Annotated in this window: 105 protein-coding genes and 1 tRNA gene (1 of these 106 running past the window's edge); 48 read left to right on the top strand and 58 right to left on the bottom strand. The window is 72.6% G+C overall.

Translation table 11 applies throughout. The annotated features are described in order from the left end of the window. On the top strand, positions 1-207 hold the 3' end of the coding sequence (locus tag G407_RS0109460; protein WP_052341156.1) for an ABC transporter ATP-binding protein. 1,686 nt of this gene lie to the left of the window's left edge; the window shows 207 of its 1,893 coding nt (coding positions 1,687-1,893); its start codon lies off the left edge, out of view; the stop codon is at positions 205-207. A 19-nt stretch (positions 208-226) separates the two neighbouring features. Here G407_RS0109460 and ispG read toward each other — a convergent pair whose 3' ends face one another. Further along, complete coding sequence (gene ispG / locus G407_RS0109455; protein WP_029030619.1) at positions 227-1,498, bottom strand: flavodoxin-dependent (E)-4-hydroxy-3-methylbut-2-enyl-diphosphate synthase; 1,272 nt, start codon at positions 1,496-1,498, stop codon at positions 227-229. Between the two features lie 318 nt (positions 1,499-1,816). Here ispG and G407_RS26745 point away from each other — a divergent pair, with 318 nt between their 5' ends. Both G407_RS26745 and G407_RS30355 read left to right on the top strand, forming a co-directional pair. Further along, a complete protein-coding gene (locus G407_RS26745) occupies positions 1,817-2,185 on the top strand; it encodes a toxin-antitoxin system TumE family protein (RefSeq protein WP_043539383.1) in 369 nt (122 codons plus the stop codon). A gap of 43 nt (positions 2,186-2,228) precedes the next feature. Further along, positions 2,229-3,740, top strand: a complete 1,512-nt coding sequence (locus G407_RS30355; RefSeq protein WP_156917534.1) for an HVO_A0114 family putative DNA-binding protein — start codon at positions 2,229-2,231, stop codon at positions 3,738-3,740. Between the two features lie 25 nt (positions 3,741-3,765). On the opposite strand, the gene G407_RS0109440 is transcribed toward G407_RS30355, so the two are convergent. Both G407_RS0109440 and G407_RS0109435 read right to left on the bottom strand, forming a co-directional pair. Beyond that, positions 3,766-5,163, bottom strand: coding sequence for a M20/M25/M40 family metallo-hydrolase (locus G407_RS0109440; RefSeq protein WP_029030618.1), 1,398 nt, complete (start codon positions 5,161-5,163; stop codon positions 3,766-3,768). 170 nt (positions 5,164-5,333) lie between these two features. After that, the gene (locus G407_RS0109435) at positions 5,334-5,756 is read right to left on the bottom strand and encodes a rhodanese-like domain-containing protein (RefSeq protein WP_029030617.1); all 423 of its coding nucleotides are present in this window, start codon (positions 5,754-5,756) and stop codon (positions 5,334-5,336) included. Positions 5,757-5,812: 56 nt separating this feature from the next. On the opposite strand from G407_RS0109435, the gene ftrA reads away from it, so the two are divergent. Next, the gene (ftrA, locus tag G407_RS0109430; protein WP_043539382.1) at positions 5,813-6,856 is read left to right on the top strand and encodes a transcriptional regulator FtrA; all 1,044 of its coding nucleotides are present in this window, start codon (positions 5,813-5,815) and stop codon (positions 6,854-6,856) included. A 72-nt stretch (positions 6,857-6,928) separates the two neighbouring features. Then, complete coding sequence (locus G407_RS0109425; RefSeq protein ID WP_052341154.1) at positions 6,929-7,612, top strand: DUF3047 domain-containing protein; 684 nt, start codon at positions 6,929-6,931, stop codon at positions 7,610-7,612. Between the two features lie 6 nt (positions 7,613-7,618). Here the strand turns inward: G407_RS0109425 and G407_RS0109420 are convergent, their stop codons facing one another. Both G407_RS0109420 and G407_RS0109415 read right to left on the bottom strand, forming a co-directional pair. Next, complete coding sequence (locus G407_RS0109420; RefSeq protein ID WP_245259066.1) at positions 7,619-8,323, bottom strand: RES family NAD+ phosphorylase; 705 nt, start codon at positions 8,321-8,323, stop codon at positions 7,619-7,621. Continuing rightward, complete coding sequence (locus G407_RS0109415) at positions 8,320-8,733, bottom strand: MbcA/ParS/Xre antitoxin family protein (RefSeq protein WP_043539381.1); 414 nt, start codon at positions 8,731-8,733, stop codon at positions 8,320-8,322. The genes G407_RS0109420 and G407_RS0109415 overlap by 4 nt, the downstream gene beginning before the upstream one ends. Before the next feature lie 114 nt (positions 8,734-8,847). Between G407_RS0109415 and G407_RS31680 the strand changes: the two genes are divergently transcribed. After that, on the top strand, positions 8,848-9,255 hold the full coding sequence (locus G407_RS31680; protein WP_156917533.1) for a type II toxin-antitoxin system ParD family antitoxin: 408 nt from the start codon (positions 8,848-8,850) through the stop codon (positions 9,253-9,255). Next, positions 9,252-9,548, top strand: a complete 297-nt coding sequence (locus G407_RS0109405; RefSeq protein ID WP_029030612.1) for a type II toxin-antitoxin system RelE/ParE family toxin — start codon at positions 9,252-9,254, stop codon at positions 9,546-9,548. The genes G407_RS31680 and G407_RS0109405 overlap by 4 nt, the downstream gene beginning before the upstream one ends. Positions 9,549-9,624: 76 nt before the next feature. Here the strand turns inward: G407_RS0109405 and rpoD are convergent, their stop codons facing one another. Continuing rightward, complete coding sequence (gene rpoD, locus G407_RS0109400) at positions 9,625-11,697, bottom strand: RNA polymerase sigma factor RpoD (protein ID WP_029030611.1); 2,073 nt, start codon at positions 11,695-11,697, stop codon at positions 9,625-9,627. Between the two features lie 207 nt (positions 11,698-11,904). Continuing rightward, the gene (gene dnaG / locus G407_RS0109395) at positions 11,905-13,845 is read right to left on the bottom strand and encodes a DNA primase (RefSeq protein WP_029030610.1); all 1,941 of its coding nucleotides are present in this window, start codon (positions 13,843-13,845) and stop codon (positions 11,905-11,907) included. A gap of 161 nt (positions 13,846-14,006) precedes the next feature. On the opposite strand from dnaG, the gene G407_RS0109390 reads away from it, so the two are divergent. Beyond that, complete coding sequence (locus G407_RS0109390) at positions 14,007-15,188, top strand: MFS transporter (protein WP_029030609.1); 1,182 nt, start codon at positions 14,007-14,009, stop codon at positions 15,186-15,188. Between the two features lie 22 nt (positions 15,189-15,210). Here G407_RS0109390 and G407_RS0109385 read toward each other — a convergent pair whose 3' ends face one another. The 4 genes from G407_RS0109385 to G407_RS0109370 all read right to left on the bottom strand — a co-directional run bounded on the left by G407_RS0109385 (position 15,211) and on the right by G407_RS0109370 (position 18,875). Further along, the gene (locus tag G407_RS0109385; RefSeq protein WP_029030608.1) at positions 15,211-16,512 is read right to left on the bottom strand and encodes an MFS transporter; all 1,302 of its coding nucleotides are present in this window, start codon (positions 16,510-16,512) and stop codon (positions 15,211-15,213) included. A 211-nt stretch (positions 16,513-16,723) separates the two neighbouring features. Beyond that, a complete protein-coding gene (locus tag G407_RS0109380) occupies positions 16,724-18,148 on the bottom strand; it encodes an outer membrane beta-barrel protein (protein WP_029030607.1) in 1,425 nt (474 codons plus the stop codon). 99 nt (positions 18,149-18,247) lie between these two features. Next, on the bottom strand, positions 18,248-18,526 hold the full coding sequence (locus tag G407_RS0109375) for a DUF6522 family protein (RefSeq protein WP_245259064.1): 279 nt from the start codon (positions 18,524-18,526) through the stop codon (positions 18,248-18,250). Between the two features lie 22 nt (positions 18,527-18,548). Then, positions 18,549-18,875, bottom strand: coding sequence for a hypothetical protein (locus G407_RS0109370; protein ID WP_029030605.1), 327 nt, complete (start codon positions 18,873-18,875; stop codon positions 18,549-18,551). Between the two features lie 58 nt (positions 18,876-18,933). Between G407_RS0109370 and arfB the strand changes: the two genes are divergently transcribed. After that, complete coding sequence (gene arfB, locus G407_RS0109365) at positions 18,934-19,353, top strand: alternative ribosome rescue aminoacyl-tRNA hydrolase ArfB (protein ID WP_029030604.1); 420 nt, start codon at positions 18,934-18,936, stop codon at positions 19,351-19,353. Positions 19,354-19,466: 113 nt separating this feature from the next. Next, positions 19,467-20,669 carry a 3-oxoadipyl-CoA thiolase gene (gene pcaF / locus G407_RS0109360; protein ID WP_029030603.1) on the top strand — a complete coding sequence of 401 codons (1,203 nt, stop codon included), beginning with the start codon at positions 19,467-19,469 and terminating at the stop codon, positions 20,667-20,669. Positions 20,670-20,679: 10 nt separating this feature from the next. On the opposite strand, the gene G407_RS0109355 is transcribed toward pcaF, so the two are convergent. The 8 genes from G407_RS0109355 to G407_RS0109320 form a co-directional block, all read right to left on the bottom strand. After that, positions 20,680-23,337, bottom strand: coding sequence for a hypothetical protein (locus G407_RS0109355; RefSeq protein ID WP_029030602.1), 2,658 nt, complete (start codon positions 23,335-23,337; stop codon positions 20,680-20,682). Positions 23,338-23,434: 97 nt separating this feature from the next. Beyond that, entirely contained in the window at positions 23,435-23,983 is a 549-nt protein-coding gene (gene ssb / locus G407_RS0109350; RefSeq protein ID WP_029030601.1) for a single-stranded DNA-binding protein, read from the bottom strand. A gap of 164 nt (positions 23,984-24,147) precedes the next feature. Continuing rightward, entirely contained in the window at positions 24,148-24,693 is a 546-nt protein-coding gene (locus G407_RS0109345) for an adenine phosphoribosyltransferase (protein ID WP_029030600.1), read from the bottom strand. Positions 24,694-24,722: 29 nt separating this feature from the next. Next, entirely contained in the window at positions 24,723-25,598 is an 876-nt protein-coding gene (locus G407_RS0109340; RefSeq protein WP_029030599.1) for an S-methyl-5'-thioadenosine phosphorylase, read from the bottom strand. 182 nt (positions 25,599-25,780) lie between these two features. Then, positions 25,781-26,653, bottom strand: coding sequence for a cytochrome c1 (locus G407_RS0109335; RefSeq protein ID WP_029030598.1), 873 nt, complete (start codon positions 26,651-26,653; stop codon positions 25,781-25,783). A 41-nt stretch (positions 26,654-26,694) separates the two neighbouring features. Then, positions 26,695-27,978, bottom strand: a complete 1,284-nt coding sequence (locus tag G407_RS0109330) for a cytochrome b (RefSeq protein ID WP_029030597.1) — start codon at positions 27,976-27,978, stop codon at positions 26,695-26,697. 98 nt (positions 27,979-28,076) lie between these two features. Then, positions 28,077-28,616, bottom strand: coding sequence for a ubiquinol-cytochrome c reductase iron-sulfur subunit (petA, locus tag G407_RS0109325; RefSeq protein WP_029030596.1), 540 nt, complete (start codon positions 28,614-28,616; stop codon positions 28,077-28,079). A gap of 346 nt (positions 28,617-28,962) precedes the next feature. Beyond that, on the bottom strand, positions 28,963-29,574 hold the full coding sequence (locus G407_RS0109320; RefSeq protein WP_029030595.1) for a 2-hydroxychromene-2-carboxylate isomerase: 612 nt from the start codon (positions 29,572-29,574) through the stop codon (positions 28,963-28,965). 222 nt (positions 29,575-29,796) lie between these two features. Here G407_RS0109320 and G407_RS0109315 point away from each other — a divergent pair, with 222 nt between their 5' ends. Further along, entirely contained in the window at positions 29,797-31,029 is a 1,233-nt protein-coding gene (locus tag G407_RS0109315) for an argininosuccinate synthase (protein WP_029030594.1), read from the top strand. A gap of 45 nt (positions 31,030-31,074) precedes the next feature. On the opposite strand, the gene G407_RS0109310 is transcribed toward G407_RS0109315, so the two are convergent. The 3 genes from G407_RS0109310 to argH all read right to left on the bottom strand — a co-directional run bounded on the left by G407_RS0109310 (position 31,075) and on the right by argH (position 34,235). Further along, a complete protein-coding gene (locus G407_RS0109310; protein ID WP_029030593.1) occupies positions 31,075-31,938 on the bottom strand; it encodes a hypothetical protein in 864 nt (287 codons plus the stop codon). Between the two features lie 164 nt (positions 31,939-32,102). After that, positions 32,103-32,744: a phosphoribosyltransferase gene (locus G407_RS0109305; protein WP_043539378.1), complete on the bottom strand. Its 642-nt coding sequence runs from the start codon at positions 32,742-32,744 to the stop codon at positions 32,103-32,105. A 90-nt stretch (positions 32,745-32,834) separates the two neighbouring features. Then, positions 32,835-34,235, bottom strand: coding sequence for an argininosuccinate lyase (argH, locus tag G407_RS0109300; RefSeq protein ID WP_029030591.1), 1,401 nt, complete (start codon positions 34,233-34,235; stop codon positions 32,835-32,837). 28 nt (positions 34,236-34,263) lie between these two features. On the opposite strand from argH, the gene tlpA reads away from it, so the two are divergent. The 6 genes from tlpA (at position 34,264) to G407_RS0109270 (ending at position 41,788) form a co-directional block, all read left to right on the top strand. Further along, positions 34,264-34,938, top strand: coding sequence for a thiol:disulfide interchange protein TlpA (gene tlpA, locus G407_RS0109295; protein WP_052341186.1), 675 nt, complete (start codon positions 34,264-34,266; stop codon positions 34,936-34,938). Positions 34,939-35,035: 97 nt separating this feature from the next. Beyond that, positions 35,036-36,778, top strand: coding sequence for an NAD+ synthase (locus tag G407_RS0109290; protein ID WP_029030589.1), 1,743 nt, complete (start codon positions 35,036-35,038; stop codon positions 36,776-36,778). A 167-nt stretch (positions 36,779-36,945) separates the two neighbouring features. Then, positions 36,946-38,550 (top strand): ATP-binding protein, encoded by a 1,605-nt coding sequence (locus G407_RS0109285; protein WP_029030588.1) that lies wholly within the window; start codon positions 36,946-36,948, stop codon positions 38,548-38,550. Between the two features lie 94 nt (positions 38,551-38,644). Continuing rightward, positions 38,645-38,721, top strand: a tRNA-His gene (locus G407_RS0109280). A gap of 122 nt (positions 38,722-38,843) precedes the next feature. Further along, positions 38,844-39,911: a tartrate dehydrogenase gene (locus G407_RS0109275; RefSeq protein ID WP_029030587.1), complete on the top strand. Its 1,068-nt coding sequence runs from the start codon at positions 38,844-38,846 to the stop codon at positions 39,909-39,911. Between the two features lie 185 nt (positions 39,912-40,096). Next, positions 40,097-41,788, top strand: coding sequence for a methyl-accepting chemotaxis protein (locus tag G407_RS0109270; protein WP_029030586.1), 1,692 nt, complete (start codon positions 40,097-40,099; stop codon positions 41,786-41,788). 57 nt (positions 41,789-41,845) lie between these two features. Here G407_RS0109270 and G407_RS0109265 read toward each other — a convergent pair whose 3' ends face one another. The 5 genes from G407_RS0109265 to G407_RS0109245 all read right to left on the bottom strand — a co-directional run bounded on the left by G407_RS0109265 (position 41,846) and on the right by G407_RS0109245 (position 45,204). After that, positions 41,846-42,223 carry a nitrile hydratase accessory protein gene (locus tag G407_RS0109265; RefSeq protein WP_052341152.1) on the bottom strand — a complete coding sequence of 126 codons (378 nt, stop codon included), beginning with the start codon at positions 42,221-42,223 and terminating at the stop codon, positions 41,846-41,848. Beyond that, complete coding sequence (gene nthB, locus G407_RS0109260) at positions 42,213-42,872, bottom strand: nitrile hydratase subunit beta (RefSeq protein ID WP_029030584.1); 660 nt, start codon at positions 42,870-42,872, stop codon at positions 42,213-42,215. The genes G407_RS0109265 and nthB overlap by 11 nt, the downstream gene beginning before the upstream one ends. Next, a complete protein-coding gene (gene nthA, locus G407_RS0109255; protein WP_425337491.1) occupies positions 42,869-43,531 on the bottom strand; it encodes a nitrile hydratase subunit alpha in 663 nt (220 codons plus the stop codon). The genes nthB and nthA overlap by 4 nt, the downstream gene beginning before the upstream one ends. Before the next feature lie 5 nt (positions 43,532-43,536). Beyond that, on the bottom strand, positions 43,537-44,526 hold the full coding sequence (locus tag G407_RS0109250) for a carbohydrate kinase family protein (RefSeq protein WP_029030582.1): 990 nt from the start codon (positions 44,524-44,526) through the stop codon (positions 43,537-43,539). A 72-nt stretch (positions 44,527-44,598) separates the two neighbouring features. Further along, positions 44,599-45,204 carry an HAD family hydrolase gene (locus G407_RS0109245; RefSeq protein WP_029030581.1) on the bottom strand — a complete coding sequence of 202 codons (606 nt, stop codon included), beginning with the start codon at positions 45,202-45,204 and terminating at the stop codon, positions 44,599-44,601. Between the two features lie 170 nt (positions 45,205-45,374). Here G407_RS0109245 and G407_RS0109240 point away from each other — a divergent pair, with 170 nt between their 5' ends. Together G407_RS0109240 and scpA are read left to right on the top strand one after the other, a co-directional pair. Continuing rightward, a complete protein-coding gene (locus G407_RS0109240; RefSeq protein ID WP_029030580.1) occupies positions 45,375-47,351 on the top strand; it encodes a methylmalonyl-CoA mutase family protein in 1,977 nt (658 codons plus the stop codon). A 246-nt stretch (positions 47,352-47,597) separates the two neighbouring features. Next, the gene (scpA, locus tag G407_RS0109235; protein WP_029030579.1) at positions 47,598-49,784 is read left to right on the top strand and encodes a methylmalonyl-CoA mutase; all 2,187 of its coding nucleotides are present in this window, start codon (positions 47,598-47,600) and stop codon (positions 49,782-49,784) included. Positions 49,785-49,799: 15 nt separating this feature from the next. Here the strand turns inward: scpA and G407_RS0109230 are convergent, their stop codons facing one another. Both G407_RS0109230 and G407_RS0109225 read right to left on the bottom strand, forming a co-directional pair. Next, on the bottom strand, positions 49,800-51,338 hold the full coding sequence (locus G407_RS0109230; RefSeq protein ID WP_029030578.1) for a cryptochrome/photolyase family protein: 1,539 nt from the start codon (positions 51,336-51,338) through the stop codon (positions 49,800-49,802). Positions 51,339-51,359: 21 nt separating this feature from the next. Continuing rightward, entirely contained in the window at positions 51,360-52,094 is a 735-nt protein-coding gene (locus tag G407_RS0109225; protein ID WP_029030577.1) for an SDR family NAD(P)-dependent oxidoreductase, read from the bottom strand. 146 nt (positions 52,095-52,240) lie between these two features. Here G407_RS0109225 and G407_RS0109220 point away from each other — a divergent pair, with 146 nt between their 5' ends. Together G407_RS0109220 and G407_RS31015 are read left to right on the top strand one after the other, a co-directional pair. Next, positions 52,241-53,095, top strand: a complete 855-nt coding sequence (locus G407_RS0109220) for a methionyl-tRNA formyltransferase (RefSeq protein ID WP_029030576.1) — start codon at positions 52,241-52,243, stop codon at positions 53,093-53,095. A gap of 3 nt (positions 53,096-53,098) precedes the next feature. Next, complete coding sequence (locus tag G407_RS31015; RefSeq protein WP_084327420.1) at positions 53,099-53,302, top strand: DUF2256 domain-containing protein; 204 nt, start codon at positions 53,099-53,101, stop codon at positions 53,300-53,302. Here G407_RS31015 and G407_RS26730 read toward each other — a convergent pair. The 3 genes from G407_RS26730 to G407_RS0109205 form a co-directional block, all read right to left on the bottom strand. Further along, a complete protein-coding gene (locus tag G407_RS26730; protein ID WP_052341151.1) occupies positions 53,280-55,190 on the bottom strand; it encodes an ABCB family ABC transporter ATP-binding protein/permease in 1,911 nt (636 codons plus the stop codon). The two genes, G407_RS31015 and G407_RS26730, sit on opposite strands and share 23 nt — an antisense overlap. Positions 55,191-55,272: 82 nt before the next feature. Continuing rightward, positions 55,273-56,886, bottom strand: a complete 1,614-nt coding sequence (locus tag G407_RS0109210; RefSeq protein ID WP_029030575.1) for a long-chain-fatty-acid--CoA ligase — start codon at positions 56,884-56,886, stop codon at positions 55,273-55,275. Positions 56,887-57,204: 318 nt separating this feature from the next. After that, complete coding sequence (locus G407_RS0109205) at positions 57,205-57,423, bottom strand: heavy-metal-associated domain-containing protein (RefSeq protein WP_029030574.1); 219 nt, start codon at positions 57,421-57,423, stop codon at positions 57,205-57,207. A 239-nt stretch (positions 57,424-57,662) separates the two neighbouring features. Between G407_RS0109205 and G407_RS0109200 the strand changes: the two genes are divergently transcribed. Next, positions 57,663-59,375, top strand: coding sequence for an EAL domain-containing protein (locus G407_RS0109200; RefSeq protein ID WP_052341150.1), 1,713 nt, complete (start codon positions 57,663-57,665; stop codon positions 59,373-59,375). Positions 59,376-59,423: 48 nt separating this feature from the next. Here the strand turns inward: G407_RS0109200 and G407_RS0109195 are convergent, their stop codons facing one another. Continuing rightward, positions 59,424-60,464, bottom strand: a complete 1,041-nt coding sequence (locus tag G407_RS0109195; protein WP_029030572.1) for an NAD(P)/FAD-dependent oxidoreductase — start codon at positions 60,462-60,464, stop codon at positions 59,424-59,426. A 151-nt stretch (positions 60,465-60,615) separates the two neighbouring features. On the opposite strand from G407_RS0109195, the gene G407_RS0109190 reads away from it, so the two are divergent. Further along, positions 60,616-61,158, top strand: coding sequence for an RBBP9/YdeN family alpha/beta hydrolase (locus tag G407_RS0109190; protein ID WP_029030571.1), 543 nt, complete (start codon positions 60,616-60,618; stop codon positions 61,156-61,158). A gap of 93 nt (positions 61,159-61,251) precedes the next feature. Further along, complete coding sequence (locus tag G407_RS0109185) at positions 61,252-61,908, top strand: aspartate/glutamate racemase family protein (RefSeq protein WP_029030570.1); 657 nt, start codon at positions 61,252-61,254, stop codon at positions 61,906-61,908. A gap of 34 nt (positions 61,909-61,942) precedes the next feature. Here G407_RS0109185 and G407_RS0109180 read toward each other — a convergent pair whose 3' ends face one another. Beyond that, positions 61,943-62,761 (bottom strand): universal stress protein, encoded by an 819-nt coding sequence (locus G407_RS0109180; RefSeq protein ID WP_029030569.1) that lies wholly within the window; start codon positions 62,759-62,761, stop codon positions 61,943-61,945. 241 nt (positions 62,762-63,002) lie between these two features. On the opposite strand from G407_RS0109180, the gene G407_RS0109175 reads away from it, so the two are divergent. Beyond that, positions 63,003-63,812: a hypothetical protein gene (locus G407_RS0109175; protein ID WP_029030568.1), complete on the top strand. Its 810-nt coding sequence runs from the start codon at positions 63,003-63,005 to the stop codon at positions 63,810-63,812. On the opposite strand, the gene G407_RS26725 is transcribed toward G407_RS0109175, so the two are convergent. Then, complete coding sequence (locus G407_RS26725; RefSeq protein WP_084327418.1) at positions 63,718-64,728, bottom strand: alpha/beta fold hydrolase; 1,011 nt, start codon at positions 64,726-64,728, stop codon at positions 63,718-63,720. The two genes, G407_RS0109175 and G407_RS26725, sit on opposite strands and share 95 nt — an antisense overlap. 282 nt (positions 64,729-65,010) lie before the next feature. Here G407_RS26725 and G407_RS0109165 point away from each other — a divergent pair, with 282 nt between their 5' ends. From G407_RS0109165 to G407_RS0109140, 6 genes are read left to right on the top strand one after another with little or no spacing between them, the layout of a single operon-like run. Beyond that, the gene (locus tag G407_RS0109165; RefSeq protein WP_029030567.1) at positions 65,011-67,881 is read left to right on the top strand and encodes a monovalent cation/H+ antiporter subunit A; all 2,871 of its coding nucleotides are present in this window, start codon (positions 65,011-65,013) and stop codon (positions 67,879-67,881) included. Position 67,882: 1 nt separating this feature from the next. Then, a complete protein-coding gene (locus tag G407_RS0109160; RefSeq protein WP_029030566.1) occupies positions 67,883-68,236 on the top strand; it encodes a Na+/H+ antiporter subunit C in 354 nt (117 codons plus the stop codon). After that, positions 68,233-69,804 (top strand): monovalent cation/H+ antiporter subunit D, encoded by a 1,572-nt coding sequence (locus tag G407_RS0109155; RefSeq protein ID WP_342418133.1) that lies wholly within the window; start codon positions 68,233-68,235, stop codon positions 69,802-69,804. Before G407_RS0109160 ends, G407_RS0109155 begins: the two co-directional genes overlap by 4 nt. Continuing rightward, positions 69,804-70,292: a Na+/H+ antiporter subunit E gene (locus G407_RS0109150; RefSeq protein ID WP_029030564.1), complete on the top strand. Its 489-nt coding sequence runs from the start codon at positions 69,804-69,806 to the stop codon at positions 70,290-70,292. Before G407_RS0109155 ends, G407_RS0109150 begins: the two co-directional genes overlap by 1 nt. Then, on the top strand, positions 70,289-70,558 hold the full coding sequence (locus G407_RS0109145) for a K+/H+ antiporter subunit F (RefSeq protein ID WP_029030563.1): 270 nt from the start codon (positions 70,289-70,291) through the stop codon (positions 70,556-70,558). Before G407_RS0109150 ends, G407_RS0109145 begins: the two co-directional genes overlap by 4 nt. A 4-nt stretch (positions 70,559-70,562) precedes the next feature. Next, positions 70,563-70,994, top strand: coding sequence for a Na+/H+ antiporter subunit G (locus tag G407_RS0109140; RefSeq protein ID WP_425337489.1), 432 nt, complete (start codon positions 70,563-70,565; stop codon positions 70,992-70,994). A gap of 299 nt (positions 70,995-71,293) precedes the next feature. On the opposite strand, the gene murB is transcribed toward G407_RS0109140, so the two are convergent. From murB to G407_RS0109095, 9 genes are all read right to left on the bottom strand, one after another. After that, positions 71,294-72,220, bottom strand: a complete 927-nt coding sequence (murB, locus tag G407_RS0109135; protein WP_029030561.1) for a UDP-N-acetylmuramate dehydrogenase — start codon at positions 72,218-72,220, stop codon at positions 71,294-71,296. Next, complete coding sequence (murC, locus tag G407_RS0109130; protein WP_029030560.1) at positions 72,217-73,632, bottom strand: UDP-N-acetylmuramate--L-alanine ligase; 1,416 nt, start codon at positions 73,630-73,632, stop codon at positions 72,217-72,219. Before murC ends, murB begins: the two co-directional genes overlap by 4 nt. A gap of 81 nt (positions 73,633-73,713) precedes the next feature. Next, positions 73,714-74,850, bottom strand: coding sequence for an undecaprenyldiphospho-muramoylpentapeptide beta-N-acetylglucosaminyltransferase (murG, locus tag G407_RS26720; RefSeq protein ID WP_052341149.1), 1,137 nt, complete (start codon positions 74,848-74,850; stop codon positions 73,714-73,716). Next, entirely contained in the window at positions 74,847-76,001 is a 1,155-nt protein-coding gene (locus G407_RS0109120; protein ID WP_029030559.1) for an FtsW/RodA/SpoVE family cell cycle protein, read from the bottom strand. Before G407_RS0109120 ends, murG begins: the two co-directional genes overlap by 4 nt. 98 nt (positions 76,002-76,099) lie before the next feature. Then, complete coding sequence (locus tag G407_RS0109115; protein ID WP_029030558.1) at positions 76,100-76,879, bottom strand: SDR family oxidoreductase; 780 nt, start codon at positions 76,877-76,879, stop codon at positions 76,100-76,102. Positions 76,880-76,994: 115 nt separating this feature from the next. Then, complete coding sequence (locus G407_RS0109110; RefSeq protein WP_029030557.1) at positions 76,995-78,227, bottom strand: Fic family protein; 1,233 nt, start codon at positions 78,225-78,227, stop codon at positions 76,995-76,997. A 127-nt stretch (positions 78,228-78,354) separates the two neighbouring features. Beyond that, positions 78,355-79,425: a metal-dependent hydrolase gene (locus G407_RS30350; protein ID WP_052341148.1), complete on the bottom strand. Its 1,071-nt coding sequence runs from the start codon at positions 79,423-79,425 to the stop codon at positions 78,355-78,357. Between the two features lie 45 nt (positions 79,426-79,470). Next, complete coding sequence (locus tag G407_RS0109100) at positions 79,471-80,622, bottom strand: PQQ-dependent sugar dehydrogenase (RefSeq protein WP_084327417.1); 1,152 nt, start codon at positions 80,620-80,622, stop codon at positions 79,471-79,473. Positions 80,623-80,734: 112 nt separating this feature from the next. After that, positions 80,735-81,028 (bottom strand): hypothetical protein, encoded by a 294-nt coding sequence (locus G407_RS0109095; RefSeq protein ID WP_029030555.1) that lies wholly within the window; start codon positions 81,026-81,028, stop codon positions 80,735-80,737. A gap of 680 nt (positions 81,029-81,708) precedes the next feature. On the opposite strand from G407_RS0109095, the gene G407_RS0109090 reads away from it, so the two are divergent. Together G407_RS0109090 and G407_RS26710 are read left to right on the top strand one after the other, a co-directional pair. Further along, complete coding sequence (locus G407_RS0109090) at positions 81,709-82,911, top strand: pyridoxal phosphate-dependent aminotransferase (protein WP_029030554.1); 1,203 nt, start codon at positions 81,709-81,711, stop codon at positions 82,909-82,911. Next, positions 82,908-83,630 carry a hypothetical protein gene (locus tag G407_RS26710; RefSeq protein ID WP_052341147.1) on the top strand — a complete coding sequence of 241 codons (723 nt, stop codon included), beginning with the start codon at positions 82,908-82,910 and terminating at the stop codon, positions 83,628-83,630. The genes G407_RS0109090 and G407_RS26710 overlap by 4 nt, the downstream gene beginning before the upstream one ends. Before the next feature lie 7 nt (positions 83,631-83,637). Here G407_RS26710 and G407_RS0109080 read toward each other — a convergent pair whose 3' ends face one another. Together G407_RS0109080 and G407_RS0109075 are read right to left on the bottom strand one after the other, a co-directional pair. Next, the gene (locus G407_RS0109080; protein WP_029030553.1) at positions 83,638-84,720 is read right to left on the bottom strand and encodes a quinone-dependent dihydroorotate dehydrogenase; all 1,083 of its coding nucleotides are present in this window, start codon (positions 84,718-84,720) and stop codon (positions 83,638-83,640) included. Continuing rightward, a complete protein-coding gene (locus G407_RS0109075) occupies positions 84,717-85,097 on the bottom strand; it encodes a DUF952 domain-containing protein (protein WP_029030552.1) in 381 nt (126 codons plus the stop codon). Before G407_RS0109075 ends, G407_RS0109080 begins: the two co-directional genes overlap by 4 nt. Positions 85,098-85,297: 200 nt before the next feature. Between G407_RS0109075 and G407_RS0109070 the strand changes: the two genes are divergently transcribed. Next, positions 85,298-85,924 (top strand): S24 family peptidase, encoded by a 627-nt coding sequence (locus tag G407_RS0109070; RefSeq protein WP_029030551.1) that lies wholly within the window; start codon positions 85,298-85,300, stop codon positions 85,922-85,924. A 43-nt stretch (positions 85,925-85,967) separates the two neighbouring features. Here G407_RS0109070 and G407_RS32735 read toward each other — a convergent pair whose 3' ends face one another. Next, positions 85,968-87,743 carry a methyl-accepting chemotaxis protein gene (locus G407_RS32735; protein WP_052341146.1) on the bottom strand — a complete coding sequence of 592 codons (1,776 nt, stop codon included), beginning with the start codon at positions 87,741-87,743 and terminating at the stop codon, positions 85,968-85,970. Positions 87,744-87,975: 232 nt separating this feature from the next. Between G407_RS32735 and G407_RS0109060 the strand changes: the two genes are divergently transcribed. Continuing rightward, positions 87,976-88,899 carry a DMT family transporter gene (locus G407_RS0109060; protein ID WP_029030550.1) on the top strand — a complete coding sequence of 308 codons (924 nt, stop codon included), beginning with the start codon at positions 87,976-87,978 and terminating at the stop codon, positions 88,897-88,899. Next, positions 88,896-90,113: a multidrug effflux MFS transporter gene (locus tag G407_RS0109055; protein WP_029030549.1), complete on the top strand. Its 1,218-nt coding sequence runs from the start codon at positions 88,896-88,898 to the stop codon at positions 90,111-90,113. Before G407_RS0109060 ends, G407_RS0109055 begins: the two co-directional genes overlap by 4 nt. Before the next feature lie 15 nt (positions 90,114-90,128). Here the strand turns inward: G407_RS0109055 and G407_RS0109050 are convergent, their stop codons facing one another. Continuing rightward, positions 90,129-90,335, bottom strand: a complete 207-nt coding sequence (locus G407_RS0109050; RefSeq protein ID WP_029030548.1) for a hypothetical protein — start codon at positions 90,333-90,335, stop codon at positions 90,129-90,131. Between the two features lie 9 nt (positions 90,336-90,344). Next, positions 90,345-90,593, bottom strand: a complete 249-nt coding sequence (locus G407_RS0109045) for a hypothetical protein (RefSeq protein ID WP_029030547.1) — start codon at positions 90,591-90,593, stop codon at positions 90,345-90,347. 255 nt (positions 90,594-90,848) lie between these two features. Here G407_RS0109045 and G407_RS0109040 point away from each other — a divergent pair, with 255 nt between their 5' ends. Next, complete coding sequence (locus G407_RS0109040; RefSeq protein ID WP_029030546.1) at positions 90,849-91,046, top strand: con-10 family general stress protein; 198 nt, start codon at positions 90,849-90,851, stop codon at positions 91,044-91,046. Between the two features lie 129 nt (positions 91,047-91,175). On the opposite strand, the gene G407_RS0109030 is transcribed toward G407_RS0109040, so the two are convergent. Continuing rightward, positions 91,176-91,712: a hypothetical protein gene (locus tag G407_RS0109030; RefSeq protein WP_156917532.1), complete on the bottom strand. Its 537-nt coding sequence runs from the start codon at positions 91,710-91,712 to the stop codon at positions 91,176-91,178. 342 nt (positions 91,713-92,054) lie between these two features. Next, the gene (locus G407_RS26700; RefSeq protein WP_052341145.1) at positions 92,055-92,336 is read right to left on the bottom strand and encodes a hypothetical protein; all 282 of its coding nucleotides are present in this window, start codon (positions 92,334-92,336) and stop codon (positions 92,055-92,057) included. A gap of 319 nt (positions 92,337-92,655) precedes the next feature. Between G407_RS26700 and cysS the strand changes: the two genes are divergently transcribed. The 3 genes from cysS (at position 92,656) to cimA (ending at position 96,360) form a co-directional block, all read left to right on the top strand. Beyond that, the gene (gene cysS / locus G407_RS26695) at positions 92,656-94,092 is read left to right on the top strand and encodes a cysteine--tRNA ligase (RefSeq protein ID WP_052341144.1); all 1,437 of its coding nucleotides are present in this window, start codon (positions 92,656-92,658) and stop codon (positions 94,090-94,092) included. Positions 94,093-94,258: 166 nt separating this feature from the next. After that, positions 94,259-94,771: a GNAT family N-acetyltransferase gene (locus tag G407_RS0109015; protein ID WP_029030544.1), complete on the top strand. Its 513-nt coding sequence runs from the start codon at positions 94,259-94,261 to the stop codon at positions 94,769-94,771. Next, complete coding sequence (gene cimA, locus G407_RS0109010) at positions 94,768-96,360, top strand: citramalate synthase (RefSeq protein ID WP_029030543.1); 1,593 nt, start codon at positions 94,768-94,770, stop codon at positions 96,358-96,360. Before G407_RS0109015 ends, cimA begins: the two co-directional genes overlap by 4 nt. 162 nt (positions 96,361-96,522) lie before the next feature. Here cimA and G407_RS0109005 read toward each other — a convergent pair whose 3' ends face one another. From G407_RS0109005 to rph, 5 genes are all read right to left on the bottom strand, one after another. Then, entirely contained in the window at positions 96,523-97,902 is a 1,380-nt protein-coding gene (locus G407_RS0109005; RefSeq protein WP_029030542.1) for a sigma-54-dependent transcriptional regulator, read from the bottom strand. Further along, the gene (locus G407_RS30345) at positions 97,899-99,332 is read right to left on the bottom strand and encodes a sensor histidine kinase (RefSeq protein WP_052341143.1); all 1,434 of its coding nucleotides are present in this window, start codon (positions 99,330-99,332) and stop codon (positions 97,899-97,901) included. Before G407_RS30345 ends, G407_RS0109005 begins: the two co-directional genes overlap by 4 nt. A 64-nt stretch (positions 99,333-99,396) precedes the next feature. Then, complete coding sequence (locus tag G407_RS0108995; protein WP_029030541.1) at positions 99,397-100,179, bottom strand: HesA/MoeB/ThiF family protein; 783 nt, start codon at positions 100,177-100,179, stop codon at positions 99,397-99,399. Between the two features lies 1 nt (position 100,180). After that, a complete protein-coding gene (gene rdgB, locus G407_RS0108990) occupies positions 100,181-100,822 on the bottom strand; it encodes an RdgB/HAM1 family non-canonical purine NTP pyrophosphatase (protein WP_043539375.1) in 642 nt (213 codons plus the stop codon). 14 nt (positions 100,823-100,836) lie between these two features. After that, positions 100,837-101,550: a ribonuclease PH gene (gene rph, locus G407_RS0108985; RefSeq protein WP_029030539.1), complete on the bottom strand. Its 714-nt coding sequence runs from the start codon at positions 101,548-101,550 to the stop codon at positions 100,837-100,839. Positions 101,551-101,851: 301 nt separating this feature from the next. Between rph and G407_RS0108980 the strand changes: the two genes are divergently transcribed. Both G407_RS0108980 and G407_RS0108975 read left to right on the top strand, forming a co-directional pair. Then, positions 101,852-105,208, top strand: a complete 3,357-nt coding sequence (locus G407_RS0108980; RefSeq protein ID WP_029030538.1) for a helicase-related protein — start codon at positions 101,852-101,854, stop codon at positions 105,206-105,208. 33 nt (positions 105,209-105,241) lie between these two features. Further along, complete coding sequence (locus G407_RS0108975) at positions 105,242-105,505, top strand: RNA-binding S4 domain-containing protein (RefSeq protein ID WP_029030537.1); 264 nt, start codon at positions 105,242-105,244, stop codon at positions 105,503-105,505. 16 nt (positions 105,506-105,521) lie between these two features. On the opposite strand, the gene G407_RS0108970 is transcribed toward G407_RS0108975, so the two are convergent. Further along, positions 105,522-106,259, bottom strand: coding sequence for a helix-turn-helix domain-containing protein (locus G407_RS0108970; RefSeq protein WP_029030536.1), 738 nt, complete (start codon positions 106,257-106,259; stop codon positions 105,522-105,524). 287 nt (positions 106,260-106,546) lie between these two features. On the opposite strand from G407_RS0108970, the gene G407_RS26685 reads away from it, so the two are divergent. Both G407_RS26685 and G407_RS0108960 read left to right on the top strand, forming a co-directional pair. Then, positions 106,547-108,163 (top strand): PAS domain S-box protein, encoded by a 1,617-nt coding sequence (locus G407_RS26685; RefSeq protein ID WP_245259062.1) that lies wholly within the window; start codon positions 106,547-106,549, stop codon positions 108,161-108,163. After that, a complete protein-coding gene (locus G407_RS0108960; RefSeq protein ID WP_029030535.1) occupies positions 108,160-108,783 on the top strand; it encodes a hypothetical protein in 624 nt (207 codons plus the stop codon). Before G407_RS26685 ends, G407_RS0108960 begins: the two co-directional genes overlap by 4 nt. Here G407_RS0108960 and G407_RS0108955 read toward each other — a convergent pair. Further along, on the bottom strand, positions 108,772-109,509 hold the full coding sequence (locus tag G407_RS0108955; RefSeq protein ID WP_029030534.1) for a response regulator: 738 nt from the start codon (positions 109,507-109,509) through the stop codon (positions 108,772-108,774). The genes G407_RS0108960 and G407_RS0108955 overlap by 12 nt on opposite strands. 189 nt (positions 109,510-109,698) lie before the next feature. Between G407_RS0108955 and G407_RS0108950 the strand changes: the two genes are divergently transcribed. The 4 genes from G407_RS0108950 to G407_RS0108935 all read left to right on the top strand — a co-directional run. Continuing rightward, positions 109,699-110,316, top strand: coding sequence for a sigma-70 family RNA polymerase sigma factor (locus tag G407_RS0108950; protein WP_084327414.1), 618 nt, complete (start codon positions 109,699-109,701; stop codon positions 110,314-110,316). 34 nt (positions 110,317-110,350) lie between these two features. After that, entirely contained in the window at positions 110,351-110,602 is a 252-nt protein-coding gene (locus G407_RS0108945) for a hypothetical protein (protein WP_029030532.1), read from the top strand. Between the two features lie 51 nt (positions 110,603-110,653). Further along, a complete protein-coding gene (locus G407_RS26680; protein WP_052341142.1) occupies positions 110,654-111,730 on the top strand; it encodes a PAS domain S-box protein in 1,077 nt (358 codons plus the stop codon). 85 nt (positions 111,731-111,815) lie between these two features. Next, on the top strand, positions 111,816-112,424 hold a 609-nt coding region (locus G407_RS0108935), incomplete at its 3' end, for a sugar phosphate nucleotidyltransferase (RefSeq protein WP_029030531.1).

Raw genomic sequence — 112,424 nt, 5'->3', positions numbered from 1 at the left:
CAGGGCCGTACCGTCATCGCCATCGCCCACCGCCTCTCGACCATCGCGGCGCTCGACCGGCTGATCGTGCTGGACGAGGGCCGCATCGTCGAGGAGGGCACGCACGCCGCGCTGCTCGAGCGCGGCGGCGCCTACGCGCGGCTGTGGGCGCGCCAGTCCGGCGGGTTCATCGGGGTCGACACGCCGGGGCTGATGAAGGCGGTGTGAGCCGCCCGGCGCGATCCACCTACTCCGCCGCGGAGCGGTCGGCCTTGCCGTAGCGGCGGTCGATGTACTCGACCACGAGGGCCTTGAAGTCGGCGGCGATGGTCGCGCCGCGCAGGGTCACCGCCTTCTTGCCGTCGATGAAGACCGGGGCGGCGGGCGCCTCGCCGGTGCCGGGGAGCGAGATGCCGATGTCGGCGTGCTTCGACTCGCCCGGCCCGTTGACGATGCAGCCCATCACCGCGACGTTGAGCTCTTCCACGCCCGGATGCGTCGTCTTCCACTCGGGCATGGACGCATCGATCCAGCGCTGGATGTCTCCGGCGAGCTCCTGGAAGACGGTCGACGTCGTGCGCCCGCAGCCCGGGCAGGCGGCCACCAGCGGGACGAAGGTGCGAAAGCCCATCGTCTGAAGCAGCTCCTGCGCCGTCTTCACCTCGAGCGTGCGGTCGCCGCCGGGCTCCGGCGTGAGCGAGAAGCGGATCGTGTCGCCGATCCCCTCCTGCAGCAGCACGCCCAGCGCGGCGGAGGAGGCGACGATGCCCTTCGAGCCCATCCCGGCCTCCGTGAGGCCCAGGTGCAGGGCGTAGTCCGAGCGGCGCGCCAGCTCGCGATAGACCGCGATCAGGTCCTGCACGTTCGAGACCTTGGCCGAGATGACGATGCTCTCCTTCGGCAGCCCGATCTCGATGGCGCGCTCCGCCGAGAGCAGCGCCGACTGCACCATGGCCTCGCGGGTGATCGCCCCGGCCGGAAGCGGCGCGGGTTGCGCGGCGTTGAGGTCCATAAGGTGGGTGAGCAGCTCCTGGTCGAGCGAGCCCCAATTCGCGCCGATGCGCACGGCCTTACCGTGCTGGATCGCCTTCTCGACGATCATCGAGAACTGCCGGTCCTTCTTGTCCTTGAAGCCGACGTTGCCCGGGTTGATGCGATACTTCGCCAGCGCCTCGGCGCAGGCCGGGTGATCGTCGAGCAGCTTGTGACCGATGTAGTGGAAGTCGCCGACGAGCGGCACGTCGCATCCGATCCGGTCGAGCCGCTCGCGGATCTTCGGCACGGCGGCCGCGGCCTCGTCCCGGTCGACGGTGATGCGCACGATCTCCGAGCCCGCCCGCGCCAGCCTGGCGACCTGCGCGACCGTGGCGTCGATGTCCGCCGTGTCGGTGTTCGTCATCGACTGCACGACGATCGGCGCGCCGCCGCCGACCTGCACAGGACCGATCATCACGCCGACGGTCCGGTGGCGAACGGCGGGGCCGGACTTGGTGTGGTCGGCTTCGGCGAGAAGGCTCATGGGGACGCGTCCGGGTCGTGCGGGGAACCGGGACAGAGGTGACGTCTGCCGGGGCGCGCGTCAAGGCGTCGTCCGGGAGCGGGGGCCGCTTGCGGGTTCGCCGTGGTCCGAACTTCCATGCAAGCATCTGCTGGTGGAACTATTGTCATGCGATCGGGCGGCCTTTAGGCTCGGCTGTGCTTGGGGGACCTGCACAGAGCCGAGAACAGGTCGCACGGGACCTCGCACCGACGACGAAGCTGTTGCGCGAGTGCGACGTTGGCACTCGGGAACGAAACGGATCGTCAAGAGTCCTTGTCTCATATCGGGGGACGATATATGTTCGATCGCGAGCTGGCCGGCTTGATCGAGCTCGCGGGAACCTACCGGCTGCGCAATGGGTGGATCATGGCTATTCGTGCGGAGTGGTGCGACGTGACGCCCGGCCGCCCCCGTGGCATCGATTACGCCCTGAACCTGATGGCAGAGAAGAACCGAGTGCTCGGCTTCGACAATTCTCATGGGTTCGACGGCGCAGCCGAGGATGATCCCTTCGATCACGAGCATCGTGACGGACGCGTCGAGCAGCGGGTCCGCTACGAGTTCACGACTGCGGAAGCGCTGATCGAAGACTTCTTCGCGCGGAGCCGGGCTGCATGCGAACGGCGGGGGATTCCGTTCGTTTTCGAGGATAAGACCGATGACTAGCACGATTTCGGGAAACGACCTGCGGGACCGCATGCTGGCACGCGTGCGCGCGGTCGCGACCTCGGCCCCGGAGGACGCTTTCAAGGTTCTCGCATCGGCAGGAAACCGGGAGTTGCTCGGCCTGATCGGTCGCGAGGCCCCGCAGAGCATCAGCGCGCTGTCGGAGCTCGCCGGTCGTGCACAGCCGAACGTGAGTCGTTCGCTGAGCGCACTCGTCGGTGCCACGCTCGTGACGGTGCGGCAGGATGGACGTGCGTCGGTGCCGGAATTGACCGATCTCGGACGCGAGAAGGCCTCGGAACTCGGCCTTCTCGATGCGCCGGCGCGCGCGCAGGAGGCGATCGAGGCATCGGCCGCCGAGCCGTCGTTCCTGACGGTGCGCTTCGACGGCGCACCGGACGACGGCGTGCGCGGCGCCGTGCTTGCGCATCTGCCGCGTCGGGATGGCCAGGGCATCGCGACCGTGGGCCTGGAGACGGACCTGGAGGCCTGGGCCGGAGCGCTCCTGGACGATTGGTGGCGCATGCTCTATCGGCGCGATGCGCCTCATCCTCTCGGTACGTTCGCCGCTGCGTCCGGCCAGGTGTCGATCGCCCTCAAGTCGCACGGTCCTCGAATCGAGCGAATCGTGCGGGGGCCGATCACCATGGCGCGCGATGCGGCCTTCCTGGCCTTGGAAGAGCTCGAGCACGACCTGATCGCGCACGTTCTCCAGCCCGTGGCCACACGACTGCGGGCCGGCCGTCGGTTCGACCGGCCGATGCAGGCGAAGCTCGCACGTCTGGAGGAGACGCGCGCCTTCCCGGCCGAGCATGCCTTCGCACGGACTGCCGGCGCACTCGGAATCTCGCCCTACGACCTCGGCGACGCGCGTGCGGATGCGATCCGCAGGCTGATCGAGACCATGCCCGACGAGGACGTGCGGCTCGATTTCGCCTCCGCCGTGCTCGACGACGAGCTGGGCGCCGCCTCCGAGTGGGTCTCGGGGGAGTTGCGCGATCACGCAGGCGTCAACACGATGCGGCGGCTGCCCGAGCTCGCCCGTCAGCTCTCGGCGGTTCGCCTGCCGACGAGTGCGCGGCCCTGGCAGCGCGGGACGGCGATGGCGAGGTCGCTTCGGCAGGCCATGGGCCTCGGCCCGTCTGCGACCTTGATCGATCTCGAGCATCTGGCGGAGAGCTTCGGATCCGACTACTTCGCGGCGAGCGAGACGAAGGCACCCGCGGTCCTTTGCGGATACCAGGGACATGCGGAGGCCGGCCCGATCGTCGTCGTCGAGGACGACGGGCCGGAGCGAACCGCGTTCACCCTCGCGCGCGCGATCGGGGACTACCTCGTCTTCGAGAGCCGAGCCTCCTGCGTGGCGAATCGTTACACCGACCGTCAAGCGGTCGGGCGCGCGTTCGCGGCGGAGTTCCTGGCGCCTGCCGAGGGGGTGGTCCACATGGTCGAGGAGGGCGTGCCGATGGAGAGGGTTGCGCGCCACTTCGGCACGACGCTGCGCGTCGTGCATCACCAGTACGACAACAACGCCGATCGTTTCGCGGACGCCTGAGGGCGCCCGCGAACCGCTCGCCCGATCAGTCCTTCGCCAGCTCCGCCAGGATCCGCGCCCAGGAGCGGATGCCCTTGTGGAAGCTCGCTAGGTCGTACTTCTCGTTGGGCGAGTGCACCCGGTCGTCGTCCAGCCCGAAGCCGACGAGGAGCGTGTCGAGGCCGAGCGTGCGCTTGAAGTCGCCGACGATCGGGATCGAGCCGCCCGAGCCGATGATCACGGGCGGGTTCGGCCACTCGGCCGCGAGCGCCGTCTCGGCGGCGGCGAGCGCCGGCATGTCGTAGGGCAGCGAGATCGCACGCGAGCCCTTGTGGCGGACGATCTCGTAGGAGCAATCCGCCGGCACCCGGGCGGCGACGTGCTTCTCGAGCGCCGCCGAGACCGCCTCCGGGTCCTGGTCGCCGACGAGGCGGAAGGAGATCTTCGCCGAGGCCTGCGCGGCGATGACGGTCTTCGTGCCCTCGCCGATGTAGCCGCCGACGATGCCGTTGACGTCGCAGGTGGGGCGCGACTGGATCATCTCGATGATCATCCGGTCGCGCTCGCCGGCCGGCTGCGACAGGCCGATCGGGCCGAGAAGCTGCTCGGAGGTGAGGCCGAGCGCCTCCCAGCGGGCGCGCACCTCCGGCGGGGGCTCCGACACGCCGTCGTAGAAGCCCTCGAGCGTCACACGGCCGGTCTCGTCGTGCAGGTCGCCGACGATCTTGCCGAGAATGTGGATCGGGTTCGCGGCGGCCCCGCCGAACAGGCCCGAATGCAGGTCGCGATCGGCGGCGCGCACGATCACCTCGTCGTAGGCGAGGCCACGCAGCGAGGCGGTGACGGCGGGGGTCTGCGGGTCCCACTGGGTGGTGTCGCAGACGAGCGCGAGATCGCCGGCGAGCTCGTCCCGGATCGCCTCGACGAAGGCGGGCAGTCCCTTCGAGCCGTTCTCCTCCTCGCCCTCGATCAGGAAGGTGAGCCCGATCGGCAGCGATCCGGTGACGGCCTTCCAGGCCCGGCAGGCCTCGACGAAGGTCATCACCTGGCCCTTGTCGTCGCAGGCGCCGCGCGCGACGATCACCTCGCGCCCGTCGGGAAGCGTCTTGCGCACGGGGGTGAAAGGCGGGCTCTCCCACAGGTCGAGCGGGTCGACCGGCTGGACGTCGTAGTGCCCGTAGAACAGCGCATGCGGCTTGCCCGAGGGCCCGTCGACGCGCCCGACCACCGCGGGATGCGCACCGGGCACGTCCCGGACCTCGGCCGCGACCCCGAGGCTCGCCAGGTCCTGGCGGATGAACCGCGCCGCCGCGACGCAGTGCTCGGCATAGGCCGGATCGGTGGAGATCGAGGGGATCGCCAGCCAGGCGAAGAGCCGCTCGAGCGAGGCGTCGAGGTCGGCGTCGATGCGGGCGAGGACGTCGGGGAGATGCGGGGACGGCATGGGGGCTTCGGCTCGGTGTGTTGGTGTGGGGTCGGGCAAGGTGTCGCGCGTTCGGGGGGCCGGGGCAAGGGGGTGGCGGCATTCGGGGGGAACGGGGTGCGTCGGCAGGCCGGCAGGCATCCCTCGCGGCCTGCCGCCGAGCCGATCGACGATCGCTTCGAAGACCCCGATCAGGTTTCTGCGAGCGTGCCCGACGCCGTGCCGGTCGCCAGCGGGAAACCCTCGTCGCGCCAGCCGGTGATGCCGCCGATCATGATCTTCACCGGCCGCCCCAGCCGCGCCAGCGCGAGCGCCGCCTTGTCGGCGCCGTTGCAGTGCGGCCCCGCGCAATAGACGACGAGGAGCGTCGTCGGCGGGATCGGGGCGAGGCGCCCGGCAGAGATCTCGCGGCGCGGCAGATGACCCGCGCCCGGCACGTGGCCGCGCGCGTAGGCGCCCGGGCCGCGCACGTCGAAAACCGCGAAATCGGCCGAGCCCGCGGCGAGGGCGGCATGGACGTCGTCGCAATCGGTCTCGAAGGCGAGCTTCGCGGCGAAATGGCGCTCGGCCTCGGCGGCGGACGCGGCGGGGACGGCGGTGACCTCGGTGGGCATGGTGTCGCTCCGGATGGCGTGTCGAACGCGGCGATCCTCCACCGTCGGCAGCGGGCTTGCGATCGGCGCGATCGCCGACTAGCGTCGAGATCGTGCCAAACCGGTCCGCCCCCCGCCCCTCACCGCCGGACAACCGGCTCGTCGTGGCCCTCGCCTATGACGGGCTGTGCACCTTCGAGTTCGGCGTCGCCGTCGAGATCTTCGGCCTCGCGCGGCCGGAGATGGGACACGGCTGGTACCGCTTCGCCGTCGCCGCCGCCGAGCCCGGCCCCCTGCGGGCCGCCGGCGGCGTCCGGGTCCTGTGCGACGGCGGGCCGGAGCTGCTCGACGAGGCCGGGACGATCGTGGTCCCCGGCTGGCGCGGGGCCGACGCGCCGGTACCCGAGGCGATCCGCGACGCGCTGCGGCGCGCCCACGCCCGCGGCGCGCGGATCCTCTCCCTGTGCTCGGGCGTCTTCGTGCTGGCGGCCGCGGGCCTGCTCGCCGGGCGCGCCTGCACGACGCACTGGCGCTACGCCGACGCCCTCGCCGACGCCTACCCGGACCTCACGGTGCGGCCGGACGTGCTCTACGTCGACGAGGGCGCGGTCCTCACCTCCGCCGGCAGCGCGGCGGGCATCGATCTGTGCCTCCACCTGATCCGCCGGGATTTCGGGGCCCAGGCGGCCAACAGCGTCGCGCGTCGGCTCGTGGTGCCGCCGCACCGCGACGGCGGGCAGGCGCAGTTCGTCGAGGCGCCGGTGCCCCGGGCCCGCGAGGGCGCGCGGCTCGGCCCGCTCCTCGACCGTCTGCGCGCCTCCCTCGACCGGCCCTACACCATCGCCGCGATGGCCGGCGAGGCGGGCATGAGCGCGCGCACCTTCCAGCGTCGCTTCGAGGCGACGACCGGCCACGCACCCGGCGAGTGGCTCGTCCGCGAGCGCCTCGCCCGCGCCCGCACCCTGCTCGAGACCACCGACGCCCGTCTCGACGACATCGCCGCCGCCTGCGGCTTCGGCACGCTCGCGACCCTCCGCCATCATTTCCGCACGCGGCTCGCGACGAGCCCCGGCGCCTATCGCCGCCGCTTCCGCGGGCGCGCCGCGCTCGCGGCTTCGTGAGCCGATGTCATGAGCCCCGGAGGCCGGACGCGTCGTAGCTTCGTGGGCAGCACGAACCGATCCGGAGCCGTCATGATCCGCAAGACCCTGCTCGCCGCCGCCGTCCTCCTCGCTCTCGGCGCCCCCGCCGCCGCGCAGACGCCGATCCCCTTCGGCCCGAGCCTCGAGGCCGCCGGCTGGGAGGAGATCGCGTTTCGCGGCATCCCCGCCACCACCTATGCCGCCGAGGGGACGGACCGCCTCTCCGTCGTCGCCGAGCGCAGCTCCTCCGTCCTCGCCGCGCGCCTGCCGCCGGCGGCGCTCGATGCCACGCGCGCCGCCTGGCGCTGGCGGGTCGATGCCGGCCCGCCGCCGACCGACCTCGGCCGGCGCGGCGGCGACGACCGCGCCCTCGCCCTCTACTTCGCGTTCGCGCCCGAGGCCGATCGCGCCGCGGCCGAGGCCGGGCGCACGGGCCTGCGCTCGCTGCTGCTCTCCGGCCGCGGGCGGCTGCTCGTCTACGTCTTCGGCGGCGCGGGGGGGCGCGGGGACGTCGTCGAGAACCCCTACGCCCGCGGCCGCGGCGTCTACCTCATCCGCCGCCCCGCGGACGCCCCGACGGGCACCTGGCTCGCCGAGGAGGTCGACCTCGCCGCCGACCACCGCGCCGCCTTCGGCGAGGAGCCGGGCGTGCTGGTGGGCGTCGCGGTGGCCTCGGATGCGGACGACACCGGCGGGCGCAACGTCGGGGCGATCGAGGGGCTGGTCGTGCGGTGAGGGGCCTCACGTCGTCTCGGGCAGGTCGCGCCAGCGCTCCTCGCCCATGACGAACCAGCGGCTCACGGCGCGCCCGTCCCAATGGTACTGCAGCGTGCGCGCCTGCGTCACCGGCAGCCGCACGCGATCCGGCCAGAACAGCGCCGCCGCGAGCCCCTGCGGATAGCGCACGCTCGGGTACAGGATCCCGTCGGCGCCGCCGTCGCGCAGGCCGGCCGCCAGCGCCTGGCCGGCGCTCCAGTCCTCGGGCGCGAGGCAGGCGTCGAACCCGGCGCGCAGGTCCGCCAGCCGCCCGCCGATCCCGGCGACGAGCTCGCGAAAGCGCGCGTCCCCCGGCGGCTCCTCGGTGGCGCGCATGAAGCGCGCGAAGTGGTGCACGGTCTCCATCAGCGCCACCTCGAGCACGGCGCCGCAGTACCAGACGCCGAACCGCCCGTCGGAGAACCGCCCGGGCCGATCCGTCGAGCAATGGGTGAAGGCGCCCATGACGAGGCTCGCGCTCGGCCCCGACACGCGCCGCTCCGGCGGCACGAGCGAGAGATCGCCGACCTCCTCGCGAACGCGCGGGTTCGTCTTCGCCTCGCCGCTGGCGATCAGGTCCCAGTCCGCGGGATCGGCGATGTCCTCGAACAGCCAGACCGGCGGGTAGATCGTGCGGATGATGCGGTGGCTTCTCGCCCAGTCGACCGCGACCAGGGGCGGCGTCGTCACCACGCGCCCCGCTCCGCGTCGAGATAGGCGCGCACCGCCGTGATGTCGCTCGGCGCACCTGCGAGCATCCGGTCGAGCGCCGAGCGGCCGCCGAAGGCCGCGTTCGGCTTGGCGACCCAGGCATGGCCGCGAGCAGGCTCGACGAAGAGGTAGCGCAGCGCCTTGTGGATCCCCATCAGGTCTCCCAGCCGCCACGCCGTGTCGTGCGGGATCGTGCCGATCTCGCCGCGCTTCCAGCGATAGAAGGTCGACGGGCTCGGCTGCCCGAGCAGGACGCGCGCCTGCGCGTCCGAAAGTCCCCAGAGCCGGAACAGGTTGAACGCCGCCCGCAGCATGGCGGCGGCTTCCTCCTGGGTGACGGCGCACGACGAGGGCGTCTCGCCGCTCGCGATCGGGATGGGCCTCGGCATGGGCGCTCCTGTCAGCGGGCATTGAAGATAGTCTTCGTTGCCGCAAGGCACAAGACGTCCGCTTGCACCGGTGCGCCCATCGAGGCAGGATGCAGCCGGCCGGAGGAGAGCGCCATGACCGTGCACAAGACGATCGCGCTGTCGGAGGAGGACGCTGCGTTCCTGGAGCGCGCCGTCGCCGAGGGCCGCTATGCCTCCCCGTCCGACGCCGTGCGCGAGGCGCTGGCGCTGCTCGCCGACGCCGAGCGGGTCGAGGCGCTGCGGGAGGCGATCGCGGAGGGCGAGGCGAGCGGCGAGCCGGAGCCGTTCGATATCGAGGAGTTTCTGGCCCGCGCCGTGGAAGAGGACGCCGCGCTGCCGACGGACGTAGTCCGCTACGCGTTGGGCAGGCTGCGGGAGGGCGACGGCCGTACTCGCCTGGATCGACTTCGCGCGGCTATCGCAGAGGGCGAGGCCAGCGGATTTGAGGAAGAGGCCTTCAATTTCGAGCAGTTTCTCGACGACCTGCACGGCAGGCGATGAAGAAGCGTGTCCGGCTCTCCCGCCGGGCGCGAGCCGACTTGCGAAGCATCGGCGGCTACACAATCGAGAACTGGGGCGCTCCACAGTCCGACGCCTATCTCGGCGAGATCAATGCCACCTTCGAGCGCTTGGGCACCGGCCGTCTTCGTGGCAGGTCCGTCGCCGAGGTGGGGCCGGATCTGATGAAGACGAGGGTCGGATCGCACGTGATCTTCTACCGGATGTCGGATGCCGCGATCCTTGTCGTGCGCATTCTGCACGAGAGAATGGATCCGCTGCGGCACCTTCTCTGAGGCGCCTCGAAAGATGAAAACGCCCGCGGCTCCCACCGCGGGCGTTCCCAATCCCCCACCGGACCTCCCGGCCCGATCAATTATCCAGGAAGCTCCGCAGCTTCCGGCTCCGGCTCGGATGCTTCAGCTTCCTGAGCGCCTTCGCCTCGATCTGGCGGATGCGCTCACGGGTCACCGAGAACTGCTGGCCGACCTCCTCGAGCGTGTGGTCGGTGTTCATGCCGATGCCGAAGCGCATGCGCAGCACGCGTTCCTCGCGGGGCGTGAGCGAGGCCAGCACCCGGGTGGTGGTCTCGCGCAGGTTCGACTGGATCGCGGCGTCGATCGGCAGGATCGCGTTCTTGTCCTCGATGAAGTCGCCGAGATGCGAATCCTCCTCGTCGCCGATCGGCGTCTCGAGGGAGATCGGCTCCTTGGCGATCTTGAGGACCTTGCGCACCTTCTCGAGCGGCATCGCTAGCTTCTCGGCCAGCTCCTCGGGGGTCGGCTCGCGGCCGATCTCGTGGAGCATCTGGCGCGAGGTGCGCACGATCTTGTTGATCGTCTCGATCATGTGCACGGGGATGCGGATGGTGCGCGCCTGGTCGGCGATCGAGCGGGTGATCGCCTGCCGAATCCACCACGTTGCGTAGGTCGAGAACTTGTAGCCGCGGCGGTACTCGAACTTGTCCACCGCCTTCATCAGGCCGATGTTGCCCTCCTGGATCAGGTCCAGGAACTGCAGGCCGCGGTTGGTGTACTTCTTGGCGATCGAGATCACGAGACGCAGATTCGCCTCGATCATCTCCTTCTTCGCCTGCCGGGCCTCGCGCTCGCCCTTCTGCACCATGTGCACGATCTTGCGGAACTCGGAGATCTCGAGGCCGGTCTCGGAGGCGAGCGACTGGATCGATTCGCGCAGGGCGTGGATGTTGTCCTTGCCGTTGGCCGAGAAGTCGCGCCAGCCGCGCCCACCGAGCTTCGACACCCGCAAGAGCCACTTCGGGTCGAGCTCGTGGCCCTGGTAGTTGCGCAGGAAGTCCTCGCGGCCGACGCCGTAGCTCTCGGCCAGCCGCATCAGCCGGCCCTCGAAAGAGAGCAACCGCTTGTTGATGTCGTAGAGCTGCTCCACCAGCGCGTCGATGCGGTTCTGGTTGAGCGAGAGCGACTTCACGTCGGTGACGATCTCGTCCTTGAGCTTCTTGTACTTGCGCTCCTGCGACGGCGTCAGCTGCGAGTTCTGCAGCCGCTGCTCGACGTGCTCGAGCTGGAGCCGACGCAGCTTCTTGTAGTTGTCGGCGATGTTGTCGAACGTCTCCAGCACGCGCGGCTTGAGCTCGCTCTCCATGGCGGACAGGGAGACGTTGTTCTCCATGTCGTCGTCGTCGATGTCGCCCTCGGGCGCGCCGGACGGCGGCTCGTGCGGAGCGCCGTTGGGGACGCCCGCGGTCGTGCCGGCACCGTTCGCGCGCTGTCCGTCGCCTGCCTCGGTGCCCCGGACACCCCCGGCTTCCTCGCCGCCCTCGGCCGCACCGTCCTCGGAGCCGGCGCGATCGGCGCCGCGCCCCTCCGGGTCGGCGTAGGTCGCCTCGAGGTCGATGATGTCGCGCAGCAGGACCCGGCCCTCGACGAGCTCGTCGCGCCAGATGATGATCGCCTGGAAGGTCAGCGGGCTCTCGCACAGGCCGGCGATCATCGCCTCGCGCCCGGCCTCGATGCGCTTGGCGATGGCGATCTCGCCCTCGCGCGAGAGCAGCTCGACCGAGCCCATCTCGCGCAGGTACATGCGCACCGGGTCGTCCGTGCGGTCGGTCGGCTCCTTCGCCGCCGCCTCGGGACGCGCGACCACGGCGCGGGCCTGCGACGCCTCCACGAGGTCGCCGCCCTCGGCTTCCTCCTCGGCCTCCTCGCCCTGCTGCTCGCCCTCGGCCTCGTCGCTCTCGACGACGTTGATGCCCATCTCGGAGAGCTGGCCGAGCACGTCCTCGATCTGCTCCGACGAGAACTCGTCGGGCGGAAGGACCGCGTTCAGCTCGTCGTAGGTGACCCAGCCGCGCTTGCGCGCAGCCTTGATCATCCGCTTGACGGCCGCATCCGTGAGGTCGAGGAGCGGGCCGTCCGACTGCTGCTCGGGAGCCGTGTCGGTCGTTTCAGTCGTCTTCGTCGCCATTGATTATCCTACGCGTCCCGCTCACGCGTCGCGGCCTCGCGCCCCGCGCCGAGCGCCCCCCTGGGCATCGGTCATCGAACACGCATCGCCTTTTCGAACCGTTAACCATGGAAACCGCACGCCCCCGCGCGACTTCCCGCGTCGTCTTCGTCTCGTCTCGCCCGTCTCGGCCCGCCGCGCCGGAGGGTCTCGTTTTTCGCCGCGCGCTCACGCGTCGTCGCGCTGGGCCTCTGCGCCCTCGAGCGAGGACAGCTGCGTCCGCACCTCGCGCAGCCACGCGAGATTCGCCTCGCTGTCGTCGTCCGCGAGGGCCCGCTCGGCCGCCCGAAGCTCGGTATGTAGCGTGTGCGCACGGCGATGCAAGATGATGGCCTGCCGCACGGCGTCTTCCACGCGCAAGGGGTCGGCGAGCGGGTCGCTGATCCAGCGCAGTCCCGGCACGATGCGCTCGTACACGCTTTCGAGCGTCCGCGAAAGCCCCGCTCGCGCGAGCCGTGCGGCGATCACCTCCGGCGTCGGCGCATCGTGGCGCGCGGCGCAGTCCACCAGGCCCCGCTGGAGCGCCGTCGCCTCCGGGCTGGCGAAGTCGAGCTCCGCGAGGATGTCGGCCTGTTGCTCGAGCAGCGCGGGGTGCGTGGCGAAGGCGGCGAGGATCGCCGCCTCGCGCGGGTGCGGCGCCTCCGCCTCCCCCTCCCCCGGGGTGAAGAGCCGGGTGCGCAGGAGGTGCGGGCTCGGACGAAAGCCGCTCGGCAGGCGCGCGCCCGCACGCTCCTCGAAGCGCCCGCCGCGCGAGCCCCCTCCCCGGCCCGCGCCGCCCCCGTATCCCCTGCCCTGCCCCGCGCCGCGCCCGCCGTCGTATCCGCTCCGCCCGCGCCGCACCGCGCCGAAGGCGGCGGAGAGCCGCGTCTCGACGTCCTCGCGGAAATAGCGCTGGAGCGTCTCGTCCTTGATCGTGCGCACCGCCGCGAACAGCCGGCGCTCCAGCGCCGCGCGGTGCTCGGGCGTGTCGGTGGGGCCGGCCTCGAGCTCGCGGGCCCAGAGCACCTCGACGAGGGGCAAGGCCGCCGACAGCACCCGCTCGATCGCCGCCGCGCCCCCCGCGCGGGCGAGGTCGTCCGGATCCTGCCCCTCGGGGAGGATCGCGAAGCGCAGCGACTTGCCCACGGGCAGCGCCGGAAGCGCCACGTCGAGCGCGCGGAAGGCGGCGCGGCGGCCGGCCTTGTCGCCGTCGAAGCACAGGATCGGCTCGTCGGCCATGCGCCAGAGCAGGGCGAGCTGATCCTCGGTGAGCGCCGTGCCCAGCGGCGCCACCGTGTGCGGGAAGCCGGTGGCGCTCATGGCGATGACGTCGACGTACCCCTCGACCGCCACCACCGTGCCGCGATCGTGCGCGGCCTTGCGCGCCGTATGGGCGTTGTAGAGCATCGCCCCCTTGTGGAAGAGCGGCGTCTCCGGCGAGTTCAGGTACTTCGCCGGCACGTCGGCCTGCAGCGCCCGCCCGCCGAAGGCGACGACGCGCCCGCGCAGGTCGGCGATCGGGAACATCACCCGGTCGCGGAAGCGGTCGTAGGGCACGTTGACGTCCTCGCCGGTGACGAGGAGCCCCGCCTCCGCCATCAGCTCGGCGGGCACGTCCTTGCCGGCGAGGTGGTCGCGCAGGGCGAAGCGGTCCGTGGGCGCGTAGCCGATCCGGAAGCGCGCCTGCAGCGCCTCCGAGATGCCGCGCCGCGCGAGGTAGTCCCGCGCCTTGCCGCCGCGCCGGCCCTTCAGCTCGGCCTCGAAGAAGGCGGCGGCCATCTCGACGATCTCGACGAGGCCGGCGCGCTTCGTCTCGCGCTCGCGATCGGCAGGGTCGGGCGTGGGCAGCGCGACGCCCGCCTGCTGTGCGAGCCGCTCCACCGCCTCGGGGAACGAGACGCCCTCGGTCTCCATCAGGAAGCGAAAGATGTCGCCGTGCTTGCCCGACGAGAAGCAATGGTAGAAGCCCTTCTGGTCGTTGACGTAGAAGGACGGCGTCTTCTCGGCATTGAACGGCGACAGCGCCTTCCACTCCCGCCCCGCCTTCTTCAACTGCACGCGCCGCCCCACGACTTCCGAAACGGGAAGCCGGGCACGGATCTCGTCGAGCAGGTCGGGCGGGTAGCGCATGCGGGGAGCATACAGCAGAAAGCGGGGGCGGAGTCATCCGGCGCGGCCTCGAGGCGCCGTGCGGGTGCTGTCACCTTCCGCCCACCCACCGCCCGCCCCGTCGTCGCAGCCCGGAACGGGCCCTCCGCCGCCCGTGTTGCCGCACGAACGGAGGTCCCGTCATCACCCGCTTCTGGAGCCTGTCCGCGGCCGGGTTCGCCGCGACCGCCATCGCCTTCGGGCCGGCCCGCATGGGGTTCGGCCTGTTCGTGCCCGCGTTCAGGGACGCGTTCGCGCTGTCGACCTCGGCGGTCGGCGTCGTCTCGAGCCTCGGCTTCCTCGGCTACTTCGTCGGCCTTCTGGTCGCCCAGCCGCTTCTCGCCCGCCGAGGCCCGCGGGCGCCGGTCCTGTGCGGGCTGGCCGCAGCCACGCTCGGCATGGGCATCGTCGCGCTCGCGCCCGGCACCGCCGTCCTGGCGGCCGGCGTGTTCCTCGCCACCTCGAGCGCCGGCCTCGCCTGGACGCCGTTCAACAACGCCGTCCACCGGATGGTGCGCGACGCGAGGCGGCCGACGGCGCTGTCGGCCATCAGCAGCGGCACCGGCGTCGGCATCGCGCTCGCGGGCCTCGCCGCGCTCGCGACGGCGCTGTGGGGGCTGTCCTGGCGCGTCTGCTGGGCGCTGTTCGCCGGGGCGAGCGCCCTCGTCCTCCTCGCCAACCTGGCGGCCCTGCGCCGCGTGGAGAAGCAGCCCGGCGGCGGCCCGCCCGAGGGCTGGCGCGCGGTCGCGCGCACGGCGGCGATCCCGCTCTTCGTCATCGGCTTCGCCTTCGGGACCACCTCGGCGATCTTCATCGCCTTCGCCGCCGACCACATGGTCTCCGCGGGCGGCGTGGCGGGCGTCCCCACGGACGCCACGCCGGCCCTCGTCTACATCTGCTACGGGCTCGCCGGCCTCGCCGGCCTCGCGACCGGGCGTGCCGAGGCGACGATCGGCCTACCGCGGCTGCTGCGCCTCCTCATGCTCGCCGGCGCGCTGTCGGTCGCGCTCGTCGCGATCGCGCCGGGCAGTTGGGCGGGGCTGACCCTCGCGGCCGGCCTCCAGGGCGTGCACGTGATGATGACGAGCGCCGTCCTGGCCTTCTGGTCGGAACGCCTGTTCCCCGCCCTGCCGTCCCTCGCCTTCACCGCGGCGCTCCTCGCCACGGCGACGGGGAACGTGCTGGGACCGGCCGCGGCGGGCATCGTGTCCGACGCCTGGGGAGCCGGGGCGATGTTCCTCGGCGCGGCTGTGCTGCCGGCGCTCACGGCGCTGTTCCTGCGCGACCGCCACGTGCGGGACCATCCCGCCGGACCAGCGACGTGAACAGCGCCCCGGTGGAGCGGCGTCAGGACCGGCCGTCCGGCTCCGCCGCGTCCGCCTCCGCCGCCTCCTGCGCGGCCTGCGCCGGCTCCCCCTGCTGCTCCACCGACCAGGCCCCCGCCGCCTCCACGGCCACGGGCGAGGTCGTCGGCAGGACGCCGAGATAGCTCGCGGTCTCCTCGACCGGCACGATCGCGCGCTGCGTCATGCGATAGAGCGCGTGGAGCGCGAGCAGGGAGAAGGTCGCCCCGAGCACCAGCCAGAACGCGAACGGGCCGAGCCCTTGCATCGCCCAGCCGGTGGCGAGCGGGCCGACGATGGCGCCCATCCCGAAGGTGAAGACGAGCCCGCCGGAGGCGGCGGGCATCTCGTCGGCGGAGAGGAAGTCGTTGGCGTAGGCGAGCAGCAGCGCGTAGAGCGGCGTCGTCACCCCGCCCGCCAGGAAGGCGGCGCCCATCAGGAGCCACGGCTCGCCGCCGCTGACGAAGCCCAGCGCGCAGGAGCCGGCGCCGAGCGCGGCCGCGGCGAGGATCAGCTTGCGCCGGTCCATCTGGTCCGAGAGCCAGCCGATCGGGTATTGCAGCACCAGCGCGCCGGCGAACAGCATGGCAACGAACAGCGCGATCTGCGAGGCGCCGAGCCCGATCTGCGTACCGAACACCGCCCCCATGCCCGACTGCGTCGCGTAGACCGTGCCCAGGAGGAAGATGCCCACCGTGCCGAGCGGCGAGCCGACGAAGAGCCTGCGCAGCGGCATCGGCTTCGCGACCTCGACCACGGGCGCGGGGGCGACGGAGAGCAGGATCGGCGCGAACGAGATCGACACCAGGATCGAGGCGCCGATGAACAGCACGGAGGTCCCCGCGTCGCCGAGCGTCAGCAGCCCCTGCGCCCCGATGATGCCGAGCGTCTGCGCGATCATGTAGGCGGAGAGCAGCTTCCCGCGGGTCTCGTTCGTCGCGGCGTTGTTGAGCCAGCTCTCCGCGGCGACGTAGATGCCCGACATGCAGAAGCCGATGAGGATGCGCAGCAGCGTCCAGGCCCAGGGCTCGGCGAGCAGCGGGAACGAGATCAACGCCGCCGACATGAAGCTGCCCAGTGCCGCGAACACGCGCACGTGCCCCACCCGGCGGATCAGCACCGGCGTGTAGCGCGCACCCGACAGGAAGCCCGCGAAGTAGCCCGAGGTGACGATGGCGAGCTCGGCCGCGGAGAAGTCCTCGATCCCGCCGCGCAGGCCGATGAGCGTGAAGTGCATGCCGTTGCCCAGCATGATCAGCACGATGCCGAGCAGCAGGGCCCAGACGCCCGAGAAGACCTGAAGCATGACGCGTCCCTTCCTGCGCCGGGAGGCGCTGCCGGCACGGCGGCGCGGTCACGGCGGCGGGATCGTGGCGGCGGGGTCGTGGCGGCGGGGTCGTGGCGGCGGGGTCGTGGCGGCGGGGTCGTGGCGGCGGGGTTCGGGGGGACGGGATCTCGGCGTTCGACGGGCTCCGCCGCGACAGAGCTTCGCCCGGCGCGTGCCGGATAGGCAACCCTCAGCGGGCGATCCGCAGCCCGATCAGCGCCACGTCGGCGACGTAGTCCGCGCCCGCGGCGGTCGAGTCGAGCCGCTCGTGCGTATAGCGGCCGGTGAGCGCGAGCGCGCGGTTCAGCCGCCATTCGGCGCCGGCGCTGGCGGTGACGAGCTCCTCGGAGAGGGTGCTGCCCGGGTAGTCCGTCTGCGCCACGCTCAGCGCCGCGTCGAGGACGACGTTGCGGCGCACCGCGTGGGACACCGCGAGGCTGGCGCGGCGGGCCTCGGCGGCGCGGGCGCCGGCGACGTTGGTCTCGGCGAGCCGGCTCTCGCCGGCGAGCGTCACCGTGGTGAGCGGCGTCGGCGTCCAGACGAGACGCGCCTCGGCGACGGTGCCGTCGACCTCGCGCCGCGCGGCGTCCTCGTAGGAGCGCACCTGCCAGCCGGCGGAAACCTCGCCCGCCAGGAGCCGCGTGATCTCCACCGACGCGCCGACCCGGCCGGTGCGCCCGATCGAATCGCGGTCCGTCCCCGCCTCGTCGTAGCGGCGCCGGTCGATCTCGGCCTCGACGAAGGGCACGAGGCGCGGCGAGATCTCGTACCCCACCCGCAGGGCGGCGCTCGCCTCGGTGACGTCGTCGCCGGAGCGGTCGAGCCGCGTTCCGTCGAGCCGCGTCGCGTCCTCGTTCACCGTGCGCGAGACGCCGCCGCGCAGGCCGAGCGCGAGGCGGTTGAGGCGCGTGTCGAAGGCCGCGCTCGCGGCGAGCGTCGAGGTCTGCGGTCCGTCCGCGAGGTCCCCCGGGAGCTCCGGCGAGCCCACCCGCTCCGTCGCGGTGGCGGCGCTCGCGCCCAGCGTCAGGGCGCTGTCGCGGCCGATGTCGAGGCGAAGGCCCACGTCCGCCGCCCCGGAGAAGCGCGGCTCCGGGTCGCCGCCGCGATAGGCGTCGTAGGTGCCGCGGGCGGAGCCGGTCAGCGCGTGGCGCGACCAGTCGCTCTCGAGCGTCACCACGCCCTCGGTGCGCGAGAGCGCGCGGCCCTTCGCGCCGGTCTCGGCGCGCTCGGGGTTCGTGTCCCAGCCCAGCGACTGCGTCAGGGCGGGGCGCAGCGTCAGCGCGCCGGCGCGGATGCCGAGGGGCGCGTAGGGGTCGTCCTCCGCCGCTGCGCGCGGCACCGCGCGCGGTGCCGGCGGGCTCGGCGCGAGGCGGGTGACGGGCACGCGGACCTCGGCGCGCACCGGCGCGAAGACGAGGGGATCGCGCGCGGCCGGCCGCAGGCCGAGCGCCTCGGTGGGCTCGCGATCGCCGGGCTGCCTCGCCACGACCGCGGCGGCGTCCTGCGCCCGCACGCCGCCCGTCGCCACGATCCCGCCCACGGCGACGAGGCCGGCGGCGAGCGCCGAGGCGAGGCGCTGGCGGGTGGCGCGGCGTCTGGTGGCGCGGGTCGGCACGGGTGCTGGGGCTCCGGAACGGCCGCGACGGGACGCGGCATGCTTTCCGGAAGATGAACGAGAGTGGTTAAGAGCCGGTCAACGGTTGCGCGAGCAGCGCTATCCCGGCCGGCGCATCGCGGGGGGCAGCGGCGCATCGCCGAACGAGACCCGCGAGCGCGAGATCACCCGCCCGACGTCGTCGACGACGATCCGGAAGCGGGCGCTCGCGTGGAAGAAGGTCAGGCGCCAGCGGCCCGCGTCCTCGTTCTCGCCGCGCTCGACGAGGCTCGTGATCGCACCCTCGCGCAGGAGCGCGACGACCCGCTCGGGCGCGAGCCCGAGCCCGGAGCCGATCAGCGCCGCATCGACATCGAAGCCGTCTGCGTCGCGGCGCACGAAGGCCTCGCCCATCGCCGCCTCAGCGCGGCTCGTCGCGGTCGACGACGCGGTACTCGACGTCGATGATCTCGCGCTCGCCCGGCCGGCGCGGGCGGAAGGGATCCTGCGCCGTCCCCGGGCGCGGCGCGACGTTCCCCCGGCCTCCGAGCGCCTTGCCGCGCCCGATCCAGGCGGCGATGCCGCCGGCGACGAGCAGGACCGGCACCGCCACGAGCGCGATGCCGAAGGCGAGCGTCAGCACGAGGAGCCCGACGAGGAAGGCCGCGACCAACCCGAGCCCGATCGCCCAGCGCGGGACCGTGACCAGGCGCGGTTGACGGCCGTCGTACTTGATGAAACGGATCATGCGCTCACATCTCCCTCTCGTCTCGCTCCTATATCGGAACGCCCGCCGCGAGTTTCAAATGATCGAGGTCACGCCCACGATCGCCCTCGACGAGGACGAGATCGAGCTGGTGCCGATCCGCGCCTCGGGTCCCGGCGGGCAGAACGTCAACAAGGTCTCGAGCGCCGTCCAGCTGCGCTTCGACGCGGCCGGCTCCCCCTCCCTGCCCGATCCGGTGAAGGCGCGCCTGCCGGCGATCGCCGGCTCGCGGATGACGAAGGACGGCGTCGTCGTCATCACCGCCCAGGTCTACCGCGACCAGGAGCGCAACCGCGCCGACGCGATCGCGCGCCTCGTCGAGATGATCCGCCGCGCCGCCTACCGCCCGCCGCCGCGCCGCCCCACGCGACCGACGCTGGCCTCGAAGCGCCGACGGCTCGACACCAAGACGAAGCACGCGCGCACCAAGAGCCTGCGCGGCAAGCCCCCGGCGGATTGAGCGCGCGCAGCGCGCGGGGACGCATCCCGCCTGCCCGCCCCCTCGCTTGACCGCGCGCCCCGCCGGCGCGACACACGGGTCCACGGCGAGCCGGGAGGGCGGGAGGAAGAGCCATGCGCGACGTCTACATCTGCGACTACGTGCGCACCCCGATCGGCCGCTACGGCGGCGCGCTCGCGCGGGTGCGTGCCGACGACCTCGCCGCGGTGCCGATCCGCGCGCTCGTGGCGCGCACGCCCGCCCTGGCGGAGGCGCTCGACGAGGTCTACCTCGGCTGCGCCAACCAGGCGGGCGAGGACAACCGCAACGTCGCGCGCATGGCGCTCCTCCTCGCCGGCCTGCCGGAGACGGTGCCGGGCCTGACGCTCAACCGGCTGTGCGCGTCGGGCATGGACGCGGTGGGCGCCGCCGCCCGCGCCATCCGCGCCGGCGAGATCGACTGCGCCATCGCCGGCGGCGTCGAGTCGATGACCCGCGCGCCGCTGGTGATGGGCAAGGCCGAGAGCGCCTTCCAGCGCTCCGCCGAGATCCACGACACGACGATCGGCTGGCGCTTCGTCAACCCGCAGATGAAGGCGCGATACGGCATCGACTCGATGCCGGAGACCGGCGAGAACGTCGCGGCCGAGTGCGGCGTCTCCCGCGCCGACCAGGACGCCTTCGCCCTGCGCTCGCAGCAGCGCTACGGGGCCGCCGCGCAGGCGGGCTTCCATGCCGGCGAGATCGTCCCCGTCGAGATCCCCGGCCGCAAGGGCGCCGTCGAGGTGGTGGACCGCGACGAGCATCCCCGCCCCGACACGACGGCGGACGCGCTCGCCAAGCTGAAGGCACCCTTCCGCGAGAACGGGACGGTGACGGCGGGCAACGCGTCGGGCGTCAACGACGGCGCCGCCGCGCTCGTGCTCGCCACGAGCGAGCGTGCCGCGGCGCTCGGCCTCGTGCCCATCGCCAAGGTGCTCGGCATGGCGTCGGCCGGCGTCGCGCCGCGGGTGATGGGCGTCGGCCCCGTGCCCGCCACGCGCAAGCTGTGCGAGCGGCTCGGTCTCGCGGTCTCCGGCTTCGACGTGCTCGAGCTCAATGAGGCCTTCGCCGCGCAGGTGCTCGCGGCGCTGCGCGACCTCGGCGTCGCCGACGACGCCGCGCACGTCAACCCGCACGGCGGCGCCATCGCGCTGGGCCACCCGCTCGGCATGTCCGGCGCCCGCCTCGTCGGCACCGCCGCCCGGGCGCTCCACGCCCGCGACGGCAGGCTGGCGCTGGCGACCATGTGCGTGGGCGTCGGCGAGGGGGTCGCGATGGCGCTGGAGCGGGCGTGACGCAGCCGCGTCAGTCCACGAGCGCCTCGTATTCCAGACGCAGGCCGACGTCGTCCTCGTCGCATGGATCGCCGACGCTGCACGCGAACCAGGTCCGGTCGACCGGCAGCGGCGCGCCCGGGCGCGTCGTCAGGTCGACGGAGGTGGGGATTCCGGCGACAGGCGCACCCTCCGGCCGGACGTAGGCGGCGATGGGCACGGGTTCGACGCACGGGTTCTCCGGAGGACCGAGTGCCTCGAGCAGCCGCAGCGAGCATTGCCCGCCGCTCGTGTTGGTGATGCTCAGGACGCGCGTCCCACGCCCCGTCACGATGGACGCGGCATCCGGCGCGCCTTCGAACGGCCGCCCCCCATAGGGCACGTCGGGGACCACATACGCGGGTGGCGACGGGCTCGGGTGCAGCATGACCCGCACGGTCTGCGGCTCGCTCCAGGCGAAGACCCGCACCTCCGCCAGCCCCGTGGCGCCGAGCCCCGCCGCGGCCGGGCGGGCGACGACGTGCGGCCCCCAGGCGGAGAGGACCGCGCGGCCCCGGGCCTTCGCCCGCACGACGATGCGTGCCGATGTCGCGCCTCGGGCAATCGTCAGGGAACCGGACGCCGGGTCGACGATCTCGACGACGTCCGGCGCGTCGCTCGCGAGCGTCACGGCGAGCGGGCGCTGTGCCGGGCATCCGAGACCGATGTCGATTGCGAGCAGACGTCCGCCGGCATCGGGGATCTCCACCGTCGCGAGCCGCTTGTCGTCGATGGCCAACGCGTGGACGGCACGGAGCACGTTCGAGGGTGTCGGGACTTCGCTGGTGCGCCCGCACAGGGTCGGTCGCGCGACCACGCGGTCCCCCGGGAGGAGCGAGGCCGCAGGGAGCGCGATCACATCGTCGGTCGACCCGTGCAGGACTCCCTGCGCCAGCAGGCGGTGAGCAGAGGCCATCGCGCCACCCGGCGTCTCCCGCTCGGTGCGGACGACGTCCACCTGCGCACCGACGGGGCCGTTGAGGACGTGGACGCCCGCCCGGCAGGCGTCGAGGACATAGGCGTCGCCGTGGCGCAGGTCGCGCATCCCCGCTCCGCGGATGTCGAGGACGAGTTGCCCGAGGTCGGGCGCCGGCGCCACCGTGACGGCCGTGCTCGCGCCGCTCTCGACGCCGCCGGCGGACTGGCGTGCGACCAGCGACCAGCCGGCCTCGAGCGCATAGTGGAGCGGGATGCGGTCGGCCGCCGCGCGCCCGATCTCGAGGTTTGTCTCACCCGCTGCGCTCAGGATGGGGCCGCTGCCGAGCACCGTCGCCGAGGCACGGTCGAGCCGCCCGCGCACGACGACCGACCCCATGCAGGCATGGACCGGCTCCACGATCTGCGGCGCGGGCAACGAGGTCGGCGCCGGGCCGACCGGCACCTCGGCGACGCTCTCCTGCGCACAGGCCGCCGGCCCGTTCTCTCCCGGCACGATCCGCGCGATCACGCGGATCGTCTGGCCGGGGGCGAACGCCTCGGCCGCGGCGAAGGAGAGCCGCAATGGCGCGAGCGATTGTGCGGCGACCGGGATGTCCGCGTAGGCGCGCACCACGGCGCCCGTCGCGTCGACGACCTCGACCGAGAGGATCGCGCCCTCGATTGCATCCCGCAGCGACAGCGTCGTGTCGCCCGCCGAAACCGGCTCGATGACGACCGGGGGGAGCCCGGCCGGCACGACGTCGATGCGGGCCTGCCCGCACGAAGCGAGGCTCGCGCCCGGCATCTCCTGGCCGGCCCGGAGCGCGTCGCCCGGCAGGGGGAGACCGCCGAGGCGCGACCCCGCGGTCGGGGCGGTGGCGCATCGCGGGCCGAACAGCACGGCGTCGCCTTCGCGCTCGATCCCGTAGCGCGCGCCGGGGACGAGCCCCTCCAGCGCGACCACCGGGCGGCACGCCGCCACCGGCGCAGGAAAGGCGGGGGGCTCGAGCCGGCGCTCGCAGCCGGCCAGCGTATCGACGCGCGTCAGCGGCGGCAGCCGCGCCTGCGTCGTGAAGGGCTGCCCACCGAGCCGTGCCTCCAGCCGCAGGGCGTGCGTGCTGCGCGGCCAGAACGGGTCGGGGATGGCGAGTGCCGCGGGGCGGAACGGATCGAACTCGGCGATGGCGAGGAGCGGATCCGATGCTGTCGGATCGACCAGCGCGATCTCCGCCCCCGGGAGGAGCCCGGACGCGAGCGCTCCGACACAGCCGGCGCCCATGTAGAAGACCGTGTTCGCTTCGTAGACGGGCGCCGCCATCATCCGCGTCGGGCGCGGCCGGACCTCCACCCGCTCCGAGCAGACGATCGGCACCCCGCTGCGCGAGGCGCAGGCCGCGATGTCGCGGCCTGCACGTAATGCATCGACGGGATCGTCCCACGGGGCTGCCAGCCGCACGGGCCCGGCCGCGTTCGGGACGACGTCGAGCCGGGTCGGCTCGCCGTCCGCATCGTAGGCGACGAGTGTCACCTCGCTCCCGCGCTGGATGCTCTCGACGTAGACGGCGCCGGCACCCTCGTGCACCGGCTCGACGATCGACGGGCGCAGCAAGCCCGCCTGCTGCGCGGACGCCGTGCCGGCCGCGCAGGCCAGCGTCGGCGCGAGCGCCGCCAGCTTCAGAAGGCGGCGCGCGCGTCCCGAGACACGCTCACGGCGGAAGTCCCCGATCGGCATGGCGTCACCACATTCGCAGACGCCCCCGATCGGGAGACTAGCGCATGCGGCGCCGAGAGGGTTGACATGGATCAATCCCCGGCGGGCACACCCGCCCTCAGAACGGGATGTCGTCGTCCAGGTCGTCGTAGCGCGAGCCGCCGCCGCCTGCGCCACCGCCGCCCGAGCCGCCGCCGCCGGGGCTCGCCGGGCGGCGCTCCATCGGCGACGAGCGGCCGAAGTCGCCACCGCCACCACCGCCGCCACCGTAGTCGTCACCGCCCTCGTAGTCGCCGCCGCCGCCACCACCGCCGCCGCCGCGACCGCCCAGCAGCGTCAGCTCGCCGCGGTAGCGCTGCAGCACGATCTCGGTCGTGTACTTCTCCACGCCCTCGCGGTCGGTCCACTTGCGGGTCTGCAGCTGGCCCTCGATGTAGACCGTCGAACCCTTCTTCAGGTACTGCTCCGCGATCTTGCCGAGCGGCTCGTTGAAGATCACGACCGAGTGCCACTCGGTCTTCTCCCGCCGCTCGCCCGTCGTCTTGTCGCGCCAGCTCTCCGACGTCGCCAGCCGCAGGTTGACGACCGGATCGCCGTTGGCGGTGCGTCGCACCTCGGGGTCCTTCCCCAGGTTGCCCACCAGGATCACCTTGTTCACGCCGGCCATGATCGCCTCCGCTGTCCTTCGCTCGTCGCCTTTGTGCGGCCCGAAAGGCCGCTCGGCAAGCCCCGGGAGGCCGTGTCCACCGCCCTTTCGCCGCCGGTGCCGCGCCGGTTATGTTCTATTTTCGTTCCGATCACAAGAGGCACGCTCCGGCGCGTCTAGAGCCCTCAATGCCCCTCGAACGCCACCAGCGACCGAACCTCCACCCCCATCGCCCGCAGCCGCTCGGCGCCGCCGAGATCGGGCAGGTCGACGACGAAGCAGCAGGCGACGACCTCGGCGCCGATCCGGCGCAGCAGCTCGACGGCGGCGGTGGCGGTGCCGCCGGTGGCGATCAGGTCGTCGACGAGCACCACCCGCTCGCCGGCGACGAGGGCGTCGGCGTGGATCTCGATCTCGTCGGATCCGTATTCCAGGGCGTAGGCGATGCTGACCACCTGGTGGGGCAGCTTGCCCTTCTTGCGGATCGGCACGAAGCCCGCCGAGAGCTGGTGCGCCATCGCCCCGCCCACGATGAAGCCGCGCGCCTCGATGCCGGCGATCTTGTCGACCTTGGTGCCGGCGTAGGGATTGACCAGCTCGTCGATCGTGCGGCGGAAGGCGCGGGTGTCGCCGAGCAGCGTGGTGATGTCCCGGAACATGATTCCGGGCTTGGGGTAATCGGGGATCGTGCGGATCGCCGACTTGATCTCGGAGACGACAGGGATGTCCATCGGGCGCGTGTCCATGAAGGCGGAATCGGTCAGCGGTTCAGCACGCGGCCGGCGACGGCGTCGAGCTTGGCCATGAGCCCGGGATCGCGCATCTCGGGCGCCGTCATGATGGCGACCTCGAGCGCCGTGTCCGAGCCGACGGGGCACGGCTCGTGCTCGGCGGGGAAGTCGCGCGCCACGCGGGCCACCAGGCGCGCCGCGTTCGCCGCGTTCGCCCGCACCACCGCGATCACGGAAGCGACGTCGACCGCGGCGTGGGCGGGGTGCCAGCAATCGTAGTCCGTCACCATGGCGATCGTGGCGTAGGTGATCTCCGCCTCGCGGGCGAGCTTGGCCTCGGGCATGTTGGTCATGCCGATGACGTCGTAGCCCATCGCCTTGTAGCCGACGCTCTCGGCCAGGCTGGAGAACTGCGGCCCCTCCATGCAGACGTAGGTGCCGCCCTTGCGCACGTCGAGGCCCTCAGCGCGGCCGGCGTCGTGCAGGCGCTGCTGGAGGGCCGGGCCGACTGGATGGGCCATCGAGACGTGGGCGACGCAGCCCTTCCCGAAGAACGAGCTCTCGCGCTTGTGGGTGCGGTCGACGAACTGGTCGACGAGCACGAAGCAGCCCGGCGGCAGCTCGTCCTTGAACGAGCCGCAGGCGGAGAGCGAGACGATGTCGGTGACGCCGGCGCGCTTCATCACGTCGATGTTCGCGCGGTAGTTTATGTCCGACGGCGACATCCGGTGCCCGCGCCCGTGGCGCGGCAGGAACACGACGGTGGTCGTCCCGATCCGCCCGATGCGCAGGACGTCGGACGGCTCGCCCCAGGGCGACTCGATCCGCTCCTCGCGGACGTCCTCCATCCCGGGCAGGTCGTAGACGCCCGAGCCACCGATCACGCCCAATACCGCGCGCGCCATCTCGTCGGCCTCCCCGGTTGTTGCAGCGCGATGCTAGCCGGAAGCGCGGCGCGAGCAACCCCCGAAATGCCGGTTCCGTCGCGCAAGAGAGATGTCGCGCGCGAGATCCGTGGCGCAAGAAAAAGGGGGCGCCCGCGCGGGACGCCCCCTTCGTATCGTCCGCGATGCGGCGGGAGGCGGCGTCAGCCCGCGGCGTGACCCTCGGTCTCGCCCCCGACCCGCGCCCAGATGCGCTTCTTGGTGAAGTACAAGAGCCCCGCGAAGACGAGCAGGAACACCAGCACCTGGAAGCCCATGGCCTTGCGCGCCTCGAGGTGCGGCTCGGCGGTCCACATCAGGAACGCCGTCACGTCCTTGGCGTACTGCTCCACGGTCTCCGGGACGATCGGGCGCTCCTGGGCGTCGCGCGGGTACTCGACGGCTCCGTCGAAGAGCACGTTGGGCATCGCCACGATGTGGCCGGGGTAATACAAGTTCCAGTTTCCGAGCGCCGGGTCGAAGTCCTCCGGCGGCTCGACGTAGCCCTGCAGGAAGGCGGACAGGTAGTCGACGCCGTTCTCGTTGTACTGCGTGAAGACGTCGGTGATCCACCAGGGGAATCCGCGCTCGTAGGTGCGGGCCTTGGCCATCACCGAGAGGTCCGGCGGGGCCTTGCCGCCGTTCGCCGCGGCCGCCTGCTGATAGTTCGCGAACGGCGAGGGCCAGAAGTCGGCCGGCGTGGCCGCACGCTGGACGGGATCACCGAACTCGTCGTAGCCGCCGTCGACGAGGAACTCCGCGGCGAAGGCCTCGACCTGCGCCTCGGTATACTCGGGGCCGCCCTCCTCCGCGAGATTGCGGAAGGAGACCTTCTCGAGGCCGTGGCAGGAGGCGCAGACCGTCTTGAACACCAGGAACCCGCGCTGCAGCTGCGCGCGGTCGAAGGTGCCGAAGGGACCGGCGAAGCTCCAGTCGTTCCGCGGCGGGACGACGCCGCCGGGAGCCGCGTTCGCCGCACCGCCGGAGAACGCCAGGGACGCCGCGAAGAAGCCGGCGATGAAGAGGGTCTTGTTCATGGTTCTCGAACCCTTGTCCTGATCTCGCATCGGGCCTCGCCTCAGCCCTTGGACTGAGGCTCGGCGGCGGCGCCGACGGGCATGCCCGACCCGCTCGCCTGCTTCTTGCCCAGCACCGCCTCCGTGATGGAGTTCGGCAGCGGCAGCGGCTTCTCGAGCAGGCCGAGCAGCGGCATCGCGATCAGGAAGTAGGCGAAGTAGAGCACGGTGAAGATCTGCGCGAGGATCACGTAGATGCCCTCGGCGGGACGCGAGCCGAGCCAGCCGAGCACCAGGCAGGTGACGACGAAGGCCCAGAACAGCACCCGGAAGATCGGCCGGTACGAGCCCGAGCGCACCTTCGAGGTGTCGAGCCAGGGCAGGAAGGCCAGCACCGCGATCGACGCGAACATCAGGATGACGCCGAAGAGCGCATCGGGGACGGCGCGCAGGATCGCGTAGAAGGGCAGGAAGTACCACTCGGGCACGATGTGCGCCGGCGTCACCGCGGGGTTCGCCGGGACGTAGTTGTCGGCGTGGCCGAGATAGTTCGGCAGGTAGAACACGAACCAGGCGAAGACGGCGAGGAAGCAGACGATCGAGAACGTGTCCTTGACCGTCATGTAGGGGTGGAACGGCACCGCGTCCTTGCCGGACTTGATCGGCACGCCGGTCGGGTTGTTGTTCCCCGGCACGTGCAGCGCCCAGACGTGCAGCATGGCCACGCCGAGGATCATGAAGGGCAGGAGGTAGTGCAGCGAGAAGAAGCGGTTGAGCGTCGGGTTGCCCACCGAGTAGCCGCCCCAGAGGAACGACACGATGGTGTCGCCCACGAGCGGGATCACCGAGAACAGGTTGGTGATCACGGTGGCGCCCCAGAAGGACATCTGGCCCCAGGGCAGCACGTAGCCCATGAAGGCGGTGGCCATCATCAGGAGCAGGATGATCACGCCCAGGATCCACAAGACCTCGCGCGGCGCCTTGTAGGAGCCGTAGAAGAGGCCGCGGAAGATGTGGATGTAGACCGCGATGAAGAAGAACGACGCGCCGTTCGCGTGCATGTAGCGCAGCAGCCAGCCGTACTCGACGTTGCGCATGATGTGCTCGACCGAGGTGAAGGCGTAGTCGGCATGCGCCGTGTAGTGCATCGCCAGCACGATGCCGGTGACGAGCTGGATGATCAGCATCACCATCAGGATCGCGCCGAAGGTCCAGAAGTACGTCAGGTTCCGCGGCACCGGGAAGGCGACGAAGGAGGAATGCACGAGGCCGATGATCGGCAGCCGGCTCTCCAGCCACTTCGCGGCGGCGCTCTTGGGAACGTAGGTGGTGGGATGTGAGCTCATGAGTCTGGCCTGCTTGGTCTCGCCTGATCGGCTCTCGTTCGGATTTCCGTCGGCGGCGGGCGCGCTATGCGTCGCCGCCGCGAGGCGCGCTCTCGCCCTCAGGCCGTCTCGCCGATGACGATCCGGCCGTCGTCGACGAATCGATAGGGCGGGACCGGCAGGTTGATCGGCGCCGGCCCCGAGCGGATGCGGCCCGACGTGTCGAAGACCGAGCCGTGGCAGGGGCAGAACCAGCCGCCGTACTGACCCTGGAAGTCGAGCGGGACGCAGCCGAGATGGGTGCAGTTGCCGAAGATGATGAGCCAGTTCTCCCGGCCCTCCATCACGCGCGCCTGATCCGGCTCCGGATCCTTGAGGTCGTCGAGCGGGGTCGCGCGCGCGGCCTCGATCTCCGCCGGAGTGCGGTTGCGCACGAAGATCAGCGCGCCGCGCCAGAACAGCTTGACGATCTGGCCTTCGGCGATCGGGGTCAGGTCGACCTCGACGGGCGCGCCGGCCGCGACGGTCTGCGCGTCCGGAGCGAGCTGCGCGATGAACGGCCAGGCGGCGGCGGCGACGCCGACCGCGCCCATGGCGCCCGTCGCCAGGAACAGGAAGTCGCGCCGGGTTGGCTCTTGCGCTGCGGTGGTCTGGGCCACGTCACTCTCCCGAGCAGGGTTCAAGAAGACGGTCTACGCGCGTCCGCGCCCGCGAGGGACGCGACGAACGGATGGAACCGCGCGGATCGTGCCGGGGGAAGTGCAACAGCACCCGCGCGCGCGCAATGCGACCGGGCGTCGCCCGCGCGGCGATGCCTTTGGCACGGCGACGCTCGTCTGTCCATAGCTGGAACGGTTCCAGGCCGCCCGACGCCGATTTCCACGGGCTCCGGGAGGTCCATCCGTGACGCCAAGCCGCAGCCGAGCCTGCGTCCTCCCCCGGATTCGCGCCGCGGGTGCGCTGGTCGGACGCGCGGGCGGGGTGCGCCGAGTCGGGCGCGCCGCGTCAGTCCTCCTCGCCCGCCGCCCAGGCGAGCGCGCGCTCCAGCCGGTCGTCGCCCCAGAACATCTCGCCGTCCTCGGCGAAGAAGGTGGGCGCGCCGAAGACGCCCTTCGTGCGCGCCTCCTCGGTGACGGCCCGCAGGCGCTGCTTGTTGGGATCGGCGCTCGCCGCCTTCATCGTCCCGTCCGGGTCGAGGCCCACGCTGCCGGCGAGGGCCGCCACCGCGGACGGCTCCTCGATCGAGCGCCCCTCGCCGAACTCCGCGTGGAAGACCGCGCGCACGAAGGCGCCGCACCACGGCTTGTCGGCGCCCCAGAGCGCGACCCGCGTCGCGGCGAGCCCGTTCTGCGGGAACGGCTCGGGCTTGCGGAACGGCAGGCCGCGGCGCTCCGCCTCGCGGGCCACGTCGCGCCACATGTAGCGCCCCTTGGCGGGGTAGAGGTTGAAGGGCGAGGTATTCCAGCCCTGGGACTGGAAGATCGGCCCGAGCAGGAACGGCCGAAAGCGCACGTCCACCCCCGCCGCCTCCGCGAGCGGCTCGATGCGCATCGCGGAGAGGTAGGCGTAGGTCGAGGCGAAGTCGAACCAGAACTCCAGGACGGGGCGACGGGTCATGCGGGCCTCATCTCGCGCGCGGGGTGTGTAAGGTCGAGAATGCGCGATCCACGGCGGGGGCGGGAGCTGTTGCGTGCGCCGTCCACCGCATTATAAACGCGCGCGGCCCACCGACGGCACGATGGCGGCGAAAAAAAGTCCGGCCCTCGCCCGCCGCCGGGTCCGTCGCTCGCGTCCCCACGTCGTTCCCTCTGCACCAGCCGCCGCCAGAAAGCCGAACCCATGACCGACAAGCGCGTCAACAAGGTCGTCCTCGCCTATTCCGGGGGGCTCGACACCTCGATCATCCTCAAGTGGCTGCAGACGACCTACGGCTGCGAGGTGGTGACGTTCACCGCCGATCTCGGCCAGGGCGAGGAGCTCGAGCCGGCGCGCAAGAAGGCGGAGCTGCTCGGCATAAAGCCGGAGAACATCTACATCGAGGACCTGCGCGAGGAGTTCGTGCGCGACTACGTGTTCCCGATGTTCCGGGCCAACGCTCTCTACGAGGGCGTGTACCTGCTCGGCACCTCGATCGCCCGCCCGCTCATCGCCAAGCGCCAGATCGAGATCGCGGAGGCGACCGGCGCCGACGCCGTCTGCCACGGCGCCACCGGCAAGGGCAACGACCAGGTCCGCTTCGAGCTGGGCTACTACGCCCTGAAGCCCGACGTCACCGTGATCGCCCCCTGGCGCGAGTGGGACCTGCGCTCGCGCGAGCAGCTCATCGCCTTCGCGGAGCAGCACCAGATCCCGATCGCCAAGGACAAGCGCGGCGAGGCGCCGTTCTCGGTCGACGCGAACCTGCTGCACACCTCCTCCGAGGGCAAGGTTCTGGAGGACCCCGCGCAGGAGGTGCCGGACTACGTCTTCTCGCGCACCCTGTCGCCGGAGGAGGCGCCCGACAGCCCGACCGTGATCACGGTCGGCTTCGAGCGCGGCGACGCGGTCTCCATCGACGGCGAGGCGCTGTCCCCGGCGTCGATCCTGGCGAGGCTCAACGATCTCGGCCGCGACAACGGCATCGGCCGGCTCGACCTCGTCGAGAACCGCTTCGTTGGGATGAAGAGCCGCGGCATGTACGAGACGCCCGGCGGCACGATCCTGCTCACCGCACACCGCGCGATGGAGTCGATCACCCTCGACCGCGGCGCGGCCCACCTGAAGGACGAGCTCGCGCCGAAATACGCCGAGCTGATCTACAACGGCTTCTGGTTCTCCCCCGAGCGCGAGATGCTGCAGGCGCTGATCGACAAGAGCCAGGAGACCGTGACGGGCACGGTCCGGCTCAAGCTCTACAAGGGCGGCGTCCACGTGATCGGCCGCGAGAGCCCGTTCTCGCTCTACGACCAGGACCTCGTCACCTTCGAGGAGGGCGCGGTCGCCTACGACCACCGCGACGCGGCGGGCTTCATCAAGCTCAATGCGCTGCGGCTGCGCACGCTGGCGCAGCGGCGCAAGAAGACGGGGATGTGAGGCCGGGGGGGCCGTCGGATCGGCCCCCGCCGCGGCCCGGTGCGGTCAGGGCTGGAACACGAGCTCGTGCGGCTCGTACCTGAGCCTGATCGTGTCGGCCGTCGCCTCGACGACGTTCTCGAACCCGGTCACGTCGTTGAGCGGCATCACGAGCACCCGGTCGTCCTTCTCGCGATCGATGTAGTCCGGCACACGCCGGAGGGGCTCCGCCACGGTGAAATAGTCGGGGTCCCTCACCGCCTTCTCGATCCGGCGCCACAGCTTGGGAAAGATCGGGGCGAGCGTGCTCGCGTCCCCGGTCCAGCGCGCGCCGGACATCGTGGCGTCGTGCTTGAAGAGATAGGTCTCGCGCGCATGGCCGGCGGCTGCGGCCTTCGCGGCCTTCGATACCTCGACGAGCGCGTCGCGCAGGTCGAGATACAGCGTGTCGTAGAACATCGGATACGCTTGGCCGTCGGCCAGCATCTCGAAGTTGACCGACTCCGTCAGGCCACCCGTGTCCCGTCGGCCGCCGACGCCACGACGCCCGGTGACGTCGAGCCAGACCGAGGAGCCGTCGGGCTCGCTCGCGTCCCCCGCGAAGACGAAGGCGATCGGCCGGCCGTTGGGATCGAGCCGGTTCGCCAGGATGTGCCCGGGTGCCGAGCGGCGGTCCGGCCCCGAGCCGATCAGAGCGAGGTTGGCCTCGAGCGCATCGTTCGCGAAGGGCTGGACGGCGGCCTTCTCGAGCGTGTCGATCGCTTCGTAGCGCAGCTGGATGCTGCCGTTCTCGCGATTGACCTTGGGCCCCCGCCCCTGGCGGGTGAGCCGGAACAGCGGGCCCGGGTCGTCCGGAACGAAGCGAACCGATTCGCCGTCCGGATCACCGAAGCTCGGCAGAAAAGACCCCTTGATGAGGGTGAACGGCATCTCGCAGCCTCCCGGTTCGGGTCGAGGCCGCGACAATCAACCATATGTCAGCGCAACATGCAATCGTTCGGCAGTCGGGCTGCGACATCTCCGCGATGTCGAGCCGCGGGAGGCTCGATGCGTTTCCGTCGGCCTCGTCCCTTCGCCACGCCCCGACGCCGGCCTCAGCCCCGCGCCCCCTCCAGCGCCGCAACGACCTCCTCGTCGGTCGTCTGGTCGAAGTCCTCGTAGTACAGTCCCACCGCGTGGAACGGGTAGGGCGTCGTCAGCGCCACGACCTCGTCGGCCTCCTCCCGCAGCGCCTCGACGGTCTCGATCGGCGCGACGGGCACCGCGAGGATGCGGCGGGCGGCGCCCGCTTTCTTCAGGGCGCGCAGCGCCGCCGTCGCCGTCGAGCCGGTGGCGACCCCGTCGTCGACGACGATGACGGTGCGCCCGGCGACGTCGAGCGGCCGGCGGTCACCGAGGTAGGCGCGCCGCCGCCGCTCGATCTCGGCGAGCTCGCGGCTCTTGGTCTCCTCGAGATAGGTCGCGTCGGCGCCCGCCATGCGGGCGGTCGCCGCGTCGACGACGACCTGCGGGTCGGCCCCGTCGACGACGGCGCCTATGCCGTATTCCGGATGGCCGGGCGCGCCGATCTTGCGCACCATCACGAGGTCGAGCGGCGCGCCGAGCGCCCGCGCGACCTCGGCCGCCACCGGCACGCCTCCGCGCGGGAGCGCGAGCACGATCGTCGCCTCACCCCGATGCGCCGCGAGCGCCTCGGCGAGGCGCCGGCCGGCCTCGGTGCGATCCTTGAACATCATCGGCGGTGCCTCCCGTCCGCGAGCGATCCCGTATCGGAAAGCCGCGAGAGGGCCGTCGGGTTTCCTCCGCGGGGAGCCGCGCCTGCGCCGTCACCCCCGCGCGCCCGTCTCCTTCGCGAGCTGCGCGAGCCAGCGCTTGGCCTGGCGCTTGACGTTGGCCGGCGCGGTGCCGCCGTAGCTGGTGCGGCTCTTCACCGACTTCTCGACGCCCAGCACCTCGAAGATCTCCTGCCCCAACCGCGGCTCGGCTTCCTGCATCTCGGCCAGCGTGAGCTTCTCGAGCCCGACGCCGCGCCTCGCGGCCGTGCCGACGAGCCGGCCGGTGACGTGATGCGCGTCGCGGAAGGGGAGGTTCAGCACACGCACGAGCCAATCGGCGAGGTCGGTCGCGGTGGAGAAGCCCGCACCCGCCCACTTCTTCATCGCCTTCGTGTCCGGCTCCAGGTCGCGGACCATGCCGCTCATCGCCGCGATGCACAGCGAGAGCGTCTGGAGCGCGTCGAACACGCCCTCCTTGTCCTCCTGCATGTCCTTCGAATAGGTCAGCGGCAGGCCCTTCATCACCACGAGGAGCCCCTGCAGCGCACCGAGCACGCGCCCGGTCTTGCCGCGCACGAGCTCGGCGGCGTCGGGGTTGCGCTTCTGCGGCATGATCGAGGAGCCGGTGGTGAAGGCGTCCGACAGCTTGATGAAGGCGAATTGCGGCGTCATCCACAAGGTGATCTCCTCGGCGAGCCGGGAGAGATGAACCGCGCAGATCGCCGCCGCCGAGAGGGTCTCGAGCGCGAAGTCGCGGTCCGAGACCGAATCGAGCGAGTTCGCCGTGGGCCTGTCGAAGCCCAGCGCCGCCGCCGTCATGGCGCGATCGATGGGGAAGGACGTGCCGGCGAGCGCGGCGGCACCGAGAGGGCACTCGTTCAGCCGCTTGCGCGCGTCCTTCAGCCGCCCGCGGTCGCGCGCGAGCATCTCGACATAGGCGAGGCAATGGTGCCCGAAGGTGACCGGCTGGGCCGATTGCAGGTGCGTGAACCCCGGCATCACGGCGCCCGCGAAGGTCTGCGCCTTCTCGGCCAACGCCTGCTGCAGGCCGGCGAGCTGGAGGTCGAGCGCGTCGACCGTGTCGCGCACCCACAGCCGCATGTCGGTCGCGACCTGGTCGTTGCGCGACCGCGCCGTGTGGAGCCGCCCGGCCGCGGGGCCGACGATCTCGCGCAGCCGCGACTCCACGTTCATGTGGATGTCCTCGAGCGCCCGCGAGAACGTGAACGTCCCCGCCTCGATCTCACGGAGAATCGACTTGAGCCCGTCGGAGATCGCGCCCACATCCTCGCTGGACAGGATCCCGGTCTCGCCCAGCATCGCCGCATGCGCGAGCGAGCCCCGGATGTCCTGGGCCGCGAGCCGCTTGTCGAAGTCGATGGAGGCGTTGATCTCCTCCATGATCTCCGCCGGGCCGGTCTCGAACCGGCCGCCCCACATCCGATTGCTCACGCGTGACCTCTGAAGCTCGAGTATGCCGATGACCGACGAGACGTCCCCCCGCCCGTCCGAAGACCCTCGCCGAGGACCCCGCCGCGGCCTGATCCTGGGCGCCGGCGCCCTCGTCGTCGGCGCTGTCGTAGCTTTCGCGCTCGTCTCCCGCAACAGCGAAGCCGTCGCCGAGGCCTGCATCCCCGCCCAGGAGACGCTCACGCGCCTCGCTCCCACCGCCACGGGAGAGGTCGCGGCGGTGTCGGTCCACGCCACGCCGCGGCTGGCCCCCGAGATCGCCTTCACCGGGCCCGAAGGCGAGCCGCTGACGCTGGCGGACTTCGAGGGCCGGACGCTGCTCCTCAACCTTTGGGCCACCTGGTGCGCCCCCTGCCGCGAGGAGATGCCGGCGCTCGACGCGCTCCAGGCGGAATACGGCGGCGAGGAATTCGAGGTCGTGGCCGTCAACGTCGACACCCGGAATCTCGACCGGCCGCGCGCCTGGCTGGAGGAGCACGGCATCGACGACCTCGCCTACTACGCCGAGAACGAGGGCACGCTGATGCAGACCCTCCAGCGCTCGGGCCACGTCGTCGGTCTGCCGACGACGATCCTCGTCGACGGCGCCGGCTGCGAGCTCGCGGTGCTCAAGGGGCCCGCGGAATGGGCGAGCGCGGACGCCTTCGCGTTGATCCGGGCCGCGCTCGGGCGCGAGGGCGGCTGAGCGGCGGCGGGAACCGCAGCCTGTCCCAGCCGGTTGGGCAGGAGCGCCCTCCACTCGCCCTTTGCTCGACGCGGCGGCTGACGTAGATAGGGTTCCCATGACCCGCACGACCTTCCGCATCGCCCTCGCTCAGCTCGACCCCACCCTCGGCGCCGTCGACGCCAACCTCGCCCTCGCCCGGAAGGCGCGGGCCGAGGCGGCGGCGCAGGGGGCGGATCTCGTCGTCTTCACCGAGCTCTTCCTCGCCGGCTACCCGGCGGAGGACCTCGTCCTCAAGCCCGCCTTCCAGGACGCCTGTCGCGCCGCGCTGGAGAGCCTCGCCCGCGACACCGCCGACGGCGGGCCGGCGGTGCTGATCGGCCTGCCCTTCGTGGAGAACGGCGCGCTCTACAATTCCTACGCCTATCTCGACGAGGGCCGCATCGGCGCGGTGCGCCACAAGGTCGACCTGCCGAACTACGGCCCCTTCGACGAGAAGCGCGTCTTCGAGGCCGGGCCCCTCCCCGGTCCCATCATGATCCGCGGCGTGCGCGTCGGCGCGCCGGTCTGCGAGGACATCTGGGGCGAGGAGGTCGTCGAGTGCCTCGCCGAGACCGGCGCGGAGATCCTCGTCGTGCCCAACGGCTCGCCCTACTGGCGAGGCAAGACCGACGAGCGCTTCTCGATCGCCGCCGCGCGGGTCACCGAGAGCGGCCTGCCGATGATCTACGTGAACCAGGTCGGCGGCCAGGACGAGCTCGTCTTCGACGGCGCCTCCTTCCTGCTCCAGCCCGACTGCGCCCTCGCCGGCATGCTGCCGAGCTTCGCCGAGTGCGTCGTCACCACGACCTGGGAGCGCGGCCCCGACGGCTGGCGTTGCACGGACGCGCCGCGCCACCTGGCGCCGGAGGGGGCGCAGGCGGACTACGCCGCCTGCGTGCTGGGCCTGCGCGACTACGTCGAGAAGACCGGCTTTCCCGGCGTCGTGCTCGGCCTCTCGGGCGGCATCGACTCGGCGCTGTGCGCGGCGATGGCGGTGGACGCGCTCGGGCCCGAGCGCGTGCATTGCGTCATGCTGCCCTACCGCTACACCGCATCGACCTCGCTCGAGGACGCGGCCGCCTGCGCGCGAGCGCTGGGCGTGCGCTACGACATCCTGCCGATCGCCGAGGCCGTGGAGGGCGCCGAGCGCGTGCTCGCGCCGCTCTTCGCCGGCACCGAGCCCGGCGTCACTGAGGAGAACATCCAGAGCCGCACCCGCGGCACGCTCCTGATGGCGATCTCGAACAAGTTCGGCGCCATGGTGGTGACCACCGGCAACAAGTCCGAGATGTCGGTGGGCTACTCCACCCTCTACGGCGACATGAACGGCGGCTTCAACCCGGTGAAGGACCTCTACAAGACCGAGGTCTTCGCGCTCTCGCGCCTGCGCAACTCCTGGAAGCCGCCGGGCGCGCGCGGCCCGGACGGCGTGGTCATCCCCGAGCGGATCATCACCAAGCCGCCCACGGCCGAGCTGCGCGAGAACCAGACCGACCAGGATTCGCTGCCGCCCTACGACGTCCTCGACGACATCCTTTCGCTGCTGGTCGAGGGCGAGACCCGCATCTCCGACATCGTCGCCCGAGGCCACGACCCGGACGTGGTCCGCAAGATCGAGCGCCTCCTCACCATCGCCGAGTACAAGCGCCGCCAGGCCGCACCGGGCGTGAAGGTCACCCGCAAGAACTTCGGCCGCGACCGCCGCTACCCGATCGTGAACCGCTTCCGGGACGCGGGGGAGCCGGCGTTCGAGGGCGATGCGAGCTTGTACCGGGACGGGGGTACGGCGGGCGGGAGCCGGGTGGACCTGGATTTCTGAAGCGGCCGGGACGCTTTGCGTGCGCGAGCTGATCCGCAACGATTCGGTCGGCGGCAGAGCCTGTTGCCGCCGTCGGGCGAGCCCGCACATTCCACGAGATCGCTCAAGTGATCTGAACTAAGCTCCGGCCGCGCCGCGCCTCTGCGCCTGCGCGTCCGGAGAGACCTATGCTCGAGATCCTGCGCCAGCTCTTCGCCCCCGAGAGCCTCGCGCCCCACGGCATGTGCCTGACCTGGCGGCCCGAGCTGATGTACGCGCACGTCGTCTCCGACGCGCTGATCGGCGCCGCCTACTTCTCGATCCCGCTGGCGCTCGGCGCCTTCGTGATCAAGCGGCGCGACGTGACCTTCAGCTGGGTGTTCTGGTGCTTCGCGCTGTTCATCCTCGCCTGCGGCGCGACGCACTTCTTCTCGATCTGGACGCTCTGGAACCCGGACTACGGTGCCGAGGCCGTGCTCAAGGGCTTCACGGCGCTCGTCTCGCTCGCCACGGCCGCGATCCTGTGGCCGCTCCTGCCCGCGGCGCTCGCCCTGCCCTCGCCCAAGCAGCTCGCCGCGGCGAACGCGAGCCTCGAGGCGCGCATCGCCGAGCGCGATGCCGCCCTCGCCGCGCTGAGGCGCGAGATCGCCGAGCGCGAGAAGGCGGAGGAGACCCTGCGCCAGGTCCAGAAGATGGAGGCGGTGGGCCAGCTCACGGGCGGCGTCGCGCACGACTTCAACAACCTGCTCGCAGCGACGCTGTCGAGCCTCGAGCTCCTCGCCAAGCGCGTGCCGGAGGACGATGCCAAGGCGCGGCGCTATCTCGACAACGCGGTGACGGCCACCGAGCGCGGGGCGGCCCTGACGCATCGCCTCCTCGCCTTCGCCCGGCGCCAGACGCTCGCGCCGACGACGCTGGACGTCGCCGACCTCGTGTCGGGCATGATGGACCTGCTCCGCCGTTCGCTCGGGCCGATGATCGACGTCGAGACGCGCTTTCCGGACGCCCTCGCGCCGGTGCGGGTCGACGCCAACCAGCTCGAGCTCGCGCTCCTCAATCTCGCCGTGAACGCCCGCGACGCCATGCCCGAGGGCGGGCGCGTCGTCGTCTCCGCGAACGAGACGACGATCGCGGAGGCGGACGCCGACGGCTTGGCGCCGGGGCGCTACGTCCGCATCGCCGTGCGCGACAGCGGCTCCGGCATGGATCCCGAGACCCTCGCGCGCGCCGCCGAGCCCTTCTACACCACGAAGGAGATCGGCAAGGGCACCGGGCTCGGCCTCTCCATGGTGCACGGTCTCGCCGCCCAGTCCGGCGGCGCGCTGCGGCTCGCGAGCGAGCCCCGCGTCGGCACCGAGGCCGTGATCCTGCTTCCGGCCGCCGACGCGTCGGACGTGAGGCCGGCACCGGCGCCCGAGGCGAGCGACGAGCCGCTGCCGCCGCTTTCGGTGCTCCTCGTCGACGACGACCCGCTGGTGCTCGCCGGCACGCGCGACCTCCTCGCGGAGGCCGGCCACCGGGTCGTGGCGGTCGGCTCCGCCGCCGAGGCGCTCGAGCGGCTCGAGGCGGACGCGGGGTTCGACGTCGTGCTCAGCGACCTCGCCATGCCCGGCATGACGGGGCTCGCGCTGGCACAGGTCCTGCGCGAGCGCGAGCCCGACCTGGCCGTCGTCCTGCTCACCGGCTTCGGCGAGGCCGCCGGGGACTGGCCGCGCCTCGCCAAGCCCTTCCACGCCGACGAGCTCGCCCGCACGCTCGCCCCGATCGCGCGGGCGCGCGCCGCGCGAGGGTGAAGCGGAGCGGCGTCCGCTCGGGGGCTTGCGCGCCTCGGCGTTTTGGGCCATATGCCGGGTCCGGCCCGCGCCGTCCCGCGCGGCGACCCGCCATGCAGCTGTAGCTCAGTTGGTTAGAGCGTCGGATTGTGGCTCCGAAGGTCGGCGGTTCGAGCCCGCCCAGCTGTACCATCTCCCCCGTCTGCGATTCCCGGCCCCGCCTCGCAAGCCCGATTGGCCCGCGCTCACGTCCGCCGCGCTTCCCCTCGTTCGAGCCGCCTCTATGATCCCCCGGCAACGAACGGGAGGACGCCATGGCGCGCACGTACAGGATCGCGGTGATCCCCGGTGACGGGATCGGCAAGGAGGTGGTGCCGGAGGGCGTCCGGGTGCTGGAGGAAGCCGCGAAGCGCCACGGCTTCACGCTCGAGCAGGACTGGTTCGACTTCGCCTCCTGCGACCACTACGCCAGGCACGGGCGCATGATGCCCGAGGACTGGAAGGAGCGGATCGGCGGGCACGACGCCATCTTCTTCGGCGCGGTGGGCTGGCCCGACACGGTGCCGGACCACGTCTCGCTGTGGGGCTCGCTGCTGCTGTTCCGCCGCGAGTTCGACCAGTACGTCAACCTGCGCCCCGTCAAGCTGATGCCCGGCGTCCCCTCCCCGCTGGCGGGCCGCGCGCCGGGCGACATCGACTTCTTCGTCGTGCGCGAAAACACCGAGGGCGAGTATTCCTCGGTGGGCGGGCGCATGTTCGCCGGCACGGACCGCGAGGTCGTCATCCAGGAGACGGTGATGACGCGGGTCGGCGTCGACCGGGTGCTGAAGTACGCCTTCGAGCTCGCCCAGCGCCGCCCCCGCCGCAAGCTCACCTCCGCGACGAAGTCGAACGGCATCTCCATCACCATGCCCTACTGGGACGAGCGGGTCGCCGAGATGGCGAAGGCCTATCCCGGGATCGCGGTGGACAAGTTCCACATCGACATCCTCACCGCGCATTTCGTTCTGCATCCGGACTGGTTCGACGTCGTCGTCGCCTCGAACCTGTTCGGCGACATCCTCTCCGACCTCGGGCCCGCCTGCACCGGCACGATCGGCATCGCGCCATCCGGCAACATCAACCCGGAGGGCGACCACCCGTCGCTGTTCGAGCCCGTCCACGGCTCGGCGCCCGACATCGCCGGCCAGGGCGTGGCCAACCCCATCGGCCAGATCTGGTCGGGCGCCATGATGCTCGACCATCTCGGCGAGCGCGAGGCGGCAGCCGAGATCGTCGCGGCGATCGAGCGCACCCTCGCGGAGCGCACGCTGCGCACCCGCGATCTCGGCGGCAACGCGGGCACGCAGGAGTGCGGCCGCGCGGTCTCCGACGCGCTCTGAGGTGGCGGCGGAGATCGAATGAAGTGGGGCGCGCGCAACCGTCCGAGAACTTTACGGTTGTGTCTGCCCCTTGGTAAATAACCGCGTATTAACAGAGGGACGACGATTCTCGCGCTCGTGAATTGTAATCACCCCGGCGGCGCGTGCGCGCGCCCCGGGCCGCCACACGAGCGAGGGTTATGGGAATGGGCAAGCTCATCGATCGATGGAGCATCGCGACGAAGATCTACAGCCTCGTCGGTCTCTTCGCCGTCGTCGTCGTCGCGGTCACCGCGGCGAGCGCGACGATCATGACGACCTACCGCGATCAGGTGGCGCTCGCGCACAACGCGGCCGACCGAGCCATCCTCAGCGAGCGCGCCAACGCGCTCATCAACGGCGCGGTCGCCGGCACCCGCGGCCTCTACCTGGCCGAGACCCCGGCCGAGGTCGAGACCTACGCGCAGTCCCTGCTCTCCGACCTCGAGCGCATGGACGTGATGCTCGACGCCTGGCAGCCCCTCGTCTCGGCGGACCGGATGCACCTGTTCCTCGGCTTCCGCGAGGACGTCGCGGCCTTCGCCGAGGTGCGCCGCGAGATCGTGCGCCGCGCGCGCGAAGACGGGATCGCGGCGGCGCGCGCCTTCGGCGACAACGCCGAGAACCTGGCGGCGCAGGACGCGCTCAACGAGATCATGGATTCGACGGCCGCCGTGCAGTCGACGAACCTCGAGCGCTTCATCGGGACGCTCGAGACCTTGTTCGGGCGCAACCTCGTGACCATCGTCGCGATCGGCGGGCTCGGCATCCTCGTCGGCGGGGGCTTCGCCGTCTACCTGTCGCGCCGCCAGCTCGCCCAGCCGATCCAGGACATCTCCGGCGCCATGCGCGCCCTCGCCGACGGCGACCTCGCGACCGACGTGCCGTTCGTGAACCGCGTCGACGAGATCGGCGGCATGGCCCGCGCCGTCGCGATCTTCAAGCGCAACGCCGTGGAGCGCGAGGAGCTGACCCGCGAGCGCACGGCGGAAACCGCGGCCCGGGAGCAGCGCACCGCGCGCGTCGCCCAGCTGATCGAGGGCTTCGAGAGCCGCATCGAGACGCTGGTCGAGGCGCTCGGCGCCTCCGCCACCGAGATGGAGGCGACCGCGGAGGCGATGCGCACGAGCGCAGACCAGGGCCGCACGCGCTCCGAATCGGGCGTGGTCACCGCACAGCAGACGAGCTCGGCGATGCGTTCCGTGGCGGTCGCCGCCGAGGAGCTCGCCGCCTCCGCCCGCGAGATCAGCTCGCAGGTGGCGCAGGCCACGCAGATCGCCTCGCAGGCGGTGGAGGACGCCCGCAGCACCGACGCGACGATGCGCGATCTCTCCGCCAACGCCCAGCGCATCGGCGAGGTCGTCGCGCTGATCAGCGAGATCGCCTCGCAGACCAACCTGCTGGCGCTCAACGCCACGATCGAGGCCGCACGCGCCGGCGAGGCGGGCAAGGGCTTCGCGGTCGTCGCCGCCGAGGTGAAGACGCTCGCAGACCAGACGGCGAAGGCGACGGACGAGATCTCCGCCCAGGTCGGGCGCATCCAGACGGCGTCGGGCACCGCCGTCCAGGCGATCGAATCGATCGGCGCCACGATTCAGCGCATGCACGAGATCTCCGGCACGATCGCGTCGGCGGCCGAGGAGCAGCAATCCGCCACGCAGGAGATCGCGTCCAACGTCTCGGACGCGGCGAACGGGACGGACGCGGTCAACGACTTCGTCGGCGAGTTCCGCCAGTCCGCCGCACAGACCCGCACCGCCGCCGACCAGGTCCTCCAGGCGGCCCGCCGCCTCACGGGCTCGGCCTCGGACGTCACGAGCCAGGTCGAGGTCTTCACGGCGGGCATCCGCGCGGCGTGACACGCAGCCGAAGCGTCGCGCTTCCCCCGGGAGCGCGACGCCCTCGGGCTAGGCCGCTCACCCGCGACCGACGCCGCGCCGCTGCGGATCGTTCTCCAGCGTGATCGGGGTCCCGTGCGGCGTCGCTTCCGCCGCGCGCTGCCAGGCCGCGGCGCGCTCCCCGAGCGCCTCGGTTCCGGCGAGCCCCTTCTCGGTCGTGAGCCGCTCCAGCGCGGCGACCCAGGCGGTCCAGTAGCCCGCGCCGCCGTTCTCGGCACCCGGCGTCTGGGCGAGCGCGCACGAGAGCGCCTGCGCCCACTCGCTCCACGAGAAGGCGCCGCGCGCGTTCAGCGCCACAGCGAGCGCGAAGGCGTTCGCCTGCCAAGGTGCCTCGAAGGTCGGCGCCTCGAAGGTCGGCGCCTCCTCCGGCAGGAGCGGGGCGTCCTCAGGCCGCATCGAGATAGCTCTCCCAGGCGTCGATCGAGACGGTCAGCGTCGGGTCCGCTCCCTCGCCCCACAGCTCGGGGCCCGTGAAACGAACCGTATAGAGGTGCTGCGGCGCCTCGCCGCCCCGGTGCGCGTTCGCGTCCGGGAAGACGTGGGCACCGTGCCGGAGGGCGATCTCGCCGGTCTTGCCACGGGCGTAGCGCGGCAGGCGGGTGTGGCCGGCGGGGTTGATCACCCGCGTCCGCACGCGATCTCCGACGGCGAAGCGCGGCGCCGCCGCCGGCTCGCGCTCCGTCGGCCCGCCGCGCGCCAGCGCCGCCGGCACCGCCTCGGCCGAGAGCACCCGCGCGAGCCGCGCGCCCGGCCGCAGCGACCGCCCGGCGGCGAGCTCGTCCGCACCCACGAGCCCCGCCTGCACGACGAGCCGCTCGAGCCCCTTCGCCCAGATCTCGTAGTAGGACGCGCAGAGATACTCCGCCGGCGGCAGGCTCTCGCGGGCGTGGCGGGAGGCGTCGAGCGTCCAGGAGCCGGTCGCGCCCATGGCGAGCGTGACGCCGAAGGCGCGGCGCTCCCACGGCGCGTGGAACAGCGGCTCGTCCGCCTCCCGGACGACCGGCCCGAAGCCGTGCATGCCGCCGAGATCCTGCGCCCCGTTCATCGCGTGCCCTCCCCTGCCGCCGTCCCGGGCGTGCGGGCGAGCCCGGTACCGATCATCGAATCCCGCGTGACGAGATCGGCGAGGCGCTCCTCGTCGAGGCCCTCGGTCCCCTCGGGACGCATCGGCACGACGAGGTAGCGCACCTCCGCGGTCGAATCCCACACGCGGATCGCCGTCGTCTCGGGGAGCACGACACCGAACTCGGCCAGCACGCCGCGCGGGTCCATCACCGCGCGCGAGCGGTAGGGCGCGGACTTGTACCAGGTCGGCGGCAGGCCGAGCACCGGCCACGGATAGCAGGAGCACAAGGTGCAGACGACGAGATGATGCTCCTCCGGCGTGTTGAACACGGCCACCATGTGCTCGCCCTGGCGCCCGACGAAGCCCATCGTGGCGATCGCCGCCGTGGCGTCCGCCGCCAGTGCGGCGCGGAACTCGGGATCTTCCCAGGCGCGTGCGACGACGCGCGCGCCGTTGCGGGGACCGACCCTGGTCTCGTAGGTCTCGATCAGCGCGTCGATCGCGGCGGGCTCGACGTAGCCCTTCTCGACGAGGATCGACTCGAGCGCCTTCACCCGCGCCTCGATCGGCTCGAGGTGGCTGTGGCCGTGATCGTCGTGCTCGTCCGCGTGCGCGGTCTCCGGCTCGTCCTGGTGCAAGGCGGTCATCTCCCCTGTGCGGCCGGCGAGGCGCCGCGCGCCTCGACCTCGGCGAGCGTCGGCGGGTTCGCGCCCGGGCGCTCGCAGGTGATGGAGGCGGCGCGCACCGCGAAGTCGAGCGCGTCCGCGACGTCGTCGGGCGAGAGCGTCTCGAGGCCCGCCCGGTCGAGCAGCCCGCGCGCGTCGAGGCGCGCGAGCAGGGCGGCGTGCAAGGTGTCGCCGGCCCCGACGGTGTCGGCGACCCGCACCCGACGCCCGGCCACGGCGCGCATCGCCGTTCCACGCGGCGTGCGCAGGAACGCCCGCGCGCCCGCCGAGCCGAGCGTCGTAACGACGAGCCGGGCGCCCCCGGCGAGCCGGCCTTCGGCCCAAGCCGTGAGCGCGGCCGCGTCCACGGGATCGATCCCGAACCCGTCCGCGAGATCCTCCGCGCTCGCCTTGACGATGTCCGCGACCGCGAGGAACTCCGCGAGGCGGGCGCGCCAGGCGGCGAGATCGGGCGTCACCATGGCGCGCAGGTTCGGGTCGAGCGAGACGACGCGCCGCCCGGCCTCCCGCTGCGCCAACGCGAGGTAGGCGGCGCCCGCCGGGTCGACGGCGAGCGAGAAGGAGCCGAAGGCGAGCGCGCGAACGCCGTCCGGCAGCGTCGCCGGCAGGTCCGCCCCGCCGATGCTCCGGTCCGCCGCGCCGTGGCCGTGGAAGGCGTAGGAGACGTCCCCGTTGGGGCGCGGCGCGACGACTCCGATCGTCGTCGGCGCGGAAAGCCGCGGGGCGAGGGAGACGTCGACGCCGTCGCGCGTGAGCCGGCCCGCCAGGACCTCGCCGAAGCGGTCGGTCGACAGCCCGCCGCAGAATCCCGCCGGACGCCCGAGCCGCGCGAGCGCGATCGCCACGTTGAAGGGCGAGCCGCCGGGCACGGCGCGGGCCGCGAGCGCGGTGCCGTCGTCGTCGCCGACGAAGAGATCGATCAGCGCCTCGCCGCAGACCAGGATCATGCGCGTCTCCTCGCTCGAGAGCCTCGCCGTCCTGTATGGCACCCGTTCGCGGGGCGCGGTAGCCCCGTGGCGTCAGAACGCCACGCCCTCGGCGCGCAGGCCCGCGGCGAGGTCGAACCCGAGCGGGCAGTGCAGCGCGCGCATGCCCACCGCCCGCGCGCCCGCCACGTTCTTCTCGGAATCGTCGATGAAGAGGCACCGCCCCGCCTCGAGGCGATAGCGATCGAGCAGCGTGCGGTAGATCGCCGGATCGGGCTTCACCAGGCCCTCGTGGGCGGAGACGACGACGCCCGCGAAGCGGGTCAGGATCGGGAAGCGATCCTGCGCTTCAGCCCACTTCTCGCGCGAGAAGTTGGTGATGGCGTAGATCGGCTCGCCCCTGGCGAGCAGGCGCTCCAGCAGCGCCGTGTTCGGCGCGATGTCGCCCGGCACCATCTCCTGCCAGCGGGTGTCGAAGGCGCGGATCTCGGCCTCCCATTCCGGATGCACGGCGCAGAGCGCCGCGACGTGGTCGGCGTAGACGGCGCCGCGGTCCATCTCGAGGTTCCAGTCGCCGGTGCAGACGTTGGCGAGGAACCATTCCATCCGCTCGGCGTCGCCGGAGAACATCTTCTCGTAGAGGAAGCGCGGGTCCCAGCGGATGAGGACGTTGCCGACGTCGAAGACGAGGATGGTCACGGGGGAGGCTCCGGTCGCGTGCTGCCCGCGCCGCTTCGCACGGGTGCGTGGCGGGCGCAAGACGGGCGCGCACGCCGCGCGTCCGTGCGCGACCGGACCAAAGTGGCGCTTCCGTCGAGCCCGGCTTTGGCGGTAGACCGGGTGCGACGTCCCGCGGAGCGAACGCCATGATCGACGATGACGCCCTCTCGGCCGGCTTCCCGACGCCCTCGCGCGCGGACTGGCTCGCCCTGGTGGAGGGCGTGCTGAAGGGTGCGGCCTTCGAGAAGCGGCTGGTCTCGAGGAGCTACGACGGGCTCGCCATCCAGCCGCTCTACGACAAGGCGGAGGTGGCCGCCCGCCCCGGCCGCGCCGCCCACGGCCCCTGGCGCGTCTCCCAGCGCGTCGACGACCCGCGCCCCGATGCCGCCAACGCTCAGGCGCTGGAGGATCTCGAAGGCGGTGCGGACTCGCTGACGCTCGTCTTCCCCCAGGCGCCCTCGGCGCGCGGCTTCGGGATGTCGGCGCAGACCGTGGACGACCTCGACGCCGCGCTCGAGGGCGTCATGCTCGACCTCGTCCACCTGCGCCTCGACGCCGGCGGCGCCGGGCGGCAGGCGGCGGCGATGCTGATCGCGCTGGCCGAGCGCCGCGGCCACGCGCTCGCCGACCTCGCCATCGACCTGGCGCTCGACCCGATCGGCGCCGCCGCCGCGGCGGGGCGGATGTCCGCGCCGTGGGAGATCGTCGCCGAGCGCTCGGCACAGACGCTGTCGGACCTCGGCGCACGCGGCTTCGGCGGGCGCACGTTCCTCGCCGACGCCCGGCCGGTCCACGAGGCCGGCGCGAGCGAGGCGCAGGAGCTTGCCTTCGTACTGGCCTCCGGCGTCGCGTACCTGCGCGCGCTCGCGGCCGGCGGGCACGGCCTCGACGCGGCGCGCGACGCGCTCGCTTTCCAGCTCGTCGCCGACGCGGACGAGTTCCTCGGCATCGCCAAGTTCCGGGCGTTGCGCGCGCTCTGGGCCCGGGTCGAGGAGGCGTCCGGCCTCGTGCCCAGGCCCATCCGGCTCCATGCCGAGACCGCCTGGCGCACGACCACCCGCCGCGATCCGTGGGTCAACCTGCTGCGGGCCACGGTGGCGACGTTCTCGGCCGGCGTCGGCGGCGCGGATTCGCTCGTCGTGACGCCCTTCACGGCGGCGCTCGGGCTCCCCGACGCCTTCGCCCGGCGCGTCGCCCGCAACACGCAGCTCGTCCTGCTGCACGAGTCGAATCTCTGGCGCGTCGCCGACCCCGCCGCCGGCTCGGGCGCCTTCGAGGGCCTCACCGAGGCCTTGTGCGAGAAGGCCTGGGCGCTGTTCCAGGAGATCGAGGCCGAGGGCGGGATCGTCGAGAGCCTGCGGACCGGCTCGTTGCAGGAGCGCATCCGCACCACCCGGGCGGCGCGGGACGCGGCCGTCGCCAGGCGCAAGGACGCCATCACCGGCGTGTCCGAGTTCCCCTTCCTCGACGAGAAGCCGGTCGCCGTGGCGATGGCGGTGGACGACGCCCCGCACCCGGCAGCGCCTTCCGAGGCCGACGCGGCCGCGAAGCCCGTCGCGGCGTTCGCAGACCTGGTCTCCGCGGCGGCCGGCGGTGCGACCCTCGCGCGGCTGAGCGCGGCGCCGCCCGGCGTCGCGCCCGTCACGCTCGCCCCCCTGCCCCGCCGCCGCGACGCCGAGCCCTACGAGCGCCTGCGCGACCGCTCGGACGCGCTGCTGGCCGCCCACGGCAGGCGCCCGGCGGTCTTCCTCGCCAACATCGGCCCGCTCTCCGCCTTCAACGCCCGCGCAGGCTTCGCCGCGAACGCCTTCGAGGCGGGCGGCATCGCGGCCTTGTCGAACGACGGCTTCCCCGACCACGCCGCCATGGCGGAGGCCTTCGCCCGGTCCGACGCGACCATCGCCTGCCTGTGCTCGTCGGACGCCCTCTACGAGACCGACGCCGCAGCGGCGGCGAAGGCGATGAAGCACGCGGGCTGTACCCGGCTCTACCTCGCCGGCCGCCCCGGCGCCCACGAAACCGCCTGGCGCGAGGCGGGCGTCGACGCCTTCGTCTACATGGGCGTCGACCTGCTCGACCTGCTCGAGGACGCGCTCGCCCGCGCCGAGGAGGCCGCCCGTGCTTGATCTCGCGACCCGCTGCGCTCATCCTTTCCCCATGACGCCCCCCCCTGTCATCCCGGATTGCGAAGCAAGTCCGGGACCCAGAAGCACAGGTGCCCATCGAGCGGCGCGCCAGCGCCGTGGCGGGGGAGGCCTGCACCAGCGTCCGTGGACGCGCGCGCTCTCGCGCACGCTGAGAGACACCGCTGTGGCTCTGGGCCCCGGGCCCGCTTCGCGACCCGGGGTGACAGGAAGTGTGGAGGCCCGGTCATGAGCGCCCAGCGCGAGAGCACCCTGCCCGATTTCACGAGCGTCCCCTTCGCCAGCGCCGCGCGCGGCGAGGCCGCCGCCGGCGCCGAGGCGGGCGCGCCGTGGGAGACGCCGGAAGGCATTCCCGTGAAGGGCGCCTACGGCCCACAGGACCGCGCCGGGCTCGGCTTCGTCGACGGCATGCCCGGCATCGCGCCCTTCCTGCGCGGCCCCTACCCGACGATGTACGTCACCCAGCCCTGGACGGTGCGCCAGTACGCCGGCTTCTCCACGGCGGAGGATTCGAACGCGTTCTACCGGCGCAACCTCGCCGCGGGCCAGAAGGGCCTCTCGGTCGCCTTCGACCTCGCCACCCACCGCGGCTACGATTCCGACCATCCGCGGGTGGCCGGCGACGTCGGCATGGCGGGCGTGGCGATCGACTCGATCTACGACATGCGCACGCTGTTCTCCGGCATCCCGCTCGACCAGATGAGCGTGTCGATGACGATGAACGGCGCGGTGCTGCCCGTGATGGCGCTCTACATCGTCGCCGCCGAGGAGCAGGGCGTGTCCGCCGACAAGCTCGCCGGGACGATCCAGAACGACATCCTCAAGGAGTTCATGGTCCGCAACACCTACATCTACCCGCCCCTGGCGTCGATGCGGATCATCTCGGACATCTTCGGCTACACCTCGGCGAACATGCCGAAGTTCAACTCGATCTCGATCTCCGGCTACCACATGCAGGAGGCCGGGGCGACGCAGGACCTGGAGCTCGCCTACACGCTCGCCGACGGCGTCGAGTACATCCGTGCCGGTCTCGCGGCGGGGCTGACCATCGACAAGTTCGCCCCGCGCCTGTCGTTCTTCTGGGCGATCGGGATGAACTTCTTCATGGAGGTGGCGAAGCTGCGCGCCGCCCGCCTGCTCTGGGCGACGCTCGTGCGCCGGTTCGAGCCGCAGAGCCCGAAGTCGCTGGCGCTGCGCACCCACTCCCAGACGTCCGGCTGGTCGCTCACGGCGCAGGACGTGTTCAACAACGTCACCCGCACCTGCATCGAGGCCATGGCGGCGACGCAGGGGCACACCCAGTCGCTGCACACCAACGCGCTCGACGAGGCGCTGGCGCTGCCCACCGACTTCTCGGCGCGGATCGCCCGCAACACCCAGCTCTTCCTCCAGCAGGAGAGCGGCACGACCCGCGTGATCGACCCCTGGGGCGGCTCGCATTTCGTCGAGCGGCTGACCGCCGAGCTCGCCAGGAAGGCGATGGCGCACATCGAGGAGGTCGAGGCGCTCGGCGGCATGGCCAAGGCCATCGAGGCCGGCGTGCCCAAGCTCAAGATCGAGGAAGCCGCCGCCCGCACCCAGGCGCGCATCGATTCGGGCAACCAGGCCGTCGTCGGCGTCAACATGTTCAAGCCCCTCGACGAGCGGCCGGTCGACGTGCTCAAGGTCGACAACGCAAACGTCCGCACGCTCCAGCTCCAGAAGCTCGCGCGGCTTCGCGCCGAGCGCGACCAGGGCGCGGTCGACGCCGCCTGCGCGGCGCTGTCGAAGGCGGCCGAGACCGGCGAGGGCAACCTGCTGGCGCTCGCCGTCGAGGCTGGGCGCGCGAAGGCGACGGTCGGCGAGATCTCGGCGGCGCTGGAGCAGGTCTGGGGCCGCCATCGCGCCGAGATCCGCTCGATCTCGGGCGTCTACAAGCGGGAGGTCGGAGCCATGTCCCCTGCCGTCGAGCGCGTGCGCGCGCTGGTCGAGACCTTCGAGGAGGAGGACGGGCGGCGCCCGCGCATCCTCGTCGCCAAGATGGGCCAGGACGGCCACGACCGCGGCCAGAAGGTGATCGCCTCCGCCTTCGCCGATCTCGGCTTCGACGTCGACATCGGGCCGCTCTTCGCGACGCCGGACGAGGCGGCGCGCCAGGCGATCGAGAACGACGTCCACATCGTCGGCGTCTCCTCGCTCGCGGCCGGCCACCTCACGCTCGTGCCCGAGCTCAAGAAGGCTCTGGAGGCCTACGACCGCGGCGACGTGATGATCGTCGTCGGCGGGGTCATCCCGCCCGACGACGTCCCCACCCTCCTCGAGATGGGCGCGTCCGCCGTGTTCCCGCCGGGCACCGTGATCGCGGAAGCCGCCGAGAAGCTCCTCCACGAGCTCAACCGCCGCCTGGGCTACGAGCCTCGGCAGGCCGCCGAGTAGCCGGGCGCGGGGCGCTCACGACCCGTAGGTCGCGGTGAGCCCGCCGAGGAAGCGCGCAGCGTCCGCGCGGATCGCCGCGCGGCGATCCGGGCTCATCTTGGCCAGCGTGCGATAGGGCATCGCCACGCGCGGGTTGCCGGAGAGCCGCGCCTCGTTCTCGATCAGGAAGTTCCAGTAGAGATAGTTGAACGGGCAGGCCCGCGCGCCCTCCTTCGCCTTCGGGTCGTAGCTGCAGCCGCGGCAATAATCGCTCATCCGGTCGATGTAGGCGCCCGACGCGGCATAGGGCTTCGAGGCCATGATCCCGCCGTCGGCGTAGAGGATCATGCCGTGCACGTTGGGCAGCTCCACCCATTCGTAGGCGTCGGCGTAGACGACGAGGTACCATTCCTGGACCTCAGCGGGGGCGAGGCCGGCGAGCAGCGCGAAGTTGCCGAGCACCATCAGCCGCTGGATGTGGTGCGCGTAGGCGTGCCGGCGCGTGTCGCCGACGCATTGCGCGAGGCAGTTCATCATCGTCTCGCCGGTCCAGTACAGGTCCGGCAGCGGGCGCGTCGCCCCGAGCGCGTTCGTGTGCGCATAGCCCGGCATCTTCAGCCAGTAGAGCCCGCGCACGTATTCCCGCCAGCCGACGATCTGGCGCACGAAGCCCTCGACGGCGTTTAGCGGCGCGCGCCCCTCGCGCCACTCCCGCTCCGCCGCCCGGCAGACCTCCTCGGCGGTGAGGAGCCCGGCATTGAGGTAGGGCGAGAGCACCGCGTGGAAGAGGAAGGGCTCGCCGGTCTTCATCGCGTCCTGGTAGTCGCCGAAGGTGGGCAGCGCCTCGGCGAGAAAGCTGCGCAGCGCGTCCAGCGCATCGGCGCGCGTCACCGCCCAGCCGAACGGCTCGAGGTCGCCGAAATGGTTGCGGAAGCGCCGGGCGACGAGGTCGAGGACCTCGCGGGTGATCGCGTCCGGCTCGAACCGCCGGCACGGCGGGACACGCAGCGCCCTGGGCAGCGGCTTGCGGTTCTGCGCGTCGAAGTTCCACCGCCCGCCCGCCGGCTCGCCGCCGTCCATCAGCAGCCCGGTCTTGCGGCGCATCTCGCGGTAGAAGAACTCCATGCGCAGCTGCTTCTTCTCGCCGGCCCAGGCCGCGAACTCGGCCTTGGTGGCGAGGAAGCGGTTGTCCTCGCGGATCTCGACGGGGACGCCCAGTTCCTCGCGCCAGTCGCGCATCGCCTCGAGCACGCGCCACTCGCCCGGCTCGGTCACGACGACGCGATCGGGCGCGTGGCGCGCCACCGCCCGGGCGAGCTCGGCGGAAAAGGAGCCTTCGTTGCCGGGATCGTCGAGGCGGACGTAGTCGACCGCGATCCCCTCCCGCGCGAGCTCGTCCGCGAAATGGCGCATGGCGGAGAAGAGGAAGGCGATCTTCTGCTTGTGGTGGCGCACGTAGGTCGCCTCCTCGGCGACCTCGACCATCAGCACGACGTCTCGCTCGGCGGCGAGATCCGTCAGCGAGGAGATCGCCCGCGTGAGCTGGTCCCCGAGGAGGAGGCGAAGGGTCTTCACGAGGGGGCTCCCACGGGCACGTCAGCCCTTGACGCGCAACGTGGAGCGCCCGCCGTCGACGCCGATCGTCTGGCCGGTGATCCACGAGGCCTGCGGCGACACCAGGAAGGCGGCGAGCGAGCCCACGTCCTCCCCCGTGCCGAGCCGCGGGATCGCGTGCATGCCCGCGATCGCCTGGGCCATCGTCGCATTGGATGTGAGGGGGCGCGCGAGGTCGGTGTCGAGCAGCGAGGGCGCGATGCAGTTGACGCGCACCTTCGGGGCGAGCTCGGCGGCGAGCGCCAGCGTCAGCCCCTGCACCGCCCCCTTGGCCATGGCGACCGAGGCGTGGGCGGAGAAGCCCTGGCTCGCCGCGACGGTGGAGAACAGCACGACGCTCGCCCCGTTCGCCTGACGGAAGGGCTTCAGCGCCGCCTGGATCGCCTGCGCCGCACCGAGCGCGTTGAGGCGGTAATCGGCGAGGAAATCCTCCTCGGCCAGCTTGGCGAGCGGCTTGAGCGTGATCGAGCCGACGGCGTAGACGAGCCCGCCGAGCCCCTCCCCCGCACTCGCCTCCTCCGTCGCGCGGGCGATGCCCTCCGGGTCGAGCGCGTCCGCGACTGTATAGCCGGCGGCGTCGATCGCGCGTGCCGCCTCGGCGAGCCGCGCCTCGTCGCGCGCGGCGAGATGCACGCGCCAGCCCGCCGCCGCGAGCGCCCGCGCCGCCGCCGCACCCACGCCGCCGCTGCCGCCCCAGATCAGAACCCTCGCACTCATCGCAATTCCGCTCTCGCTCGTCGGTTTCGCGCGGCTGTAAACGCCGCTGCGATGCGCTAGCTATGGCGGTGCGCCGCCGAGGAAAGGGCCGATGCGACATCGCGCGCAGGGCGGGCGCGGCGGTCGGTTGGGGGGAGAGATCGACGATGCGCTTCGCCTTCGCGGGGATCGACTTCCTGGCGGACGCCTTCGACGGGTTCGTCGCCCGGGGCTGGGAGCCGGTGGCGCTGTTCACGCGCCCCTGCGACGACATCCACGACACCAACCGGCGGATCGTCGCCGAGGCGCGCCGCCGCCGGCTGCCGATCTCGCTGTCGCGCATCGTGCCGCGCGACCTGGCGACGCTCGCCGAGATCGGCTGCGACGCGCTCGTCGTCGCGGGCTATCCCTGGCGCATCCCGGCGTGCGACGGCACGGTGCGCCACGCGCTCAACTTCCACCCGTCACCCCTGCCGGAGGGACGCGGCCCCTACCCGCTCTACCGGGCGATCCTGGAGGCCCGCGAGACCTGGGGGATGAGCGCGCACGTGCTCGACGCCGACTTCGACACCGGGCCCGTCCTCGCCCGCGAGACCTTCCCGCTTGCGCCGGACGAGACCCACGAGACGCTGCTCGCCCGCTGCCAGCTCGCGACGAACCGCATCGCCCGGGCGCTGGCGGCCGATCTCCCCGGCGCCTTCGCCCGCGCCGAGCCCCAGGTGGGAGGGAGCTGGTTCCCGCGCGCGAGCGATGCCGACCGCACGCTCGACTTCCGTCTCCCGGTCGCGACGCTGATGCGGCGCGTGCGCGCCTTCGGGCCGATCGAGACGCTGGCGCGGATCGGCCAGGGCACGATCCACGTGGCCCAGGCCCACGCCATCGCGGGCGCGCACGACCACGAGCCGGGGCAGCTCGTGCACCAGTACCGCCGCGTCCTCATCGTCGCGGCGGCGGACGGGTTCCTCGTGATCACCCGCTGGAGCCCGGTCTCCCTCGACGCGGCGTGCAATCTCGGGAGGTGAGCGATGCCCCGGATGCGCCGCAAGGCGGACCTGCCGACGAAGACCTGCGCCGCCTGCGGCCGGCCCTTCGCCTGGCGCAGGAAGTGGGAGCGCGACTGGGAGAACGTGCGCTTCTGCTCGGACCGCTGCCGCAGCGATGTCCGCCGACGGACCGACGCCGCCGAGGCCGTGGCGCCCGCCTCGGCTACTCCGCGATCGAGACCCTGAACGAGGCCTCGCGCTCCTCCTCCGCCCGCTTCAGCAGCTCCCGCGCCTCGTCCGCCTCGCGCTGGCGGTTCCACATGGCGGCGTAGACGCCACCCTGCGCGAGCAGCGCCGCGTGCCCGCCGCGCTCGACGATCTCGCCCTTGTCGAGCACGATGATCTCGTCGGCGCCCACCACCGTCGAGAGCCGGTGTGCGATGACGAGCGTCGTGCGCCCGCGGCTCACGCGATCCAGCGCGTCCTGGATCTCCTTCTCCGTGAAGGAGTCGAGCGCCGAGGTGGCCTCGTCGAGCAGCAGGATCGGGGGGCTCTTGAGGATCGTGCGCGCGATGGCGACGCGCTGCTTCTCGCCGCCCGAGAGCTTCAGGCCGCGCTCGCCGACGGGCGTGTCGTAGCCTTCCGGCAGGCTCTCGATGAAGCGGTCGATCTGCGCGAGGCGCGCGGCCTCGCGCACCTCCTCCTCGCTCGCGTCCCAGCGCCCGTAGCGGATGTTGTAGCCAATCGTGTCGTTGAACAGCACTGTGTCCTGCGGGACCATGCCGATCGCCGCGCGCAGGGTCTCCTGCGTGACGTCCGCGATGTCCTGCCCGTCGATCGCGATGCGCCCGCCCTGCGGCTCGTAGAAGCGGAACAGGAGGCGCGAGATCGTCGACTTGCCCGCACCCGACGGCCCGACGATCGCGATCGTCCGTCCCGCCGGGACCTCGAAGGAGATCCCCTTCAGGATCGGCCGGTCCGGGTTGTAGGAGAACCGCACGTCCTGGAACGCGACCGTGCCCTCCCGCACGGCGAGGGGCTTCGCGCCGGGGCGGTCCTCGATCTCCGGGTTGCGGTCGAGGATGCCGAACATGTCGGAGATGTCGATCAGCGCCTGCTTGATCTCGCGATAGACCATGCCCATGAAGTTGAGCGGGATGAAGAGCTGCACGAGCAGGGAGTTCACCAGCACGAAGTCGCCGATCGTCGCGTTGCCGGCCACGATGTCGCGCGCGGCGAAGATCATCACGGTGGCCATGCCGATCGTGAAGATCGCCGCCTGCCCGGCGTTGAGGATCGCGAGGGACGTGTAGGTCTGTACCGAGGCGCGCTCGTAGCGCTCCATCGAGCGGTCGTAGCGCTCCATCTCGCGCTTCTCGGCGCCGAAATACTTCACCGTCTCGAAGTTGAGCAGCGCGTCGATCGCCTTGGTGTTGGCGTCGGTGTCGCTCTCGTTCATCCGCCTGCGAATGCTGATGCGCCATTGCGTGGCGTAGTAGGTGAAGGCCAGATAGGCGATCACCATCACCAGCACGACGCCGGAATAGGCGAGATCGAACTGCCAGGCCAGGATCCCGAGCACGAGCACGAGCTCGACGATCGTGGGGATCAGCGTGAGGATCATCAGCCGCGTGAGATCCTCGATCCCCGAGCGGCCGCGCTCGAGCACCCGCGTCAGGCCGCCGGTCTTGCGCTCCAGGTGGAAGCGCAGGGACAGCGAGTGCAGGTGCGCGAACAGCTGGGAGGCGAGCTTGCGCACGGCGTGCATCGCCACCTTGGCGAAGACGCCGTCGCGCAGCTGCGTGAGCCCCGCCATCAGGATGCGCGAGAGGCCGTACAGCACCGTGAGCAGCACGGGCGAGGCGAAGAGCCAGGCCCAGGCCTCGCCGGCGGGGATGTCGGTCGCCTCGGACGCGCCGGTGACCGCGACGAGCGCATCCGTCGCCCACTTGAAGGTGAAGGGGGTGAGCATGGTCACGCCCTTGGCCAAGAGCAGCAGGCCGAAGGCGATGAAGATCCGCCGCTGCAGGTCCACCCGCCCGTGCGGCCACAGGTGCGGCCACAGGCGCGAGAAGGTTCCGATCAGGCTGGCGTCCTCCCCGCCGCGCGCGGCGGGAGCGTTGGCGTCGGGCATGAGGTCGAGTCGTTCCGTTGGCGAGTGCCGCCTCTATATGGCGGCTGCGGCACGTAAATCACCCCTTCCGTCTCGCACGCCCTCATCCGTCCCCGGCGAAGCTCCGGCGCAGCGCCGTCTTCTGGATCTTGCCTGTCGCCGTGTGCGGGATCTCCTCGACGAAAACGACGCGATCCGGCAATTGCCACTTGGCGAGGCGCGTCGCCAGATGCGCGAGGATGCCCGCCGCGTCCGGCTCGACGCCGGCCTTGGGCACGACGACGAGGAGCGGGCGCTCGCCCCACTTCTCGTCCGGTACGCCGATGGCGGCGGCCTCCGCCACGTGGGGATGGCCGACGGCGAGGTTCTCGAGCTCGATCGAGGAGATCCACTCGCCGCCGGACTTGATCACGTCCTTCGATCGGTCGACGACCTGCATGTTGCCGTAGCGGTCGATGGTGGCGACGTCGCCGGTGTCGAAGAAGCCGTCGCGGTCGAGGATCGGCTCCCCGCGGTGGAAGTAGGCTTTCGCGACCGCCGGCCCGCGCACCTTCAGCCGGCCGAAGGCCTGCCCGTCCCAGGGCAGGGCGCGGCCCTCGTCGTCCTCGATCTTCATCTCGATGCCGAAGAAGGCGTGCCCGGCGCGCTCCTTCACGTCGAGCCAGGCCTCCGCGTCGAGGTCGCCGTAGTCGGGCTTGAGCGAGCAGACCGAGCCGAGCGGGCTCATCTCGGTCATGCCCCAGGCGTGCATCACCTCGACGCCGAAGCGGTCCCGGAACGCCTGCGTCACCGCCCGCGGGCAGGCGGAGCCGCCGATCACCACGCGATCGAGGTGCGGCAGCGTCGTGCCGGTGGCGTCGAGATGCTGGAGCAGCGAGAACCAGATGGTGGGCACCGCGGCGCTCACCGTCACCTTCTCCGAGACGAGCAGCTCGGCGAGCGAGGCGCCGTCGAGCTTCGGGCCTGGCATGACGAGCGTCGCGCCCGCCATCGGCGCCGAGAAGCCGAAGGACCAGCCGTTGGCGTGGAACAGCGGCACGACCGGCATCGCCACGTCCCGCGACGAGAGCCCGAGCGCGTCGCGCTGGTTGGCGGTCATGGCGTGGAGCACGTTCGAGCGGTGCGAGTAGAGCACGCCCTTGGGCTCGCCCGTGGTGCCCGACGTGTAGCACAGGCCCGCCGCCGCATTCTCCTCCAGCGCCGCCCAGGCGAAGTCGTCGTCGGCCTCGGCGAGGTAGTCCTCGTAGGCGACGGCGTTGCGCAGGCTGGTCTCGGGCATGTGCGCGGCGTCGGTGAGGACGACGAAGCGCGCGATGGCGGGCAGGCGCTCCTGCAGGCGCTCCATCAGCGGCACGAAGGTGAGGTCGAGGAAGAGCAGCCGGTCCTCCGCGTGGCCGGCGATGTAGACGATCTGGTCCTCGAACAGCCGCGGGTTGAGCGTGTGGTAGACCGCGCCGATGCCGGTGATGCCGTACCACGTCTCGAGGTGTAGCGCCGTGTTCCAGGCCATCGTCCCGACCCGGTCGCCGGCGCGGATGCCGTCGCGCGCGAGCCGCTTGGCGAGCCTCAGCGCCCGCGTGCGGATCTCGGCATAGGTCGTGCGCACGATCGGTCCCTCGACGGAGCGGGAGACGACGGCGCGCCCGCCGTGCTGGACGGCGGCGTGATCGATCACCTTGTGGATGAGCAGGGGCCAGTCCTGCATGAGGCCGTGCATCGGCGTTCTCCCTCGGGCGCGCCCTGTGGCCGGGCGTTCGGGGGAGAGGTTACCGCGTCTTCGCGCGGGAGCAATCCAAGCTATGGCGGCCGAGCGCAGCGCGGGGGCCATCGACCCGCATCGCCGCCCTCCCCACCCTCCGGCCTTCGGCCTCCGTCCTCCCCTGCGGGGAGGAGGCGGTCGGAGCGTGGCATCGACGTGCGCGCGATCCTCCGGCCCCGGATCCTCCCCGGGGGGGAGGAGTCCGCGCGGCACGCGCGGACGGTGGGGCCGTCCGACTTGGGAGCGATCCGGCCGGGTCGGGCCCCGCCCCCCTGCTCACATCGTCATCGCCCGCGCCGGATAGCCGCCCTTGTCCAGCGCGTCGGCGATCTCCAGCGTGTCGGCGCAGGTGAGGATACGGGCGCGGGCGTGGTCGAGGTCGACCGCCACGTCCGCCTGCGGGTCGAGGCGGTGGACGATGCGTCGCACCGCGTTCACGCAGCCGTCGCAGGTCATGCCGTCGATGGTCATCAGGAGTTCGTGCCGCTCGTCCATCCTCGCCTCCGCGTCTCGTCGAATCGGGTCCCCGATCTCAACGCTCGGGGCCGGCCCGACGTTCGGCAGGAGCCGGCGGCGGCGCCGCTCCGGGCACGAAAAGGTTTGAATGCGCCCCGCTTCTCCGGTTTTCTCGTGGACGGTGCGCGCCCGCCGCTTGCCGCCGGCGGCGCGTGGGGCGAGATAGGGATTCCGAGCGGGACGTGCCCGTGTGCGCGCGGGCGGGGGACGAGGCGAGAGTGGAACGGCGACGGGGACGTGCCAACGAGCGACGCCGAGCGCCCGGTGCGGCGCTCGCGGCCGGCATCGCCGCTCTCGGTGCGGCGCTGCTCGCGCTCGCCGCCGCCATCGCGCTGGGCGCGAACCTCGCCATGGCGACCGCGCTGACGCTCGGCGCCGGCGGCCTGGCGCTCGCCGGCGGAGCGCTTCTCCTGGCGCGAAGAGCGCGGGCCGCGGCCGAGAAGGCCTCCTCGGATCTCGATTTCCTGGCACGGCGCCTGCTGCGGGTCGAATCACGGCTCGCAGAGGCGGAGCGGCGCGGGGCCGCGGACAAGGGCGGAGACAGGGCGGCGGACGAGGAACTGCGCGGCGCCGTCGCCGAGGTGTCCGGCGAGATGGCACTGATCAGCGGCCTGCTGCGCGATCTCGCGGGGACCGTCGCGGCCCACGACCGCGCCCTCGCCGAAATGGCGGAGGCGCAGGACGCGCGCCGGGCCTGGGAGAACGCGCCCGCGCCGCACGACCGCACGCCGCACGAACACCTCGGGACGGCACCCGCCTGGGACGAGGCCGCGCCGCCGCGCCCGCGCTTCGCCCCGGTGGTCGAGCCCGAGCCGGAGCCCGAGCCCGCGGCATGGCGGGAGCCCGCCCCGCCGTCGCCCTCGGCCCCGCCCTTCGTGCCGCGCCCCTTCTCGCAGCCCGTGCCCCAGGCCGCCGCGGAGCCGCTCTTCGAGGAGGAGCCGCCGAAGCCCGCCCCCGATCCGCGCGCGGAGGCGATCCTGCGGGCGCTGCGCGAGGACCGGATGGAGATCCATCTCCAGCCGGTCGTCACCCTGCCGCAGCGCAAGACGCGCTTCTACGAGGCGCTGGCGCGGCTGCGCCTCGACGACGACACGCTCGTGCTGCCGGGCGAGTTCCTGCCCGCGATCGCGGCGGCCGGCCTTACGGCCGAGCTCGACGGCAAGGTCGCGGCGCGCGCGGCGGCGATCGCGCGGCACCTCGTCAACCGCGGCTCCGACGCCTTCGTCACCCTCGATCTCGCCCACGAGTCGCTCGTCGCACCCGGCTTCCTGCGGGCGCTCGGACGCATTCTCGAGGCCTATCCGGACGTGGCGGGGCGCCTCGCCTTCGAGATCGCCCAGCGCTCCTGGCGCATGCTCGACGCGGAGGTCGCGGGTGCGCTCGAGACGCTGCGGGCGAAGGGTGCGCTGTTCGTGCTCGACCGGGCGAGCGACCTGCGCATCGACGCCTTCGGCCTCGCCGACCGGGGCGTGCGCTTCGTGAAGCTTCCGGCGGCGCGGCTCCTCGCCCATGCCGGCGGCGGCATCGACGGCCGCGCCGGGCCGGACGCGTTCGGGCTCGACGTCGCGGTGAGCGACCTCTCCGCCGTCATGGCCCGCGCCGGCATCAAGCTCGTCGCCGAGGCGGTCGAGCGCGAGGAGGACGTGCCGGACCTGATCGACCTCGACGTGCCGCTCGCGCAGGGGTCGGTGTTCGGCGCGCCCCGCGCGGTGCGCTCGGACCTGATCGGGGGCCCGCCTCCGGGTCGCGGCGGCGGGGGCGAGCCGCCCCCGCGCAGGGCCCCGCCGGGCGGCGAGCCCGCCGCGACGGCGCAGCCCCGGGGCGGTGCGCAGCCCGGCGGCGGATCGCAGGGGACGAAGGCGCGCCGCGACGAGCCGCCACCGCCGGAGCCGAAGCGCCCCTACCGCACGACCCTGCGCCGCGCGGGGTGAGGCTCGCGGGTGAGGCTCGAGAGCGAGTCTCCGGAGTGGGTCTCGGCCTCAGGCGGCGACGCCGAGCTTCTTCTGCAGGCTCGACGAGGAGGTCGTGTACTGGAAGGTCAGCCGCTTGTCCGGGTAGACGTAGCGGTGGATGCGCTGGGCCGCGAGCGCGCCCTCGTGGAAGCCCGACAGGATGAGCTTGAGCTTGCCGGGATAGGTGTTGATGTCGCCGATGGCGAAGATGCCCGGCGTCGAGGTCTCGAACTTCTCGGTGTCGACCGGGACGAGCTGCTCCTCGAGATTGAGTCCCCAGTCGGCGATCGGCCCGAGCTTCATGGTCAGCCCGAAGAAGGGCAGCAGCACGTCGCAGGGGATCTCGAAGGTCGAGCCGTCGTCGCGCTTGGCGACGACCGCCTCGAGCCGCGGGGGCGTGCCCTCGAGCCCGGCGATCTGGCCGAGATGCATGTCCATCTCGCCGGCGGCGACGAGCGCGCGCATCTTGTTGACGGTGTCGGGCGCGGCGCGGAAGGCGTCGCGGCGGTGCATCAGGGTGAGGCGCTCGGCGACAGGCTGGAGGTTCACCGTCCAGTCGAGCGCCGAATCGCCGCCACCGACGACGAGGATGCGCTTGCCGCGGAAGGCCTCGATCCTGCGCACCGCATAGAACACGCCGGTGCCCTCGTAGGCCCCGATGTTCTCCACCGGCGGCTTCTTGGGAAGGAACGAGCCGCCGCCCGCGGCGATGACGATCGCCTTGCACTCGAAGGTCGTGCCGACGTCCGTGGTCAGCCGGAAGCGCGGCGCCTCCGGCGTGCCGAGCGTCTCGACGCCCGCCACCATCTCGCCGAGGTGGAAGGTCGGCCCGAAGGGCTCGATCTGCTTCGTCAGGTTGTCGATCAGGCCCTGACCCGTCACGGTGGGGAAGCCCGGAATGTCGTAGATCGGCTTCTCCGGGTAGAGCTCGGCGCATTGGCCGCCGATCTTGGGCAGGATGTCGACGAGGTGGGCCTCGATGTCGAGCAGCCCCAGCTCGAAGACCGCGAAGAGGCCCACGGGCCCCGCCCCCACGATCACGACGTCCGTCTCGATGGTCTCGCTCATGCTCTCGTTCCGGTTGATCTTCACGCCGATTGGCCGCGCGGCCCGTTCGTCCTACATCTAGGCGATCGATCCGCCGAGGTCACGATCACGCGCCCGCGCCGAAGCCGGACGCGTCGTCGCGCGCCCGGTGGTTCGCACCACAGGATAGCACATGCGTACCGAAGATTGCGACATCCTCATCGTCCCCGGTCTCGACGGCTCGGGCCCGGACCATTGGCAGACGCGTTGGGCGAACAAGCTCAAGACGGCCCGGATCGTCGAGCAGGACTGGTCGGCGCCGGATCTGGACGGCTGGGCGGCGCGGCTCGCCGACGCGGTCGCGCAGGCGAGCCGCCCGGTCGTGCTCGTCGCGCATTCCTTCGGCACGCACGTCGTCGCCGCGGCGGCGGCCGACGTCGGCGAGCGCGTGGCGGGCGCCTACCTCGTCGCGCCTCCGGACCTCGAGGACGAGCCGCGCATGCCCGAAGGCTTGCGGGCGATGTCCGTGCCCGCGCACCCCCTGCCCTTCGCGAGCGTGCTGATCGCGAGCCGCACCGATCCCTATTGCAGCTTCGCGCGCGCCGAGGCGATCGCGGCGGCCTGGGGCGCGCAGCTGACGGATGCGGGCGAGTCGGGCCACATCGACACCGCGTCCGGCCACGGCCCCTGGCCGGAGGGCCTGATGCGCTTCGCGGGCTTCCTCAAGCGGCTGTGAGCGGCGCACATCTGCCAAGCCGCGCCTCGGCATCGGCGGGCGTGGACAAGGGGCGCGGACGCGTGCCGAGATGATCGCGAAAGGACACTCCCGATGACCACGGACGCCCGCATTCTCGTCGTCAACCCCAACAGCAACGAGGCCGTCACCGAGGGCCTCGCCGAGGCGCTCGCGGGCTACGCGCTGCCCGGCGGGCCGCGGATCGACTGCGTGACGCTCGCCGAGGGCCCCTTCAACATCGAGACGCAGGCGGACATCGAGAGCGTGGTCCTGCCGCTCGCGCGCCTCGTCGCCCGCGAGAAGCCGGCCGCGACGGTGATCGCCTGCTTCTCCGACCCCGGCGTCCAGGTCTGCCGGGAGGCGACGCGCGCGCCGGTGATCGGCATGCGCGAGGCCGGCATCCTCGCCGCGCTGGCGCGGGCGGACCGCTTCGGCATCGTCGCGGTGCAGACCCGCTCGATCCGCCGCCATCTGCGCGCCGTGCGCGAGATCGGCGTGTCCGAACGCCTCGCCGGCGACCGGGCGCTCGAGATCACGGTCGCGCAGGCGGCCTCGGACGCGGGCGCCTTCGCCCGCCTCGTCGAGGTCGGGCGCACGCTGCGCGACGTCGACGGGGCGGAGGCGCTGGTGCTCGGCTGCGCCGGCATGGCGCGCCACCGCGCCCCGCTCGAGGCGGAGCTCGGCGTGCCGGTGATCGACCCCGTGCAGGCCGCGGTCGGCATGGCGCTCGGGGCGGTGCTCGCGCGCTGAGCCGCGCGCGAGGCCGCCCCGCCCCCGCCCTGCCTCAGTGCATCATCACCACGGGCAGCGTCATCGTCTGCAGGATGTGGCGTGTCGCGCCACCCAGCACGAACTCGCGCAGGCGGGAGTGCCCGTAGCCGCCCATCACGAGGTAGTCCGCCCCGATATCGGCCGCGTGCGAGAGGAGCGTGTCCGCGACGTCCCCCACGTCGGCGATGCGCCGGCCCCGGGCGCGCACGCCGTGCGCCTCGAGATGGCGCGCGAAGGCCTCCGGGTCGGCGCTGCGCGGGCGCCGCGCGTCCTCGATCGACACCACCTCGACCGCGCGAGTGCGGGCGAGGAACGGCATCGCCGCGCCGATGGCGCGCGCCGCCGTGGAGCTCTCGTCCCAGGCGACGAGAGCGGTGTCGGCGCCGAGCCCGGCCGTCTGGACGTAGGGCACGAACAGGATCGGCCGGCCGGCGCCGAAGAGCAGCGCCTCGGCGAGCGCGGCCTCGCCCTCGCGCCCCTCGGACGGGGGCTGCTCGGCGACGACGAGGTCGCTGTAGCGCGCGCGGCGCTGGAGCTCGTGCGCGCAGGCGTCGAACGTGCCCGAGATCACCTCCGTGCGCGGGTCGATTCCCTTCTCGCGCAGGAGCCCGGCGATCTCCTCCACCCGCGCGCGGGCCTCCCCGCGGGCGGCCTCGCGGGCGCCGTCGAGGATCTCGACCGGCATCTCCGGCAGGACGAAGGTCGGCGCGACCATGTCGAAGGCCGGGCAGGCGATCCGCACACCCGCGCCGAAGGCGTGGGCGACGGACGCGGCGAACGGGCCGACCGCGGCGGCGCGCGGGGTCGGGACGACGAGGATGTCCTTGATCATGCGAGATCCCTCCGATGCGCCGCCCGGCGGAGGGGACCCGCGGGACGGGCGGCGCGCTCCAGGGACCCTGCAGCGCGCCGCCGTGGGGCGCATTGACATCGCGCAAGGGGGTCGCGCCTCGTGGGCGCGGCGCGAGCGACGGCGTGAGGGCGGCTCGCGCCTCGCTTTCGTCACTCTCCCCCGGCAAGAGGGAGCGACACGGACGGATCGGCGCGCCAGCCGCGCCAAGGAGAGTGCCTCGATGACGCGCACGTCTCGCCTCGCGCTCGCGACGAGCGCCTTCGCCGGTGCGGCGACGGCGCTCGCGGCCCTCTTGTGGCTCGCCCCCGCCGGGAGCGACCCCGCGCCGCGGCCCGCCGCGGACCCCGAGATCACCGGCTCCGTCGTGCGCCCCTCGCCCGCGGAGGAAGACGCCGCCGAGATCGCCACCGCGCCCGCCGAGGCGCAGGCCGAGATCGTCGCCGAGCCCCGGCCGGACGCGGCTCCCGCCGGCCCCGCACCCTTCGTCGCCACCCGCGACGCCGACGGACTGCGTCTCGCGGGCGCGGTGCCGGACGAGGCGGAGCGCGCGGCGATCCTGATCGCGGCGCGCGCCCGCTTCGTCGCCGAGCCGGTCTTCGCCGAGCTCGTCGTCGATCCCGCGGCGGAGCCCGCGCCGCCGGAGGTCGCCGCAGTGGCGCTCTCCGCGCTCGCCCGCCTCGCCGAGGGCGAGGCCCGGCTGTCGGGGAACGTGCTGGCGATCGACGGGCGCGCCCTCTGGGCCCAGGCGCGCCAGCGCATCGAGGACGACCTGCGCGTGCGCCTGCCCGAGAGCTGGCGCGCCGAGCTCGCCGTCGAGACGCCGCAGCCCACGCCCGAGCCGATGATCGCCCCGATCCCGGCGCGCGCGGACCCGGCGCCGGAGCCGGCTGCGGACGAGACCCGGCAGCAGGCGGCGGCCCGGGCGGGCGATCCCGCTAGCGCACCCGCGGCATATGCGGTTCTTCCGCCGTCGGCGCGGGAGGGTGAGCTCGCCGCTCTCGCCCGTCACCCGCTTCCACCCCGGCGATGAACCGCGCGACCCGCTCCGCGAGCGCCCCGCGCAGGAGCGGCGCGTGCCCCTCCCCCGGCACCTCCTCCACCTCGAGCCTCGGATGACGCCGGCCCATCTCGCCGAGCGTCTCGGCCGACAGGAGATCGGAGTGCGCGCCGCGGATCGCGAGCAGGGGCACGTGCGCGAGACCCTCGAACAGCGGCCACAGCGGCGGCGGGGACTGCTCGAGGTCGAGCTGCTCGAGGGTCTTCGTCAGTGCGGGATCGTAGGCGAGCGCGAGCGTGCCGTCGGCGCGCTCGGTCCAGGTGCCGCGCGCGAGAGCGAGCCAGCCCTCGGCGTCGAGACCGGGGAACTGGGCGCCCTGGAGACGCTTCAGGGCGTCGACCGCCTCCGCCCAGGACTTCGGCGTCGGCAGCTTGCCGACGTAGCCGCGGATGCGAATCAGGCCCTTGGCGTCGATCACCGGGCCGATGTCGTTCATGACCGCCGCGCGCAGGATCGCCGGCCGGGTCGCGGCGAGCGCCATCACGATCAGCCCGCCCCGCGAGGTGCCGACGAAGGCCGCCTCCGGCACGTCGAGCGCGGCGAGGACGGCGAGGACGTCCTGCATCTCCACCGCGATGTCGTAGTTGCGCCAGTCGCGATCATGCTCGGAAAGCCCGCGGCCGCGATAGTCGAGCGCGATCACCCGTCGCGGCGCCTCGGGGTCGCGCGACAGGCGCAGCCCCAGCGCGTGGAAGTCCTCCGCGTGGCGGGCGAGACCCGGCAGGCAGACGACGGGGAGCGCGCGGTCGGGCGCCTCGCCGTAGACCCGCGCGTGCAGCCTCAGCCCGTCCCCGGCGCGCACGAACGACGACCGGAACTCGGCGGCGGTCGCCGCCCCGGCCCGATCGTGCCTCGCGGCACCCTCTCGACCCTCCTCGACGGCATTCATGGCGCGGAAACCCTCCTCGGCTAGGCTCCCGGCAGACTTCGGCGGCGGGGCCGCCCCCCGTCAAGGCCGAAGCGTTCGGGTGGGGGCTCCTGGAACGGTGGACGAGGATCGATCGCCCGTCGGGCTCGCGTGGAAAACGCTTGCGCGCCAAGGGGCCAGACCGTATTGCGGGGGCGCTCGCGCGGGCGTGCCGTCGATCGCGCGCGCCTGTCCGCGCGGGCCCTCGAGAGCCACAGCCCGAGCGAGCGAGACGCCCGCCAACAGAGGTCGCCCGACGCGCACATGAGCATCGCCCTCATCGTCTTCCTGCCGCTGCTGGGCGCGCTCCTAGCGCCCCTGGCGATCCGGTACGGGCGCAACGCCTGTGCGGCGACCGCGGGCGCCGCGTCGCTCGCCGCCTTCGCGCTGCTGATGTCGCACCTGCCGGGCGTCTATGCGGGCGAGGTGGTGCGCCAGGAGGCCGCGTGGATCCCGCAGCTCGGGCTCTCCTTCGCCTTCTTCGTCGACGGCCTGGGCTTCTTCTTCGCGACGCTGATTCTCGGCATCGGCCTCTTGATCATCGTCTACGCGCGCTACTACCTCGCGCGGCAGGACCCGATGGGGCGCTTCTACGCCTATCTGCTGCTCTTCCAGAGCGCCATGCTCGGCATCGCGCTCTCCGACAACGCGCTGATCTTCCTCGTCTTCTGGGAGATGACGAGCCTCTCGTCCTTCCTGTTGATCGGCTACTGGCGCCACCTCCCCGAAGGCCGCCAGGGCGCCCGCATGGCGCTCGCGGTCACCGGCGGCGGCGGGCTCGCGCTGATCGCGGGCATGCTGCTGCTCGGCGAGGCGGCGGGCACCTACGCCATCTCCGAGATCATCCAGCGCGGGGAGATCATCCAGGCCTCGCCGCTATACGTGCCGGCGCTGCTCCTGATTCTCGTCGGCGCCTTCACCAAGTCGGCGCAGTTCCCGTTCCATTTCTGGCTGCCGCACGCCATGGCGGCGCCGACGCCGGTCTCGGCCTACCTGCACTCCGCCACGATGGTGAAGGCGGGCGTGTTCCTGCTCGCACGCTTCTGGCCGGCGCTGGCGGGGACCGACATCTGGTTCCTGATCGTGACGCCGGTCGGGCTCGTCACCATGGTGATCGGGGCCTTCATCGCGATCTTCAAGCACGACCTGAAGGCGCTGCTCGCCTACTCGACGGTCAGCAATCTCGGCATGATGACGATGCTGCTCGGTTTCGGCACGCCGCTCGGCGTCGTCATCGCCATGTTCCAGGTCCTCAACCACGCGACCTTCAAGGCGGCGCTCTTCATGAGCGCCGGCATCGTCGACCACGAGGCCGGCACCCGCGACATCCGCAAGCTCGGCGGGCTGATCCGGCTCATGCCGATCGCGAGCGTTCTGGCGCTGATCGCGGCCGCGTCGATGGCGGGCCTGCCCCTCCTCAACGGCTTCCTGTCGAAGGAGATGATGCTGGAGGCCGCCGTCCACACCGAGATCGCCGGCATCCCCTACCTCGTGCCGACGCTCGCGACCCTGGGCGCGTTGTTCTCGGTGGCCTATTCGCTGCGCCTCGCCTGGTTCGGCTATCTCGGCCCGACCCGCGAGAGCTACCCCCACCACCCGCACGACCCGCCGGCGGGCATGTGGGGACCGGTCGCGCTGCTCGTCGGGCTCGTCGTCGCCATCGGCCTCGTCCCGCCGATCGCCGGCCCCGTCCTGGCGCGCACGTCGATGGCCGTGCTGCAGACGGACACGCTGCCCTACTACTCGCTCGCCATCTGGCACGGCGTGACTCCGGCCCTGTTCATGTCGATCACGGCGATCGTCGTCGGCGCCACCATGGTCGCGCTCTACCGCTCGCTCTCGACGGCGCACGCCGCCCTCCCCCACCCGGAGGCGAAGGCGATGTTCGACCGCACCATCGCCGCCATCGTGGCGCTCGCGCGCGGCGTCACCGGGCGGACCCAGACGGGCTCGCTCCAGCTCTACGCGGGGATCATCGTCGCGGCGATCGTCGCGGTCGGCCTCGTCGCCTTCCTCCAGGGCGGCCACGCGCCGGGCGCGCGGGAGATGCTGCCCGTCAACACGCCGGCCATCGTCGCCTGGGCCGTGCTGATCGCCGTCTCCGGCGTCGTCGTGTTCGCCCACGTCAGCCGCCTGATCACGCTCGTGCTGACGAGCGTCGTCGGGCTGATCGTCTCGGTGGCGTTCCTGCAGTTCTCCGCGCCGGACCTGGCGCTGACGCAGATCTCGGTGGAGGTCGTCACCACGATCCTCCTGCTGCTCGCCCTCAACCTCCTGCCCCGGCGCAGCGAGCCCGAGCGCAGCGCGGCGGCGCGCTGGGGCTCCGGCGCGATCGCGGTCGTGGCCGGGCTCGGCGTCGCCTACCTGGCATACGCCGTGATGACGCGCGACGTCTCCTCGATCTCGGAGTACCACGTCGCGCTCTCCAAGCCCGGGGGCGGCGGCACCAACATCGTCAACGTGATTCTCGTCGACTTCCGCGGCTTCGACACGTTCGGCGAGATCATCGTGCTCGGCATCGCCGCGCTCGCCATCTTCGCCATGCTCGATTCGGCGCTGCGCGGCGCCTCCGCCCGCCGGCTCGCGGAGATGCTGCCGTCGCGCCGGTCGGGCGACGCACACCCGATGCCGCTCGTCGTCGCCACCCGCGTGATCCTGCCGCTGGCGATCACGGTCGGCGTGTTCATCTTCCTGAGGGGCCACAACCAGCCCGGCGGCGGCTTCATCGCCGGCCTCGTGGTCGCCATCGCGCTGATCATGCAGTACATCGCCTCGGGCTACGACTGGGCCGCCGCGCGCGCGCGCTACAACCCGCACGCCATGATCGGCGCGGGCGTGCTGATCGCGGGGGCGACCGGGCTCGGCTCGTTCTTCTTCGGCGCGCCGTTCCTGACCTCCTCCTACGACTACTTCCACATTCCCCTGGTCGGCGAGGTGGAGCTGGCGACCGCAATCGCATTCGATCTGGGCGTGTTCCTGACGGTCGTGGGCGTGGTGCTGCTGGCGCTCTTCCAGATCTCGCGGGTCGAGCACAAGGCGGACCGCACGCCGGTCCCCGCCGGCCCCTACGAGCCCCCCTACGACCGCCAGGCGGCGCCGCGCGTCGTCGAGCCCGCACGCGACAAGGAGGCGTGAGATGGAGCTTCTCCTCGCGAGCGGCATCGGCGTCCTGACGGCGGCGGGGATCTACCTCGTCTGCCGGGCGCAGACCTTCCCCGTCATCATCGGGCTCGCCTTCCTCACCTACGCGGTCAACGTCTTCCTGTTCGCCATGGGGCGGCTCGCGATCGACGCGCCGCCGATCTACGACGCCGCCGTGAAGACCTACACCGACCCGCTGCCGCAGGCGCTGGTACTGACCGCGATCGTCATCTCGTTCGGCATGACGGCGCTGATCGTGGTGCTGGCGCTCCGCGGCTTCCTCGAGAGCGGCGACGACGGTGTGCAGGCGAACGAGGGCGGCGAGAGCGAGGGCGGGCGCACGTCATGAACCCGATGGACCACCTGATCATCGCGCCGATCCTGCTGCCGGCCTTCGTCGCGGCCTTCATCGTGCTCGCGCTGCGCGAGAACCTGCGGGCGCAGCGGATCGTCTCCTTCGTCGCGACCGCCGGGCTCCTCGCCGTCGGCGTCTACCTGTACGCGCTCGCCGCGGACGGGCAGACCCGGCCCTACCTGCTGGGCAACTGGCCGGCGCCGTTCGGCATCATCCTGGTGATCGACCGGCTCTCGGCGCTGATGGTGCTGCTGACGGGCTTCCTCGCGCTCGTCGTCGTGACCTACGCCTCCGGTGGCTGGGACGAGAAGGGCAAGCACTTCCACGCCCTCTTCCAGTTCCAGCTGATGGGCATCATGGGCGCCTTCCTCACGGGGGACGCCTTCAACCTGTTCGTGTTCTTCGAGGTGATGCTGATCGCCTCCTACGGGCTGATGCTGCACGGCGGCGGCCCGGCTCGCCTCAAGGCGGGCTTCCACTACGTGGCGATCAACCTGATCGGCTCGACGCTGTTCCTGTTCGCCGTGGGCCTGATCTACGCCACCACCGGCACGCTCAACATGGCCGACATCGCGCGGCGCGCGAGCGAGGTGGCGGCGGGCGACGTCGCGCTCCTGCGGGTGGGCGCGCTGCTCCTGTTCCTCGTGTTCGCGCTGAAGTCCTCGCTCGCGCCGCTGCACTGGTGGCTGCCGACGACCTACGGCGCGGCCTCGACGCCGGCGGTGGCGATCTTCGCCATCATGACCAAGGTCGGCGCCTACTCGATCATCCGCATGAACGCGATGGTGTTCGGCGGCGAGGCCGGGCCCGTGGCTTTCGTCGCGGAGCCCTGGATCATCCCCGCCGCCCTCGCGACGCTCGTGATCGGGGCGCTCGGCGTGCTCGCGACGCGCCGGCTCGTCGACCTCGTCGCCTTCTCGGTCGTGTGGTCGATGGGCTCGCTGCTGATCGCGCTCGGCCTGTTCGACGTCGAGGGGCTCACCGCGGCGCTCTACTACGCCGTCCACTCGACGGTGGCGGCCGCCGTGCTCTTCCTCATCGCCGACATGGTGACCCGCCGGCGCGGCGTGTCCGGCGACGCGCTGCGCACCGCCCCGCCGATCGCGAACGACGCGCTCGTCTCGGGCCTGTTCTTCGTCGCGGCGATCGCCATGGCCGGCCTGCCGCCGTTCTCGGGCTTCATCGGCAAGCTCCTCATCCTGGACGCGGCCCGCGCCTCCGCCTGGGGCCCCTGGATCTGGACGCTCGTCCTCGTCACCTCCCTCGTCGTGGTGATCGGCTTCGCGCGTGCGGGCTCCACCGTGTTCTGGAAGGCGCAGGCCGTCGGCGGCGGGCTCGTCGCCGCCGCCCCGCCGCCGGAGCGCGAGTACGACACGCCCCGGGCAGAGACGCCGATGATGCGCGTGTGCGTCTACGCGCTCCTGGCCGCGGTGGCGCTCCTCGTCGTCTTCGCCGGGCCGGTGACCGAGGTGCTGGAGGCGACCGCACGGCAGATCCTCGATCCCGCGGGCTACGTCGATGCCGTCTTCGACCCGGCCGTCGTTCCGGAATGGAGCCGCTGATGTCGCGCATCCTGCCCCATCCCGTCCTGACGCTCGTGATCACGGGCATCTGGCTGCTTCTCGTGAACGCCTTCTCGCTCGGCGCGCTGCTGCTCGGGCTCGTCATCGGCGTGCTCGTGCCGCTGTTCACCGGCCCCTACTGGCCCGGACGTCCGCACATCCGCCACCCGTTAAAGATCCTCGCCTACATGGGGATCGTCGTGTGGGACATCGTCGTCTCGAACGTGCAGGTCGCCTATCTCGTGCTCTTCCGCCGCGGCGAGAGCCTGCGCTCGCGCTTCGTCACGGTGCCGCTCGAGCTGCGGACGCCCGAGGCGATCAGCGTGCTCGCGGGCACGATCACGATGACGCCGGGCACGGTCTCGGCCGACCTGTCCGCCTGCGGACGCTCGCTGCTCGTGCACTGCCTCGAGACCGACGATCCGGAGGGGACGGTGGCGCAGATCAAGCAGCGCTACGAGCGGCGCCTGAAGGAGATCTTCGAATGATCGAGACCGCCGCCCTCGTCTGCATCGCCGCCATCGCCGTCGCGATCGGCCTCAACGTCTACCGCCTGGCGATGGGGCCGGACATCCTCGACCGGGTGCTGGCGCTCGACACGATGGTGATCAACGCCATCGCGCTCATCGTGATGATCGGGATCTGGTACGCGACCGACGTCTACTTCGAGGCGGCGCTGCTCGTCGCCATGGTCGGCTTCCTGTCGACGGTGGCGTTCTGCAAGTTCGTCCTGCGCGGCAACGTGATCGAGTGAGGGAATGATGGCATTCGCGATCGAGCTCCTGATTGCCGCGCTGCTCGTCATCGGCGCCTTCTTCCTGCTCGTGGGCTCGATCGGGCTCGCCAAGCTGCCGGACATGATGCGTCGCCTGCACGGGCCGACCAAGGCGACGACGCTCGGCATCGGCGCGATCCTCATCGCGTCCATGATCAACGCCTGGACCGTGCGCGGCTTCCTGTCGCTGCACGAGCTCCTGATCACGATCTTCCTGTTCCTGGCGGCCCCGATCACGGCCTACATGATCGCCAAGGCCCACATCCTCCACGACCGCCCCACCGAGGAGGCGCTGCCGCCGACGGGCACCGGGGCGCCCTGGATGACGCTGTCGGCGCCGGAGGGCGAATCGATCCGGGATCCGAATCGCGAGAGCGATCGCGACGGGGACGGCACGACCTCGCAGCGGGCCTGATCGAGCGGGCGCCAGCGCCTCACCAGCGCTGCGCGCCAGCTCTCTCTCCGCATCCGGTCCGCGATAGCGCCACTGATCCATGACCAGCTGCTCGGCGACGTCGTAGTCGTCCGCGGCAGATTGGGTGTCGTCCTCGTCCACTTCGAACGGAGCCGCCGGAACCACGTCCTCGAACCCCGCCAGGTAGCGTACGGTGCCGATCCGTCTCGTCGGCCGGCCGACGACACGGACCGACTCTCCATCGGAATCGAACGTCAGGTTCGGGAACTACGATTGCGTGCGCCCTGCGCCCGCGCAACTCACCCCACTCCCACCCGCCGGATCTCCCACCGCAGCTCCACCCCCGAGGTTTCGCGCACACGGCGGCGGACCTCCTCGCCGAGCGCCTCGATGTCGGCGGCGGTGGCGCCGCCGTGGTTGACCAGGAAGTTGCAGTGCAGCTCCGAGACCTGGGCCGCGCCGCGGGAGAGCCCGCGGCAGCCGGCGGCGTCGATCAGCTCCCAGGCCTTGGGCACGCCGCCCGGACCGCCGGGATTGGCGAAGGTGGAGCCGCCGGTGCGGGTGCTCACCGGCTGCGTCGCCGCACGCCTGTCGCTGATCTCGGTCATGGTCGCGAGGATCGCCTCCGGGTCGCCGGGGCGGCCCTCGAAGCTCGCCTGCGTGAAGATCACGCCGTCGGCGACGCCGCAATGGCGGTACGAGAAGCCCATCTCGGCGTTGGAGAACGACACCGGCCGACCCGTCCGGTCGAGCCCGCGCGCCGAGACCAGCACGTCCTTCACCTCGCCGCCGTAGGCGCCGGCATTCATCGCGAGCGCCCCGCCGATCGCGCCGGGGATGCCGCGCAGGAAGGCGAGGCCGTCGATCCCCGCCTCGGCGGCCGCACGCGCGACCTTCACGTCGGCCGCGCCCGCGCCGGCGCTCACGCGCAGGCCGTCCACCTCGATGCCGGAGAAGCCCTTGCCGAGCCGCACCAGGACGCCCGGCAGGCCGCCGTCGCGCACGAGCAGGTTCGAGCCGAGCCCGACCACCGTCACCGGGATCTCCTCCGGCAGGGCCGCGAGCAGGTGCGCGAGGTCCGACTCGTCGGCGGGCGTGAACAGGACCTGGGCCGGGCCGCCGGCGCGAAACCAGGTCAGCGGCGCCGTCGGCGCGTTGGCGACGAGCGCACCGCGAAGCTCCGGCGCCGCCGTGCGGATATCGCCGGTGATGTCGGGAAAGCTCACGCGACCCTCTCGCCGCGGGCGGCGAGCGCGGCCGGCAGCGCGTTCGCCCATTGCGTGATCGTGCCGGCACCCAGGCACACGACGAAGTCGTCGGGCCCGGCGATCTCGGCGACGATGCGCGGCAGGTCCTCGGGACCGTCCAGCGCGATCGCCCGGCGGTGGCCGCGGGCCTTGAGGCCGGAGACCAGCCCGTCGCGGTCCGCCCCCTCGATCGGCGTCTCGCCGGCCGCGTAGACCGGCGCCACGATCACCGCGTCCGCATCGTTGAAGCAGGTGCAGAAGGCGTCGAACAGCGCGTGCAGCCGGGTGTAGCGGTGGGGCTGCACCACGGCGATCACCTTGCCGGTGGTCGAGGCGCGCGCCGCCTGGAGCACCGCGGCGATCTCAACCGGATGGTGGCCGTAATCGTCGAAGATCGTGGCGCCGTTCCAGGTGCCCACCCGCGTGAAGCGCCGCTTCACCCCGCCGAAGCGGGCGAGCGCCGCGCGGATCGTATCGCCCGGCACGCCGAGCTCGTGCGCGACGGCGAGGGCCGCGGTGGCGTTGAGCGCGTTGTGCAGCCCCGGCATCGGCATGACGACGTCGTCGATGACGCAGGCCGAGCCGGTCTTGCGGTCGCGGATCAGCACGTTGAAACGCCCCTGCCCGCCCGACAGGTCGAGGTCGAGCAGCCGCACGTCGGCCTGCGGGTTCTGCCCGTAGGTGACGATGCGCCGGTCCTCGATGCGCCCGACGAGGTCCTGCACCACCGGATGATCGGTGCACATCACGGCGAAGCCGTAGAAGGGGATGTTCTCGATGAAGGAGCGGAAGGCGGCCTTGATCGCATCGAAGCTGCCGAAATGGTCGAGGTGCTCCGGATCGATGTTGGTGACGACGGCGTAGTCCGCCGGCAGCTTCAGGAAGGTGCCGTCCGATTCGTCCGCCTCGACCACCATCCAGTCGCCGTTGCCCATGCGGGCGTTGGTGCCGTAGGCGTTGATGATGCCGCCGTTGATCACGGTGGGATCGAAGCCGCCGCCGTCGAGCAGCGTGGCGACGAGCGAGGTCGTCGTCGTCTTGCCGTGGGTCCCGGCAACCGCGACGCAGGTCTTGAGCCGCATCAGCTCGGCCAGCATCTCGGCGCGGCGCACGACGGGCAGCCGCGCCTCGCGGGCCGCCTTGAGCTCGGGATTGTCGCGCCGGATCGCGGTCGAGACCACCACCACCTCGGCCTCGCCGAGGTGGCGGGCGTCGTGGCCGACATGCACGGTGACGCCCTTCTCGCGCAGGCGCTGCACGTTGGCGTTCTCGCCCGCGTCGGAGCCCTGCACGGTGTAGCCGAGATTCGCCATCACCTCGGCGATGCCGGACATGCCGATGCCGCCGATGCCGATGAAATGGATGGGGCCGAGCTTCGGAGGCAGCTTCATGGGGAGGCTCTCGCTGGGAGTTCTTCGCGGGGGCTTGACGCCCTGGGGCGTGTCTCGGGCTCACGTGCGCGGATCCGAGGCTCAGGCGCTCGCCTTGGGGGCATAGCGTGCCGGATCGATGCCCGCCAGCCCCAGGATCGCGGCGGCGAGGCGCTCGGCGGCATCGGTGCGCCCGGCGCCCTTGGCCGCGAGCGCGGCCTGGGTGAGGCGCTCGGGGTTGTCGAAGCGGGCGACGAGCTCCGCGGCGAGCCGCTCGGGGGTGAAGTCGGTTTGCGGCAGCATGAGGGCGGCGCCGATGTCGGCGAGGGTGCGGGCGTTCGCAGCCTGGTCCTGGTCGAGCGCGCCGGGAAGCGGCACCAGGATCGACGGCCGCCCGATCGCCGCGAGCTCGGCGACGGTGGAGGCGCCGGAGCGGGCGATCACGAGATGCGCGTCCGCGATGCGCTGCGGCAGGTCCGCGAAGAACGGCCGGACCTCCGCGTGGGCGTCGAGCGCACGGTAGGTCGAGACGACGCGCGGGAGGTCCTCCTCGCGCGCCTGCTGGGTGATCACGAGCCGCGCGAGGTATTCCGGCGGCAGCTTCGCCACCGCCTCCGGCACGACGTCGGACATCACCTTCGCGCCCTGGCTGCCGCCGAAGACGAGGACGCGCAGCTTCGCGCCCTTGTGCGCCGGCGGGTAGAGCGTGCGCGCCGCCTCGATCACCGTCTGGCGAACGGGATTGCCGGTGTGGACGATCTGCGCGCGGACACCGCGCGGAAGGCCGCGCACGTCCGGGAAGCCGGTGGCGATCATCGAGACGCGCCGCGCCAGGAAGCGGTTCGCGCGCCCGACCACGCCGTTCTGCTCGTGGATCGCCCGCGGCACGCCCAGCGTCCAGGCGGCGACGAGGGGCGGCACGGTCGGATACCCGCCGAAGCCGACGACGACCGCCGGGCCGAGCCGCTTGATCAGCGCGCGCGAGGCGACGACGCCGCGCCAGAGCTGGCCGACGGCATCGATCGTCCCGCGCAGGGAGCGCCGCGAGGGCGTCGCCGACGGCACCGAGACCACGCGCTCGGCCGGGAACTTCTCCGCCAGCGCGCCGACGCGCTCGTCGGTGACGAGGACGACCCGCAGGCCCAGCCGGCGCAGCACGTGGGCGAGCGCCTCGGCCGGGAACAGGTGCCCGCCCGTGCCGCCCGCCGATATCAGGATCAGCGGCGCGCGCCCGCTCATGCGGGGCGCTCCACCAGCCGGCCGCCGTAGGCCTCGTCGCGCGCGGCGCCGCCCGCGGGGCGGCGGCGGGTGAGCGCGATCAGGAAGCCGGTGGCGAGCGCGAGCGACAGGAGCGAGGAGCCGCCGTAGGAGATGAACGGCAGGGTCATGCCTTTGGCCGGGACGAGATGCAGGTTTACCATCATGTTGATGGACGCCTGCAGCCCGAACATCAAGACCAGTCCCGCCACCGCCATCCGGCAGAATGCGTCCTGGGAGCGGTGCGCCAGGAGGAGCCCGCGCAGCACGATGAAGGCGTAGACCGACACGATCGCGAGGCAGACCACGATGCCGAACTCCTCGGCGGTGACCGCGAAGATGAAGTCCGTGTGCGCGTCCGGCAGGATGCGCTTGACCGTCCCCTCCCCCGGCCCGCGGCCGAACCATCCGCCCGAGGCGAAGGACTGCAGCGCCGTCTCGACCTGGAAGCTCTCCGACGCGTCGCCCGACAGGAACCGCTCGATTCGGGCGCGCACGTGCGGCAGGAGCTCGTAGGCGGCGAAGATGCCGAGCGCGCCGGCGCCGCCGAGGCCGATCACCCAGATCCAGTGCAGCCCCGCGATGAAGAACAGGCCGGCCCAGACGACGGTGACGAGCATGGTCTGCCCGAAGTCCGGCTGGAGGATCAGCGGCACGATCGTCAGCGGCAGGAGCAGGATGGCGAACGCCGTGCCCGGCATGTCCGAGCGCGTCTTCTCGGAGAAGGCCCAGGCGGCGAGGATCACGAAGGCGGGCTTGAGGAACTCGGAGGGCTGCAGGCCGAACGGCCCGAGATAGATCCAGCGGTAGGCGCCCTTGATCTCGGGGCCGAACTCGAGCGCCGCGAGGACGAGCGCGAGCGAGCCCACGTAGACCGCGAGCGCCACCCTGCGCACGAGCCGCGGTGTCAGGAACGACACCGCGAGCATCAGGAGCACCGCAGGGGCGAGGAACACCGCCTGCCGGTTGACGAAGTGGAACGTGTCGAGTCCGAGCCGCTGCGCCACCGGCGGCCCGCCGGCCATCAGCAGCACGACGCCCGACGTCATCAGGACGCCGAGCGCCGCGACGAGCGCCTTGTCGATCGTCCACCACCAGTCGCCGACGAGCGACCGTTCCGCGCGCGAGACCATGGTCGTGAGGCTCCCCGGGTCGAATGCTGCGCCCACCACCGCCAGAGTGTGGTGAACGCCCGGTTAAGGGAGCCTTATCGATGCGCGTCGTTCCCCGCTCAGACCGAGCGGATCGCTCCGCCGTCGACCCGCATCAGCGAGCCCGTCACGTAGGCGGCGGGGACGGAGGCGAGGAAGGCGACGACGGCGCCGAACTCGGACACGTCGCCGTAGCGGGCCGCGGGGATGGTCGCGAGCGCGGCGGCCTCGACCTCCTCGGGCGTCTTGCCGAGGCGCTTGGCGTTGGCCGCGTCGAGCTCCGCGGTGCGGTCGGTGCGGATGCGGCCCGGCAGCACGACGTTGACGGTGACGCCGTCCTTGGCGACCTCGGAGGCGAGCGTCTTCGACCAGCCGACGATCGCCGAGCGCAGCGTGTTCGACATCGCCAGGTTCGGGATCGGCTGGATCACGCCCGAGGAGGCGATCGTCAGGACGCGCCCGAAACCGCGCTGGCGCATGCCCGGCAGGCAGAGCGAGGCGAGCCGGAACACGGGCTTGACCATGCTCTCGAAATACGGCGTCCAGTCCGCGTCGGCGACGTCCACCGCCATGCGCGCCGGCGGGCCGCCGGTGTTGGCGACGAGGATGTCGATGCCGCCCATGGCGCGCTCGGCCTGCGCGAAGATCTCGTCCGTCTGCGTCGTCAGGTCGGCGGCGAAGGCGTGGGCGGTGCCGCCGGCCGCCTCGATCGCCTGCTTCGTCGCCTCGAGCTTGTCGCCGCTGCGTGCGGTCATGAAAACCTCGACGCCTTCCCGCGCCAGCGCCTCGGCGCAGGCGCGGCCGAGGCCGCGGCTCGAGGAGAGGACGAGGGCGCGCTTGCCTTTGAGGCCGAGATCCATGGGGTGTCCTTTCGGGTCGTGCGTGTCGTGACCCCGCATAGCACCGCGGCGCGCCCGGGTGGAAGCGCCACGCCCGCGAAGGTGGGTTGCGGGCCGTGTCGCAGCCGCCTCGGGCTCAGCGCCGACGGCCGATCACGGGCGGCGGGGGCGCCTCGACGGCGCCGTCGGCGAACAGGCCCGGGAACAGGCGATCCCTGTAGTCGAGCGGGAAGGCGATCCGCACGGGTCCCTTGGGCGTCGCAGACTTGAGGAAGCCCTGCGCAACCAGGGCCGAGACGGTGGTGCGCGCCGTCCGCTCGGGGGTCTTGAGGACGATGTGCACCTTTCCGCGCTCCAGCTCCCCGAAACGGAGCACCGCGGAGGCGAGGTCCTCCGCACGCTCGTCGAAGCCGAGATCGCGCAGGAGCCGCCGGTAGCGCTCCTCCAGCGTGTCGAGCCTGAACGCCGCACCCGTGAAGCGGATCTGGTCGAGCATCACCGCGAGGAACCACTCGCAGAAGTCCTTCAGCGCCGCCTCGGAGAGGTTGCCGCGCCCGTCGAGATCGCCGCGACGGGGGCTGTCGGCATGGTCCATCATGCGCTTGTATTCGTCGCGGTCGACGAGGCCTCGGGCGAGGCCGCGCGAGACCGACCACAGACCCGCCCCGCCGACTCCGGCGCGCAGGCCCATCGCGTGCGCCATCAGCCGGCTCACGCGCCCGTTGCCGTCGACGAAGGGGTGGATGTAGTTCAGCCGATGATGAGCGGCCGCGATGGCGATGATGCGCATGCTCGGCCACCGCTCCGCCGCCGCGAACCGGCGCTCGAAATGCGCCATGAAATCCGCGACCCGGCTGGACGATGGAGGCATGTGGCGGCCGACCTCGACATCCTCCTGAGCCTCGGAGCGGAACCGGCCCGGCACGATCGAGAGAACGCGCCCGCCGGGGCCTCGCGTGCTGCGGAACTCGTCCGGCATCTCCTGGTAGAAGCGTCGGTGGATCCAGGCGATCGTCGCGATCGAGGTCGGCGACCCGAGGGTGCCGGCGGCATGCGCCGCGTCGATCTCGCGATGGACGACGACATGCGCCCGCGCCTCCAAGGCGAGGGGACGACGCTCCGGGTCGAGCTCCGCTCCGGCCAGGGCGCGCTCGATGTCCTTCGGGCGGGTGTCGTGCCCCTCGATCAGGTTCGAGTAGTAGCAGTTCATCACCCGCACGAACTCGGCCAGCTCGGCGGCCGCATCCGGATGCAGGCCGCGCCCGAGCGTCGTAGCCTCGCTCTGGATCTCGCTCGCGAGATCCGCCAGCACCCGCGGGACGGACTCCTCGAAGAAGCAGGGCTCGATCCGGGCGGGCGTCTCGATCATTTCCTGCCGATCTCGCTATCGATCCAAGTCTAAGTGTATGAACGTTTTTTCGCCGCGGCAAGGCCGGTTCTGCCGATCTTGCCCGCCGATCTTCGCGCGGGCGCGTCGCCGCCCTCCGCCCCCCGCCTCAGAACAGCGTGGTCTCGCCGCCGAAGCTCGCGCGCAGGAGGTCGTCGAGGTCGGCGAGGTCGGCCGCGCGCGGGACCATGTAGCGCTCGGCCGCGCCCGCGACGATCGCGCCGTCGCGGATCGGCCATTCGACGCCCCACATCCCGCCGAGCGTCCCGTTCGGGAAGCCGTAGCGCGCGTCGCCGAGGCGCAGGTACTCCCCGCCGTCCCGAGACACGATGTGCGGGTGGAGCGTGCCGGTGGCGAAGCGGCGGTAGCGCCGACCCTGCTCGGTGGCGAGCGCCTGCTCGGCCAGCACCTCGGCGCGCGGGTCCTTGGGCAGCGCGGACCAGCGGATCGGCCGGTCCGGGGCGAAGACCGAGACGAAGCCGACGTGGCGCGTCTCCTCCTCCACCGTGGTCACGCGCCTCAGCCAGGGGGTGAGGAAGGTGGTCGTCACCCGCACCTCGGCCGGCGCACGCGCCCCGAGCGCCGCGTCCTCGAGCGCGATCGCCTCCGCGCGCTCGTTCGCCCACAGGCCGAGCCCGGCATAGAGCGTCGTCGCGACGAGCGCGGCGACCGTCCCGCGCTTCGCGCCCCGGCTGCGCCAGCCGAGGACGGCGGCGAGGGCGAGCGCGATCAGCAGCGGCAGCGTGTAGACCGGATCGATGATCGGCAGCGCCGGCAGGGCGAAGCGCAGGTCGGAGAAGGGGGCGAGGAGCTGCGTGCCGTAGATCGTCGCCGTGTCGAGCAGCGGGTGCGTGACCAGCGCGCCGACCCACACGGCGATCCAGGCCGCGGTCAGGCCTTCCGTCGGCCGGGCCTTCGCCGCGCGGCGCCGGGCGTGGAGCTTCGCGCTCGCCCAGCCGAGCGCCGTGCCCACCACCGGCCCGAAGAACAGGGAATGGGTGACGCCCCGGTGCAGCTCCCAGTAGGCGATGGAATCCCGGCCCCAGCCGGACCACATCACGTCGAGGTCCGGGATCAGGCCGCCGAGCGCCCCGCCGAGGGCGGCGAGGCCGCCGAGCCGACGGCCGGCGGCGGCGTGCCCGACGGCGGCGCCGAGCGCGATCTGCGAGACGGGATCCATGCGTGGGGGTGCTCCGGGGGAGAGGACGGTCGCGTCGCGCGGTATCTATCGGCCGGCCTCGGCCGGAGCCAGCCGCAGCAGCGCGCCACGGTCGTCGTCGACGAGGAGCCAGAGCGCGCCGTCGGGCCCGGTGGTCACCGCACGGATGCGGCGTCCGAGCGGGATGATCTCCTCGGACACGATGCGCCCGCCCTCGACGTCGAGCCGTGCCAGCGCCTGGCCCGAGAGCGCGCCGACGACGAGGTCGCCGCGCCAGGCGGGGATCAGGTCGCCGTCGTAGAAGTCCATGCCCGAGGGCGAGAACGAGGGGACCCAGCCCCACAAGGGCGGCTCGAGGCCCGTGTCCGTCATGTGGTCGGGGATCGGGATGCCGCTGTACTGGCTCCCGTCCGACACGAGCGGCCAGCCGAAGTTGGCGCCCGGCTCCGGCGCGTTGATCTCGTCGCCACCACGCGGGCCCATCTCGGCGGTGAACAGCCGCCCGGTGCCGGGCTCGAGCGCGGCGCCCTGCGGGTTGCGGTGGCCGAAGGACCAGATCTCCGGGCGCGCGTCGGCGCGGCCAAGGAACGGGTTCTGCGCGAACGGCGCCCCGTCGCGGGTCAGGCGCACGACCTTGCCGTGGTGCTGCCTGAGATCCTGCGCGCTCTCGTCGGCCCCTCGATCACCGAGCGTGACGAAGAGGCTCGCGCCGTCGGGCGCCACGACCACGCGCGAGCCGAAATGGCGGCCGCCCGAGAGCGCGGGCTCGGCGCGGAACAGGATGGCGACGTCCTCCAGTGCGGTGAGGCTCTCGTCGAGCCGCCCTCGGGCGAGGGAGGTCGCAGCCCCGCCGCCCCGGGCCTCGGCGAAGGTCAGGTAGACCTCCCGGCTCGCGGCGAAATCGGGCGCGAGCGTCACGTCGAGGAGGCCGCCCTGGCCGACATCGGCGACCGCCGGCACGCCCGCGAGCGGCGGCGAGACCGCCCCGTCGGCGCGCACGTGGCGAAGCCGTCCCGGCCGTTCGGTGACGAGGAAGCCGCCGCCGGGCAGGGCCGCGATCCCCCAGGGATGCACGAGGCCCTGCGCCACCGTGTCGAGCCGCATCGGCCCCGCCGACGTCTCGACACGCTCCTGCGCCGCGGCGGGCGCGGCGAGGAGGGCGCACAGCGTCAGCGCCGCGGCGGCGGTGCGCGTCGAGACGGCGGCGGGAACGGGCATGGGAGGACCTCGTCGGGCGGCGTGGCGTCTGTCGACGAGATCTATGGCGCGCGCGGCCCCGCGCAATCGGGCGGGCGCGATCACGAGGGCGCGAGCGGCGCCTCGCGCGAGGTCAATAAGCGGATTCGCTCGCGCGCAGGCTGAGCCCGAAGAGGCCGCCGAGATCCTGCGAGAGGGTGCTCACGTGCGCGGCGCCGAGGACGGCGAGCGTCGCGGCGATGATGACGAGGGCGAGAACCACGGTCGAGCGCGCGTCCCCACGGATCTTCATCGAGGTGATGAGCCGCGCCGCACGGAACCCCGGCCAGACCGGAACGGTCCGCCGCAACTGCCCCTCGGCGTCCTGCGCCTCCCCGTGGGGCGCGTCGCCGGTCATGACCTGCTCGTCACGCCTGATCGTCGCCATGACGTCCCTCGTATTCGGCCGTTCCGACCCGACACCCGGCCGCCCGGAATTCCGGATCGGCACCGACGCCACCGACTGTGGCCCTTATTGTCGAGCTAGGCCGCGCCGCCCGCAAGCGCTTCGCGCGCGGTCGCAAGTGGAGCCTGATCCTGCGCGACAGAATCGTCTCAGGTGTACTACGTAGATTTGCCGCGTACTTGCCGAGAACCTATTCACATTCGCGGTCGGTATAATCGATTTAGGTGCAGACCGATTTCGTTAGGTCACTTTTTTGTATTTCGCCGATTACGACCAATTATATAGCCTGGGACGAAAAATCGCGGTTCGGATCTGCCGACTTGGGCAGGACGAGGACAACGGTGCGCCCGCGTTCGCCCCTCGCGCGCCCTCGCGGCTCGGTCGGGCCGATCCATAAGGGGTTTTCCTTACCCACCGTGATACCGGCTGCGACTAGCGACATTTCGTCGCATAGAAGCCGATTCGACGTTCCGTGCGGCCCTCGAGGCTGGACGGCGGGGTCCGGATCGGGCAGCCGGCGCGAATCACCGGCACGCGTACGGGCGCCCGGCGCGGCGTGCGCCCGTGGTCCGCCCGTCCTCTTGCCTGTGCGCAGACGCGGCTCTACCGTCCGCGCCGCCGTCCGGCTCACGTTCCCGACCACACTCCAGGAGTCTCCCGCCATGGGCTTTCTGTCCGACGCCCTCTCGCGCATCAAGCCGTCGGCGACGATCGTCGTCACGCAGAAGGCACGCGACCTGCGCGCGTCGGGGCGCGACGTGATCAGCCTGTCCGTGGGCGAGCCGGACTTCGACACGCCCGAGAACATCAAGGAGGCGGCGATCGCGGCGATCCGGCGCGGGGAGACCAAGTACCCGCCGGTCTCCGGCATCCCCGCGCTGCGCGAGGCGATCGCGCGGAAGTTCGCCCGCGAGAACGGGCTCTCCTACGAGCCCCGACAGACGATCGTCGGCACCGGCGGCAAGCAGGTGATCTACAACGCGTTCCTCGCCACCCTGAACCCGGGCGACGAGGTGATCGTGCCGCGGCCCTACTGGGTCTCCTATCCCGAGATGGTGGCGCTGTGCGGCGGCACGCCGGTCTTCGTCGACACCACGCTCGAGCGCGCCTTCAAGCTCCAGCCGGAGGATCTCGAGGCGGCGATCGGGCCCAAGACGAAGTGGGTGCTGCTGAACTCGCCCTCGAACCCCTCCGGCGCCGCCTATTCCCGCGCCGAGATGAAGGCGCTGACCGACGTCCTGATGCGCCACCAGCACGTCTGGGTGCTCACAGACGACATGTACGAGCACCTCGTCTACGGCGACTTCACCTTCGTCACCCCGGCCCAGGTCGAGCCCGGCCTGTACGAGCGCACGCTGACGATGAACGGCGTCTCCAAGGCCTATGCCATGACCGGCTGGCGCATCGGCTACGCGGCGGGTCCCGAGCACCTGATCAAGGCCATGGACTTCGTCCAGGGCCAGCAGACCTCCGGCGCCTCGACGATCTCGCAATGGGCGGCGGTGGAGGCGCTCGACGGGCCGCAGGACCACCTCGCGACCTTCCGCGCCGCCTTCGAGACGCGCCGCGACCTCGTCGTCTCCATGCTCAACCAGACGAGCCTGCTCGAGTGCCCGGTCCCGGAAGGCGCGTTCTACGTCTACCCGTCCTGCCGCAAGGCGATCGGGCTCACGGCACCGTCGGGCAAGGTGATCGAGACGGACGAGGACTTCGTCACCGAGCTGCTCGAGGCGGAGGGCGTCGCGGCGGTGCACGGCTCGGCCTTCGGGCTCGGCCCGAACTTCCGGATCTCCTACGCCACCTCGAACGCGCTGCTCGAGGACGCCTGCGGGCGCATCCAGCGCTTCTGCAACAGCCTCGCATGACCGCGACGGCGGCGGAGACCCGCGCCCGGCTCGCCGGTCCCGTCGCCGCGCGGGACGGCGGGGCGCGCGCGGTGCTCGCGCTCCTGCCGCTCGCCGTGGCGACGCTGGCCGCGCTCGCGGCGGGGCTCGCGGGCGTGCACGCGCGCGGGCTGATCGGCACGCCGCTCGAGCCCTTCGCCTTCGGCTACTTCGTCGAGCGCTTCCCGCTCGCGCCGTTCCTCGTGGTCTACGCCGCCGCCCGCGTCGTGCTGCTGGCGGTGATCCCGCCCGGGCCGAGCCGTTTCCTCCGGCTCCCCCCCCTGCCGGTCGCGCTGGCGCTCGTGCTCGCGGCGTCGCTGTGGCCGACCTTCGGCGGGCTCGTGATCCGTGCGGCGTATTTCACCGGCGGCATGGCGTTCCTGCAGGGCACGCCGCTCCCGATCGCCTATCCCGTCGGCGCGCTCGTCTCGGCGGGCGTCTTCGCCGCCGCGTTGGGACTCGCCGCCTGGATCGCCCGCGCGCGGGCGACGCTCGGCCTGCGCGCTGCGCTGGGCGGCCTCACGCGGCTCGTCGCGCTCTGGTTCGCCGCCCTCGTCGTCGCGGCGCCGACCGCGCTCGGCCTGCCCGTAGGCGACTGGCCGACCTGGCCGCTGACGGCGCCGCAGAGCCTCGCGGCGACGGCGCTCGTCGCGCTCGCACTCCTCCCGCACGCGGCCATCGTCTGGCGCAGCGGACGCTGATCCCGCCTCAGCGCGCGAGCTCCGCCGCACGCCGCCCGACGACCGGCGCGAGGCTCGTCAGCCCCTCGGCGGAGAGGCGGTCGAGGAGGCCGCGCTTGATGTCGGGGACGAGGCCGGGTCCCTCGTAGATCAGCCCCGTGTAGAGCTGCACGAGGCTGGCGCCGGCCTCGATCTTGGTCCAGGCGGCGGCCGCCGAATCGACGCCGCCGACGCCGATCAGCGGGACGGCCTCGCCGACGCGCAGCCGCACCTGCGCGAGCACGCGCGTCGAGAGCGCGAACAGCGGGCGCCCCGAGAGGCCGCCGGCCTCGCCGGCGAGCCGCGTCTGGGCGAGGCCCTCGGGCCGCGCGATCGTCGTGTTGGAGACGACGAGCCCGTCGATGCCGCGCGCGAGCGCCGTCGCGGTGATGGCGTCGAGCGCCGCCTCGGCGAGATCCGGCGCGATCTTCAGGAGGAGCCGCGTGCGCGACCCGCGGACCTCGTCGGCCCGGTCGCGGGCCTCGACGGCGCGGGCGAGCAGCGTGTCGAGGAAGGCCTCGCCCTGGAGGTCGCGCAGCCCCGCGGTGTTGGGCGAGGAGACGTTGATCGTGAGGAAGGCGGCGAGCCCGGCCAGCCCCGCGACGAGCGTCGCGTAGTCCGCGATCCGGTCGGCGCTCTCCTTGTTGGCGCCGAGGTTGACGCCGACGATGCCGGGACGGCCGCGGCGGCGCTCCAGCCGCACGCGGCAGCGGGCGAGGCCGTCGGAATTGAGCCCGAAGCGGTTGATCACCGCCCCGTCCCCGGGAAGCCGGAACACCCGCGGGCGCGGGTTGCCCGGCTGCGGGCGGGGCGTCACGCCGCCGAGCTCGACGAAGCCGAAGCCCAGCCCGAGCAGCCGGTCGGGCACCTCGCACTGCTTGTCGTAGCCCGCCGCGAGGCCGACGGGGTTGGGAAAGGTGAGGCCGAACGCCTCGACCGAGAGCCGCGGGTCGTCCGGCGCGGGGCGCAGCGGCGGGGCGGCGGCGAGGCTGCGGATCGTCAGCGCGTGCGCCGCCTCGGGGTCGAGCCGATGCAGGAGGGGCCGCAGGACGGGAAAGGCGCCCCGGATCATGCGGGCGCGTCCGGCACGAGGCCCGCGACATCGGGCACGCCGTCGGGGCCGATCGGCACGGGCGCGACGGAGCGGACCGCATCGAGCGGCAGCGGACCGTAGAGATGCGGGAAGAGGTCGCCGCCCCGCGAGGGCTCGAAGACCAGCGCCGGGCCCAGCGCCGCCGCGTCCACAGCGACCAGCAGGAGGTCGTCCTGCCCGGCGAAGTGCCGCCGCGCCGTCTCGCGTACCTGCGCCGCCGTGGAGAAATGGATGAAGCCGTCGGCGCGATCGACGGGCGCGCCGGCGAAGACGCCCGCCGCGCGGGCCTCCTCCCAGAGCGCGCGCGGCGCGATCTTGTAGACGAGCTCGGCTCCGGGCGGGGGGGCGGACGTCATGGGCGGTCTCCGGGCGTGCCTCCAGGCGCGCGGCGCCGGTCTACGCCGGGCCGGCGCGCGCGGCAAGCCGACGTGCGCCGGCGCGCATCCGGCCTCGGCGGACGACCGAGCATGGAACCGCTCTCGACCCGGGAGTTTGTCCAGTGACCCCGGGTGATTTCCTAGGTTGGGTTTGCGGTCACACGTGTGAGGGAGTGCCCATGCTGACGCATGGCCAGATCTGGACGGCGATCGATCGGCTCGCGGAGCGTTACGGCCTGACCGCCTCGGGCCTGGCGCGGCGTGCCGGGCTCGACGCGACGAGCTTCAACCGGTCCAAGCGCGTGAGCCCCGACGGGCGCGAGCGCTGGCCCTCGACCGAATCGATCGCCAAGGTGCTGAACGCCACCGGCGCGAGCCTCGACGAGCTCGTCGCCCTGATCGAGCCGGGGAACGCCGCGCGCGGCGCCACCGTCCCGCTCGTCGGCTGGAGGGACGCCGGCGCACCGCCGCATTTCGCGTCGGACGGCATGCCGTCGGGCGCGCACTGGAGCGAGATCGAGTTCCCGGATGTCGGCGCCGAGCGCGTCTTCGCCGTCGAGGTGGCGGGCAGCGCACACGCGCCGGTCTACCGTGACGGCGACGTGCTGATCGTCTCGCCGACGGCGGGCGTGCGCAAGGGCGACCGGGTGCTGGTGCGCGATGCGAGCGGCACCGTCAGCGCCCGCGAGCTGGTGCGGCGTACGGTGCGGACGCTCGAGCTGAAAGGGCTGTGCGACGACAGCGACTGGAGCCTGCCGATCGCGCAGGCGGAGTACGTCGCGCGGATCATTTGGTGCAAGCAATAGAGTGCAGCCGATGCATCTATCGCCCGCGCCGTGAATGTCGGCTTCAGAGCTTGTAGGCCGTGCGGAAGCCGCCCCAGTGCCGGCCGGCGACTCGGATCGGCGCATCGACCTCGCGCATCATCACGAGCTTGCCGCCGCCCATGTCCCGCGAATAGGCCTGGATCAGGAACGGCCGCGTCGAGCGCGCGGCGGCGATGCCGGCGCGGTCGTCGAAGATGCGGCGGTCGCGGCAATTGGCGGCGTTCCAGACCGGGTCGTCCGGCCGCTGCGGCTGCGAATAGAGCTTGTTGTGGACCGGAATGTAGCCGTTCCGGTCGATCGCGAGGCAGAAGGCCATGCGCGGGTCGCTCGCGAGCAGCGGCTCCATGATCCCGGGCAGGATCTGCGACAGGATCGGCCGCGCGGCCGTCTCCCATTGCTGCGGGTTCGTTCCGGGGATCGGACGGTAGTCCACGTCGAACAGCGCCTCGCGGGTGAGCCGGCCCGATGCGAGCGCCTCCTCCATCGCCGCGACGGCTCGGCCGGCGGCGTTCTGGGCGCGCTCGATGAGCGGGCGGTACTCCTGCTCGATGGCGCCGATGGCTGCCGCGATGCGCTCGCGAACCGCCGCCTCCGGCTTCTCGAAGGCGCAGTGCACGCCCATGGCGCTCACCCCGGCGACCCGGGCGGGGACGGCGCCGATGCCCTCGATGTCGAGGGAGACCCGCGCGTCCTGCGAGAGCCCGTGACGGGCGGGCGCGGCGACGAGGGCGCCGCCGAGCGACAGGTCGACCGTCTTCGTCACCGCGTCGAGGCCGGCGCCGGAGAGCCGGGCGCGGCGCTCGACGGGGAAGCGGTCGTGGGCACGGCGCTCGCCGATCTCGCTCTGGCGCACCACCGCGACGAAGCGGCGCGCGAGGCCCTTGGCGCCGTCCTCCGCGCGCGCGGAATCGGCGCGCGCCGCCTCGGCGCGCACGGCAGCCTCGGCCGCGGCGGTCTCGATGCCGCGCGCCCGCTCGCCGACCTCACCGACCCGGGCGGAGGCCTCGCCCGCGCGGGCGGCGGCCTCCTCGATGGCGCGATTCTGCTCGCCGACGGTCTCCCGCACGGTGCGGAACACGGGCTGCACCGCCTCGATCGCCTGCGCGACGCGCTCGACCGCCTCGATCGAGGCCTCGGCGCTGTCGCGCAGGGCGTCGATGCGCGTGCGGATGTCGCCCGCGGCAGTGCCGGTCTCGACCGAGAGCGACTTCACCTCGGCGGCGACGACGGCGAACCCCCGGCCGGCCTTGCCGGCGCGGGCCGCCTCGATCGTGGCGTTGAGCGCGAGCAGGTTCGTCTGGCGCGCCACCGCGGAGATCGTGTCGACGATCGAGACGATCTCGCGGGTCGCCTGCGAGAGCGCGCCGATCAGCGCGTTCGCCTCGCGGGCGAAGCCGACGGCGTCGCCGATGCGCCCGTCGGCGTCGCCCACCGCGCCGTCGATCGCCGCCACTGTGCCGGCCAGGCGCTCGGTGACGGCGGCGAGCGCGCGGGTCTCCTCGCCGGCGGCGTCGCTCGCGCCGGCGAATCCGTGCATCTCCTCGCCGATGCGCGCGAGGCCTGCCTTCGCGGCGCTGGCGGCGGCGCTCGCGGCCTCGATCGCCGTGCCGACGCCGTCGATGGCGCGCAGGACGTCGGCCTCGAGCACATCGACGATCTCGCCGTCGAGCCCTGTCGCGTCGCTGCGCGAGCCTCTCTCGGCGCCGGCGGGGGTCCGGTTCGCGGCGAGCTCGCCGGGGGCATCCTCGTCGCGGCGGGTCGCGGCCGCCGGGGGCGCGGCCTTGAGGAATCCGAGCACGGGTCACCTCGTTCCTGTGGGTCGGCGCAGGATGGAGGCATAATCTTAACGCATAGCTAACCGGTGCCCAGATCATAGCCGGAGGCACGGCTATTGCCACGCCTCGCCGTGACGGGACGCCAAGCCCGGAACGGCGCCATTCCGGGCTGCGCGAGGGTCGACGGGCGTGCGGGAAGCCTCTAGTTCGATGCGTCGGGTGCGCGTCGCACCCTCCCGCCACGGACCCCGTCCCTTGCTCGCCTCGGCCACATCAGCGGAGAACCGCGCCGGCATCCTCGCGATGCTCGTCGGCATGGGCCTGTTCGTCGTCAACGACGCGATGATGAAGCTCGCCTCCGCCCATTTCCCGACGGGGCAGATGCTGCTGGTCCGCGGGCTCTTCGCCACGGCGGCGGTGCTCGCGATCGCCGTGGCGCTCGGCGAGGCGCGCAAGCTCGGCACGCTCGCGCAGCCCTTCGTCGCGGCCCGGGCGCTCATCGAGGCCGTGATCTCCTTCCTCTTCATCACGGCACTCGCCCGCGCCCCGCTCGCCGACCTCACCGCGATCCTCCAGGCGACGCCGATCATCGTCACGCTGCTGCTCGTGGTCCTCGGGCTCGAGCGGGTCGGCTGGCGGCGCTGGATCGCGATCCTCGTCGGCTTCGCCGGCGTGCTGCTGATCGTGCGCCCCGGCACCGTCGCCTTCGACGTGAACGCGATGCTCGCGCTCGCCGCCGCCGTGCTCGTCGCCGTACGCGACCTGATCACGCGCCTGATCCACGCCGACACGCCCTCGATCGTCGTCGTGCTGGGCACGACGGTGACGGTGGGCGTCGTCGGGCCGCTGATCGGCGGCGCGCTGGGCGAGACGTGGCAGCCCGTCCTGCGCGCGGAAACGCTGATCCTGGTCGTCGCGGCCGTGCTCTACGGCGCGGGCAACATGGCCGTGGTGATGGCCTTCCGGAAGGCGGACGTCTCCGCCGTCTCGCCCTTCCGCTACGCCTCGGTCGTGTTCGCGCTCGTCATCGGGTTCACCGTCTTCGACGAGTTCCCGGACGCCGTCGCGCTCGCGGGCTTCGCCCTCGTCGTGGGAGCGGGCCTCTACGCCTGGCACCGCGAGCGCATCCGCCGGCGCGCCGCGCTGGCCGGGATCGCGCCCGGGGAGGACGCCCCATGACGCCCGCCCGGCGCCCGCCGCTCGCCATCCTCGTGGCGATCTCGGCCCTCCAGCCCTTCGCGCTCAACGTGCTCGCCCCCGCGACGCCGGGCCTCTCGCGGGCGCTCGCCGTCGACTACGCCACGGTCCAGCTGACGCTGACGATCTACCTCGTCGCAGTCGCGGCGACGCAGCTCTTCGTCGGCCCGATCTCGGACCGGATCGGGCGGCGCCCCTGCATCCTCGCCGGCGCCGCGCTGTTCCTCGTCGGCTCGATCATGGGCGCGGCGGCGACGGGCATCGAGACCCTCGTCCTGGCGCGCGCCATCCAGGCGGCGGGCGGCGGCACCTGCTTCGCGCTCGCCCGCGCGGTGGTGCGCGACACCGCCTCGAAGGACGAGAGCGCGAGCCTGATCGGCTACATCACCATGGCGATGGTGGTCTCGCCGATGGTCGCGCCGCTCTTCGGGGGCTTCCTCGACGAGCGCTTCGGCTGGCGGGCGATCTTCGTCGCGACCGCGATCCTCGCGGCCGGCGTCGGCGTCGCCACCGTGCTGCTGCTCGGCGAGACGGCGCCGCGCAACGCCTCCTCCTCGATCGTCACGACGCTGCGCGGCTTCCCGCGGCTCCTCGCGGACCGGCTGTTCCTGGCCTACACCTTCGCGCTCGCCTTCACCTCCGCGGCCTTCTTCGGCTTCATCGCCGGCGCGCCCTACATCGTCGTGGAGACCATGGGCCGCTCGGCGGACGTCTACGGCGCCTACTTCATCCTCAGCGCCGGCGGCTACATGGCGGGCAACTTCCTCACCGGGCGCTTCGGCCGGCGGATCGGCACGGACCGGATGATCCTCGTCGGGACGGGCTGCTCCGTCGCCTCGACCGCGCTCGCGCTGGCCTTCGCCCTCGCCGGGCCGCCGCTCGGCCTGCCCTGGACGCCGGCCGCCCTGTTCCTGCCGCTCACCCTCAACGCCATGGCGAACGGGCTCTCCATCCCCAGCGCAACCGCCGCCGCGCTCTCGGTGCGCCCGGATCTCGCGGGGACGGCGGCGGGGCTCGCGGGGTCGGCGCAGCTCGGCACGGGCGCCCTCGCGGCGCTCGTCGTCGGCGACCTCGTCACGCGCTGGCCGCCGGCGCTCGTCGTGGTGATGCTCGGCGCGACAATGGTGGGATTCGCCGCGGCCGTGGCGGCACGGCGGATCGAAGCCGCGCGGGCGCGCGCCGTGGCGACGACCTGAACCGCGAGAAGAGCCTCAACCGCGCTTCAGGCCGGCCTTGCCGCGGGCGTTGATCATCGGCTTGAGCTGGTTCGAGTCCTGCGGGTCGACGTCGTCGGGAAACTGCTCGGCGGCGAGCCCCTCGCGGGGCGAGGTCGCCTGCCGGTCCTCCCGCGCGCGCTCCGGCCCGGGCGACTTCGCCTTGGCCGGATCGACGGACTTGACCATGTCCTTGTTGGTCATCGCTCGCTCCTAGCGGTAGCAGACGTCGCGGCCGTAGAGCGGGTCGAACTCGCACACGACCTCCGCGCGCGGGGCCGGTGCGGCACCGGCCGCCGAGGCGCCGCCGACGACGGCGCCCGTCGTCGCCTCGGGGCCGTAGGGCGAGCAGGCCGCGAGCGTCCCTGCGACGAGTCCCGCCGCCGCCAGCGGCGCGAGGCGGCGCGCGACCGCGCGGGGCTGCGCGGGCAACTGGATGAGAGCCGTCGATCCGAACGTCATCAAGGCGAGCTCCTGCGAAGATCCGGGCATCGTGCGTAAAGCCGGGGCATGCGCGCGACGCGAGCGCGCTCGGGGGAGCTTCGGAAACGTGCCCCTCGGCCACTCGGTTCCGCCCCTCGCCGTGCCGCAGCCCGATCCGCCCGTCGGAACGGCCTCGGACGGGCGCGCGCACCTAGCGCGCGCGCCGGCGATGGGAACCCCCGGCGAGCCTGTCGGTTGAGAAGCCGTCCAAGCAAGAGGCCCGAGGAGGCGAACATGGCGGTTGGCAAGTCTGCGTCGAAGCGCGGCTTCGCGTCGATGAGCCCGGAGAAGCAGAGAGAGATCGCGAGCAAGGGCGGCCAGAGCGTGCCGGCCTCCAAGCGGTCCTTCTCGCAGAACCGGGAACTCGCGTCGGAAGCGGGGCGGAAGGGGGGCCAGTCCTCCACGGTCCAGCGGCCCGCCGAGCCGGCGTGACGCCGGACTCGACGCGAACGAGGAAGGGCCGCCGCGAGGCGGCCCGTTCTTCCGCGACGGCTTGCTTTCCACTGCTCGTGTGAACGGGTACCGGGCCCCGGCGGATCGCCGCGGGCCCTCTTCGTGCTCTCACGACCGCGCGGCGCTGCGGTGCCCGCCGCCCGCCTCGTCGCCGGACGTCGGCACGGGTCGCACGTCGAGGAGCGGCGCCCAGTCGCGGCTCTCGATCCGCAGCCCGGCCGCCTCCAGCCGAAGGCCCATGTCGCGCGCGAGCGACGAGACCGTCCTGTCGAGCGCGACCGAGAGGCGTCGCGCGCACAGGCTCGCGAGCGCCGTCTCGCCGGCCTTGCTCGCGGCGACGAGGCCGAGCACGGCGCACTCGTCCGCGCTCGCGCGCCGGGTACCGACGGCGTTCATCTCCCATCCCGGATGCGGCGTGGGATCGTCGGTGCGTTGGTTGCGCAGCGCGAAGCCGAGCAGGAGCGCGTCCGAGACGACGGCGCGGGCGGTCTGCCCATCCGTCGCGGCGGTGAGCCGGTATTCCAGCGCGTCGATGGCGGCCACGTCGTAGGACGCCTCGAAGTCTCCCAGCGACCGGAAGATGTCGACGAGAAGCGTCGTCTTCGGGCTCAGGAGAACGGCGATCGTGCTCGTTTCGGTCGTCATGGCGAACGCCCCGTCGGCGGCGGCCGTCGAAACGGCCTCGTAGCGAGTGCGGTGCGCGGCGACCCTTCTCCGGCGGACGTGCACACGCGCGGGTTCGCGGGGCGAACGTGGCCCGCAGCCGCGGGGTTCCTACGGCTCCCCGATGCGGCCGAGAAGGGGCGGGAGAAAGGGCGCTAGACGAGCGCGAAAAAAATTCGGCGGTCGGGCGGAACCGGACCGGGGGAACGACGTTTGCTCGACAACCGGCTCAATCTGCCCCCACGGGCCGGCACCTGGGGCGCGGTCGTTTCGGCGACCGCGCCCTTTTCTCGTTCTCCAGAGAGCCCGAGGCGCGTCGCTCCGTCAGCGCGCGCAGGAGATGGCGAGCGCGCCGGTCTCGCCGTCGGCGCCGAAGCGGACCACTTTGGCGAAGCCGTGGGCGTTGCACCAGGACTGCGCGATCATCGCGCCGCAGGCCTCGCCGCTCGCGAGGCAGCTCGTCGCGCCGTAGCCCTCGGCGGCCGGGATGACGAAGTGCCCGGTCTCCGCGGCGGCGCGGGAGGCCTCGGTCGGCACCAGCATGAAGGACAGCGAGAGGGCGGCGCCGAGCGCCATGAACGCGGTGAGAGCGAGCACGCGACGCATGTGGGACTTCCGTTTCAAGGGCGGGACGATGCCGCAGATTGACGCGGCGGGGTTTGCGGTTCGTTAAGCGTCGACCCGCCGCCGGGTTCCGCCTGCACCTGCGCGGCGGCGTCTTGACTGAATTCGCCGAAAAAGGCAATCAGGTTCCATGCAGACGGCGCACACCATCGCCATTTCCATTTGTCGCTAGCGCTGACCCGCTGGCCGGAGCCGTCACGTCCTCACGACAGGTCGACATCTCCTCGAGCCGGCGGGCACCGGAGGACGTCGCATGGGTGATCAGCGCCCCGCCGGGACGGCGGGACCCGCAGGGGACGAGATGCCGGTACGGGACGCCGGGGGACAGGCGTCGCGGGAGGCGCCGCTCGTCCTCTACAACACGCGAACGCACGCCAAGGAGCCCTTCGCGCCGATCGACCCGGCGCGGGTGCGCATGTACGTCTGCGGCCCCACCGTCTACGACGACGCCCACATCGGCAACGCCCGTCCGGTGATCGTCTTCGACGTGCTCTACCGCCTGCTTCGGCACGTCTACGGCGCCGGCGCCGTCACCTACGTGCGCAACATCACGGACGTCGACGACAAGATCAACGCCCGCGCCGCCCGGGACTACCCGAACCTGCCGCTCAACGAGGCGATCCGGCGCGTCACCGAGGGAACGCACGCGCGCTTCGAGGCCGCCGTCGCGGCGCTCGGCAACCTGCCGCCCACCGTCGAGCCGCGGGCGACCGACCACGTCGCGGAGATGCGCGACATCATCGAGCGCCTGGTCGCGCGCGGCATCGCATACGTCGCCGACGGGCACGTGCTGTTCTCCGTCGCCGCCATGGGCCGGCTCGCGGGCGTGCCGGCCTACGGCTCGCTGGCGCGCCGCTCGCTGGACGAGATGGTCGCGGGCGCGCGAGTCGACGTCGCCTCCTACAAGCGCGACGAGATGGACTTCGTCCTCTGGAAGCCCTCCTCGGCGGGCGAGCCCGGCTGGCCCTCGCCGGCGGGAATCGACGGGCTCGGCCGTCCGGGCTGGCACATCGAGTGCTCGGCCATGGCGTGGGCGCACCTCGTCGCCCCCTTCGCCGGGCGCCTGGCCTGCACCGACGCCGAGGCCGAGATGTTCGACATCCACGGCGGCGGCATCGATCTCGTCTTCCCTCACCACGAGAACGAGATCGCCCAGACCTGCTGCGCCTTCGGCATCCCCCGCATGGCCAACGTGTGGATGCACAACGGCTTCCTCCAGGTCGAGGGGGAGAAGATGTCGAAGTCGCTCGGCAACTTCGTCACCATCGCCGACGTCCTGAAGGACTGGCCGGGCGAGGTGGCCCGCCTCGCCATGCTCAAGACGCACTACCGCCAGCCGATCGACTGGACGGTGCGGGGGCTGGAGGAGGCGGAGCGCAACCTCTCGCGCTGGTATGCCGATCTCGGCGAGCCGGGGGACGCGCCGGACGCCTCCGCCCTCGCGGCGCTCGTCGACGATCTCAACACCCCGGCCGCGATCGCCGCGCTCCACCACGCCGCCCCCGCCGCGCGGCGCGCCGCGCTCGCGCTCATGGGCTTCTCGGGAGACCCCGCCGCGCTCGCCCGCTCGGCGGAGGGGCTCGACGTCGCCGCCGTCGAGGCTCTGGTCTCCGAGCGCACCGCCGCCCGCGCCGCCAAAAACTGGGCCGAGAGCGACCGCCTGCGCGATGTCCTCGCCGGCATGGGCGTGACGGTGAAGGACTCCAAGGACGGGACGACGTGGGAGGTGTCGCGATGACGCTCGGCGGGCGCCCGTCCAACCTCCGCTGCGGCTGCGCCGAACGCGCCCGCGGCCGCGCTCCGCTCCCTCCCCATCGGGGAGGGGACGGCGAGCGGAGCGAGCCAGGGGTGGGGTCCGTCCCGTGCGCGGCGCTGTCCATCGGCGCCTGCCCGAGGACCTCGTCATGACCCGCCGCCCGCCCGTCGCCCTGCGCCCTCTCCTCCCCGCCGACGTCCCCGTCTGCGCGCAGATCTTCCGGGACGCCGTCGAGACGCTGACGGGAGACGACTACGACCCCGCCCAGCAGGAGGCCTGGGCGTCGAGCGCGGACGATCTCGACGCCTTCGGCGCGCGGCTGACGAAGGCGCTCGCCATCGTCGCGACCGACGAGGGCGAGGTGGTCGGCTTCGCCACGCTCGCCGGCAACGAGACACTAGACATGCTCTACGTCGCCCCCGACATGGCCGGGCGCGGCGTCGCGACGACCCTCGTCGACGCGCTCGAGAAGCTCGCCGGCGCGCGCGGCACGAAGGTCCTCACCGTCGAGGCCTCGGACACGGCGCTGCCCTTCTTCATGGATCGCGGCTATGCGCCCCAGCAGCGCAACACCGTCCACCGTGCGGGCCAGTGGCTCGCCAACACCACGATGACGAAGGCGATCGAGCCGCCCGCCGGCGGCGGAGGAAAACCGTCATGAGCGCGCGCATCCACCTGTTCGACACGACACTGCGCGACGGCGCCCAGACGACCGGCGTCGACTTCTCGCTCGCCGACAAGATCGCCATCGCCCGCCACCTCGACGCGCTCGGGATCGACTACGTCGAGGGCGGCTACCCCGGCGCGAACCCGCTCGACACCGAGCTCTTCCGCGAGAAGCGCACGCAGCGCGCGCGCTTCACCGCCTTCGGCATGACCAAGCGCGCCGGGCGCTCGGCGGCGAACGATCCGGGGCTCGCGGCGCTGCTCGAGGCGGACGCCGACGCGATCTGCTTCGTCGCCAAGGCCTGGGACTACCACGTGCGCGTCGCCCTCGAGATCGAGCCGGAGGAGAACCTCGCCTCGATCCGCGAGAGCGTCCAGGCCGCCGTCGCCCGTGGGCGCGAGGCGATGGTCGACTGCGAGCACTTCTTCGACGGCTACAAGGCGAACCCCGACTACGCGCTCGCCTGCGCCCGCACGGCGTGGGAGGCCGGCGCCCGCTGGGTCGTGCTGTGCGACACCAACGGCGGCACGCTTCCCGCCGAGGTCGCGGGCATCGTGGCGCGGGTGTCGGAGATCGTGCCGGGGGACCGTCTCGGCATCCACGCCCACGACGATTGCGGCTGCGCCGTCGCCGTCTCGCTGGCCGCGATCGAGGCGGGCGCGCGCCAGATCCAGGGGACGCTGAACGGGCTCGGCGAGCGCTGCGGCAACGCCAACCTCGTGACGCTGATCGGCACGCTGGCGCTCAAGCCGCATTTCGCCGAGCGCTACACGACGGGCGTGACCCCCGAGGCGCTGGCCCGGCTCACCCCGATCTCGCGCGCGATCGACGAGTTGCTCAACCGACAGCCCAACCGCCACGCGCCCTATGTCGGCGCGAGCGCCTTCGCCACCAAGGCCGGCATCCACGCCTCGGCCGTGCTCAAGGACCCGAAGACCTACGAGCACGTCGCCCCGGAGGCGGTGGGCAACCTGCGCCGGGTGCTGGTCTCCGACCAGGGCGGCAAGTCCAACCTGCGCGCGGAGCTCGAGCGTCTCGGCCTCGACCTCGAGAAGGACGACCCGCGGCTGACCCGCATGCTCACGATCCTCAAGGAGAAGGAATCGCTCGGCTATGCCTACGAGGGCGCGGACGCCTCCTTCTACCTGCTGGTGAAGCGGGTGATGGGCGAGGTGCCGGACTATTTCGACGTGGAGCGCTACTCGGTCAACGTCGAGCGGCGCTGGAACGCGCGGGGCCAGCTCACCACGGTGGCGGAGGCGATCGTCAAGGTGCGGGTCGGCGGCGAGACGCGGATCTCGGCGGCGGAGGGCAACGGCCCCGTCAACGCGCTCGACGTCGCGCTCCGCAAGGATCTCGGCCGCTACCAGGAACTGATCGAGCATCTGGAGCTGATCGACTTCAAGGTGCGCATCTTCCAGGGCGGCACCGACGCCGCCACCCGCGTGCTGGTGGAGTTCCGCGACGGCGAGGGCAGCCGCTTCACCACGGTGGGAGTCTCCCCCAACATCATCGACGCCTCCTTCGAGGCGCTGACGGACGCGATCGACTACACGCTGCTGAAGGCGGGGGCGACGGCGTAGCGAGACGACACTCACCGCCCGATTCCTCCCCGCAGGGGAGGACGACGGCCGAAGGCCGGAGGGTGGGGAGGGCGGCGGGCCGGCTCGCCCGCATGGCTGAACGGCCCCACCGCCCGTGCTTCGCACGGACTCCTCCCCTGCGGGGAGGAAGCGGGCGGCGGCTTACTCCACCGCGATCCCCAGCCGCCGCATCTTCTCCCACAGCGTGGTGCGCGAGACGCCCAGCCGCTGGGCGGTCTCCTGGATGCCGTTGCCGGTGGCGCGCAGCATCGCCTCGATGTGGGCCTTCTCCGCCGCCTCGCGAACCTCGGCCAGCGTCAGGCCCTCGGCCGCAGCCGGCGCGCTCGAGACCGTGGAAGACCCCGCCGGCGGCGGCTTCGGGAGAGCATCGGGGAACAGGTCAGGCGCGCCGATCGCGTCTTCCTCGCACAGCGCCACCGCCCGCTCGACGCGGTTCTTCAGCTCGCGCACGTTGCCCGGCCAGTCGTAGGCCTGCGCCGCCGCGATCGCGTCCGGCGCGGGCGAAACGCGCGTTCCGCGCAGGCGCGGGCCGGCCTCGCCGACGAAGCGGCGCAGCAGCGGCTCGATCTCCGCGGGGCGCTCCCGCAGCGCCGGGATGCGGATCGTGACCACGTTGATGCGATACCACAGGTCCTCGCGGAAGACGCCGCGGGCCACCTCCGCCTCCAGGTCGCGATGCGTCGCGCACACGAGCCGCGCACAGAAGGGGACCGGCCGCACGCCGCCCACCCGCATCAGCTCGCGCTCCTGCACGAGCCGCAGCAGCTTCGCCTGCAGGGCGGCATCGAGCTCGCCGATCTCGTCGAGGAACAGCGTCCCCTCCCCCGCCGTCTCCGCGAGGCCGAGACGGCGCTCGTGGGCGCCGGTGAAGGCGCCCTTCTCGTGACCGAACAGCGCCGAATCGACGAGCTCCGGCGCCAGCGCCGCGCAGTTGACCGCGACGAACGGCCCGGCCCCGCGCCGGCTCTGGGCGTGCAGGAAGCGCGCGGCGACCTCCTTGCCCGTCCCCGTCTCGCCGGTGAGGAGCACCGGCAGGTCGACGTCGGCGATCCGCTCCAGCGTGCGCCGCGTCCCGGAGGTCGCGGGCGAGAGACCGAAGGAGGCGAAGGGGTCCGCCGCCGCGTCGTCGTCCTCACCGGTCTTCGCCGAGCCGTCGCCGCCGGTCGCGGCGCGCAGCTTGTCCACGACCTCGTCGAGCTCGAAGGGCTTCGTCACGTAGTCCCGCGCGCCCATGCGCACGAGCCGCACCGCCTGGTCGATGCCGCCGTAGGCCGTCATGAAGATCGTCGGCACGGCGCCGGCGCGGGCGAAGACGTCGCGCATCAGGCTCTCGCCGTCGCCGTCGGGCAGGCGGATGTCGCACATCACGGCGTCGGGCGTCTGGCGGGCGATCGAAGCCAGCGCTTCGGCGCAGGAGCGCGCCCAGCGCACGTGCCAGCCTTCGAGCGCGAGACGCTGCTGGAGGGAGGCGCCGAGGATCTCGTCGTCCTCGATGACGAGGATCAGCGCGCGCTCGCTCACGACGCCGTCTCCGTGAGCCCGCGCGCGTCCTCGGCGACGGGGCCGGTCGGCAGCCGCACGACGACCGTGGTCCCCTCGCCCGAGCGGCTCTCGACGCGGATCTGGCCGCCGAGATCGTCGATCAGCCGCGAGACCATCCAGAGGCCGAGGCCCTTGCCCTTGGTGAGCGGCGTCGTGCCCCGCCCCTCGGTGACGAAGGCGAGCACGTCCTCGGGCATGCCCTGGCCCGAATCCGAGACGGCGAAGCGCGTCTCGCCCGGCTCCTGCTCGACGCGGAGCCCGACGCGGCCGTGCTCGGGGGAGGCCTTGCAGGCGTTGAGCAGGAGGTTGAGCAGGATCTGGCGCAGCGCGTCCGTGTCCGCCGCGATCGGACGCATCGCCTCGACGGCCCAGTCGAGCGCAACGTGCCGCCGGCGCGCCTCGGGCGCGACGAGGAGCTGGATGTCCATCAGGTCCTCGCGGGAGAAGCGCATCCGCCCCGGCGCGGGGCGGTAGGTGGAGAGCATGGCGTCGGCGACGCGCTCGATCGAGCGCAGGCCCCGCTCGATCAGGTCGAGCGTGTCGGCGCGGACCTCCGGCTTGTCGCCGAAGCGACGCAGGGTCGAGACGGCGTTCAGCAGCCCGGCGAGCGGGTTTCGCACCTCGTGCGCGAGGCCCGCGGCGAGCTTGGCGAGCAGCGCGTTGCGCTCCTTCTCGCCGAGGTCCGCGAGCGCCTGGTTGCGCGCCTCCTCCGCCTCGAGCCGCGTGGTGATGGCGTCGCGCAGGCGCGAGATCTCGGCACTGGCCGGGCGCGTCGCCACCTTCCGATCGCCCCGTGCCCCATCCTGCGTCACCAGCTCGCGGGCGAGCGCGTCGAGCGGTGCGACGGCGCGTCGGGTGATCGCGAAGGTCAGGAGCGCCGCGATCGTCGCGAGCACGAGGTCGATGACGATCGCCCACGCCTCGTTGCGGGAGAGCTCGGCCACGAGATCGCTCGCGTCGAGCGCGGCGACGAGCTCCAGCCGCGCATCCGCGACCTCGTAGGCGCGGGCGATGATGGCGCGGGTTCCCGGCTCGGCGCGGGCGAAGACGACGGTGCTCGCCGGCGCCTGCGCGATCGCCGCGAGCGCCTGCGCCATGTCGGCCCCGCCGGAATCGCCGCGGGAGACCGAGCGCACCACGCCGTCCGGCCCGCGCCAGCGCGCGACGAGGCTCTCCTCGGCGAGGGTCTCGCGGAACGCGAGCGGGTCGTCGAGGAGATCGGCCACCGCGGCCTCGCCCTCGCCGAGTCGTGGGGCGACGACGCCCGCGAGCGCATTGAGGAAGATCGTGGCCTTGGCCTCGAGCGCCCGCACCTCGCGGCTCTCCAGGAAGGCGAGGCCGATCTGCGTCGTGCCGACGGCGACCGCGAACATCGTGATCGAGACGCCGAGCGGCAACAGGACCGTCAAAGGCCAGCGTCGGGAGGAAGCGGTGCGCATGCCGCGATTCTAGGTGGCGTGGCGCCGCTTGTCATCAGCCGGCGTCGGGCGTCCCGCTCAGCGGGTTCCTCGGGTGCCAGCCGTAGCGCAGCGTCTCGAAGCGCATGGCGCGGGCATCGACCATGAGGAGGCGCCCGACGAGACCCTCGCCGAAGCCGACGATCTCGCGCACGATCTCCATCGCCATCATGGAGCCCATCACGCCCGCGAGCGCGCCGAGCACGCCGGCCTCCGCGCAGGTCGGGATCGCGCCCGGGGGCGGGGCGTCGGGGAAGAGGCAGCGATAGGTCGGGTTCGGCCGCCCGTCGGGTCCGGTCTCGTGGGCGCGGATCGTGGTCAGCGTCCCGTCGAACTGGCCGAGCGCCGCCGTGACCAGCGGGCGCTTCTCGTGGAAGCAGGCGTCGGACACCGCGTAGCGGGTGGCGAAATTGTCCGATCCGTCGGCTACGAGGTCGTAGGCCGCGACGAGGTCGCGGGCGTTCGCCTCGGTGAGACGGGTACGATGCGTCTCGACCCCGACGTGCGGGTTGAGGCGGGCGACCGCGTCCGCCGCGCTCGCGACCTTGGGGCGGCCCACGTCGGGCGTGCCGTGGATCACCTGGCGCTGGAGGTTGCCCAGATCGACGACGTCGTCGTCGACGATACCGATCGTGCCGACTCCCGCCGCGGCGAGGTACTGGATCAGCGGCGCGCCGAGCCCGCCGGCGCCGACGACGAGCACCCGCGCGGCCTTCAGCCGCGCCTGTCCCGGCCCGCCGACGTCCTGGAGGACGAGGTGGCGGGCGTAGCGGGCGATCTCGTCGGGCGTCAGCGCCATCTCACCCCTCGCGACGCGGGCCGAGGACCGCGGCGGCGAGCTTCCGGAAGGCGCGCGCCCGGTGGGAGAGGCCGCTGTGCGGGTCGCTCCAGTCGATCCCGTGCTTCTCGTCCGCGGTCATCTCGCCGAAGGTGCGGGTCTCGCCGTCGGGCAGGAAGATCGGGTCGTAGCCGAAGCCCGCCGTGCCGCGCGGCGGCCAGACGATCGCGCCGGGGCAACGCCCCTCGAACAGCTCCTCCCGCCCGTCCGGCCAGGCGACGACGAGGGCGGAGACGAACCAGGCGGTCGTGTCGGTCGCCGCACGCTTGTCGAGCTCGCGCTTCACGCGCTCCATCGCCGGGCCGAAGTCCCGGTTCACGGACCAGTCGGCGGAGAACAGGCCCGGCGCGCCGTCGAGCGCCAGCACGCAGATGCCCGAGTCGTCGGAGATGGCGGGCAGGCCCGTCGCCTGCGCGGCGGCGTGCGCCTTGATCGCCGCGTTCTCGGAGAACATCGTGCCGGTCTCGTCGGGCACGGGCAGGCCGTGCTCGCCCGCCGAGGTCGCCGCGACGCCGAACGGGGCGAGCAGCTCGCGCATCTCCCGGAGCTTGCCGGCGTTGTGGGTCGCGATCACGACCGGGCCCTCGAGGCGGCGATGCTGCATCTGTCGCGCTCCCGTCAGGCGATGGCCTGCTTCTGCTTCTCGACGAGGCCCGCGACGCCCGCCTTGGCGAGGTGGAGGAGGCCGATCAGCTCCTCCTCGGAGAAGGGCGCGCCCTCCGCCGTGCCCTGCACCTCGACGATGCCCCCCTTGCCGGTGATGACGAAGTTCGCATCCGTCTCGGCGACCGAGTCCTCGGCGTAGTCGAGGTCGATCACGGGCTTGCCCTGGTGGATGCCGCAGGACACGGCCGCGACGTGGTCGCGCAGCGGGTTCACCGAGATGATCGAGCGCTTCATCATCCAGGCGAAGCACTCGTGCAGCGCGACCCAGGCGCCGGTGATCGCGGCGGTGCGCGTGCCGCCGTCCGCCTGGATCACGTCGCAGTCGACGACGATCTGCCGCTCGCCGATGGCGTGGAGATCGACGACGGCACGCAGCGAGCGGCCGATGAGGCGCTGGATCTCCTGCGTGCGGCCGGACGGCTTGCCGGAATTCACCTCGCGGCGGGTGCGCTCGTGTGTGGCGCGCGGCAGCATGGCGTACTCCGCCGTGACCCAGCCCTTGCCGGTGCCGCGCAGCCAGCCCGGCCCGCGCTCCTCGAGCGAGGCGGCGCACAGCACCTTCGTCTCGCCGAAGGTGACCATGCACGAGCCTTCCGCATAGCGCACGACGCCGCGCTCGAGGGTGACGGGGCGCATCTCGTCGGGCGCGCGCTTCGAGGGCCGCATCATGGGATCTCCGTTGTCGGTGGCACGCGTCTTACGCCTCGCGGGGATGCGGGGCAAGGCGCGGCAGCCCCGGTCTCGCCCCCCCTCTCGCGCTCGCGTCCGATCCGTTCTAGGAATGGCCGCAGCCGACCCCATATGGGGAGGCGAGAGAGCCGCTCTCGCGAGAACGAATCCGGATTCCTCCGGAATCGCCGATTCGCCCCCGTTTCGTTCGACGCCCGTTCCGGGCGGGCCGCCCGGGCTCCCCGCTAGCGCGGAGACCGGGCCGCGCATCGTCCCCTCAGGTCCAGCCGCCCGCCCGATGCCTCGCCTCACCCTTCCGCCGCAGGCCCGCTCGCGCGGGGTGACCGCGGTTCTCGGCCCCACCAACACGGGCAAGACGCATCTCGCCATCGAGCGGATGCTCGGCCATTCGTCCGGCATGATCGGCCTGCCGCTGCGGCTGCTCGCGCGGGAGGTCTACGGCCGCGTGGTTGAGCGCGCCGGCGCGGACGCGGTCGCCCTCGTCACCGGCGAGGAGAAGATCAAGCCGAAGCACCCGCGCTACTGGATCTGCACCGCCGAGGCGATGCCGCGGGACCTCGACCTCGCCTTCGTCGCGATCGACGAGATCCAGCTCGCCGCCGATCTCGACCGCGGGCACGTCTTCACCGATCGCCTGCTCAACCAGCGGGGCCGCGAGGAGACGCTGCTCATCGGCTCCTCCACCATGGAGCCGCTGGTGAAGGCGCTCATACCGGGCGTGCACGTCACCACCCGCCCACGGCTCTCGCAGCTGACCTTCGCCGGCTCGAAGAAGCTCTCGCGCCTGCCCGCCCGCACCGCCATCGTCGCCTTCTCGGCGGAGGAGGTCTACGCCATCGCCGAGCTGATCCGCCGCCAGCGCGGCGGGGCGGCGGTGGTGCTCGGCGCGCTCTCGCCGCGCACGCGGAACGCCCAGGTCGCGCTCTACCAGTCGGGCGACGTCGACTACCTCGTCGCCACCGACGCCATCGGCATGGGGCTCAACCTCGACGTCGACCACGTCGCCTTCGCGGCCGACCGCAAGTTCGACGGCTTCCGTTTCCGCAGGCTCAACCCCTCGGAGGTCGGGCAGATCGCGGGGCGCGCCGGGCGCCACCTCAACGACGGCACGTTCGGCACGTCGGGGCGCTGCGACCCGTTCGACGTCGAGATCGTCGAGGCGGTGGAGGGACACCGGTTCGAGCCCGCGCGGATCCTGCAGTGGCGCAACCCCGACCTCGATTTCCGCTCCATCGACGCGCTCCAGCGCGCGCTGGCCGAGGTGCCCCGGGAGCACGGCCTCACCCGCGCACCGATGGCCGAGGACGTCGCGGCACTCGAGATCCTCGCGCGCGACGATTCGGTGCGCCACCACGCCAGCGGCCGCGCCGCGGTCGAGCGGCTCTGGGACGTCTGCCAGGTTCCCGATTATCGCAAGGTGTCGCCGCAGAGCCACGCCGACCTCGTCTCCGCCATCTACCTCTTCCTGATGCGCGACGGGGCGGTTCCCGACGATTGGTTTCGCCGCCACATCTCGCTGCTCGACCGCGTCGACGGCGATATCGACACGTTGTCCGCCCGCATCGCCCAGGTGAGGACCTGGACCTTCGTCGCCAATCGACCCGACTGGTTACGCGATCCGGAGCATTGGCAGAGCGTGGCGCGTGGGGTAGAGGACAAGCTGTCGGATGCGCTGCACGAGCGGCTGGCGAGCCGGTTCGTGGATCGGCGGACCAGCGTCCTGATGCGGCGCTTGAGAGAGAACGCGATGCTTGAAGCGGAAATTTCGGCGAGCGGCGACGTGAGCGTCGAGGGTCAGCACGTCGGGCGCCTGTCCGGCTTCGTCTTCGTGCCGGACCCGGGCGCCACGGGCGACGAGGCGAAGACCCTGCGCAACGCCGCGGTCAAGGGTCTCGCGGGCGAGATCGAGGCGCGCGCCGACCGGTTCTCGACGGCCGCCGACACGACCTTCGTCCTCTCCAACGACGGCACCATCCGCTGGCAGGGCGAGCCGGTGGCGCGGCTCGAGCCGGGCGAGAAGATCTTCGAGCCGCGGGTGCGGCTCATCGCCGACGAGCACCTGACCGGAGGCGCGCTGGAGAAGGTCGAGTGTCGTCTCCAGGCATGGCTCAAGGCGCACGTGGTGCGCACGCTCGGGCCCCTGCTCGAGATGGAGGATGCCGCCGACCTGACGGGCATCGCCAAGGGCATCGCCTACCAGATCGCCGAGGCGCTCGGCGTGCTCGAGCGCTCGCGCGTCCTCCAGGAGGTGCGCGGCCTCGACCAGCAGGCCCGTGCGGCGCTGCGCCAGAAGGGCATCCGCTTCGGCGCCTACCATCTCTATCTCCCCGCGCTGATGAAGCCCGCTCCGCGCACGCTGGCGGCGCAGCTCTGGGCGCTGAAGAACGGCGGGCTCGATCAGAAGGGCATCGACGAGATCGCCGCGCTCGCCTCCTCCGGGCGCACGTCGATCCCCGTGGACACCGAGGTCGCCAAGGGCCTCTATCGCTCGGCCGGCTTCCGCGTCTGCGGTGGGCGTGCCGTGCGCGTCGACATCCTCGAGCGCCTGGCGGACCTCATCCGCCCGGCCATCGCCTACGTGCCGGGGCAGAGCGTCGGTGAGCCGCCGGCGGGCGCCGCGGAGGGCGACGGCTTCGTCGGCACGGTGGCGATGACGTCGCTGGTCGGCTGCGCCGGCGAGGACTTCGCCCAGATCCTGCGCTCGCTCGGCTACGTCTCCGAGGAGCGCGCCGGGCCGGCGATCACCTCGGCGATCCTGAAGCCCGCGCCGACGACGCCGGTCGCGCCGGTGCCGGCGCCGGCCGCGAGCGAGGCGCCCGCAGGCGAGGCGGCTCCGGAGGATGCGGGCGCGGCCGAGCCGGACGCGACGGACGCCCCGGCCGTTGCCGAGGAGCAGCCGCAGGCGGACGCGGCGGAGCATCCGCCCGAAGCCTCCCCGGCCGAGGCATCCCCCGCGGAGGTCGCTTCGGCGGAGGTCGCTCCGGTGGAGATGGCCGAGACCGCGGTCGCTGCGGTGGAGCCCGAGGCGGAGGCCCATGCCGAGACGCCTGCCGCACCCGAGGCCGCGGTGTCCGAAGCCACCCTCGAGATCGCGAGCGAGCCCGTGGTCGCCGAGGCTCCGGCCGAGGAGGCCGCACCGAGCGAAACCGAAGCCGGCGAGACCGAAGCCGGCGAGACCGATGCCGTCGAGGCCGCGCCGAGCGAGCCGGCCGCGACCGAGACGATCGTCGTCTGGCGTCAGGGCCGGCGCGAGGGGCGCGGTCGCTCCGGCCGCCAGGGCAACCGTCCCGGACGGGACGGGCGCGGCCCGCGCCGCGAGGGCGCACAGGCTCCCGGCCGGCAGGGCGGCGAGCCGCGCCGCGAAGGCGGCCAGGGCCGTCGGGATGCGCCCGGCGAGGGTCGTGACGAGCGCCGGGCGAGCGGCAAGGGCAACGGAGCGGGACACGGCAAGGGCGGCGGTCCCGGCGGCGGACGCAAGGACGTCTTCCGCGGGGCCGACGCACCGCGCGGCGGCGGCAAGGACCGCGGCGGCCCCCAGCAGGCCCGTCCGCCCCGCCGAGAGAAGCAGGCGGACCCGGATTCGCCCTTCGCCAAGCTCGCCGCCCTGAAGGCGCAGCTCGAGGAGAAGAAGTGATGGGCCCCGGCGGCGCAAGCCGAGCCTGAGCCCGTGCGCGAGGACCGCCAGCGCCTCGACAAGTGGCTCTGGTACGCGCGCTTCGCGCGCACCCGCACGCTCGCGGCGCGGCTCGTCGAGAGCGGCCACGTGCGGGTCAATGGACAGCGGCAGACGAATCCGGCCAAGGGCGTCGTGGTGGGCGACGTCCTGACCGTCGCCGCCCCGCACGTCACCACCGCGATCCGCGTCCTCGACCTGGGCGAGCGCCGCGGCCCCGCGGGCGAGGCGCAGGCGCTCTACGAGGCGGCCGGATGACGGGCGGTCGCCCGCGTCAATGGAGCCGACCGGCAGGCAGCCGCAGGCCGGGCCCGGAGAGCCGCGCCTGCCGGGACACCTGCGGCGGAGCGTCGAGGCCGCCGCGGCGCCGCAGGGACTCCGGATCGAGGACGACGAGGCTCGCAGGCTCGGCGAGCCGCACCACGCCCTCCTGCGCCAGCATCGCCAGCGCCCGCCCGAGCGTCTCGAGGCCGATGCCGAGATGGTCGGCGACATCGGCGCGGGGCATCGGCACGGGCACGATCGCGCCCGGCCGGAGGGCGACGCCCTGGCGCGCGCAGAGCCCGAGGACGAAGTGCGCGAGCCGCTCGGCCGGCGCCCGGGCGAGGGACACGAAGGCCTGCGTCCCCGCGCTCGCGATCTCCTCCTGCAGGCCCCCGACGATTCGCGCCTGGAGCGCGCGATCCGACGCCGCGAGGGCGTAGAGCCGCGCCTGCGGCATGCGGCGCACGGCGAGATGCAGCACGGCCTCGCCGGTGAAGCCCCAGGTCTCCACGCGCGCGAGCCCGACGACGTCTCCCGGGAAGAGGAACCCGTCGACGGCGCGCCGCCCGTCCCGCAGCCGACGCTGAAGGCGCGCCACGCCAGCCTCCACGCGCAGGACGTCGCGGGCCGGCTCGCCTTCGCGGGCGAAGGCGCAGCCGGGCGCGCACCGTTCGACGGGGCAATCGCGGAACGCGGCCGCGAGCGCGTCCTCGGGGCCGCCGGACGGGTCGTCGGGGCTCTCGGGCATCGGGGGTGCCTCTCCTGACGCGGGGGGCGCGCACCGCGGCCCTCGCGGGTCGCCGCAGTCTAGCGTGGCTGTCCCCGGGTGTCGCTCACCGACCACGGCGCTCGTCCGAGGCCGCACGAAGTGCCCAAGGCATTGAAGTAGACGCGCTTTTTCGAGGCGATGCACCGTGCGACCCGCCCGTCCGTCACAATTCCTCACGTTTCGGCGCACATCGTCACGCGCGGCGGCGCGCGCGGATCATGCGCACGTGCTCATCTGCGGGCGAACCCGAGACCGGGACGAGGACGATGGCGGACGAGGACTCATCGCGAGGGGACGACGGGCCGGCGGGCGGCGCGGCGGCGGCCGGCGATCCCGTGGCGCTCCACGCGGCACGCCTGCGGTCGATCCTCGACACGGCGCCGGACGCGATCATCCTCATCGACGAGCGCGGGCGGATCGAGAGCTTCAGCCGCGCCGCCGAGCGGCTGTTCGGCTATCACGCCCGCGAGGTCGTCGGCCGCAACGTCGCGATCCTGATGCCGCACCCCTACCGGGAGGCGCACGACGGCTACCTCGAACGCTACCGGCGCACCGGCGAGCGGCACATCATCGGCACCGGCCGGCTCGCCAAGGCGCGGCGCAAGGACGGCGGCATCTTCCCGATCGAGCTCTCCGTCGGCGAGGTGGAGATCGACGGCACGCGGCTGTTCACCGGCTTCATCCGCGATCTCACCGCCCGCCGGCGCATGGAGCAGGAGCTGCGCCAGGCGCAGAAGATGGAAGCCGTGGGGCAGCTCACGGGCGGGGTGGCGCACGACTTCAACAACCTCCTGACGGTCATCCTCGGCAATCTCGAGATGCTCGAGATGCGCGTCGCCGATGCCCGCCAGCAGGATCTCGTGCGCGAGGCGCGCGAGGCCGCCGAGCTGGGGGCGCAGCTCACCGAGCGGCTCCTCGCCTTCGGGCGGCGGCAGCAGCTCAAGCCGCGGCCGATCGCGCCCCGGGCGCTGCTCGAGGATCTCGCGCCGCTGCTGCGCCGCACGCTCGGCGAGACGATCGAGGTCGCGATCCGCGCCGCGAGCGACCTCCGGCGCACGCTCGTCGACCCCGGCCAGCTGCAGAACGCGTTGATCAACCTCGCGCTCAACGCGCGCGACGCGATGCCCGGGGGCGGCCGGCTCCTGATCGAGGCGCGCTGCGTCGACACCCGAGCCGACGACGGCCGCGCCGACCCCGAGGTCGGCCAGGGATGCTGGGTCCTCCTCTCCGTGGCGGACACGGGCACGGGCATGTCCCGCGCGGTGGCCGAGCGGGCCTTCGAGCCCTTCTTCACGACGAAGGAGGTCGGCGCCGGCACGGGGCTCGGCCTGTCGATGGTCTACGGCTTCGTCCGGCAGTCGCAGGGGCACGCGGTGATCGACAGCACGCCCGGACGCGGCACCACCGTGCACATGTACCTCCCCTGCGCCGACGAGGCTCCCGAGGAGGACGCGCCGGCGACGGCCGCGCTCGGCGCCTACAGGGCGAGCGGCGAGACGATCCTCGTCGTCGAGGACCAGCCGCGCGTGCGCCGCCTCGCCGTCGCCCGCCTGCGCGAGCTCGGCTATGCGGTGCTCGAGGCGCCGAACGGCCCCGCCGCCCTCGAGTGCCTCGCCGACCCGGCGCCGATCGACCTCGTTCTCACCGACGTCGTGATGCCGGGCGGGATGACCGGCGACGAGCTCGCCGTGCGCGCCCGCGCGCTCAGGCCCGGCGTGAAGGTCGTCCTCACCTCCGGCTTCGCCGAGCCCGCCGCGCTGCGCGACGGCGCGGCCGACGCTGGCGTCTTCCTGAAGAAACCCTATACTGCCTTCGAGCTCGGCCGTGTCCTGCGCCGGACGCTCGCCGGCTCCGAGCCCTCGCCCCGAAGCCCGCGCCCGTGACGACGATCACCCGCCCCGCCATCCTCGCCGCAGATGGCATCCTCTCCGCGCTCGAAGGCGTCGCCTTCGCGACCGACGACGACGGCACGATCGTCGCCGTGGGCGGGCGCAACTGGGATTCGGCGCTGGCACGCAACGGCGGCGGGGCGGAATACGGGTCGCGCGCGGTGATCGGCCGCAACATGTTCGAGGTCATCCAGGGTGACGACGTGGCGCGGCGCTACCGCGACTGGATGCGGGCGCTCCGCCACGAGCGCGACGACGTCGCCTTCACCTTCCGCTGCGATGCGCCGCACGAGCGCCGGGAGCTGCGGATGGCGATCACCAAGGTCGAGCGCGACGGGCGCCACGCCGGCTTCCTGTTTCACTCCACCGCCCTGTCGAGCGCCCGGCGCCCGCCGATCGACCTCTTCGACGTCGAGGCGCAGCTCGCCGCGCGCCGCGCGGCGCTGGAGAAGCCGCACGTCACGCTCTGCTCCTTCTGCCATGCGGTCCACGACGGCGTGCGCGAGATCGGGTCGTGGCTGACGCCGGAGGCGTACTACGCTGCCGGCGGCTCGTCGGACGTGCGGATCAGCCACGGAGTCTGCCCGTCCTGCAGCGCGAGCCTACCGAGCTGAGGCCACCGGCTCGCGGGTCACGCGGCCGGCGAAGACGTAGCCGACGCCCCGCACGGACTTGATCAGCTCGGGCTCCTTCGGCCGCGCCTCGATCTTCTTGCGCAGGCGCGCGACCTGCGCGTCGATGGTCCGGTCGTAGGCGGCCCAGTCGCGCCCCCGCGTGAGATCCATCAGGCGGTCGCGATCGAGCACGCGCCCGGCGTGCTCGAGGAAGATCGTCAGCAGCGCGTATTCCCCGCCGGTGAGCCGGACCTCCTCGCCCGACGGCGCGAGGAGGCGCCGCCGCTCGGAATCGAGCGTGAAGCCGTGGAAGCGCACCAGCACGCCGTGCCCGGTGTCGGGCGGGGCCGCGCGCGGGGCGAGGCGCCGCAGCACCGTCTTGATGCGCGCGAGCACCTCTCGCAGGTGGAAGGGCTTGGCGATGTAGTCGTCCGCACCGACCTCGAGCCCGACCACGCGGTCGACGAGGTCGCCACGGCCGGTCACCATGATGATGCCGATGTCGGAGCGCTGCCGAAGCTCGCGGGCGAGGATGAGGCCGTCGTCCTGCGGCAGGACGAGGTCGAGGAGCACGAGGTCCGCCGGGTCGGCCTCCAGGACCGACCACATCGCCGCCCCGCTCTCGGCGGCGCTGACCCGGAATCCCTCGTCGGCGAGGTAGCGGGTGAGCATCTGCCGGATGCCCGGGTCGTCGTCGACGACCAGTATGTGCTGCGGTGCGCTCATCGATGCTCGGATCTTCCCGGAGGCGAGCCTAGCAGCAAGCCGCGGCCCGCGGCACCCCGGAGATTCAGACGCTCCGATGATCGCTGCCGTTACACTTCGTGACGAAACGCCACCGAACGGCATGAACGCGCGGGAACCACCCGCGCGATAGTGAGCACGGTCCCCGATGGCCGAGGAGGGTCGCGCACCATGTCGAACCTTGTCGATCAGCGCAGCTCGTCGTGCGGTCACGAGACGGCGGGGCACGCCGTCCCGCCGGCGCGGAGCGCGGACGAGGCTCTGCGCTCGGATTTGCTCGCGGCCACGCCCCATCTGCGCGCCTATGCCCTGTCCTTGTGCGGCAGCCCGGACCGCGCGGACGATCTCACGCAGGACACGCTGCTGCGGGCCCTCTCGAAGCTCGATCGCTTCGAGCCCGGCACCAACCTGCGCGCCTGGCTGTTCACGATCCTGCGCAACCTGTTCTTCTCGGAGCACCGCAAGCGCCGCCACGAGGTCGAGGACGTCGACGGCGTCTACAGCGAGCGCCTGACGACGCTGCCGGCACAGCAGGCGCGGCTCGACTTCGAGGACTTCCGGGCGGCGCTGGCGCGGCTGTGCCCCGAGCAGCGCGAGGCGCTGATCCTGGTCGGCGCCGAGGGCCTGACCTACGAGGAGGCCGCGGGAATCTGCGGGGTGGCCGTCGGCACGATCAAGAGCCGCGTCCACCGCGCGCGCCTGCGCCTGGCGGAGTACCTCGGCCTCGTCCCGATCGAGGATTTCGGGCCCGACCGCACGCTGCGTGCGGCGCTCCTGATGGCCGCCTGATCATCCACCCCCGTTCTCGCCCATGGATCGCATCATGATCGTCCCGTCCCCCGGCGCCGTGCCGCGCGCACGCACGGTGCGGTACGAGCCGCTTCGGCATGCGCCGGATCTCGACCTGTGCTGCGCGGCTCCCGGGGCCGGGGCCGCCCCCCGCTTCCTCGACGACACCCGGCGCTTCGCGGGCCGGATCGACGACGCGGCCGCCCGCCTCCGCGAGCACCTCGTCGCCGTCCACCCGTCTATGGCCTGCCGCCGCGCCGACGCGGGAGCCGCCATGCCCAGGTGACCGCCGCCGCCCTCCGAAGCTCCCTCCCCCGTTCGGACGACAGCCGCCTACATGCCGACCCAAAGCCCCGAGACGGCCCTCCCGCCGCCCTCCGCCGCCTCCCTCGACGCGAAAGCCGTCCCGCCTGCCGCCGCCGACTGGCTCGCGCTCGTGGGCGACGCCGTCGTCGTCACCGACGAGAGCGGCCGCATCGTGCTCTTCAATCGCGCCGCCGAGACGATCTTCGGCTACGCGGCGGACGAGGCGCTCGGCGCGCCCGTGGAGATGCTCATCCCCGAGCGCTTCCGCTCCGGCCACATCCGCGACGTCGCGGCCTTCGCCCGCGGCGGCGAGACCGCCGGACGCGTCATGGGCCACCGGCGCGAGGTGCTGGGCCTGCGTCGCGACGGGGACGAGTTCCCCGTCCAGGCGACGGTGGCGCGCGGTCGGCACGAGGGCCGCCTGCTGCTGACGGTGGCAATCCGCGACGCCTCCGAGCGCATCCGTCTGGAGGAGCAGCGCCGGCTCATGGTGGAGGAGCTGAACCACCGCGTGAAGAACATGATCGCGATCGTGAATGCGCTGGTCTCGCTCAGCGCGCGCGGCGCGACCTCCGTCGACGCCTACAGGACGGCCCTGCAGCGCCGGCTCGGCGCGATGTCCGAGACGAGCAGCCTGCTGGACGAGGAGGGCTCGAGCGGAGCCTCGCTCGCGGCGCAGCTCGAGCACGAGCTCGGGCCCTGGCGCGACCAGGAGAGCGCCAACGTGCGGCTCGCCGGGCCGCACGTCACCTTCGAGCCGAAGGCCGAGCTGTCGATGCGCCTCGCCATCCACGAGCTCGCCACCAACGCCGCCAAGTACGGCGCCCTGAGCGTGCCCGTCGGCCGCGTCGACGTGACCTGGCGGCTCGACGACGGGCCGGTCGGGCGTCGGCTCGTGCTCGACTGGCAGGAGGCCGGCGGCCCGACGGTGGCACCGCCGCAGCGCCGGGGCTTCGGGTCGACGCTGATCGAGGCCCTGGTCGCGCGCTCCCTCGGCGGCGCGGTCCGCCTCGACTTCCGGGCCGAGGGCCTGCAGTGCCGCATCGAGCTGCCGCTCGGCGACGGAGACTCGTCCGTGGGCGCTGCACGCCGCGCGCATCCGTGTTAAGCCGGCCGAAAGGCGCGCGGCCGTTACATGCGCCGCGAGGCTCCCCTGCGTGAGCCCGCGCGGCAATGGCCGCCCGGAGGACGAGATGGCGCGCATCACCCCCCTGATCATGGCCGGCGGCGCCGGCACGCGGCTGTGGCCGGCCTCGCGCACGGGTGCGCCCAAGCAGTTCATCCAGCTGCTCGGCGCACGCTCGACCTTCCAGGACACCTGCCTGCGGGTGGCGGACCCGGAGCTGTTCGGCCCGCCGATCGTGATCACGAACCACGACTACCGCCACATGGTCGCCGACCAGCTCGCCGCCATCGGCGTCGCGGGCGAGATCCTGCTCGAGCCCATGCGCCGCGAGTCCGGCCCGGCGATCGCGGCGGGCGCGGCCTTCCTCGCCGCGCGCGAGCCGCAGGGGCTGATGCTGGTGCTCGCCGCCGACCACGTGGTGCGCGACGAGGACGCGTTCCGCAGCGTCGCGCGGGCGGCGGCCGCGGCGGCGGCCGAGGGCGCCATCGTCACCTTCGGCATCCGCCCCGACCGGCCCGAGACCGGCTACGGCTACATCAGGCCCGGCGCGCCGACCGGCCTGGCCGGCGTGCACGCCCTCGACGCCTTCGTCGAGAAGCCGGACGCCGCGCGCGCCGCCGACTACGTCGCCTCGGGCTATCTCTGGAACTCCGGCAACTTCCTCTTCCGCGCCGAC

Origin of the sequence: Salinarimonas rosea DSM 21201 (assembly GCF_000429045.1) — a bacterium.
Classification (GTDB): Bacteria; Pseudomonadota; Alphaproteobacteria; order Rhizobiales; family Beijerinckiaceae; genus Salinarimonas; species Salinarimonas rosea.
Note: the sequence above shows the minus strand (reverse complement) of the source record. Positions and strands in the feature narration are given on the sequence as shown.

Coding starts and splice junctions, on each gene's coding strand:
- ispG (WP_029030619.1), bottom strand. CDS start 1,498: ATGAGCCTTCTCGCCGAAGCCGACCACACCAAGTCCGGCCCCGCCGTT.
- G407_RS26745 (WP_043539383.1), top strand. CDS start 1,817: ATGTTCGATCGCGAGCTGGCCGGCTTGATCGAGCTCGCGGGAACCTAC.
- G407_RS0109440 (WP_029030618.1), bottom strand. CDS start 5,163: ATGCCGTCCCCGCATCTCCCCGACGTCCTCGCCCGCATCGACGCCGAC.
- G407_RS0109435 (WP_029030617.1), bottom strand. CDS start 5,756: ATGCCCACCGAGGTCACCGCCGTCCCCGCCGCGTCCGCCGCCGAGGCC.
- G407_RS0109425 (WP_052341154.1), top strand. CDS start 6,929: ATGATCCGCAAGACCCTGCTCGCCGCCGCCGTCCTCCTCGCTCTCGGC.
- G407_RS0109415 (WP_043539381.1), bottom strand. CDS start 8,733: ATGCCGAGGCCCATCCCGATCGCGAGCGGCGAGACGCCCTCGTCGTGC.
- G407_RS31680 (WP_156917533.1), top strand. CDS start 8,848: ATGACCGTGCACAAGACGATCGCGCTGTCGGAGGAGGACGCTGCGTTC.
- G407_RS0109405 (WP_029030612.1), top strand. CDS start 9,252: ATGAAGAAGCGTGTCCGGCTCTCCCGCCGGGCGCGAGCCGACTTGCGA.
- rpoD (WP_029030611.1), bottom strand. CDS start 11,697: ATGGCGACGAAGACGACTGAAACGACCGACACGGCTCCCGAGCAGCAG.
- dnaG (WP_029030610.1), bottom strand. CDS start 13,845: ATGCGCTACCCGCCCGACCTGCTCGACGAGATCCGTGCCCGGCTTCCC.
- G407_RS0109385 (WP_029030608.1), bottom strand. CDS start 16,512: ATGCTTCAGGTCTTCTCGGGCGTCTGGGCCCTGCTGCTCGGCATCGTG.
- G407_RS0109370 (WP_029030605.1), bottom strand. CDS start 18,875: ATGATCCGTTTCATCAAGTACGACGGCCGTCAACCGCGCCTGGTCACG.
- arfB (WP_029030604.1), top strand. CDS start 18,934: ATGATCGAGGTCACGCCCACGATCGCCCTCGACGAGGACGAGATCGAG.
- pcaF (WP_029030603.1), top strand. CDS start 19,467: ATGCGCGACGTCTACATCTGCGACTACGTGCGCACCCCGATCGGCCGC.
- G407_RS0109355 (WP_029030602.1), bottom strand. CDS start 23,337: ATGCCGATCGGGGACTTCCGCCGTGAGCGTGTCTCGGGACGCGCGCGC.
- ssb (WP_029030601.1), bottom strand. CDS start 23,983: ATGGCCGGCGTGAACAAGGTGATCCTGGTGGGCAACCTGGGGAAGGAC.
- G407_RS0109345 (WP_029030600.1), bottom strand. CDS start 24,693: ATGGACATCCCTGTCGTCTCCGAGATCAAGTCGGCGATCCGCACGATC.
- G407_RS0109340 (WP_029030599.1), bottom strand. CDS start 25,598: ATGGCGCGCGCGGTATTGGGCGTGATCGGTGGCTCGGGCGTCTACGAC.
- G407_RS0109335 (WP_029030598.1), bottom strand. CDS start 26,653: ATGAACAAGACCCTCTTCATCGCCGGCTTCTTCGCGGCGTCCCTGGCG.
- G407_RS0109330 (WP_029030597.1), bottom strand. CDS start 27,978: ATGAGCTCACATCCCACCACCTACGTTCCCAAGAGCGCCGCCGCGAAG.
- G407_RS0109320 (WP_029030595.1), bottom strand. CDS start 29,574: ATGACCCGTCGCCCCGTCCTGGAGTTCTGGTTCGACTTCGCCTCGACC.
- G407_RS0109315 (WP_029030594.1), top strand. CDS start 29,797: ATGACCGACAAGCGCGTCAACAAGGTCGTCCTCGCCTATTCCGGGGGG.
- G407_RS0109310 (WP_029030593.1), bottom strand. CDS start 31,938: ATGCCGTTCACCCTCATCAAGGGGTCTTTTCTGCCGAGCTTCGGTGAT.
- G407_RS0109305 (WP_043539378.1), bottom strand. CDS start 32,744: ATGATGTTCAAGGATCGCACCGAGGCCGGCCGGCGCCTCGCCGAGGCG.
- tlpA (WP_052341186.1), top strand. CDS start 34,264: ATGACCGACGAGACGTCCCCCCGCCCGTCCGAAGACCCTCGCCGAGGA.
- G407_RS0109290 (WP_029030589.1), top strand. CDS start 35,036: ATGACCCGCACGACCTTCCGCATCGCCCTCGCTCAGCTCGACCCCACC.
- G407_RS0109285 (WP_029030588.1), top strand. CDS start 36,946: ATGCTCGAGATCCTGCGCCAGCTCTTCGCCCCCGAGAGCCTCGCGCCC.
- G407_RS0109275 (WP_029030587.1), top strand. CDS start 38,844: ATGGCGCGCACGTACAGGATCGCGGTGATCCCCGGTGACGGGATCGGC.
- G407_RS0109270 (WP_029030586.1), top strand. CDS start 40,097: ATGGGCAAGCTCATCGATCGATGGAGCATCGCGACGAAGATCTACAGC.
- G407_RS0109265 (WP_052341152.1), bottom strand. CDS start 42,223: ATGCGGCCTGAGGACGCCCCGCTCCTGCCGGAGGAGGCGCCGACCTTC.
- nthB (WP_029030584.1), bottom strand. CDS start 42,872: ATGAACGGGGCGCAGGATCTCGGCGGCATGCACGGCTTCGGGCCGGTC.
- G407_RS0109250 (WP_029030582.1), bottom strand. CDS start 44,526: ATGATCCTGGTCTGCGGCGAGGCGCTGATCGATCTCTTCGTCGGCGAC.
- scpA (WP_029030579.1), top strand. CDS start 47,598: ATGAGCGCCCAGCGCGAGAGCACCCTGCCCGATTTCACGAGCGTCCCC.
- G407_RS0109225 (WP_029030577.1), bottom strand. CDS start 52,094: ATGAGTGCGAGGGTTCTGATCTGGGGCGGCAGCGGCGGCGTGGGTGCG.
- G407_RS0109220 (WP_029030576.1), top strand. CDS start 52,241: ATGCGCTTCGCCTTCGCGGGGATCGACTTCCTGGCGGACGCCTTCGAC.
- G407_RS31015 (WP_084327420.1), top strand. CDS start 53,099: ATGCCCCGGATGCGCCGCAAGGCGGACCTGCCGACGAAGACCTGCGCC.
- G407_RS26730 (WP_052341151.1), bottom strand. CDS start 55,190: ATGCCCGACGCCAACGCTCCCGCCGCGCGCGGCGGGGAGGACGCCAGC.
- G407_RS0109210 (WP_029030575.1), bottom strand. CDS start 56,886: ATGCACGGCCTCATGCAGGACTGGCCCCTGCTCATCCACAAGGTGATC.
- G407_RS0109205 (WP_029030574.1), bottom strand. CDS start 57,423: ATGGACGAGCGGCACGAACTCCTGATGACCATCGACGGCATGACCTGC.
- G407_RS0109195 (WP_029030572.1), bottom strand. CDS start 60,464: ATGAGCGAGACCATCGAGACGGACGTCGTGATCGTGGGGGCGGGGCCC.
- G407_RS0109190 (WP_029030571.1), top strand. CDS start 60,616: ATGCGTACCGAAGATTGCGACATCCTCATCGTCCCCGGTCTCGACGGC.
- G407_RS0109185 (WP_029030570.1), top strand. CDS start 61,252: ATGACCACGGACGCCCGCATTCTCGTCGTCAACCCCAACAGCAACGAG.
- G407_RS0109180 (WP_029030569.1), bottom strand. CDS start 62,761: ATGATCAAGGACATCCTCGTCGTCCCGACCCCGCGCGCCGCCGCGGTC.
- G407_RS0109175 (WP_029030568.1), top strand. CDS start 63,003: ATGACGCGCACGTCTCGCCTCGCGCTCGCGACGAGCGCCTTCGCCGGT.
- G407_RS26725 (WP_084327418.1), bottom strand. CDS start 64,728: ATGAATGCCGTCGAGGAGGGTCGAGAGGGTGCCGCGAGGCACGATCGG.
- G407_RS0109165 (WP_029030567.1), top strand. CDS start 65,011: ATGAGCATCGCCCTCATCGTCTTCCTGCCGCTGCTGGGCGCGCTCCTA.
- G407_RS0109160 (WP_029030566.1), top strand. CDS start 67,883: ATGGAGCTTCTCCTCGCGAGCGGCATCGGCGTCCTGACGGCGGCGGGG.
- G407_RS0109155 (WP_342418133.1), top strand. CDS start 68,233: ATGAACCCGATGGACCACCTGATCATCGCGCCGATCCTGCTGCCGGCC.
- G407_RS0109150 (WP_029030564.1), top strand. CDS start 69,804: ATGTCGCGCATCCTGCCCCATCCCGTCCTGACGCTCGTGATCACGGGC.
- G407_RS0109145 (WP_029030563.1), top strand. CDS start 70,289: ATGATCGAGACCGCCGCCCTCGTCTGCATCGCCGCCATCGCCGTCGCG.
- G407_RS0109140 (WP_425337489.1), top strand. CDS start 70,563: ATGATGGCATTCGCGATCGAGCTCCTGATTGCCGCGCTGCTCGTCATC.
- murC (WP_029030560.1), bottom strand. CDS start 73,632: ATGAAGCTGCCTCCGAAGCTCGGCCCCATCCATTTCATCGGCATCGGC.
- murG (WP_052341149.1), bottom strand. CDS start 74,850: ATGAGCGGGCGCGCGCCGCTGATCCTGATATCGGCGGGCGGCACGGGC.
- G407_RS0109120 (WP_029030559.1), bottom strand. CDS start 76,001: ATGGTCTCGCGCGCGGAACGGTCGCTCGTCGGCGACTGGTGGTGGACG.
- G407_RS0109115 (WP_029030558.1), bottom strand. CDS start 76,879: ATGGATCTCGGCCTCAAAGGCAAGCGCGCCCTCGTCCTCTCCTCGAGC.
- G407_RS0109110 (WP_029030557.1), bottom strand. CDS start 78,227: ATGATCGAGACGCCCGCCCGGATCGAGCCCTGCTTCTTCGAGGAGTCC.
- G407_RS30350 (WP_052341148.1), bottom strand. CDS start 79,425: ATGGATCCCGTCTCGCAGATCGCGCTCGGCGCCGCCGTCGGGCACGCC.
- G407_RS0109100 (WP_084327417.1), bottom strand. CDS start 80,622: ATGCCCGTTCCCGCCGCCGTCTCGACGCGCACCGCCGCCGCGGCGCTG.
- G407_RS0109095 (WP_029030555.1), bottom strand. CDS start 81,028: ATGGCGACGATCAGGCGTGACGAGCAGGTCATGACCGGCGACGCGCCC.
- G407_RS0109090 (WP_029030554.1), top strand. CDS start 81,709: ATGGGCTTTCTGTCCGACGCCCTCTCGCGCATCAAGCCGTCGGCGACG.
- G407_RS26710 (WP_052341147.1), top strand. CDS start 82,908: ATGACCGCGACGGCGGCGGAGACCCGCGCCCGGCTCGCCGGTCCCGTC.
- G407_RS0109080 (WP_029030553.1), bottom strand. CDS start 84,720: ATGATCCGGGGCGCCTTTCCCGTCCTGCGGCCCCTCCTGCATCGGCTC.
- G407_RS0109075 (WP_029030552.1), bottom strand. CDS start 85,097: ATGACGTCCGCCCCCCCGCCCGGAGCCGAGCTCGTCTACAAGATCGCG.
- G407_RS0109070 (WP_029030551.1), top strand. CDS start 85,298: ATGCTGACGCATGGCCAGATCTGGACGGCGATCGATCGGCTCGCGGAG.
- G407_RS0109055 (WP_029030549.1), top strand. CDS start 88,896: ATGACGCCCGCCCGGCGCCCGCCGCTCGCCATCCTCGTGGCGATCTCG.
- G407_RS0109050 (WP_029030548.1), bottom strand. CDS start 90,335: ATGACCAACAAGGACATGGTCAAGTCCGTCGATCCGGCCAAGGCGAAG.
- G407_RS0109045 (WP_029030547.1), bottom strand. CDS start 90,593: ATGACGTTCGGATCGACGGCTCTCATCCAGTTGCCCGCGCAGCCCCGC.
- G407_RS0109040 (WP_029030546.1), top strand. CDS start 90,849: ATGGCGGTTGGCAAGTCTGCGTCGAAGCGCGGCTTCGCGTCGATGAGC.
- G407_RS0109030 (WP_156917532.1), bottom strand. CDS start 91,712: ATGACGACCGAAACGAGCACGATCGCCGTTCTCCTGAGCCCGAAGACG.
- G407_RS26700 (WP_052341145.1), bottom strand. CDS start 92,336: ATGCGTCGCGTGCTCGCTCTCACCGCGTTCATGGCGCTCGGCGCCGCC.
- cysS (WP_052341144.1), top strand. CDS start 92,656: ATGCCGGTACGGGACGCCGGGGGACAGGCGTCGCGGGAGGCGCCGCTC.
- G407_RS0109015 (WP_029030544.1), top strand. CDS start 94,259: ATGACCCGCCGCCCGCCCGTCGCCCTGCGCCCTCTCCTCCCCGCCGAC.
- cimA (WP_029030543.1), top strand. CDS start 94,768: ATGAGCGCGCGCATCCACCTGTTCGACACGACACTGCGCGACGGCGCC.
- G407_RS0108995 (WP_029030541.1), bottom strand. CDS start 100,179: ATGGCGCTGACGCCCGACGAGATCGCCCGCTACGCCCGCCACCTCGTC.
- rdgB (WP_043539375.1), bottom strand. CDS start 100,822: ATGCAGCATCGCCGCCTCGAGGGCCCGGTCGTGATCGCGACCCACAAC.
- rph (WP_029030539.1), bottom strand. CDS start 101,550: ATGCGGCCCTCGAAGCGCGCGCCCGACGAGATGCGCCCCGTCACCCTC.
- G407_RS0108980 (WP_029030538.1), top strand. CDS start 101,852: ATGCCTCGCCTCACCCTTCCGCCGCAGGCCCGCTCGCGCGGGGTGACC.
- G407_RS0108970 (WP_029030536.1), bottom strand. CDS start 106,259: ATGCCCGAGAGCCCCGACGACCCGTCCGGCGGCCCCGAGGACGCGCTC.
- G407_RS26685 (WP_245259062.1), top strand. CDS start 106,547: ATGGCGGACGAGGACTCATCGCGAGGGGACGACGGGCCGGCGGGCGGC.
- G407_RS0108955 (WP_029030534.1), bottom strand. CDS start 109,509: ATGAGCGCACCGCAGCACATACTGGTCGTCGACGACGACCCGGGCATC.
- G407_RS0108950 (WP_084327414.1), top strand. CDS start 109,699: ATGTCGAACCTTGTCGATCAGCGCAGCTCGTCGTGCGGTCACGAGACG.
- G407_RS0108945 (WP_029030532.1), top strand. CDS start 110,351: ATGATCGTCCCGTCCCCCGGCGCCGTGCCGCGCGCACGCACGGTGCGG.
- G407_RS26680 (WP_052341142.1), top strand. CDS start 110,654: ATGCCGACCCAAAGCCCCGAGACGGCCCTCCCGCCGCCCTCCGCCGCC.